The sequence below is a fragment of the Paenibacillus sp. sgz302148 genome (genome assembly GCF_056120465.1).
This window is the reverse complement of the sequence record NZ_JBVYOJ010000012.1, coordinates 57,672-173,014: the sequence shown is the minus strand read 5'-3', so window position 1 is coordinate 173,014 and position 115,343 is coordinate 57,672. Positions and strand designations below refer to the sequence as shown.

At 53.3% G+C, this 115,343-nt stretch carries 78 protein-coding genes (2 of these 78 cut by a window edge); 65 read left to right on the top strand and 13 right to left on the bottom strand.

Going from position 1 to position 115,343, the window contains the following annotated elements; all coding sequences use genetic code 11:
- The 13 genes from AC0LWM_RS19050 to AC0LWM_RS18990 all read left to right on the top strand — a co-directional run.
- Positions 1–218, top strand: partial view of a carbohydrate ABC transporter permease gene (locus tag AC0LWM_RS19050; protein ID WP_474676570.1) — the end only. It extends 682 nt beyond the left edge of the window; only the last 218 of its 900 coding nucleotides appear in the window; its start codon lies beyond the left edge, outside the window; its stop codon occupies positions 216–218.
- A 13-nt stretch (positions 219–231) separates the two neighbouring features.
- On the top strand, positions 232–1,182 hold the full coding sequence (locus AC0LWM_RS19045; RefSeq protein ID WP_474676569.1) for a carbohydrate ABC transporter permease: 951 nt from the start codon (positions 232–234) through the stop codon (positions 1,180–1,182).
- A gap of 863 nt (positions 1,183–2,045) precedes the next feature.
- A complete protein-coding gene (locus AC0LWM_RS19040) occupies positions 2,046–3,503 on the top strand; it encodes a leucyl aminopeptidase family protein (protein ID WP_474676568.1) in 1,458 nt (485 codons plus the stop codon).
- Between the two features lie 209 nt (positions 3,504–3,712).
- A complete protein-coding gene (gene pepV, locus AC0LWM_RS19035) occupies positions 3,713–5,164 on the top strand; it encodes a dipeptidase PepV (RefSeq protein WP_474676567.1) in 1,452 nt (483 codons plus the stop codon).
- A gap of 73 nt (positions 5,165–5,237) precedes the next feature.
- The gene (locus AC0LWM_RS19030) at positions 5,238–5,936 is read left to right on the top strand and encodes a copper homeostasis protein CutC (RefSeq protein ID WP_474676566.1); all 699 of its coding nucleotides are present in this window, start codon (positions 5,238–5,240) and stop codon (positions 5,934–5,936) included.
- 263 nt (positions 5,937–6,199) lie between these two features.
- Entirely contained in the window at positions 6,200–7,342 is a 1,143-nt protein-coding gene (locus AC0LWM_RS19025) for a GntR family transcriptional regulator (protein WP_474676565.1), read from the top strand.
- A 32-nt stretch (positions 7,343–7,374) separates the two neighbouring features.
- Positions 7,375–10,527: an alpha-mannosidase gene (locus tag AC0LWM_RS19020; protein WP_474676564.1), complete on the top strand. Its 3,153-nt coding sequence runs from the start codon at positions 7,375–7,377 to the stop codon at positions 10,525–10,527.
- Between the two features lie 318 nt (positions 10,528–10,845).
- Positions 10,846–12,126, top strand: a complete 1,281-nt coding sequence (locus AC0LWM_RS19015) for a glycoside hydrolase family 125 protein (protein ID WP_474676563.1) — start codon at positions 10,846–10,848, stop codon at positions 12,124–12,126.
- 24 nt (positions 12,127–12,150) lie between these two features.
- Entirely contained in the window at positions 12,151–14,892 is a 2,742-nt protein-coding gene (locus AC0LWM_RS19010) for an alpha-mannosidase (protein WP_474676562.1), read from the top strand.
- Between the two features lie 116 nt (positions 14,893–15,008).
- Positions 15,009–17,039: a methyl-accepting chemotaxis protein gene (locus AC0LWM_RS19005; protein ID WP_474676561.1), complete on the top strand. Its 2,031-nt coding sequence runs from the start codon at positions 15,009–15,011 to the stop codon at positions 17,037–17,039.
- 263 nt (positions 17,040–17,302) lie between these two features.
- The gene (locus tag AC0LWM_RS19000; protein ID WP_474676560.1) at positions 17,303–18,133 is read left to right on the top strand and encodes an SMP-30/gluconolactonase/LRE family protein; all 831 of its coding nucleotides are present in this window, start codon (positions 17,303–17,305) and stop codon (positions 18,131–18,133) included.
- Positions 18,134–18,288: 155 nt separating this feature from the next.
- A complete protein-coding gene (locus tag AC0LWM_RS18995; protein WP_474676559.1) occupies positions 18,289–18,879 on the top strand; it encodes a Uma2 family endonuclease in 591 nt (196 codons plus the stop codon).
- A gap of 167 nt (positions 18,880–19,046) precedes the next feature.
- Positions 19,047–19,961, top strand: coding sequence for an NHL repeat-containing protein (locus AC0LWM_RS18990; RefSeq protein WP_474676558.1), 915 nt, complete (start codon positions 19,047–19,049; stop codon positions 19,959–19,961).
- A gap of 923 nt (positions 19,962–20,884) precedes the next feature.
- On the opposite strand, the gene AC0LWM_RS18985 is transcribed toward AC0LWM_RS18990, so the two are convergent.
- The 3 genes from AC0LWM_RS18985 to AC0LWM_RS18975 form a co-directional block, all read right to left on the bottom strand.
- Complete coding sequence (locus AC0LWM_RS18985) at positions 20,885–22,396, bottom strand: sulfatase family protein (RefSeq protein ID WP_474676557.1); 1,512 nt, start codon at positions 22,394–22,396, stop codon at positions 20,885–20,887.
- 125 nt (positions 22,397–22,521) lie between these two features.
- Positions 22,522–23,340 carry an alkaline phosphatase family protein gene (locus tag AC0LWM_RS18980; RefSeq protein WP_474676556.1) on the bottom strand — a complete coding sequence of 273 codons (819 nt, stop codon included), beginning with the start codon at positions 23,338–23,340 and terminating at the stop codon, positions 22,522–22,524.
- 7 nt (positions 23,341–23,347) lie between these two features.
- Positions 23,348–24,187, bottom strand: a complete 840-nt coding sequence (locus AC0LWM_RS18975) for an alkaline phosphatase family protein (protein WP_474676555.1) — start codon at positions 24,185–24,187, stop codon at positions 23,348–23,350.
- Between the two features lie 200 nt (positions 24,188–24,387).
- On the opposite strand from AC0LWM_RS18975, the gene AC0LWM_RS18970 reads away from it, so the two are divergent.
- On the top strand, positions 24,388–25,242 hold the full coding sequence (locus AC0LWM_RS18970) for an EamA family transporter (RefSeq protein WP_474676554.1): 855 nt from the start codon (positions 24,388–24,390) through the stop codon (positions 25,240–25,242).
- Between the two features lie 143 nt (positions 25,243–25,385).
- On the opposite strand, the gene AC0LWM_RS18965 is transcribed toward AC0LWM_RS18970, so the two are convergent.
- Positions 25,386–26,999 (bottom strand): type 2 periplasmic-binding domain-containing protein, encoded by a 1,614-nt coding sequence (locus AC0LWM_RS18965; protein ID WP_474676553.1) that lies wholly within the window; start codon positions 26,997–26,999, stop codon positions 25,386–25,388.
- A gap of 179 nt (positions 27,000–27,178) precedes the next feature.
- Here AC0LWM_RS18965 and AC0LWM_RS18960 point away from each other — a divergent pair, with 179 nt between their 5' ends.
- From AC0LWM_RS18960 to AC0LWM_RS18910, 11 genes are all read left to right on the top strand, one after another.
- A complete protein-coding gene (locus tag AC0LWM_RS18960) occupies positions 27,179–28,978 on the top strand; it encodes a sensor histidine kinase (RefSeq protein ID WP_474676552.1) in 1,800 nt (599 codons plus the stop codon).
- Positions 28,971–30,398, top strand: coding sequence for a response regulator transcription factor (locus AC0LWM_RS18955; protein ID WP_474676551.1), 1,428 nt, complete (start codon positions 28,971–28,973; stop codon positions 30,396–30,398). Before AC0LWM_RS18960 ends, AC0LWM_RS18955 begins: the two co-directional genes overlap by 8 nt.
- Before the next feature lie 215 nt (positions 30,399–30,613).
- Complete coding sequence (locus AC0LWM_RS18950; protein WP_474676550.1) at positions 30,614–31,957, top strand: ABC transporter substrate-binding protein; 1,344 nt, start codon at positions 30,614–30,616, stop codon at positions 31,955–31,957.
- Positions 31,958–32,113: 156 nt separating this feature from the next.
- On the top strand, positions 32,114–33,472 hold the full coding sequence (locus tag AC0LWM_RS18945; RefSeq protein ID WP_474676549.1) for an ABC transporter substrate-binding protein: 1,359 nt from the start codon (positions 32,114–32,116) through the stop codon (positions 33,470–33,472).
- A gap of 106 nt (positions 33,473–33,578) precedes the next feature.
- The gene (locus tag AC0LWM_RS18940; protein ID WP_474676548.1) at positions 33,579–36,506 is read left to right on the top strand and encodes an extracellular solute-binding protein; all 2,928 of its coding nucleotides are present in this window, start codon (positions 33,579–33,581) and stop codon (positions 36,504–36,506) included.
- Between the two features lie 15 nt (positions 36,507–36,521).
- Positions 36,522–37,496 (top strand): carbohydrate ABC transporter permease, encoded by a 975-nt coding sequence (locus AC0LWM_RS18935; RefSeq protein ID WP_474676547.1) that lies wholly within the window; start codon positions 36,522–36,524, stop codon positions 37,494–37,496.
- Between the two features lie 5 nt (positions 37,497–37,501).
- On the top strand, positions 37,502–38,383 hold the full coding sequence (locus tag AC0LWM_RS18930; protein WP_474676546.1) for a carbohydrate ABC transporter permease: 882 nt from the start codon (positions 37,502–37,504) through the stop codon (positions 38,381–38,383).
- A 22-nt stretch (positions 38,384–38,405) separates the two neighbouring features.
- Positions 38,406–40,499 (top strand): YIP1 family protein, encoded by a 2,094-nt coding sequence (locus tag AC0LWM_RS18925; protein ID WP_474676545.1) that lies wholly within the window; start codon positions 38,406–38,408, stop codon positions 40,497–40,499.
- 12 nt (positions 40,500–40,511) lie between these two features.
- Positions 40,512–43,088, top strand: a complete 2,577-nt coding sequence (locus AC0LWM_RS18920; protein ID WP_474676544.1) for a DUF5696 domain-containing protein — start codon at positions 40,512–40,514, stop codon at positions 43,086–43,088.
- Positions 43,085–43,969, top strand: a complete 885-nt coding sequence (locus AC0LWM_RS18915; protein ID WP_474676543.1) for a carbohydrate ABC transporter permease — start codon at positions 43,085–43,087, stop codon at positions 43,967–43,969. Before AC0LWM_RS18920 ends, AC0LWM_RS18915 begins: the two co-directional genes overlap by 4 nt.
- A gap of 13 nt (positions 43,970–43,982) precedes the next feature.
- Complete coding sequence (locus AC0LWM_RS18910; protein WP_474676542.1) at positions 43,983–44,945, top strand: carbohydrate ABC transporter permease; 963 nt, start codon at positions 43,983–43,985, stop codon at positions 44,943–44,945.
- Between the two features lie 192 nt (positions 44,946–45,137).
- Here the strand turns inward: AC0LWM_RS18910 and AC0LWM_RS18905 are convergent, their stop codons facing one another.
- The gene (locus AC0LWM_RS18905) at positions 45,138–46,886 is read right to left on the bottom strand and encodes a leucine-rich repeat domain-containing protein (RefSeq protein ID WP_474676541.1); all 1,749 of its coding nucleotides are present in this window, start codon (positions 46,884–46,886) and stop codon (positions 45,138–45,140) included.
- A gap of 435 nt (positions 46,887–47,321) precedes the next feature.
- Here AC0LWM_RS18905 and AC0LWM_RS18900 point away from each other — a divergent pair, with 435 nt between their 5' ends.
- From AC0LWM_RS18900 to nagZ, 10 genes are all read left to right on the top strand, one after another.
- Positions 47,322–49,547, top strand: coding sequence for a helix-turn-helix domain-containing protein (locus tag AC0LWM_RS18900; RefSeq protein WP_474676540.1), 2,226 nt, complete (start codon positions 47,322–47,324; stop codon positions 49,545–49,547).
- A gap of 306 nt (positions 49,548–49,853) precedes the next feature.
- The gene (locus AC0LWM_RS18895) at positions 49,854–50,762 is read left to right on the top strand and encodes an ABC transporter permease (protein WP_474676539.1); all 909 of its coding nucleotides are present in this window, start codon (positions 49,854–49,856) and stop codon (positions 50,760–50,762) included.
- 24 nt (positions 50,763–50,786) lie between these two features.
- Positions 50,787–51,686 (top strand): carbohydrate ABC transporter permease, encoded by a 900-nt coding sequence (locus AC0LWM_RS18890; RefSeq protein WP_474676538.1) that lies wholly within the window; start codon positions 50,787–50,789, stop codon positions 51,684–51,686.
- A 101-nt stretch (positions 51,687–51,787) separates the two neighbouring features.
- Positions 51,788–53,470, top strand: coding sequence for an ABC transporter substrate-binding protein (locus AC0LWM_RS18885; RefSeq protein WP_474676537.1), 1,683 nt, complete (start codon positions 51,788–51,790; stop codon positions 53,468–53,470).
- Between the two features lie 625 nt (positions 53,471–54,095).
- On the top strand, positions 54,096–55,523 hold the full coding sequence (locus AC0LWM_RS18880; protein ID WP_474676536.1) for an ABC transporter substrate-binding protein: 1,428 nt from the start codon (positions 54,096–54,098) through the stop codon (positions 55,521–55,523).
- Between the two features lie 78 nt (positions 55,524–55,601).
- Complete coding sequence (locus tag AC0LWM_RS18875) at positions 55,602–56,483, top strand: carbohydrate ABC transporter permease (RefSeq protein ID WP_474676535.1); 882 nt, start codon at positions 55,602–55,604, stop codon at positions 56,481–56,483.
- Positions 56,483–57,313, top strand: coding sequence for a carbohydrate ABC transporter permease (locus AC0LWM_RS18870; RefSeq protein WP_474676632.1), 831 nt, complete (start codon positions 56,483–56,485; stop codon positions 57,311–57,313). Before AC0LWM_RS18875 ends, AC0LWM_RS18870 begins: the two co-directional genes overlap by 1 nt.
- Positions 57,314–57,330: 17 nt before the next feature.
- Entirely contained in the window at positions 57,331–59,136 is a 1,806-nt protein-coding gene (locus AC0LWM_RS18865; protein ID WP_474676534.1) for a cache domain-containing sensor histidine kinase, read from the top strand.
- A 7-nt stretch (positions 59,137–59,143) separates the two neighbouring features.
- Positions 59,144–60,748 (top strand): response regulator, encoded by a 1,605-nt coding sequence (locus AC0LWM_RS18860; RefSeq protein WP_474676533.1) that lies wholly within the window; start codon positions 59,144–59,146, stop codon positions 60,746–60,748.
- Between the two features lie 18 nt (positions 60,749–60,766).
- Positions 60,767–62,392 carry a beta-N-acetylhexosaminidase gene (gene nagZ / locus AC0LWM_RS18855; RefSeq protein ID WP_474676532.1) on the top strand — a complete coding sequence of 542 codons (1,626 nt, stop codon included), beginning with the start codon at positions 60,767–60,769 and terminating at the stop codon, positions 62,390–62,392.
- Between the two features lie 125 nt (positions 62,393–62,517).
- Here the strand turns inward: nagZ and AC0LWM_RS18850 are convergent, their stop codons facing one another.
- Positions 62,518–63,066, bottom strand: coding sequence for a hypothetical protein (locus AC0LWM_RS18850; RefSeq protein WP_474676531.1), 549 nt, complete (start codon positions 63,064–63,066; stop codon positions 62,518–62,520).
- A 135-nt stretch (positions 63,067–63,201) separates the two neighbouring features.
- Positions 63,202–63,732: a PCYCGC motif-containing (lipo)protein gene (locus tag AC0LWM_RS18845; protein ID WP_474676631.1), complete on the bottom strand. Its 531-nt coding sequence runs from the start codon at positions 63,730–63,732 to the stop codon at positions 63,202–63,204.
- A 265-nt stretch (positions 63,733–63,997) separates the two neighbouring features.
- On the opposite strand from AC0LWM_RS18845, the gene AC0LWM_RS18840 reads away from it, so the two are divergent.
- From AC0LWM_RS18840 to AC0LWM_RS18795, 10 genes are all read left to right on the top strand, one after another.
- Positions 63,998–65,134, top strand: coding sequence for a P-loop NTPase family protein (locus AC0LWM_RS18840; RefSeq protein WP_474676530.1), 1,137 nt, complete (start codon positions 63,998–64,000; stop codon positions 65,132–65,134).
- Entirely contained in the window at positions 65,121–66,350 is a 1,230-nt protein-coding gene (locus AC0LWM_RS18835; protein ID WP_474676529.1) for a TadA family conjugal transfer-associated ATPase, read from the top strand. Before AC0LWM_RS18840 ends, AC0LWM_RS18835 begins: the two co-directional genes overlap by 14 nt.
- 44 nt (positions 66,351–66,394) lie before the next feature.
- A complete protein-coding gene (locus AC0LWM_RS18830; protein WP_474676528.1) occupies positions 66,395–67,324 on the top strand; it encodes a type II secretion system F family protein in 930 nt (309 codons plus the stop codon).
- A 5-nt stretch (positions 67,325–67,329) separates the two neighbouring features.
- Entirely contained in the window at positions 67,330–68,202 is an 873-nt protein-coding gene (locus AC0LWM_RS18825) for a type II secretion system F family protein (protein WP_474676527.1), read from the top strand.
- Between the two features lie 37 nt (positions 68,203–68,239).
- On the top strand, positions 68,240–68,437 hold the full coding sequence (locus tag AC0LWM_RS18820; RefSeq protein ID WP_474676526.1) for a Flp1 family type IVb pilin: 198 nt from the start codon (positions 68,240–68,242) through the stop codon (positions 68,435–68,437).
- Positions 68,434–69,204 (top strand): TadE/TadG family type IV pilus assembly protein, encoded by a 771-nt coding sequence (locus tag AC0LWM_RS18815; RefSeq protein ID WP_474676525.1) that lies wholly within the window; start codon positions 68,434–68,436, stop codon positions 69,202–69,204. Before AC0LWM_RS18820 ends, AC0LWM_RS18815 begins: the two co-directional genes overlap by 4 nt.
- A gap of 44 nt (positions 69,205–69,248) precedes the next feature.
- Entirely contained in the window at positions 69,249–71,528 is a 2,280-nt protein-coding gene (locus AC0LWM_RS18810) for a hypothetical protein (protein WP_474676524.1), read from the top strand.
- A gap of 21 nt (positions 71,529–71,549) precedes the next feature.
- Positions 71,550–72,521: a TadE/TadG family type IV pilus assembly protein gene (locus tag AC0LWM_RS18805; RefSeq protein ID WP_474676523.1), complete on the top strand. Its 972-nt coding sequence runs from the start codon at positions 71,550–71,552 to the stop codon at positions 72,519–72,521.
- A 78-nt stretch (positions 72,522–72,599) separates the two neighbouring features.
- Positions 72,600–73,112: an A24 family peptidase gene (locus AC0LWM_RS18800; protein ID WP_474676522.1), complete on the top strand. Its 513-nt coding sequence runs from the start codon at positions 72,600–72,602 to the stop codon at positions 73,110–73,112.
- Positions 73,113–73,410: 298 nt separating this feature from the next.
- Positions 73,411–75,219 carry a DUF6382 domain-containing protein gene (locus AC0LWM_RS18795; protein WP_474676521.1) on the top strand — a complete coding sequence of 603 codons (1,809 nt, stop codon included), beginning with the start codon at positions 73,411–73,413 and terminating at the stop codon, positions 75,217–75,219.
- Positions 75,220–75,440: 221 nt separating this feature from the next.
- Here AC0LWM_RS18795 and AC0LWM_RS18790 read toward each other — a convergent pair whose 3' ends face one another.
- Complete coding sequence (locus tag AC0LWM_RS18790; RefSeq protein WP_474676520.1) at positions 75,441–76,334, bottom strand: TIGR01777 family oxidoreductase; 894 nt, start codon at positions 76,332–76,334, stop codon at positions 75,441–75,443.
- 752 nt (positions 76,335–77,086) lie between these two features.
- Here AC0LWM_RS18790 and AC0LWM_RS18785 point away from each other — a divergent pair.
- The 6 genes from AC0LWM_RS18785 (at position 77,087) to AC0LWM_RS18760 (ending at position 87,528) form a co-directional block, all read left to right on the top strand.
- Positions 77,087–81,037, top strand: coding sequence for a M60 family metallopeptidase (locus AC0LWM_RS18785; protein WP_474676519.1), 3,951 nt, complete (start codon positions 77,087–77,089; stop codon positions 81,035–81,037).
- 313 nt (positions 81,038–81,350) lie between these two features.
- Positions 81,351–82,409 (top strand): LacI family DNA-binding transcriptional regulator, encoded by a 1,059-nt coding sequence (locus tag AC0LWM_RS18780; protein ID WP_474676518.1) that lies wholly within the window; start codon positions 81,351–81,353, stop codon positions 82,407–82,409.
- A gap of 358 nt (positions 82,410–82,767) precedes the next feature.
- The gene (locus AC0LWM_RS18775) at positions 82,768–83,925 is read left to right on the top strand and encodes a Gfo/Idh/MocA family protein (RefSeq protein ID WP_474676517.1); all 1,158 of its coding nucleotides are present in this window, start codon (positions 82,768–82,770) and stop codon (positions 83,923–83,925) included.
- A 31-nt stretch (positions 83,926–83,956) separates the two neighbouring features.
- On the top strand, positions 83,957–84,889 hold the full coding sequence (locus tag AC0LWM_RS18770; RefSeq protein ID WP_474676630.1) for an ABC transporter permease: 933 nt from the start codon (positions 83,957–83,959) through the stop codon (positions 84,887–84,889).
- A gap of 18 nt (positions 84,890–84,907) precedes the next feature.
- On the top strand, positions 84,908–85,792 hold the full coding sequence (locus AC0LWM_RS18765; protein ID WP_474676516.1) for a carbohydrate ABC transporter permease: 885 nt from the start codon (positions 84,908–84,910) through the stop codon (positions 85,790–85,792).
- Positions 85,793–85,839: 47 nt separating this feature from the next.
- Positions 85,840–87,528, top strand: coding sequence for a type 2 periplasmic-binding domain-containing protein (locus tag AC0LWM_RS18760; protein ID WP_474676515.1), 1,689 nt, complete (start codon positions 85,840–85,842; stop codon positions 87,526–87,528).
- Positions 87,529–87,587: 59 nt separating this feature from the next.
- Here the strand turns inward: AC0LWM_RS18760 and AC0LWM_RS18755 are convergent, their stop codons facing one another.
- Positions 87,588–88,478: a helix-turn-helix domain-containing protein gene (locus AC0LWM_RS18755; RefSeq protein WP_474676514.1), complete on the bottom strand. Its 891-nt coding sequence runs from the start codon at positions 88,476–88,478 to the stop codon at positions 87,588–87,590.
- Between the two features lie 293 nt (positions 88,479–88,771).
- Between AC0LWM_RS18755 and AC0LWM_RS18750 the strand changes: the two genes are divergently transcribed.
- The 12 genes from AC0LWM_RS18750 to AC0LWM_RS18695 all read left to right on the top strand — a co-directional run bounded on the left by AC0LWM_RS18750 (position 88,772) and on the right by AC0LWM_RS18695 (position 107,781).
- A complete protein-coding gene (locus AC0LWM_RS18750) occupies positions 88,772–91,738 on the top strand; it encodes an extracellular solute-binding protein (RefSeq protein WP_474676513.1) in 2,967 nt (988 codons plus the stop codon).
- Positions 91,731–92,693 carry a carbohydrate ABC transporter permease gene (locus tag AC0LWM_RS18745; protein WP_474676512.1) on the top strand — a complete coding sequence of 321 codons (963 nt, stop codon included), beginning with the start codon at positions 91,731–91,733 and terminating at the stop codon, positions 92,691–92,693. The genes AC0LWM_RS18750 and AC0LWM_RS18745 overlap by 8 nt, the downstream gene beginning before the upstream one ends.
- A 6-nt stretch (positions 92,694–92,699) precedes the next feature.
- A complete protein-coding gene (locus AC0LWM_RS18740) occupies positions 92,700–93,575 on the top strand; it encodes a carbohydrate ABC transporter permease (protein WP_474676511.1) in 876 nt (291 codons plus the stop codon).
- A gap of 20 nt (positions 93,576–93,595) precedes the next feature.
- The gene (locus AC0LWM_RS18735; RefSeq protein ID WP_474676510.1) at positions 93,596–95,062 is read left to right on the top strand and encodes a hypothetical protein; all 1,467 of its coding nucleotides are present in this window, start codon (positions 93,596–93,598) and stop codon (positions 95,060–95,062) included.
- Positions 95,062–95,670 carry a YIP1 family protein gene (locus AC0LWM_RS18730; RefSeq protein WP_474676509.1) on the top strand — a complete coding sequence of 203 codons (609 nt, stop codon included), beginning with the start codon at positions 95,062–95,064 and terminating at the stop codon, positions 95,668–95,670. The genes AC0LWM_RS18735 and AC0LWM_RS18730 overlap by 1 nt, the downstream gene beginning before the upstream one ends.
- 17 nt (positions 95,671–95,687) lie before the next feature.
- Positions 95,688–98,114 (top strand): DUF5696 domain-containing protein, encoded by a 2,427-nt coding sequence (locus AC0LWM_RS18725; protein WP_474676508.1) that lies wholly within the window; start codon positions 95,688–95,690, stop codon positions 98,112–98,114.
- Between the two features lie 2 nt (positions 98,115–98,116).
- Entirely contained in the window at positions 98,117–98,989 is an 873-nt protein-coding gene (locus tag AC0LWM_RS18720) for a carbohydrate ABC transporter permease (protein ID WP_474676507.1), read from the top strand.
- A 4-nt stretch (positions 98,990–98,993) separates the two neighbouring features.
- Positions 98,994–99,995: a carbohydrate ABC transporter permease gene (locus tag AC0LWM_RS18715; protein ID WP_474676506.1), complete on the top strand. Its 1,002-nt coding sequence runs from the start codon at positions 98,994–98,996 to the stop codon at positions 99,993–99,995.
- 111 nt (positions 99,996–100,106) lie between these two features.
- Positions 100,107–101,546, top strand: coding sequence for an extracellular solute-binding protein (locus tag AC0LWM_RS18710; protein WP_474676505.1), 1,440 nt, complete (start codon positions 100,107–100,109; stop codon positions 101,544–101,546).
- Positions 101,547–101,652: 106 nt separating this feature from the next.
- Positions 101,653–104,055, top strand: coding sequence for a M60 family metallopeptidase (locus AC0LWM_RS18705; protein ID WP_474676504.1), 2,403 nt, complete (start codon positions 101,653–101,655; stop codon positions 104,053–104,055).
- A 36-nt stretch (positions 104,056–104,091) separates the two neighbouring features.
- Entirely contained in the window at positions 104,092–106,551 is a 2,460-nt protein-coding gene (locus AC0LWM_RS18700; RefSeq protein WP_474676503.1) for a glycoside hydrolase family 2 protein, read from the top strand.
- Positions 106,552–106,725: 174 nt separating this feature from the next.
- Positions 106,726–107,781, top strand: coding sequence for an S-layer homology domain-containing protein (locus AC0LWM_RS18695; protein WP_474676502.1), 1,056 nt, complete (start codon positions 106,726–106,728; stop codon positions 107,779–107,781).
- An 84-nt stretch (positions 107,782–107,865) separates the two neighbouring features.
- Here AC0LWM_RS18695 and AC0LWM_RS18690 read toward each other — a convergent pair whose 3' ends face one another.
- Positions 107,866–109,836 (bottom strand): electron transport protein, encoded by a 1,971-nt coding sequence (locus AC0LWM_RS18690; RefSeq protein WP_474676501.1) that lies wholly within the window; start codon positions 109,834–109,836, stop codon positions 107,866–107,868.
- Between the two features lie 174 nt (positions 109,837–110,010).
- Here AC0LWM_RS18690 and AC0LWM_RS18685 point away from each other — a divergent pair, with 174 nt between their 5' ends.
- Positions 110,011–110,904, top strand: coding sequence for an SDR family oxidoreductase (locus AC0LWM_RS18685; RefSeq protein ID WP_474676500.1), 894 nt, complete (start codon positions 110,011–110,013; stop codon positions 110,902–110,904).
- Positions 110,905–110,993: 89 nt separating this feature from the next.
- Here AC0LWM_RS18685 and AC0LWM_RS18680 read toward each other — a convergent pair whose 3' ends face one another.
- Positions 110,994–112,907: an ABC transporter ATP-binding protein gene (locus AC0LWM_RS18680; RefSeq protein ID WP_474676499.1), complete on the bottom strand. Its 1,914-nt coding sequence runs from the start codon at positions 112,905–112,907 to the stop codon at positions 110,994–110,996.
- Positions 112,904–114,634 carry an ABC transporter ATP-binding protein gene (locus AC0LWM_RS18675; protein ID WP_474676498.1) on the bottom strand — a complete coding sequence of 577 codons (1,731 nt, stop codon included), beginning with the start codon at positions 114,632–114,634 and terminating at the stop codon, positions 112,904–112,906. Before AC0LWM_RS18675 ends, AC0LWM_RS18680 begins: the two co-directional genes overlap by 4 nt.
- A 111-nt stretch (positions 114,635–114,745) precedes the next feature.
- Between AC0LWM_RS18675 and AC0LWM_RS18670 the strand changes: the two genes are divergently transcribed.
- Positions 114,746–115,213, top strand: a complete 468-nt coding sequence (locus tag AC0LWM_RS18670) for a MarR family winged helix-turn-helix transcriptional regulator (RefSeq protein WP_474676497.1) — start codon at positions 114,746–114,748, stop codon at positions 115,211–115,213.
- Positions 115,214–115,265: 52 nt separating this feature from the next.
- Here AC0LWM_RS18670 and AC0LWM_RS18665 read toward each other — a convergent pair whose 3' ends face one another.
- Positions 115,266–115,343: the end of a hypothetical protein gene (locus AC0LWM_RS18665; RefSeq protein WP_474676496.1), read on the bottom strand. 396 nt of this gene lie beyond the right edge of the window; the window shows 78 of its 474 coding nt (coding positions 397–474); its start codon lies beyond the right edge, outside the window; the stop codon is at positions 115,266–115,268.

Sequence of the window (115,343 nt, the reverse complement as noted above, 5' to 3'; positions counted from 1 at the left end):
TCCCGATGATGACGCCGCTGATCTTGACGAACACGGTATATTCGATCATCGATTCGTTCAGCAACAACAAAATCAACACGCTCATCTCCGAGACGGCGTTCAAAACGTTCGACTTCGGCCTGAGCGCTGCGATGTCATGGGTGTACTTCCTGGTGGTTACGATTATTCTAGCCATTTCCGCGGGACTCATCTCACGCAAAGTGTTCTACTACGATTAAGGGGGGAAAAGCGATGAAGTCTCCGGCAGCTTACGCGGATTTGTTTGTCCGCAAATATAACCCCGTGGAAAAAGGGAAGAGCTGGACGTGGAAAATTATCCGCTTCGTGCTCATCTTCGGATTTTGTTTCATTATTCTTTTTCCGCTGTTTTTGAAGCTATCCGTCACGTTCCGCAGCAAGGTCGACATCTACGATCCGACGGTGCTTTGGATTCCGCGGCACTTCACGCTGGATAATCTGAAGGTCGCGATTACGACGACGGATTACTTCGGCGCATTGCTTAATACGATTTTCGTTTCGGCAGGAACGACGGTCGTGCAGCTCATTTCCTGCGCGCTGGCGGCGTACGCGTTCGCGCGGCTGAAATTCAAAGGCAGCGGGCTTCTGTTCGGCCTCGTCATCTTTACGATCATCGTGCCGCCGCAAACGATCATGATTCCGGTTTATTTGACTTATCGTTACTTTGATTTGTTCGGTCTTGTGGGCTTGTTTACCGGCAAGGAGAGTCTAAACTTGATCGACAGCTTCTGGCCGTTCCTTATTTCGTCGGGTACGGCGATGGGGCTGAAAAACGGATTGTACATTTATATTTTCCGGCAATTTTTCCGCGGCATTCCGAAGGAAATCGAAGAAGCGGCGTTCGTTGACGGCGCGGGCATCTTCAAAACGTTCTACCGCATCATGGTTCCGAACGCGGTGCCGGCGGTCATTACCGTTCTGCTCTTCTCGTTCGTATGGCAGTGGAACGACAGCTATTACGTCAGCTTGTTCCTGAACCAAGTGAAGGTGTTGTCCACGAGTCTCATGGACATGGGCATGAACCTGAAGGAACCGGATCCGATTTATCAATCGATGCTGCTCAGCACAGGCGTGTTCCTGACGATGCTGCCGCTGCTCATCATGTATTTGTTCGTTCAGCGTTATTTTGTCGAGAGCGTCGAGCGTACAGGTCTGGTCGGATAATACGAGCCGCATTGACCTGACGATTTCGCCGATACTTTTTGCCGAAACCGTGCCGAGCGGGTGCCGTTATGATAAACTAATGGCATACCGCCCGGTGCGGTTTTTGCTTCTGCGCCATGTTTGGCGGCGTTAGGGCGCGTAGCCGGACGCTACGATCGCCGAGAGGAGCGGAGGCAAGTCTGCATGGTCTTCGGCTGGTCTGCAGGGTCTCGATTGGTCTGCAGGGTCTCTAGTTGGTTGCAGGGTCTGCGACTTTTCTGCAGGGTCTCGACTGGTCTGCGGGGTCTTCGACTGTTTTGCGGCTGGTCTCTCGGCATGTATGCATGCCTGCTAACTCGCATGACCCATACATACCTGCAAAAGTACAGTTATTTGGACCGGATTATTGAAATGAAGGAGAAAAGCCTGCAATTATGCAGTTATTATTGCTTATATCGCCTGAAAGTAAAGGAATGGCTTGAAATAACTGTACATATGCAGGTATTATGTTCATCTAAGTTAGGCGTGCAGCAACAGATGTACTTTTGCAGTTATTGGTGCAGGCGGATGCGGATTAGATTCGTAAGTAGAAGCAGATGTAGAAGTAGTAGATGTAGAAAGCAGATGTAGAAGTAGAAGTAGATGTAGAAGTAGATGTAAATACTGATGCAAGATGGCCAGCTATTGCATGGCGAATGCAGCAGTATGAGCAGTATGAGCAGTAATGAGTAAAAGTTAATTCATGATTACTAGGTATAGGCAATAGTGCGTGAAGTAGAAGTTGCCGGGCGAAAAAGCGGCAGTACTCGTACATGAAGACCGATTCGAGCAATGCAAGAACAATCCAATGGTTAAAAAATAATAGAAAAGCGGTGATGAGCGATATGACAATTCAATGGTTGAACGGAAAAGCGGCAGAAGAGCAAGTTGTCGTATATCCCGTGGTTAAAGGAACAATCGATAACGCCGTGCTAGGCGGCATTAAGCTGCGCCCTGCGATGGGCGAGCGCGGTTCGGCCGTGTGGCTATATGGTCGTGACGGCGAAGCGAACATTCTCGTCGTTGGACTTGGCGATGCGGCTACGGCAGAGCGATTGCGCGAAGCGGCGGGTACCGCGGGACGCGCGCTGAATGCGGAGAAGGCCGCGCAAGCGACGATCCGCTTCGAGCTGGCCGAAGAAGCGCTGCGCGGTGCCGGCGTCTCGGCGGAAGCAGCCGTAACGGCTTGGGTCGAAGGCCAACTGCTCGGCACGTACGCGTTCGACGCGTACAAAGCGAAAAAAGCGGAGCGGACCGTAGCCGCGGTAGGCTTCGCCGATGCCGGCCTAGGCGAAGAAGCGCTGCAAGCTGCGGTACATACGGGCAGCGTTCGCGCCAAGGGTACGATCACGGCGCGCGATTTCGGCAACGAGCCGCCGCAATCGCTTCGTCCGATCGTGTTCGCGGAGCGGGTAGCGGCTCATTTCGCGGGAACGGAAGTTAAAGTGGATATCTTCAGAGGGGCCGACCTGCAAACGATGCAAATGAACGGCATTATCGCCGTCGGCAAAGGCAGCGCGAACGGACCGGCTTATATCGAGCTGAAATATTGCACCGATCCGTCGCTTCCGCTCATTGCGCTCGTCGGCAAAGGCATTACGTTCGATACCGGCGGCATCAGCTTGAAGAGCGGCCGCGACATTAGCGACATGCGAATCGACATGGGCGGCGCTGCCGCCGTTGTCGGCGCATTCGACATTATCGCGACGGCAGGCATTCGCGCCAATGTCGTAGGCTTAATCGCCGCGGCGGAGAACATGCCTAGCGGCACGTCGCTCTTGCCGGGCGAAGTGATCAGCTACCGGAACGGCGTGTCCGTTCAAGTCGGCAACACCGACGCCGAAGGGCGCCTCGTGCTCGCCGACGCGCTCATTCGCGCGCATGAGCTGGGCGCGGCGGAAGCGGTCGACATCGCGACGCTGACGGGCGCTTGCGGCGTTGCGCTTGGCGTGCGGATCGCCGGCCTCTGGGGCGAGGACGAGCTCGTGTCGGCGTTGTCGCGCGCAGGCGCGAAGAGCGGCGACAAAGTATGGCCGATGCCGCTCGAGGACGATTATGAGCCGACGCTCGCAAGCCATTACGCGGACACGAACAACATCAGCACGAGTCCGTATGGCGGCGCGATTACTGCCGCGCTGTTCCTGCGCAAATTCGTCGACCGTTCGATGAAATGGGCGCACGTCGACATGGCGGGTCCGAAGGATATCGGCTCGACGAAAGGGTATTTGATCGAAGGCGCAACCGGCTTCGGCTCGCGTTTGCTCGCCGATTTCGTAGCGGAACGGGTTGGCGCATCCGTATAGTTGAAAAGACTGCCGGACCATAATAACATAATAAGTAAAGCTCCAAAATTATAAATTCTATATTGCTAAGGAATAGGCATAAGGCTGCGGCTTGTCCGGGAAGCGTTCTTCTTCGCTTTCCGGGCGGACCGCAGCTATTGTTGCAATTTCCGCGGATTGGATGGCGGACTGCGGGACTGCGGGTACATAACAAGAGAAGAGGGATCAAATTGTCGATCGACTGGAAGCAACAAATCGAACAATACCGCGAATCGTTTATCGAAACATTGGTGCAATTTTTGTCCATTCCGAGTGTGGAAGATCCGGCTAGCGCTTCTGAAGACAAACCTTTCGGCGAAGGGATATCGGAAGCGCTTCTTTTTATGCTGCGCAAAGGGGAAGCCGACGGCTTCAAAGTGAAGAACGTGGAAGGCTATGCCGGATATATTCAATTAGGCGAAGGCGAAGAGGAAGTCGGCGTACTCGCGCACGTTGACGTTGTGCCGACGGGAGACGGCTGGACGCATCCTCCGTTTACGCCGCATATCCAAGACGGCAAAATATATGCCCGCGGCGCGATCGACGACAAGGGGCCTGCGGTGAGCGCCTATTTCGCGATGAAGCTGCTGCAGGATTCCGGGCTCCCGCTCACGAAGCGCGTACGCTTCATCCTTGGCACCGACGAAGAAAGCGGCTGGCTCTGCATGAAGCGGTACGGCGAGCTGGAGAAGCTGCCGGAGATCGGCTTCTCGCCGGATGCGGAATTCCCGATTATCCATGCGGAGAAAGGCCAGCTGAATCCGGTCATCGCGCTGCGCGGCGAAGCGGAGAAAGAAGGCTTCGGTCCGGCGGCTGCCGTGCGGCTGCTCAGTTTCACTGCCGGTGAACGAATTAACGTCGTTCCGGAGGAAGCCGTTGCCGTTGTTCGCCTGGAGGAAAGCAACGACACGAGCGTGGAAGATCTGGAGCGCGGATATGCCGGCTATTTGCAGTCGCACGGCTTGCAGGGACGGGTCAAGGTCGCGGCGGATCGGACCGCTACCTTCGTGCTGCGCGGCAGATCGGCGCATGGCATGGAGCCGGAAAAAGGGATCAATGCCGGCACGTACCTGGCCGTCTATTTGCAGAAGCTGGAATTCCAAGGTTTGGACGAGCAGTTCCTGAATATGCTGGCCGATGTGCTGCATAAGGACGACGAAGGCTTTGCGTTCGGCATTGCCTGCGAGGATGACGTGACGGGCAAGCTGTCCCTGAATACGGGCGTCATTCGTTATGACGGACGCGGAGAAGGCGCGGATCGGGCTGCGGAACTCAAGCTGAATATCCGCTTTCCGGCAACGGTAGACGGAGCGGCCCATCGGGATTTGCTCGTGCGCCGGATCGAGCAGTTCGGCTGGCAAACCGTCGAGGTTGAGCTTTCGAACGCGCATCACGTGCCGAAGAATCATCCGTTTATTCAGACGCTGCAGCGGGTATACAGCGAGATGACCGGAACCGAAGCGGAGCTTTTGACGTCGGGCGGCGCGACATACGCGCGGACGATGTCGAGCGGCGTTGCTTTCGGACCGTTGTTCCCCGGACGCCAAGCGACGTATCACGAAGTGGACGAGCATGCGTGGATCGACGATCTGCTGCTTGCATCGGCCATCTATGCCAAAACATTGTACGAGCTGGCGAAATAATTACCGCAAAGCGGGGATTCGCTTCGGAGCTTTTTCCGAACCAATGATATAAGTCTAAAGGAGAACGACGAAGATGATACTTGAAGTTATTGCTACGACGGTGACCGAAGCCAAAGCCGCCCAAGCGGGCGGCGCGAATCGGATCGAGCTGATTACGGCCATCAAGGAAGGCGGGCTGACGCCTAGTCTGGGCTTGGTGGAAGAGGTCGTCAAAGCCGTCACGATTCCTGTGAACGTGATGATTCGGCCGCACAGCCACTCCTTCGTCTACGATGCCGACGACGTGCGCACGATGCAGCGGGATATTCGCCTCATCCGCGAGACGGGGGCGCATGGCATCGTCGTTGGCGCGTTGACGAAGGAAGGCGCGATCGACGTGCCGAGCCTGGAGCTGTTTTTGGAGCAGGCGGGAGACATGTGGGTGACGTTCCACCGTGCGATCGACGAGGCGGCGAGCTTGACGGAAGCGCTGAACATTCTGCTGCGATATCCGCAGATTAAGGCAGTCTTGACGTCCGGCGGCAAACCAAGCGTGCTGGATGCGGTCTCCGAGGTGAAGCAGCTCGTCGAGCAAAGCCGCGGGTCGCAGCTCTCCATCCTGGCGGGAAGCGGCCTGAGCCTGGATGCGGTCGAAGCGTTCGTCCGCGCAACCGGCGTGCCGCAGGTGCACTTCGGCACGGGCGTCCGCGTCCGCGGCGGAGCGCTGGAACCGATCGATCCGGAAAAAATCAAGGCGGTTCAGGCTGCGCTGGCGCGTGCTTCCGCTGGGTAAACCTGCATTTTGATATATCATATCCAATAAAATATAGCTGGAATCGAATATGATATCAAAAAATGATCTGATTTTTCGTAAAAGATATATCTATTGTTTACATGCATTCAAATCAATCATATAATAGAACTGAGTATTCGGACGCTGGATACGTGTGTCTGGACGGAGAAAACCGTTTTTTAACTTTCATATCTCCGACACTCCGATATACTCAGTTGTTGACAAAAGACATATCAAATTTCCTTTGTGGGAAGTGATAAGCTTTGGATAACAACAAACCGCTTTATAGCGTTATTTATGATCATTTGAAGGAACAAATCGAAAGCGGCCATTATGCCGCCGATCAGCAGCTGCCTACGGAAACGGAATTGGCCGACATGTTTCAAGTCAGCCGGATCACATCGAAACGTGCGCTGAGCGAGCTTGAACGGGATGGATACATCGTGCGCAGAAGGGGCAGCGGCAGTTATGTGAAGCCGAAATCGGAACGCAAGCCTTTGCAGTTTTCCGAACCGGGAGCGCTTTCCGTTGTTCATCCATCGCCGGGGCAAAGGCCGAAAATCGTTGCGATGGTGCTGCCTTTTACCGATTCCACCGGGTTAACGGGTTACATCCGCGGCGCCTCGGATTATTTGGATGAAACGGGTTATTATTTGAGCATCCATACGACCTCCGAAAATCCGTATAAAGAACGCGAGCATCTGGAAACGTTGCCGAGTAAAGGCATCAGCGGCATTATTTTTTACCCGATCGAAGACATTAAAAATTTGGCTGCCGTCCACAAGCTGTATATGGACCGGTTCCCGATCGTCACGATCGACAAGTATTACGAATGCCTGCCGGTCGCAAGCGTCGTATCGGACAATTTCGGCGGGGGATATGCCGTCACGAAGCGGCTGATCGAGCTCGGACACCGAAAGATCGCCTTTATATCCAGCGTGAGCATCGAGTCGACGACGTCGGTGCGCAATCGTTACTACGGCTATTGCCGGGCGCTGCGGGACGGCGGTCTGACGATCGAATCCGATTTGGTCGTATTGGATTTCGTCCAGCAAACCGTAGGCGATACGGAACGGAAATTTCTTCGGAAGCAGCTTGAACGGCTGCTGCAGTTAAAAATTACGGCGGTGCAGGCGGAAAACGATCTGCTGGCCATCGATCTGTTAAAGACGGCGCTTGAGCTTGGCCTCAAGGTGCCGGAGGATTTATCGATCGCCGGATTCGACAATAACGAGATCAGCAGACATCTCGATATTCCGATGACGACGGTCGAGCAAAATTTTTATGCGATTGGACGAAAAGCGGCAGAAATGATCGTGCGTTCAATCGAATCGAATGAAATCATAGAAGAAAAAATCGTCATGCCGGTCAAGCTGATCGAGCGTCCGTCCATCGGACCGGTTTAAGTGGCGGCATTGCAGGATGAGGGGGCACATTCGTGTTTTTAACCGGATCAAAAATCGAAGCTAGAATTCGGGAAATCGCAGGATACCGTTATAGGGATTCCATTAAGATTCCCGGATTTCGGATGATTGTGGATGAAGCTGGGGAAATCGGCGCAAAGCCGCCCGGAGCGGGAGAAGGATCGACAATTACGACGGGAGAGCGCTGGAAAGGCCGCGATTTGTATGTTTGGCTGACGGCTTCGGTAGACATCCCCGCAGCTTGGGCCGGCCGCAAAGCGCTCGGGCGTTTCGATTTCGGCAATACCGGGGGCGGCAACAACTCCGGTTTTGAATCGTTATTATATTTGAACGGTCAGCCTTACCAAGGCGTAGACTCCAATCATAAAGAGGTTTTCCTTCCGGAAGCTGCAGCAGGCAGCGCCTATGCCTTCGATTTCCGCTTGTGGTCGGGGCTTGAAGGGGGCGGACATCCGGCGGATCAAGAGCACGAAATCAAGCTGGCCGAGGTTTGCTGGCTGGACGAGACGATCGACGACTTGTATTACACGGCTTGGGCCGCATACGACACGACGCGCGTGTTGGATGCGAACGATCCGAACCGGGTGCAGCTGACGGCGGCGCTCGATAAGATGCTTCGTCTGATCGATTGGTCGCGTCCGGGTTCGGATGCGTTTTACGAATCACTGTACGCGGCGCATGCCGACCTGAACGAACGCCTCGCGGCGATGGAGAAGCATCACAACGTAACGGTGCAGTGCATCGGGCATACGCATATCGACGTAGCGTGGCTGTGGAGATTGAAGCATACGCGGGAAAAATGCGCCCGGTCGTTCTCGACCGTACTTCGTCTGATGGAGCGGTTCCCGGAATACGTCTTCCTGCAAACGCAGCCGCAGCTGTACGAATACGTAAAGAACGATTATCCGGAGCTGTACGAGAAAATTCGCGAGCGCGTGGCCGAAGGACGCTGGGAAGCCGGCGGGGGCATGTGGCTTGAAGCGGATTGCAACTTGACGAGCGGCGAGTCGCTCGTTCGCCAATTGCTCGTCGGCACGCGATTCCTGCGTAACGAATTCGGCGTAGAATGCCGCTACTTGTGGCTGCCGGACGTGTTCGGCTACAGCTGGGCGCTGCCGCAAATTTTGCAAAAGTCGGGCATCAACACGTTCATGACGACGAAGATCAGCTGGAACCAGTACAACCGGATGCCGCACGATACGTTCCGCTGGCGCGGCATCGACGGCACCGAGGTGATGACCCATTTCATCACGACGCCGGAGCCGTGGTCGCAGCCGGGATCGTGGTTCTACACGTACAACGGGCAAATTACGGCGAAGACGGTCAAAGGCATTTGGGACGGCTACCGCGACAAGGAAATCAACCAGGAGCTGCTGCTGTCGTACGGCTACGGCGACGGGGGCGGCGGGGTTAACCGCGAAATGCTCGAAATGCGCCGCCGGTTCGACCGCATGCCGGGCATGCCGCACGTGACGACCGGTACAGCCGACTCGTTCTTCCAAGGGCTTCAAGAACGCGTGGCGGAAACCGACAGTTATGTGCACACATGGGACGGCGAGTTGTATCTGGAATATCACCGCGGCACATATACAAGCCAAGCCTATAACAAGTTGATGAACCGCAAGCTGGAGCTGCTGTACCGCGAGACGGAATGGCTCGGCTCGCTGCAAGCGGCGCTGAACGGAAGCTGGGCGGGCTACCGCCAATCGGAGCTGACCGAAGGCTGGAAAATCATCCTGCGCAATCAGTTCCACGACATCATTCCGGGATCGTCGATCCGCGAGGTATACGAGGACAGCACGATCGAATACGCCGAAGCGGAAGCGATCGGCAAGGATGCGTGGACAGCGGCAGCGAGCGGCGTAGTAGCCGGTACGGTTGCGGCTGAAGGGCAATCGTTCACCGTATTGAACTCCGCTTCGTGGGAGCGCGGCGACCTTGTTCGGATCGACGCATCGGCGGGCATGGAGTCCGGTACTTGGCTCGCCGCCGACGGCAGTGCGCTTCGCGCGCAGCGTTCCGGCGACAGCTGGCTCGTTGCCGATACGGGCGTACCGTCGCTTGGCCTGACGACGATCACGTTCCAAGCCGGCGCTGCCGGATCGGCTGAGGAGCCTGCGTTTGCACCGCTTGCGAGCGGCATCAATACGCCGCATTACGAAATCGAGTGGAACGCGAACGGCCAGCTGACGCGCGTGTACGACATCGAGAACGGCCGCGAAGTGCTCGCTTCCGGCGAGCGCGGCAACGTGCTGCAAGTGTTCGAGGATAAGCCGCTGGCGCACGACGCGTGGGATATCGATTTGTTCTACCAGGAGAAGATGGAAGAGGTTGCGGCGCTGCAATCGGCGGAAGTGATCGAGAACGGCGCGCTGCGTGCCGTCGTCCGGTTCAAGTGGACGTACAAGGATTCGACGATTACGCAGGAGATGACGGTGTACGCGGACAGCCGCCGGATCGACTTCCGCACGGAAGCCGACTGGCATGAACGCCGCCGACTGCTGAAAGCCGCGTTCCCGGTTGCGATCCGCGCAACGGAAGCGACGTACGACATTCAATTCGGCAACGTGAAGCGTCCGACGCATTGGAACACAAGCTGGGATTACGCGCGGTTCGAAACGGTCGGGCACCAATGGGCCGACCTATCCGAGCGCGGATACGGCGTCAGCTTGCTGAACGATTGCAAATACGGCTATGACATCAAGGACAACGTCATGCGTTTGTCGCTGATCAAATCGGCCGTATACCCGGATATCGAGGCCGATCAAGGCCATCACCAGTTCACGTATTCGCTGCTGCCGCACCGCGGCGATTGGCATGTAGGCGGCACGGTGCGCGAGGCTTGGGAGCTGAACAACCCGCTGACGCACGTGCGCGGAGCGCTTGACGGCGATTCGAAGAAGTTGTCGCTGTTCGCGATTTCGTCCGCCAACGTTGTCGTCGACGCGGTCAAAAAAGCCGAGGACGAGAACACGCTTGTACTGCGCGTGCATGAATTTGCAGGCGGACGCGAGAAAGTCGTCGTTACGAGCGATCTGGCGATCGAGTCCTGGACGGCGTGCAATCTGCTCGAGCAGCCGATCGGCGACAAGACGGCGAGCGATCGTCTGGAATTTACGATCAACCCGTACGAAATTTTGACTTTCCTGATCGACCTGAAGAAGTAAAACGTTAATGATAACGATAGGCGGGTAAACGGTAGCGAAATCTGTGATTCCTCGAGATGACTCTTTAGCGCACATGGAGAAATAACGGGAAAAGGTACAGTTAAAATTTGAGGAAAACACGTTCTGAGGAAAATAACTGGATAATGTGTAGTTAAATTGTCCTCTTTTCTCAAAAGAATTGATCTTCCTTCAAAATAGATGCAGTTTTTCCTGTTATTCTCCAAAAGCTAAGATCAATGAAATTAAGGACATGTTTTACAGTTGTTTACCGTTTACCCCCTAGCATCCGGTTTTGACATACGAAAGGAGCACATTCCCTTGTCCAAATTACCTCTCGCGGTTCAGCAGGCGCTTTCCGAAATGGAGACGAAGCTGGCCCATAACCCGAAGCTCGCACAAATGTTCAAAAATTGCTTCCCGAACACGCTGGAGACGACGACCCGCAAGCTGGAAGACGGAACCTCGTTCGTATTCACCGGCGACATCCCGGCGATGTGGCTGCGCGATTCGAGCGCGCAAGTGCGTCATTATTTGCCGCTTGCGGCACAGGACGAAGAGCTGCAGCAAATCATCGAAGGCTTGGTCAAACGCCAAATCATGTGCATTCATATCGATCCTTACGCCAATGCGTTCAACGATGAGCCGAACAACAAGCGTTGGGAGACCGATTTTACCGATATTAACCCTTGGGTTTGGGAGCGCAAATACGAAATCGACTCGCTTTGCTATCCGATCCAATTAAGCTACTTGTACTGGAAAGAAACCGGCAAAACCGGCATGTTCGACAAGCAGTTCCAACGCGCGGCCCATCTGATCGTGGAGCTGTGGAAGACGGAGCAGCGCCATTTCGAGCTGTCGCAATACCGTTTCGCCCGCGTCAACTGCCCGCCGACGGACACGCTTCGCAACAACCGTATGGGCATGCCGGTCAACTATACGGGCATGACTTGGTCGGGCTTCCGTCCGAGCGACGACGCTTGCACGTTCGGCTACCTGATTCCGGCGAACATGTTCGCGGTTGTCGTCTTGCGTTACTTGGAAGAAATCGCACGCGATATTTTCGACGATCAGGATCTTGAGCTGAAAGCGAAGCTGCTGCGCGACGATATCGACTACGGCATTCAAAATTACGGCATTTACCGCCACCCGAAATACGGCAAAATTTACGCTTACGAAACGGACGGCTTCGGCAACTACAACCTGATGGACGACGCGAACGTGCCTAGCTTGCTGTCGATTCCGTACCTAGGCTACGTGTCGGCGGACGATCCGATTTACCAAAATACGCGCAAATTCATTTTGAGCGAAGAAAATCCGTACTTCTACGAAGGGACGGCGGCCAAAGGGATCGGCAGCCCGCATACGCCGAAAAACTACATCTGGCATATCGCCTTGTCGATGCAGGCGCTGACGTCGACCGATCCGCAGGAAATCGCCATGCTCGTGAAGCTGCTGACTGAAACGGACGGCGGTACGGGCTACATGCACGAAGGCTTCAACGTGGACGATCCGGCTCAATTTACGCGGGAATGGTTCGCATGGTCGAACAGCTTGTTCGCAGAGCTGATTTACAAGCTTGCGAAGTCGGGACAGATTTAATTCGCTTCTGGAGGAACAGCATATATGCAAAATAAAAAGACGGCGCATATCATTTCGCACACCCACTGGGACCGCGAATGGTATTTGCCTTACGAAAAGCATCACATGATGCTCGTCGATTTGATGGACGTCTTGCTGGAGACGCTTGAGAACGATCAAGAATACCGCAGCTTCCATCTCGACGGGCAAACGATTATTTTGGACGATTATTTGCAGGTCCGCCCCGACAAACGGGAAGCGCTGGAGCGGTATATTCGCGAAGGGCGCATTCATATCGGACCTTGGTATATCCTGCAGGACGAATTCCTGACGAGCAGCGAGGCGAACCTGCGTAACCTGCTTGTCGGCCATCAGGACGCACGGACGTTCGGCAGCGCGATTTCGAAGCTGGGCTACTTCCCGGATTCGTTCGGCAACATGGGCCAGGCGCCGCAAATTTTGCAGCAGGCGGGCATCGATGCGGCCGTGTTCGGACGCGGCGTGAAGCCGACCGGCTTCAACAACGTCGTCAGCGAAGCGGACAGCTTCGAATCGCCGTATTCGGAGATGATGTGGCGCTCCCCCGACGGCTCCGAGGTGCTCGGCATCCTGTTCGCCAACTGGTACAGCAACGGCAACGAAGTGCCGGCAAATCGCGAGGAAGCGCTTGACTATTGGCGCAAAAAGCTGGATAGCGCCGGGAAGTTCGCTTCGACGCGGCACCTGCTGTTCATGAACGGCTGCGATCACCAGCCGATTCAGCGCGACCTGTCCGAGGCGATTCGCCTGGCGAACGAGCTGCATGACGACGTCGAGTTCGTGCATTCGAATTTCGACGACTACGTGAAGCAAGTGAAAGAAGAGCTGCCGAGCGACCTCGCGGTCATCGACGGCGAGTTGCGCAGCCAGCGGACCGACGGCTGGGGAACGCTCGTCAATACGGCGTCGTCCCGCATCTATCTAAAGCAGATGAACCAGACGAGCCAATCGCTGCTGGAAAAAGCGGCCGAGCCGCTCGCCGCGTATGCGTATATGCTGGGAGAGGCGTACCCGCACCATAAGCTGAAATACGCGTGGAAAACGCTGATGCAGAACCATCCGCACGACAGCATTTGCGGCTGCAGCGTGGACGAAGTTCACCGCGAGATGGAAACGCGCTTCGCGAAGAGCAAGCATGTCGCGGAAGCGATCATCGACGGCAGCGCGACGGCGATCGCGGACAAGGTCGATACGAGCCGTTTCGCCGCATGGGGCGACGATGCAGCGCCGGTTGTCGTGTTCAATACGTCCGGATGGTCGCGCAGCGGCGTCGTGACGGTGGAGGTCGACGTGAAGCGGGTTTATTTCCGCGAAGGCATCGGCTTCGACGAGATGCGCAGACGCGTCAAAGCCGAGCCGCTTGAAGGCAAAACGCTCATCGATGCGGCAGGCCGCCCGGTTGCCTATACGATGGAGGATCTGGGCTTGCAGTTCGGCTACGATTTGCCGGATGACAAGTTCCGCCAGCCGTATTTCACCCGCCGCGTGAAGCTGACGTTCGAAGCGGAGCAAGTGCCTGCGCTCGGCCTCAAAACGTACGCATTCGTCACCGCGAAAGAAGCAGCAGCTCCTGCCGCCGCATCGCTTCTGGCGGACGGCCGGACGCTGGACAATGCGCATCTGACGGTTCGCATCGCGGACGACGGCTCGCTGAGCCTGACGGACAAAGCAAGCGGACAAACGTTTAACGGTTTGCTCGTTTATGAAAATTCCGGCGATGTCGGCAACGAATATATGTATAAACAAGCTTATGAAGGTGTGCCGTTGACTACCGCGGGGCTTCCTGCGACAATCTCGGTCGTTGAAAATACGCCGTACCGCGCCTCGTTCGAAATCGTTCACGAGTGGTCGATTCCGGCAAGCGCCGACGAGAAGCTTGCGGAGGAAATGCAAGAGCTTGTCTGGTTCACGAACCGGAAATCGAAACGTTCGGAGCGCATGGTGCCGTTTACGATCCGCACTGTCGTCAGCCTGGAACGGAACGGCAAGGCCGTATCGGTGCAAACGAGCTTTAACAATGCGGCCAAGGATCACCGCTTACGGGCGTTGTTCCCGACCGACCTGACGGCAGATGTGCATGCCGTGGACTCGATCTTCGAGATTGCGAAGCGCGCCAACACGCCTGCACAGGAATGGCTCAATCCGGATTATTCGCATCATCAGCAAGCGTTCGTCAGCGTCAGCGACGGCAAAGCGGGGCTGACGGTCGCGAACTTCGGCTTGCCAGAATACGAGGTGCTGCGCGACGGCCGCAATACGATTGCGCTGACACTGCTGCGCGCGGTCGGCGAGCTGGGCGACTGGGGCTTGTTCCCGACGCCGGAGGCGCAATGCCTTGGCGAGAACACGGTGCAGTTCCAGATCATTCCGCATCGCGGTGATGTCGTGGAATCCGGCGCTTACGCACAGGCGTATCAGTTCCAGACGCCTTGGACGGTGAAGCAAACGGCGGTTCGCGCAGGCTCGCTACCTGCGGAGCACGCCGCGCTCGAGTGGAACGGCGAAGCCGTGGCATTCTCGACGCTCAAAGCATCGGAGGAAACCGGCGACGTTGTCGCGCGTTGGTTCAGCGTATCCCGCGAGCCGAAGCAGCTGTCGTTTGGCCTAAAGGCGGCATCGGCCGCGAAGGTGTACGCGAGCAACGTGCTGGAGGAGCAGCTGTCCGCTGCGGTACAGGACGGTGCAGGACGCGTACAATCCGTCGTCGATCCGGCGAAAATCGTATCCTACACCTTGAGCTTGAAATAGCACTCATCGATTCATCGATTTTTACTTCGCGGGGCGGTTAATACCGGAGGGGGCAACCCCTCCTTGCCTTCGTGGAGTAAATTTATACATAATTTAGAAATGAAAGCGGTGACAAAATGAAGCTGCAATCGATTTTTCCGTTTCGGCGTTCGGTCGGAGCCAAGCTGTTCATTCTTTTCTTCGTCACGATCGTGACGCTGGTCGTTGGCCTAGGCGCCGTCTCTTACAGCATCTCGAAAAGCATCGTGAAGGACAAGCTGGCCGAGTCGACGCTGCAAACCGTGACGCAGACGGGAGATAAGCTGGAATCGTACATGCAGGATTTTCAGGACTTGTCGATGCGGGTATCGCTTGATACCGACGTGCAGGAAGGGATTCAGAAGCTAGCCTCCTCAAGCGACGTCGAAGTCAGCAGCAAAGCGCGGGAGCAAGTTTCCACGGCGATGGGGAATTATTTTTCGCTGAACCGGTCCTTGCAGGCGATGGCCTTGTACGATCCGAAAGGGGCTCTTCTGACGGGTACGGGCGCCAGTTCTTTTATTTTGCAGGTTGGTGATCAGTCGTGGTTCACCAAAACCGTGGAAGCGAACGGCAAAGCGGTTTGGCTTGATTCCAAAGTCGGCGGGCTTGTCAACGCGAAGGTGCCTAGCTTCGGCTTAGCCCGCGTGCTGCGGGATTCCAAAACGACGGAAATTTCCGCGGTGCTGCTGTTTGAGATCAAGCTGGACTCACTTTCTTCACAGCTTGCTTTGCTGAAGCTAGGGGAATCGGCTGAGCTGTACGTCGTCGGAGGCCAGAAAAAAGCGATCTATGCAAGCGACAAAAAACAAATTGAGCAAGCTTCGCCTGCCTATCTTGAGGCCGCTGCGGAACCTTCGTTTTTCGCGCAAGATGCAGGAGGCGAATCGCGTCTTGTCGTACAGTACCCTCTGAAATCGAACGGCTGGCGTTTATTCGGAACGGTTGCCGAAAAAGAACTTACCGACGAAACGACGAAAATTTTTACGGCGACGTGGGTGACGGCAATTGTCGCCTTGCTGATTGCGGCGGTGATCGGCGTACTTGCGATGCGGATCATTTCGCGGCCGCTGCAGCAGGTGCGCCATCTGATGCAAGAAGGAGCGGAAGGCAAGCTTTCCGTGCGGGCGAGTATGCGGCGCCGGGATGAAATGGGGCAGCTGGCCGACAGCTTCAACAACATGATGGAGCAAATTACCGGACTCGTCCGGCAGTCCAGACAGTCCGCGCACGCGGTCTTGACGACATCCGGGGAGCTGCACGGGGCTTCGGGAAAAACATCGCAATCGGCGCAGCACATCGTCAAGGCGACCGAGGAAATTGCGGCCGGCGCGTCGAGCCTTGCCCTCGAATCGGAGAAAGGCTATTCGCTCACGCACGATATGGGCGAGCATATGAAGCAAATGGTCGAAGCGAACGATACGATGGACCGGTATGCGCATGAGGTGCTGGAAGCGGGCGAACAAGGCGTTTCGCAAATGCAGGGCTTGATTGCCGATACGTCGGTCATGGAAAACATGATCCGTTCCGCCGTAGACAAGGTCGAGCAGCTGAAGGGAAGCGCCGTTTCGATTCGGCGCATCGTGCTTGTGCTGGACAATATGATGAAGCAAACGAACATATTGTCGTTGAACGCGGCCATCGAGGCGTCCCGCGCAGGCGCGGCCGGCAAAGGCTTTATGGTTGTCGCGGACGAAATCCGCAACCTGGCCGACCAATCGAAGCAAGCGATTCAAGAGGTCGGCGCGGTCGCCGAGCAAATCCAAAGCGAAATCGGCGATAGCGTCGAAGCGCTGTCGAAGGCGTATCCTTTCTTCCAGCGTCAAGCAACGTCCGTGCAGGATGCCGGCGCTACGTTCCGTCAGGTGCAGCAGCATATGGAGCGATTTATCGGCCAGCTGAACGAGGTCAACCGTTATGTGCAAAGCTTGAACGAGTCACAGCATATTTTGGCGGCGTCGATGAGCAATGTGAGCGCGTTTGCCGAGCAGTCGTCGGCGACGACCGAGGAGGTCGTGGCGCTGTCGGCGGAACAGTCGCACGTCAGCGACCGGCTTGTGCAGCTATCCAAGGAACTGCAGGACGTGTCGCAGTCGCTTGAGCAGTCTTTTGCCAAATTCGAGCTTTAACATCAACGTACATACATATTTCGAAAAAGGCGGGTCTGAACATGAGTATCATGTTTGGATTTGCCTTTTTTTTGTTGGGGCTGCCCAACAATACCTGAACACGCGCAAAATGTTCGGAATCCTCGTTTTTCTGTTTGGATTTGCCTAGAAATATTCCATGCGACCTAAAGCTTTGTTAGAATGAAAGAGTCAATTCATAGGAACTTATTGGTAACGACTGGGGACGTAATTTTTATAACGAAACGATGAGAGGAAGAATATCGATGGAGCTGTATAAAAGTCGCGTTTTTACGGAGCCGCACGGATTTACCGCGGGTATCGAAGGTCCGGGCTGCGACCGTGAAGACAACCTGTATGCCGTCAATTACGAAAGGCAGCATACGATCGGCAAAGTAACGCCGCAAGGCGAGGCCAGCGTGTTCCTTGAACTTCCGAACGGCAGCATCGGCAACGGCATCCGCTTTAACCGCGAAGGCGACATGTTCATCGCCGATTATACGAACCACAATATTTTGCGCGTCGACATGCGTACCCGCGAAATTCGCGTTCATGCGCACGAGCCGGCGATGAACCAGCCGAACGATATTTGCATCGCGCAGGACGGCACCTTGTTCGCGAGCGACCCGAACTGGGGAGACAGCACCGGGCAGCTGTGGCGAATCGATACGGACGGGCGAGTGACGCTGCTCGAAAGCGGCATGGGGACGACGAACGGCATCGAAGTAAGCCCGGACGGTACGCGGCTGTACGTGAACGAGTCGGTGCAGTGCAACGTCTGGTGCTACGATTTGAGCCCCGGCGGCGACGTGAGCAACAAGCGGCTGCTGCATCATTTTCCCGATTACGGGATGGACGGGATGCGTTGCGACACTGCCGGCAATTTGTACATCACCCGGTATGGCAAAGGCACGGTCGCCATGCTTTCGCCCGAAGGCGAGCTGCTGCGGGAGATCGAGCTGTTCGGCAAAAACTGCACGAATCTGACGTTTGCGGGCGAGGACGGCTGTACCTGCTACGTGACCGTAGCCGACCAAGGCAACGTCGAGATGTTCCGCGTGGAGACGCCGGGCCGCTGCTGGGCGATGTGGCGGTAACTCGAAGTGTATTGGAGCGCGGGGACATGTTCTTTCCGTTTCGGATGGAGCCATTGTCACCGGGTTATTTTCGAAATCTATAAAAGTACGTACGTTCCCCTTTAACGAACTATGATATAATATCGGCATTAGAGTGTTTGAAAGGAGAGAATAGGATGACGTCCGATAAAAAACGGGACCGCATACGAGAAAACCCGGTCACTTATGAAATTTATGCCTCCTTGCCGGATGATGGCAACCGTTATGAAATTGCGGACGGCGTATTGGAATTGATGAGCCCGGGGCCGAGCGTGCCGCATCAATTCATCAGCGGTGAGATCCTTCAGCTATTGAAGCAAAGCTGCAGAGAGCATTTTTTGATCATAAGCGCGCCGGTCGACGTCATTCTTTCCGATACCGAAGTACGGCAACCGGATTTAGTCATGATACACCGCTCACGAATATCCATCGTTCAGCACCATGGAATCGTAGGCTCACCCGACCTCATTGTCGAGATCCTGTCTCCTTATTCCCGTAAGCGCGACAAAGTGCATAAAATGAAGGCGTATGCCCGATACGGCGTCCCCGAATATTGGGTGATCGACCCTGCGAGCCAAACGTTGGAGCAATTCGTGCTGCACGACAAAACATATGAGTTGGCCGACGTATACGCCGAAGACGAGCCGATCCGTTCATCGAAGGCGACATGCGCCAATTTTACGATGAACGATATTTTTTCGCGAATTCCCGAACTGCCGGAACATTGAAGCTAAGCCCCTGGCATCGCCGCTATCGTTGAACGATGCGATTCGGCCGAAAAGTATAAAAAGACGGCGGAATCCTTAAAAGACAGGGCTGTGGGCGAACGCTATAATGTAGGTTGCTGAGCGGTCAATCCGTGCTGGCAATCCAAGGTGGCAAAGGAGTTTTGATCATGAAAATGGGCAACGGCACACACGTTTACGATATTGCGGAGGGTTGGGCAAAGCTCCCTTCAGGCGTTGAGTTCGGTTACACGCATGGCGTCGTGACGGACTCGCAGGATCGGGTTTACGTTTTTAATATGAGCAAGCATGCGGTCGTTGTGTTCGATCGCGAGGGCAATTATTTGAATTCGTGGGGAGAGGCGTTTGCGGAGGGCGCGCACGGCATGCTGCTGAACCGCGAAGGCGAACAGGAATTTTTGTATTTGGTTGACGTCCATCGCAGCATCGTCGTCAAAACAACGCTGGACGGCCGGGAGCTGTTGACGATCGGAACGCCCGATCTGCCGAACGTCTACGATGCGGAGCGGAAGTATGTGCCGACGGACGTTGCGGTTGCACCGAACGGGGATATTTATGTGTGCGACGGATACGGACAAAGCTGGATCCACCACTACCGCGCCGACGGTTCGTACATCCGCTCGTGGGGCGGCAAAGGATCGGAGCCCGGACAACTCGACTGCCCGCATGGCATTTCGGTCGATACACGTGGTGAGGAGCCGGTGTTGTACGTGGCTGACCGCTCGAACAAGCGGATCCAAATTTTCACGATGGACGGCGAGCATATTCGATTCGTTACGGATGAGATGAACGGTCCGTGCTCGTTCTTTCAATATAACGACGAGCTGTATTTGCCGGATTTGTTCAGCCGGGTTACGATCCTGGACAAAAACGACCGATTGATCGTGCACCTGGGCACCGGCGACGGGTATAAGAAAGAGGGTTGGCCGAACCATCCGGCATCGGAACTCGAAGTTGACAAGTTCAATTCGCCGCATGGCATTTGCGTCGATTCCCGCGGCGACGTTTACGTCGTCGAATGGATCAGCTACGGCCGCGTCACCAAATTGATTCGCAATCGCTAAAACGCCGATTGCGAAGTAGAAGTCAACTGCAAACAAGCCTCCGAGTTCGCTCGGAGGCTTGTTCTTGGTTGTTGCGCGGATTTCCTAATTCGCTCGCATGTAAGCACTCATTCCGCTGCAATTGTAGATTCGTCGCCAAACTAACCAATGACCGGAAAACATACATTTTATTCGTCGAAAATGAATGTGCGAAATAATAACTGGAAAACATGCATGTGATTCGTCGGAAATGAATGTGCGAAAAAATAACTGGAAAACATGCATGTAATTTGTTGGAAATGTATGAGCGAAAACAATTAACTGGATTTTATGTATTTATTTTTCGAAGAAATCCGGAATTTTAAGTTTTTCGAGCAAATTAGATGCAGGAAATCCAGTTATTTTTGCGATTTGAGGCTGGATTGCTGGAAATAACTGCACCTTTTGTAGTTATTACAAGAAGACAATGGTTACCTTTCCTCGAGCCCAAGCCCAGGTTCNTTGCGATTTGAGGCTGGATTGCTGGAAATAACTGCACCTTTTGTAGTTATTACAAGAAGACAATGGTTACCTTTCCTCGAGCCCAAGCCCAGGTTCTGCAAAAATCCACTATTCTCCGTCCGAGCCCATGCCTATCTCCACGTGCCGCGCGGCGCAACGCGCCCGCATGCCGCCAAGCGGCGCCCCCGCGCCGCGCAACGCGCCCGCGAACCGCCAAGCGGCACCCCCGCGCTGCGCAACGCGCCCGCGAGCCGCCAAGCGGTGCCCTCGCGCTGCGCATCGCGCCCGCGAGCCGCCAAGCGGTGCCCTCGCGCTGCGCAACGCGCCCGCGAGCCGCCAAGCGGTGCCCCCGCGCTGCGCATCGCGCCCACGTGCCACCAAGCGGCACCCCCGCGCTGCTCATCGCGCCCGCGAGCCACCAAGTGGCGCCCCCCTTTGCTGCGCTATGCGCCCGCGTACCGCGGCATTCGCAGCGGCTCCTTGCCGAGCTCAGCCCAGATGTACTTCAGCATCAGCTCGGCCTTCAAGGCCGCGGACCCGGGATCGTCCCACAGGTTGTTCAGCTCGCCAGGATCCTCCTGCAAATCGAACAGCTCGCCGTACGTCTGGTTGTAGTAGACGGTCAGCTTGTAGCGTTCGTTCACGTACGATCGCTGGTGGATCACCGTCGGCTGATGCCGGTATTCGCAGATGATATGATCCCGCGCTTGCGCTTGCTGGCCGAGCCAGACTTGGCTTTGGTCCACGCCCGCCATCGTGATCGGTACCGGCAGCCCGGCGAATTGAAGGAACGTTGGCGCGAGATCGACGAGCGATTGCATGCTGCCGCTCACGGCTCCGCTTGCAACCTGCCCGGGATAACGCACGATAAACGGCAGCTTCAGCAAATCCTCGTAGTGGAACCCGCCTTTGTCCTGCAGCCCATGCTGGCCGAAGAAGTGGCCGTGGTCGGTCGTGAAGACGACGATCGTGTTGTCGGCAAGTCCGAGCTCGTCGAGTTTGTCCAAGATTTTGCCGATATATTTGTCCATTAGGCTGACCATCGCATAATAAACGGCGACCAGCTTCTTGCGGTCTTCATCCGATACATTGGCATGGGAAAAGTGGCCCAGGTTGCCGATGTGCGTTTCTCTCCATGGCGAGAAGTCCGGATTTGCTTCTTGCGTCAAGCGGAAGTGCGGAGGATTGCGATCATGCTCCCCCTGCACGACGGACGGAATCGTCAGCTTCTCCGGATCATACATCGTATCCCACGGCTCCGGAACCAAATAATCCGGATGCGGGTCGAAGAAGCTCGACCAGAGGAAGAAGCTTTCGCCGCTTTCTTTGTACTGTTCGAGCAAGGCATTGGTCCGTTCCGCAATCCACGTATCGTAATGGTATTCCTCTGGGATCGGCCACTTATATTTGATGCTTCGGTCCATCGTACCTGTCGGCGGCAGGAAGTAGTCGCGCCAATTGGCGCAACCTTTTTCCTCCATCCATAACGCATAGTGCTGTCCGACGTGCGCTTCATTCGTATGGTTGCGGGCCAGCTCGACGTGGTCGAAGCCGTAGAACGGACCATGAAACGTCCGCCAAAAATCGAGGTCCTGCAAAACCGGATAAGCTTCAATGGACGGATAGTCCTCGGTCGTCACCAGCGGCTGAAAATGCGCTTTGCCGACAAGCGCCGTCCGGTAGCCGGCATTTCCGAGGAGCTCGCCGACGGTCGTTTCGCTTTCCGGCAGCTTCGTTCCGATCGTCCATGCGCCGTGCTGGCTCGGATATTTGCCGGTAATGATCGAAGCCCGCGTCGGCGTGCAGGTCGGATTCGGGCAATAAGCCCGCGAGAAGGTCGTGCCTTCCCGGACGAGCCGATCAAGGTTCGGCGTCAATATTTCCGGATTGAATGCGCCAAGCGTGTTCCAATGCTGCTGATCGCTCGTTATGAGCAGAATATTAGGCCTGTTCATCGCTTAAATCCTCCCATTCGTAAAAAATCCCCCAAGCGCCGGCATGACAAGCGATTGGGGAATAGCTGCTACTATTGTACGCCGAGTTCGCCGCGGCTGTAAATCATCATCTGCTGTTCAAACAATTATTCAAACAACAAAGCCGGGACGCGCCCGTCGTAGACATCAGGGATCGAAAGTCCCAACGCACGCAGGACAACGGCCGCGGTGTCGTATATGCGAGCTTCGCCGAGCTGCGTGCCGGGCGCGATGCCGGGACCGCGGCAGCCCCAATAGATGAGCATATCGTTCGGATGGTCGCTACCGTGCGAATAATAGCCATAATCACCTGCGCCGCCATGATCCGTAGTCAGAATAATGAGGCTATCGCCCAGCAGTCCGGCGTCGCGAATCGCCTCCAGCAACGTGCCGATATGGCCGTCCGTAACGGTAATGACGTCCAAATATTCCTTGGAGCCGTAGCCGTATTTATGCCCGGCGGCATCGGGATCGCTGAATTCGACGAACATGATTTTGATATCCGTGTTGTTCCGAATATAGTCTGCGGCAACGGAGGCAAGCTCCGCATCGGGCAGCGAAACCTTATGAACGCCGATGCCTTCCTCGATAATGCCTCCGTTAATCGGCTGCCATTCGCTGAACGCCGCCAGCTTGCAATCCGGCCACGCTTGACGCGCCAGCTTCATAAACGACGGATAAGGCGAATCGTCCGGGTAAGGATGATTCGCAACGACATCGTTGTCGAGGCCGTGTTTGTCCGGCGTCACGCCGTGATGCAGCGCGCCCCAGCATTGCGCGCTGATGGACGGAAAAGCCGTTTGCGCCGAATACGTCGAAGCGCCTTCGCGGAACAAGCCGTCGATGTTCGGCGTTTCGGTCTGCCGCACGAAGGCTCCGGCGCCATCGGCTCCAATAATGAAAACGTGCTTAATAGGGGTCCCCATCGCTCGCTTACCCCTTCGTCACTTCCGCGCCGGAGAATAAGCCGGCCGGTACTTTGCCCTCATAATGCGCCGGTACTTCCAGTCCTAACGCATGAAGGGCAACCGCCGCAGTGTCTGCGATATGAACGCCTTCCAGCACTGCGCCTTTCGCGACGCCCGGCCCGTAGCATCCCCAGAAAATCGTCATGTCGAGCGGATGCGCCGATCCGTGCGAATAATAACCGTCGTCGCCACCGCCGCCATGGTCGGTCGTAATGATGATCAGCGTGTCGTCAAGAAGATTCTGTTCTTTGACGACATCGATGATTTTGCCGATATGGCCGTCGGTTTCCGCAACGACATCGAGAAACTCTTTGGAGCCGTATCCATACTTATGTCCGGCTCCGTCTGAATGATCGAACTGGAAGAACATCGCTTTAAAGTCCGGATTGGCGCGAATATATTGTACGGCTGCGTCAGCCAGCTCGGGATCGGGGAGCGAGACCTTCGTCGCTTCCGTCGAATCTTCGATGATGCCGAAGTTAATCGGCGACCAGCAGCTGAATGCGGCGATTTTGCCGTTCGGGAACGATTGCTTAATCGTTTTCAAAAATGAAGGATAGGGCGAGTCCTCCGGAAATTTGTGCTGTCCTGCAATATCGTTGTCGCGCCCGTGCTTTTCGGGGCTGACGCTGTGCAGCAGCGTTCCCCAGCATTGCGCGCTGATGGAAGGAAACGCGGTTTGCGCGGAATACGTCAAAACGCCGTCTTGCAGCAAAGCATGAATATTCGGTGTTTTGGCATCCTTCAAAAACGCGCCTACCCCGTCTAATCCGATTACGATAACCCGTTCGATATTTTTCCTCATATATCCCATCTCCCATGAAAACGAGTATGATTCCAATTTAATATAACCATAAAATTTAATAAAAAACAACACAAAACAATGAAAACCAAGTATAATGGGAATGAACAAGGATAAACGCCTGCGCCGCCCCAAACGGTGCATCGTTTACCGATAAATGAAGTCATGTATAGAGTGAAACGAAGGAAGGGAAAGACGGCAACATGGAAATTATCGCTACAATACTCGTAATATGCTCAGGATTAACGCATGCGGTATGGAATTTGTTTACGAAGAACAGCTTGAACAAGACCGCGTTTTTATGGTCGATCACGATCGTTTCTTGCGTGCTGCTGTTTCCGTATTTTGTCGTGGAAGCTTCGGACGTACCTCTAAGAGGCTGGCTGTTCATCCTGTTATCGATGGGTTTCCAAGCGGCGTACGGGTTGCTGCTGGTCAAAGCGTACACATTCGGCGACATGTCGCGGGTATACCCGATCATGCGCGGTACCGGCGCGATGCTCGTGCCGATCGTCAGCGTGCTTATCTTCAGCGAGTCGATGACGGCCATTGGCTGGCTGGGGCTGGCCTGTATCGTGTGCGGATTGTTCTCCATCAGCATCTTTGATTTGATTCGCAGCAGGCAATTCGACAAAATGACGCTGCATGCGATCGCCTTGGCTTTTATGGTTGGGTTATGCATAACCGGCTACACACTAACCGATAAAAAAATTCTCGAGTACATCTCGCCGATTGCCTTGATCGAGGTTTCCAACATCGGATATATTCTCGCTTTGTCGTATTTTACGTTTAAATCGAAAGCGCTGAAGCGGGAATGGCAGGCGAACTGGAAAACGATTTTGGTCGGCGCGATATTCTCGCCCGGATCCTACGTTCTGTTCTTGTTCGCGATGAATTTGTCTCCGTTGTCGCACATTGCTCCGATCCGTGAAATCGGCACCGTATTCGGCACGATTCTCGGTATTACGGTGCTCAAAGAGCAGCAAGGGATGCGCAGGATCGTCTTGTCCGCCGTCATCGCGTGCGGCATTATGACCATAGGCTTGTGGGGCAAATAAAGGAGCTAGTCGGCAACACGGATGGCGCGAATGACTTCGAGCGAATGAACATTTTGCATGCCGGATCAAAAAAGCTGTCGGGAACAAAGTGGTCCCTGACAGCTTTTCTTTCGTTTACGCCTCGCCCCGTAAAGCGCCGCCTTCTACGAATCCGGATGAGACAGCTTGTAATTCACCTCTTGGATCGCCTGCTGCAGTCCGAAAGCGTTGTAACGCTTCACGACGTCCTGCCACATCTTCACGGGATCGTCGCTGCTGATCGCCACCTTGGTCAAATCCTCCATCGGGTTGATCGCCAAGCCGAGCTTGTCTTTGTTCGGCGTCGACATCGAGATAATGGAGTACATGAACGGCGTGGCGCGCGCGTGGTTGAGCAGCCAGCGCATTTCTTCGAGGCAAGCCTGGATGTTCTTCTCGCCCAGATTGATTTTGTTGATATCGTCGAGCCGGTATGTCCGTTCGAGTCCCCAGGAGGCAAGGGAACGGAAGATTTCCGTCGACGGATACAGCTTCTGTATGCTGACCGGCTTGCCGGTCTTATCGTCTACCGGGCGCGTGATGATCAAATCTTCCTCGTCGCGCACGTAATCTTTGCCTTCGATGCCGTACCGGACGAGCATCTTGCCTTCCGGCGACAGCAAGTAATCGTACAGCTTCAGAATCCGGTCCATCTTTTTGTCGTCGATCTTCGCGCTGAAGTAGCTTTCCGTCCAATACGTCGGAGCGACGTAATAATAGCGGTAGCCGTCGCTCGCTTTCCATAGGTGCAATATTTTGACCGAGTCGTAAAAGTTTTTGTCCGGATTGTACTTGTTCCATAATTCCACGAGCCGGCTCATGCTGTCGGGCGTCGCCTTATAGGCGAGCGCAGCCGCTTTGCTCTGGGCGAATTTTTCCGTCGCGTCATCCTCTTTCATGACGAAGAAATCGTTGTCGAGCGCGCCGTCCGTGAACAACTTGCGGTATTGCTTGACGACGGAATACATTTTTTTGGAGGCGTAATACGGAATCCAGCGATCGCCTTCCTGTACCCATTGATTCGCGGCGAACTGAGGAAAGGTCGGGCTGAAAATCCACGACAGATGGTTGATGCTTGCGGCTGTAAGGCCGACGGTGTCGCGAGTGCCGTTGCCGTCCGGATCGGATTCGGCGAATGTTTTCATCATCGCGGAAAAATCATCGAAACTTTTCGGATCGAGAAATCCGTAATTGTCCATCCAATCCTTACGCACAAAAATAACGCGTTCCAGCATCCACAGGTCGTTCGTCGGATATGCATTGCGAGGCAGCATGTACAGCTTCTTGTCCCGCCTGAGCGCGCGAGTGTCGGGAATTTGGGCCATTTCGTATACGTTAGGGTACGGGATCAGATCGTCAGGGAGCGGGCGGATCAGCTTTTGCTTGATCCAATCGGCATAAACGCCCGGCGAGTCGCTTGCCACGGAATGGGCGAACAAATCGGGAAATTTGTCGGAAGCTGCCCAGATCTTAAATTTTTCTTCATAATCCGTCCAATTGACTTGTACCGGTTGTATCGTAATATTAAAATCATGCTCGATCTTTTTGAGCACTTCGTCTTTTTTCTCGAACGCTTTGCCGATGCCCCAGAAGGAAACGGAAATATTAAGATGATCGCCTGCAGGTTGCGGGGCGGAATCGACCGCTGAGTTTGCCTTTGAATCATCCTCGCAGCCGGAGGTTGCGGCTACTGTTGCGGCGAAGAGCAGGGCGGTCAACATGCGGCTTAAACGGTTCATCGGTTTCTCATTTCCTCCCTTCCGAACGGAACGATTCGTTCTTTCTTTCTGAAATAGTATAGGAAAAAAGCGTGCAAGTAAATAGTAAGCGCTTCACCTTTACGAAACTTATGATAAAATCAGATATATCTGACAGCTTATCTGACAACCTATATGACCAACCGTGGAGGAACGTACTCGTGGCCTTTTACCGCCGCCTTTCCATTCGTTCGCAGCTGTCGTTCATCGCGATTGCGATCGCTTGCGTCATGCTGTTTATCATTATGATTACGTATATTCAAATGTCCTCCATTATTACGAGCAACAACGAACAAAACACGAAGGACATGATATCGCAAATCAAGCAGACAGTGCAGTCGAACAAGGACACGATCGACCGGCTCATGATGAACGTCGCTTACAATCACGACGTGCAGAACTATTTGACCGAACCGAATATCGTTGAAATGTATGCGTATTCGAAGCGGATCAACAGCTTGCTCATCAATATGCGGTCGCTGAAGGAAGGCATTCTCGATATCGTCATCTACGGCGAAAACGGCCGTTGGTACGACCTGTTCGGCGGCAAGAGATGGGCGACGACATTCGCCAAATCGCTAACGCCGGGGGACGACATTCATTATTTCGGGCTGCAAAACTTCGGCGACGTGTACCAGATGGAGAACTGCCTGCTCGTCGGCATGAAGATCAAGGCGTTTCAATCCGGCGACCAATTCAATTCCGTGCTCGGCACGCTGTTTTTCATTATCGACCCGAAAGCGCTGATCGGCGAATCCGGCTCCATTACGAAGCAGTTTGCGACGCAATCGTTCCTCGTCGACCGCGAGAACAAAATTATCGCCAGCAGCGACCCCGGCGAGGTGGGCGGCGAGCTTAACGTGCTGGCCGTGTCCGGGATGGAGCCGGGCAAACAGCAGAAGGTCGATGTCGACGGATTTACGTATGTGATGCAAGCCGAGGATATTCCGGAAATCAACAGTACGATCGTCAGCATGATCCCGGAGGAGAAGCTGCTACAGGACATCTCCAAAATCCGCAGGCTGGAGCTCGCCATTTTTATATTTGGCGCTTGCATCATGTTCGTGTTGTTCATGTTGATTTTGCGCAATGTGCTGCTTCCGCTGAAGAAGCTGATGTCGTTTATCAGCAACGTCAAACGAGGCAGTTTGGATAAGCTCAAAAGCCGGATTCATCTGCAGGGGTATGCCGAAATTACCGTGTTGTCCAACGAGCTGAACAGCATGATGGACCAGGTCGACAGCTTGACGCATCAGCTGCTGGAGACGAATGCGCTGCTGTACGAATCGGAGCTCGAGAAGAAGAAATCGGAGCTTGCGTTTCTGCGAAGCCAGATCAATCCGCATTTTTTGTACAATACGCTGGAAATGGTCAAAGGCATGGCCGCCGTGAAAGGGGCGCACGATATACGCGAAATCGCCAAGTCGCTTGGCCAAATTTTTCGCTACAGCATTAAAGGGGGCAGCATGGTGCTGCTTCGAACGGAGATGGGCATCGTCGAATCGTATGTGCAGATTCAGCAAATCCGATTCAGCAACCGCTTCCGGGTCATGTACGAGTTGTCGGCGGAGTCGCTGGAGTGCCATATTCCGAAGATGATCCTGCAGCCTGTCGTGGAGAATGCCGTATTTCACGGCCTGGAGCCGAAGGAGGAGCAAGGAACGCTTATTGTTTCGAGCTGTGTGGAGGAGAACGAGACGCTTGTTATTACGGTGAAAGACGATGGACTCGGCATGGAACCGGAGCAGCTGGCCCATATTCGGGAAGTGCTGGCGCAAGACCAGCAGCTGGGGCCTGAACGCGAAGATGTTCCGTCTTCGTCCGGCATCGGCATCGTCAACGTGAACAACAGGATCAAGCTGACGTACGGAAGCGGATACGGATTGCATATCGACAGTACACTGGGGCAAGGGACGACCATCATATTGACTATGCCGGCAAGGAGGAACCCTCATGTATAAAGTATTGATCGTGGATGACGAAAGTTGGGTCGTGGAGAGCTTGAAGGTCAGCGTCAACTGGAACGAGCTTGGGTTTGCGGTGTGCGGGGAAGCGTACGGGGGACTCGAGGCGCTAAGGTACATTCAGCAGGAGAAGCCGGATGTCGTCTTCACCGATATCCGAATGCCCGGCATGACCGGCATCGAGCTGATCAAAAAAGGCGGCGAGCTGCCCGAACCGCCCAAATTCGTCGTTGTGAGCGGGTATGCGGAGTTCGCGTACGCGCAGCGGGCGCTCAATTACGGAGCCGCGGCTTATTGCCTGAAGCCGTATGACGAGCAAGAAATTATGGACGTACTGAAAAAATTGAAGAAAAGCCTCGACTCCGCGCGCCAGCTATCGGACTCTACCATGCTTCAACTACTCGCGGAGCATAATGAAGAAAGCTTGTTCGTGCTCAAGCAGGAATTCGAAAAACGCGGCATTCATATCGACGGAGAGCATGGTGCGGTTGCGGTTGTATGTGCTGCCAAGGAAGGGCCGTTCCCGGAAATCGAATACACGTTAGGGCTGAAAATCGGACGCGCAAAAATGCTGTATTTGATGGACGAGAGCCGGGTGAATGAAGCGGTGGCCCGTCTGGAGCGGGAATTTGCCGAACGGATCAAAGGAATCGGCGTCAGTTTTAAGATGACCGATTATCGGATGCTCAAAAATGGGATGGACAGTGCCGGTCTGCTGGCCAATCAATTTTTTATTACCGGTTCGCCCGGCGTGTTTAAGTTCGATGCGATGGAACAAGCTACGATGAACGATCTCATCAAAAAAATCGGGGCGGCGATCGGCGGCAAAGATGTGGCGGCGCTTGGCAAACTTCTCGACGAGGCGGCGCATTTATTCGCAAAAGATAATTTTACCGCAAGGCATGCGCTTCATCTGTATAATGTCGCGGTATCGTTTCTCTATAGCGAGGGCGGGGATGAACGAGACGGCATGCTGTTCAGCTACGAGCAGCTGATGGAGATGTTCCCGAATGTGTCGGAGATGATCCATTACTTGCGGACGCTATCGATGCGGGTCATCCGCAAAAATCCGGAGCAGGCGCCGATCGAATCGAGCAACGAAACGTTCAAATCGATTTTGCAATATGTGCACGAGCATTACCGCCACGACATATCGATCCAAAGCTTGACGCAAAAATATTACATCAGCCCGAATTATGTCAGCCAGCTGTTCAAGAAAGAAGTCGGCGAGACGTTCACGTCGTATATGACCAAGCTGCGAATATCGTTTGCTTGCGAGCAACTGGAGCAGACGAACCTGATGGTCAACGAAATCGCGGAGAAGGCCGGATACAACGACTATTTTTATTTCACCCGGATGTTCAAAAAGGTGACGGGAAAAACGCCTACCCAGTACCGCGAGCATAAATCCAAGTAAAACCACGTCCTGTCTATGGACAAAACAACGATTGCGTATGGACGGATATATTATGTTTGTTGATTTAATTGTAATTTAGTTGTTTTTATGTGGATGCCTATGTACAAAAACATGCAAAATTCGTCAATACAAAGACAAAGCCAAATCCACTATGATTAATCGTAACGGCAAGACGCGATTGGTTTCTGTGGTGATGGCATACAGAGGTTATCGCGATGAAGAAGATTATCGTTTTAATTGGAGTATTATTAGTTTTTGTTGCTGTTGGCGTGAAGTTTGTTTTCTTCGCGGGTAGCCGGACCGAACCGGAAAAAGTGGTAAACGACGATCGCTATAGGACGGAGCTTCAGCTGCGCGTGAGTCTTGACGAAGCTTCATTGCCGGCAAGCGGCCGAGAGTCGGAAGGATCCCTCGACTTGAAGGGCGAGCCTTTGCGCATCGGACAATGGTGGAACATGGAAACCGAGCTGACGCCAGAGGAGAAGGAACGTCAGAAGCGCGTCGAACAGAAATACAACACGAAAGTGGAGTACGTGCAAGTTCCGCATGATCAATATCAGTCGCGTTTCATTACGTCATCCATCGCCGGCGAACCTTTTGCCGATATCGTCATGCTGGAGGTCAACTGGACGTTTCCGAAGCTTGTTGAAGAAGGTTATGTGCAAAGCCTTGACTCTTTGATCGACCTTCGCGATCCGAAGTTCAGCGCCAATCCGGTGACGATGGAGCACGGCAAATTCAAAGGCAAGCAATACGGAATCACGCTCCCTTATACGGAGTCGAACGGCTTGTATTACAACAAGACGATGCTGAAGGAAGCGGGTGCTCCCGACCCTTATGCTCTGCAAGAACAAGGGGAATGGACCTGGAGCAAATTCCTCTCGATTTGCAAACTTTTAAAGCAGCACGGTCAGGCTTGCTTGGCGGACTATCCCGTTGAGAACACGACGTTTTTCATTTACGCCAATAACGGTTCGGTCGTGGAGAGCAACAAGGTGATGCTCGATAGTCCGAATACGCTGGAAGCGATTCGTCTGATGGCCGATTTGTACAACGTATACGGGTACATCGGGCCGGATGATATCGTTCATCGCAAAGTAGGTTTTTCATATGGGTACCGCTGGGACGCGATGTCCTATGCCTCCAATAAGGACATGAAGGATGAGCTCGGCTACGTGTTTTATCCGAAAGGCCCGAAGGCGCAAGACTACATCGTACCTTACCAGAAGATGAACCTGTGGTTCGTGCCGAAAGGCGTCAAGCGCGCCAAAGCGAAGCTGGCAGCCTGGAGCGAGCTGTACGAAATGAACGTGGAGAAAGGATTCCAGGTCAAGCTGCAGAAGGAAAAGCCTTATTTTAAAACTGCGGAAAATCTGGATACGCTGCGCAAGATGTTCGACAAGATTCGATTGGTCAATTATACGTCGTACATCGGTTTCCAAGAGTTGTATGACGAAGCGATACAAAGTGTGATGAGAGGTAAGCAATCCGCTGTTGAGGCGATGCTTCGCATCAAATCTCCCGCTCAAGCGGCGATCGATGTGACATTGAAAAAATAGCTTTACCTCTTTTGCCTTAAATGAAAGCGTTTTCAAAATTATTTATCATAATTTAGCTTGAAAGGAGTGATGCCGACAGGCAGCCGAATGGGAAAGAGTCGCCCGCAAGGCAAGACGACTTTGCGCTTTTCATCATAACGTATTGGGGGAAAAAGTGTGAAACAGGTTAAAGTATGGACGCTGTTATTGATTTTCGCTCTAGTTATTAGTGTTATCGGGTGCTCCTCGAACAAAGGGACGGACGATAAAGCTTCCGGCGATCAAGCGACGGAAACGCCTAAAGCGGACGACACGACAAAAAAGGAAGAGCCCAAAACGGAAGAACCTAAGACGGAAGAGCCTAAGCAAGAAGAAAGCATGGATTTCGGCGGCAAAACGCTTCGTATCGGTCAATGGTGGGGCATGGGCTCTTACCTGAATGACGAAGAAAAAGAACGTCAGAAGAAAGTCGAAGAGAAGTACAACGTCAAAATCGAGTACGTGACGGTTCCCGATACGACCGCTCGTCTGATCACTTCCTCCGTTGCCGGCGAGCCGTTCGCCGACATCGTGATGATCCCGATTAGCTCAGCTTTCCCAAAACTGGTTGTTGAAGGTTATGTTCAACCGATCGACGACGTTATCGACTTGAACATGCCGGCTTTCGGCTCAAACCCGGTAACGATGAAAAACGGTAAATTCCAAGACAAACAATATGGCGTCACGCTGCCTTACACGGAAAGCCATGGTTTGTTCTACGATAAAACGCTGCTTACCCAACTCGGCCAGCCCGACCCTTATGAGCTGCAAGAAAAAGGCGAATGGACTTGGGACAAATTCCTTGAAATTTTGAAAGCGGTCAAAGCAAAAGGCAAAGTGCCTCTCCATGTGGATAGCGAATCGCTGTGGGCATCCGTCTTGATCGCAACAAACGAAGGCATGATCGAAGATTCCGCAACGAGCAAAATCGCGCTGGACAGCCCGAATTCGATGGAAGCGCTGCAAATGTTCAGCGACATGTACAACGTGCACAAAGTCATGCACAAAGACGAGCAAGCAAGCTTCGGCGACGGCGGCATCGCATTCGTCAACGGCTACCGTTGGGATAATCTCGGGTACGTCAAAGACAAGCCGGACGATATCGGCTACGTATTCTTCCCGAAAGGTCCTAAAGCTACGAACTATGTAACGCCGTACGACAAAATGAACCTCTGGTTCATTCCGAAAGGCATCAAAAACGCCAAAGCCGTTCTTTCCGCTTGGAGCGAGCTGTATGAGTTCGACGTTGAAAAGGGCAAGCAAATTCAGCTGCAAAAAGAAGAACCGAACATGAAAAACAAAGAATCGCTCGACACGATGAAGAAAATGTTCGACAGCGAATATAAGCTGATCAACTACAAAGCTTACGTTGGTCTGTCCGACATTCTGGAAGAAGCGTTCAAAAACATCGCAAACGGCTCCGAAGCGCCTGCAACGGCAGTACAACGGATCAAACCGATGGCGCAAGCCGCAATCGACGTAACAACGAAGAAATAATTCGGGGTTTTCGGATGCGCAAAATGTAAAATCAGGTGTATCCCCAATCCGCTGTTGCGGATTGGGGGTACTGCCATTAGTACACGACCCGAGGGGGGGGAACGCTGTGACGTCCAAATCAAAGTTCAAAGTTTCGCTTATTGCCCTGCTGGCGGCCGCCGTCGCAATCCTTCAGCCGTTTGGGACCGCGCATCACTCGGCCAAAGCGGAATCCGAACCGGCGAAGGGAGCCGATTCCGAGCTGCTGCTTGGTTCGACGGTCAAGGACGGTTACGACCAGTATATAGCGCCCTATAAGAAGATAGGACGGCCGGAGCGGGAAATCGTCGTGGAGGGCGAAGCTTATACGAAAGCGGAAGCGATGAGTCCAAGCGTCGTGGATGGCGTCGAAGGCGCGAAAGGCCAAGCCGTGCAAACCGGAGACAGCGGTACGATATCGTGGGAAATCGATGTGCAAGAGGAAGGCTTATATAACGTTGCCGTGAAATATCAAGCGATGAAGGGAAAAGGCTCGGATATCGACCGCGAGTTTATGATCGACGGCAAGCTGCCGTTCTCCGAAGCGAGACATTTGGTATTCCACCGTCTGTGGAACAACGAAGGACCGACGGTTCGCGATGATGATGACAACGACATGTACACCCCGCAAATGGAAGTGGTCGCTTGGCAAGAGACATTCGTCCAGAGCTCCGACGGTCGCCATGTCGATCCGTATTTATTTTATTTCTCAAAGGGAAAACACGTCATTTCTCTCGTTTCCGCCAAGGAACCGATGATGATTGATTATATAAAGCTGACGCAAACGGAGAAAGTTCCGACTTACAAGGAAGTATCGGATCAATATAATGCAAACGGTTATACACCTGCGAAGGACGCTTTTGTCAAAGTCCAGGGCGAGGCTTCGGGACTGAAATCGAGCCGGATCATCTACCCGATGATGGACCGCAGCAGCCCGGCCACGGAGCCTTACGACGTGTCGAAAATCCGGTTGAACGTGATCGGCGACGTCAACTGGTCCGAAGCGGGCCAATGGGTGACCTGGACGATCGACGCGCCGGAGGATGGATTGTACAAAATCGGCGTGAAGTTCAGCCAGAGCATTCAACGCGGCATGACCTCCTACCGGAAACTGACCATCGACGGCAAGGAGCCGTTCGCGGAAATGAATACGATCGCCTTCCCGTTCGGAACCGACTGGCAAATGAACGTGCTGGGCGACGGCAAAGATCCGTTTTTGTTCTACCTGACCAAAGGGAAACACGAGCTGCGCATGGAAGTGACGCTCGGCGACATGGCGCTGTTCTTGCGGACGATCGAGTCCAGCGTGCTTGATCTGAATACGATCTACCGAAAAATCGTTATGGTGACGGGGACCGTTCCAGATGATTTTCGCGACTATCAGTTGGAGTTGAAAATCCCTGAGCTGCTTGACGTGCTCAGGAAAGAGTCGGACGTGCTGGACTCGGTCGTTCAGAAGATCGAAAAAATGTCCGGCGGCGCGAGCGACCGCACGGCTACATTGACGCGACTTATTTATCAAATGCGCGAAATGGCGGACAATCCGGAGACGATCGCGCAACGTCTGAATACGTTCAAATCGAATATCGGCTCGCTCGGCGATTGGATTTATTCGATCAACTTCATGCCGCTGTCGATCGATTACATCGTTGTCGCTTCGCCCGATGCCGAAATGCCGAGCCCTACCGCTACGTTCTGGGAGAAGCTCAAGATGCAGGTCGGGTCGTTCATCCTGTCGTTCTTTAACGACTATAACGCGCTCGGCTCCTCCAAGGGCAGCGACAAAAAAATCGATGTGTGGATTACGATGGGCTTGGAGCAGGCGAAAATCATCAAGCGGATGGTCGAGGAATCGTACAGCTCGAAGACGGGAGTCGGCGTCAACATCAAGGTCGTGACCGAGTCCGTCCTGCTGCAAGCGATGTTGGCCGGACGCGGACCGGACGTCGCCTTCTCGGTGCCGAACGACAAGCCGCTCAACTATGCGCTTCGCAACGCGATCGAGGATCTGTCGAAATTCCCGGGCTTCGACGAAGCGAAAAAACAGTTCCACGAAAGTGCGTTTGTGCCGTACGAATTCAACGGCGGCGTATACGCGATGCCGCAGGATCAATATTTCCCGGTGCTGTTCTACCGGAAAGATATTTTGGACGAGTTGAATTTGAAGGTACCGCAAACTTGGGATGAAGTGTATGCGATGATTCCGGAACTGCAGAAGCAAAACCTAAAATTCGGCTTCCCGGAGCAAGTGCTCGTGAAGCTCGGCTCGAACGTGCAGGAAAGCTCGAGCTTGCCGATCAACTTCCTCTATGGAACGCTGCTTTACCAGGATAACGGCCAAATCTACCGCGACGGCGGCAAAGCGAGCGCGCTGGATACCGAAGCCTCGATCAAAGCGTTTATGCAGTGGACGGATTTGTACACGACCTACAAGCTGCCGCTTTCGACCGACTTCGTCAACCGCTTCCGCAGCGGCGAGGTGCCGATCGGCATCGCCGATTATACGAAATTTAACGTCATCAGCGTTGTCGCTCCCGAGCTGAAGGGGTTATGGAACTTCACGCTGACGCCGGGCACCGAAACGCCGGACGGCGGCATCCGCCGGGACGTGCCTGCTTACGGCAACGGCGTGGTTATGCTGAAGAGCTCCAAGCATAAGCAAGATGCGTGGGAGTTTATTAAGTGGTGGACCAGTGCCGATGCCCAGGCCAAATACGGGGTCGAGAACGAAGCGATCTTCGGGCCGGGCGGACGTTATGCGACGGCGAACCTTGACGCGGTCGCGCAAATCCCGTGGCAGAGCAAGGATTACAAAGTATTGATGGACCAATGGAAATGGGCCAAAGGCATTCCGGAAGTGCCGGGCGGTTACTTCACCGGACGCCACCTCGATAACGCATTCCGCAGCGTCGTCATCTCGAACGAGGACCCGCGCGAATCGATCGATAAATATACCCGTTTCGTCAATGACGAGATCAAGAAAAAACGCAAAGAGTTTGGGTTACCAACCGAGTAAGGAGGGGCGTGTACAATGACTGAACCTGTTCCAGTAAGCTTGCCGGGGCACAATCGGGCGGAGGAGCCGCCCGTCCGTGCCAAACAGCCAGGCAAATATGCTTACCTGACTGCGGAAATGAAAAAATATAAGCAAGGTTACGTTTTATTGGCACCATATTTTGTCCTTTTTTTCCTTTTTACAGCATTGCCGGTCATTATGGCGTTTGGTTTAAGCTTTACGAACTTCAACGTGCTGGAGCCGCCCAAATGGGTAGGCTTCGACAACTACGCCACCTTGTTCATTAAAGACGAAGTATTCCTGAAGGCGCTGAAAAATACGCTGCTGTTCGCCTTGATCACAGGACCGCTCAGCTATATCGCTTGCTTCTTCTTGGCCTGGCTCATCAACGAGCTGTCGCCGCGAATTCGTTCGGTTGTGACGCTGCTATTCTACGCGCCGTCGATTTCCGGCAACGTATACCTGATTTGGCAGGTCGCCTTCTCGGGCGACTCCTTCGGTTACGTCAACGCGTTCCTGATGAAATGGGGCTTCATCATGGAGCCGATTCAATGGATGCAAGACCCGAAATATATGCTGCCGATCATCATGGTGGTCCAGCTGTGGCTGTCGCTTGGCACGGCGTTCCTTGCTTTTATCGCGGGTTTGCAGAGCATGGACAAAACGCTGATCGAAGCGGGTGCGATCGACGGGATTCGCAACCGCTGGCAGGAGCTGTGGTTCATTACGCTGCCGACGATGCGCCCTCAGCTTATGTTCGGCGCGGTCATGCAGATCGCCAGCTCGTTCGCCGTAGCGGAGGTCGCGACCAGCATGGCCGGCTTCCCGAGCCCGCAATACGCCGCGCATACGATCGTGACTCACTTGAACGACTACGGCACGATCCGGTTCGAAATGGGGTATGCGAGCGCCATCGCGACCGTGCTATTCGCGATTATGCTGGGCTCCAACATGCTCATTCAGAAGCTGCTGCGGAAGGTTGGTGAATAAACGAAGTGAAGCTTAGTATCCGTTTACGCAGAGAGAAGAAGATCAACCGTTCGGCGCCTGTCGACTTCGCTTTGTTTATTTTCCTGGCCGCCGCCGGCGCGTTTATGGCCGTCCCGTTCGTGTTCATGATCAGCACGGCGCTTAAGCCGCTTGACGAGATGTTCCTGTTTCCGCCGACGTTTATCGTGCGGAACCCGACGCTGGATAACTTTTACGACTTGTTTCTGATTTTCTCCAATCAATGGGTGCCGTTGTCGCGCTACATCTTCAATACGTTTTTCGTCGCGCTGCTCGGTACGGCCGGCCACGTCATCCTTGCTTCGATGGCGGCGTACCCGCTCGCGAAGCTGGAAATTCCGGGCCGCAAAATTTTGTTTTCGCTCGTTATTTTTTCGCTTATGTTCGCATCGCAAGTAACGTCGATCCCGAACTACCTGACGATTACGTGGCTCGGCATGCTGGACACGTATTGGGCGCTTATTTTCCCGGCGGTGGCGACGTCGCTCGGATTGTTCCTCATGAAACAGTTCATGGAGCAAATCCCGGACGCCATGATCGAAGCGGCCAAAATCGACGGCGCCAGCGAATACCGGATTTTCTGGAAAATTGTAATGCCGATCGTCAGACCCGCATGGCTGACGCTTATCATTTTTTCGTTCAAGGGATTGTGGGGAACCGGCTCCGGCAGCCAAGGCGCCGCGTTTATTTACAGCGAGCAGCTGAAGACGATGGACTACGCCTTCAGCCAAATTTTGTCCGGCGGTTTCGTTCGCTCCGGTCCGATGGCCGCGGCGGCGCTCATCATGATGACCGTCCCCGTTGCCGTATTCATCTTTACGCAAAGCAACGTCATTCAAACAATGTCGACATCGGGCATGAAAGACTAATCGATAGAGGGGGGAGCGCATTTTGGCTTTCTACAGAAGATTTATCGCCATCTTGCTTGCGGCGCTTTTTACCGTCGGTGCGGCTGCTCCGGTGTCGGCGGCATTGCCGGATTACGGATACAATTATTCCTACTGGGGAGAGGCCGAGCCTGCGCCGTATCCTTATCTCGTAGAGCAGGAAGTATTCGGCAAAGGACTTGGCATCGGCGACTTCAACGATCCGCAGGACGTTTTTGTCTCTGCCGGCAATCAAATCGTCATTGCCGATACCGGCAACAACCGGATCGTCGTCCTGGACGCCAAGGGCCAACTGGTCCGGGTTATCGATTCGTTCGACAACGCCGGCAAGCAGGATACGTTCAATAAGCCGTACGGTGTGTTCGTAGACAAGGATGATTTCATCTATATCGCGGATAAGCAAAACAGCCGGGTCGTCAAACTGACGAGCGACGGCAGGCTGGAGAAAATTTTCGGGCCTCCGGTATCGAGCATCATTCCGAAGGACTTTCAATATTTCCCGCAGAAGGTGACCGTAGACAAGACGAACCGGGTGTACGTCGTCGCCCAAGGCGCTTACGAAGGGATTATGGAGTTCGACGCGCTCGGCAATTTCAAAGGTTACGTCGGCACGAACAAAGTGCGCTTCAACGCAGCGGATCTGCTCTGGAAGCGGCTGTCGACGAAGGAACAGAACAAGCAGATGCAATTGTTCCTGCCGGTTGAATTCGGCAACCTCGATTTGGACGAACGCGGATTTATTTACGCCGTTTCGTCCGAGGTCGGGTCCATGACGCCGATCAAGAAGATCAATCCAGGCGGCGAGGACGTGCTTCGCCGCGAAGGCTACTTCTATCCGATCGGCGATATTGCGGTCGTCAGCTTGGACGCCGCAACGGCGAACGCTCAGGTCGAAAACGCCGGCGCATCAACGTTCATCGACGTCATCTACGAACGCGACGGCCTGTATTCGGGTCTCGATTCACGCCGGAACCGGATTTTTACCTATGACCGGGACGGCAACCTGCTCTATCAATTCGGCGGTGTCGGCATGACGTCGAACAATTTCCAGAAGCCAACGGCCATGGATATGCTCGGCGACAAATTCGTCGTCATGGACGGCGGCATGAACCGGCTCATGATCTTCGCGCCGACGCGCTACGGGTCGCTCATCCGCGATGCGGTCACCTCCCAGTTCAACGGGAAGGTCGACGCGGCGTCCGAGGCCTGGAACGAAATCCTAAAGCTGAACGCCAACTACGACATCGCCTACATCGGGATGGGCAAGGCGCTCATGAAGAAGGACGAAAGCGGCCTGGCGATGGATTATTTCAAAAACGGCAACAACCGCAAATATTATTCGGAGGCGTTCAAGCGGTACCGCTCGGAATACTTGTGGAACCATTTCGCGACGATCGTGTTCGTCATCGTTGGTCTTGTCGCGGTGTATATCGGCGTTCGAATCTATTGGAGACGCCGCCGCCCGGCCCTGCACTTCGTCGAGACCGGCGTGCTGCAGACGCCGTTTCGCACGATGATTCGCCCGTTCAGCGGCTTCTGGGAAATGAAATACGAGGGCAAAGGACGCATCTGGATCGCGCTGTCGATCATTCTGCTGCTCGTCGTCACGATGATTCTGAAGCGCCAATATTCCGGATTCGTCGTCAACTTCAACAAGCTGGACGAACTGAACAGCGTCGACGAGCTGAAATTTATCGTACTGCCGTTTTTCCTGTTCTGTATCGCGAACTGGTCGCTCACGACGCTGATGGACGGCGAAGGCAAGTTCAAGGATATCGTCATGGCGATGGGTTACGCGCTGCTGCCGCTTGTCGTCGTGTTTATTCCGCAAATTTTGTTCAGCAATCTGATTACTTCGGATGAAGCGGCATTTTATTATTTGCTCGAATCGATTGCGTACTTGTGGTTCGCATGGCTGATGTTTATCGGAACGATGACCGTTCACCAATACACGATCGGCAAAACGGTTGTGACGTTAGCGCTGACGGCCGTCGTTATGGCGTTCATCGTGTTCCTGGGGCTGCTCTGCTTCAGCTTGGTGCAGCAGATGGCCACCTTTATTGAGTCGATGTATCGCGAAATCATAGTTCGGATGTAGGGAGGGATACGCTTGAATCGCAAAACGAAATGGATGTTGTCCGTTATCGTTTGCGCGGGTTTGCTCGCCGGCGTCAGCTTGCAGCAGTGGACTGCGGCGACGGGAGACAACAACGCGGACGGTACGGCAAACGCGGCGAATGCAGCGGGCGGCACGGCGGACGGCGGTACGAGCCAAACTGCCGAAACGTCCGTTCCGTTAGACGGTACAGCCGGCACGGAGCTCGTAGCGGAGACCGGTTCGCTGCAGCTGTTCATCGATAAGAAAACGACGGAAATTTCCGTAAAGGATAAGCGTTCCGGCCATACGTGGTATTCCAACCCGGTGGACCGGGACCAGGATACAAAAGCGGAAGGCATCAACCGCGACAACCTGTCCTCTCAAATCGGCATCGTATACAACGATCAGAAAGGCCAGACGTCGTATACGAACAATTTCGTGGAATCGATTAAACGGAATCAATTCCAGATTTTCAAGACGGACAAAGGCGTTAAGGTCGTATACCAGCTCGGCAACTTCCAGAAAGGCATCGCGCTCATTCCGATGCTGATCAGCAAGCAGCGGATGGAAGAGAAAATATTAAGCAAGCTTCCGGACGACGCGACGCGCTTCGAAATCGAAAAACGGTTTTTCTTCGACGAGGCGAAGCAAATTTACAAGCGCAAGGAAATGCCGGAATACGTCATCAAGGATGTCGTCGCTCTGCTGGAGCAGACGGGGTATACGGCGGAGGACGCCGCGCAGGACAATGCGGCCAACAGCGCGGGCGAGGAAAAATCGGCGGCTGCGCCGAAATTTACGATCCCGCTGGAGTATACGCTGGAGGACGATGCGCTGGTTGTTCGAATCCCGACCAGCGAAGTGCAGGATTCGCCGGAATTTCCGCTGGAATCGATCCGTCCGCTTGAGCTGTTCGGCGCGGCTGGCACCGGCGAGGACGACGGCTATATGTTCGTGCCGGACGGCTCCGGCGCGCTCATCCGCCTGAACAACGGCAAGATCAGCGCCGTTTCGTACGACGTGCCGCTTTATGGCAAGGACAAAACGCTGCGCGACAGAGAAAAAACGAAGCAATTCATGCAGCAGTCGCGCTTGCCCGTATTCGGCATGAAGCAAGGCGACCAGGCGTTCATCGGCATTATCGAACGCGGGGATGCGGCGGCTTCGATCAAAGCGGACATCAGCGGCAGCGTCAGCTCGTACAATTTCATTCGGACTAGTTTCCTGATGAAGCCGATGGAGGAGTTCAGATACCGGGCGGGCAGCGTGACCAAAACAAGTCCGATGTTCGCGCCGATGCTCAAAAGCGACATTCAGCTGCGCTACGCCTTCTTGTCCGGCAAGGACGCGAGTTATGTCGGCATGGCGCAATATTACCAGAAATATCTCGAGGCAAAAGGAACGCTGAAGAAGCTTGCGCCGTCGGATAATACGCCGTTCGTGCTGAACTTGATCGGCTCCATTCCGGTGCGCGAAACGTTCCTTGGCGTGCCTTACCGCTCGACGGAATCGCTCACTTCGTTCGGGCAGGCGGAGCAGCTGCTCAAGATGCTGAAGAAGAAGGGCATCGACAATATTCAACTGCGTTATTCCGGCTGGTTTAACGGAGGAATGAACCACGAGTACCCGGACGATATTAGCGTGGACGGCGTGCTGGGCGGAAACGGCGGCTTCGAGCGGCTGATCCAATACGCCAAGGACAACCGCATCGGCTTGTTCCCGGACGTCGCGTTCAATCGTGTCTATGTGAGCGGCCACGGGTTCCGACCTTCGCGAGACGGCACGGACTTCCTGTACCGCGAGGAAATCAAGGAATACGCGACCGATCTGGTGTCCACGAACCGCAGCGATTTTGAGTATTACGTCATGTCCCCGATCAAGATGCCTGATCTAGTTGACGACTTTATCGACGAATACAAGCCCTGGAACGTCGGCGGCGTGTCGCTGCGCGACATGGGCGAGGACGTGAACTCAGTCGTGAAATCCAGCGGCAGCATGGACCGTGAGCAAAGCAAAACGCAATTGGCCGAGCTGACCAAAAGGCTGGCCGAAAACGCCGGCCAAACGATGATCAGCGGCGGCAACGCGTATACGCTGCCGTACACGCAAATGATCGTCGACGCGCCGCTCGAGAGCAGCAAGGCGAACTTGACGGACGAAGCCGTTCCGTTCTACGAAATCGTGCTGCACGGCTACGCCGACGTCGCGGGGACGCCGATCAACCTGAGCCGCGACCAGGATTTCAAAACCCGGCTTCTGAAAAATCTGGAAACCGGCACGAACACGTATTACGAATGGTTCTACGGAGCGCCGGAATCGGTTAGAAATACCGATTTCGATTATATGTATTCGGCGCATTACGCAAACTGGTTCGACGAATCGGTGAAATTCTACCAGGAGGCCGATCGCGTATTGAAGGATGTGCGGGAGGCGACCATTGCCGGGCATGAGAAGCTGGCGGCAGGCGTTTACCGGACGACATTCAGCAACGGCAAAACGATCACCGTCAACTATAACCGCGAGGCGGTTGACGTCCTAGGCACACGTCTGGAAGCGCAAAGCTACGCGGTGGGTGGTGCGACACAATGAGAAAAGGTTTAACGCTTGAGCAAAGAAAATCGGTGTTTGGCATGTTGTTCGTCAGCCCGTGGTTGTTCGGATTTATTATCCTGTTCGCCATTCCTTTGTACGATTCGCTCGTATATAGCCTGAACGAGCTGAAGGTGGCGCTCGGCGGTTTCGATACGCAATTTGCGGGCTTCAAGTTTTTCGAGGAAGTATTCTACAAGCATCCGACGTTCAACCGTCTGCTCGTGGAATCCGTCACGGATGTCGTCATCAATGTGCCTTCGATCATTATTTTCAGCTTGTTCGCGGCAACGCTGCTGAATCAGAAGTTCCGCGGCCGGATGCTCGCCCGGTCGATTTTCTTCCTGCCGGTATTGCTTGCGACGAACCTGCTGTCGATCGAGCAAAGCGCCGATTTGGCGACGGTGGCTCAGACGGTGACCGGAAGCGACACCGAAGGCCTGAAGAGCGCGGAGCTCCAGCAATTGCTGCTGGAGTCCGGCTTCGGCAGCGGGCTGACCTCGTATATTACGGGGTCCGTCGATCGAATTTACGAGATTATTAGCCACTCCGGCGTGCAAATTTTGATTTTCCTTGCGGGATTGCAATCGGTATCCCCGTCGCTTTACGAGGCAGCCAAAATCGAAGGCGCCACGGCTTACGAATCGTTCTGGAAAATCACGTTTCCGATGGTGAGCCCGCTTATTCTGACCAACGTCGTTTACACGGTCATCGATTCGTACAACTACAATAAGCTGAGCGTGCTGATTAACGAAACGGCGTTCAAAGCGCTCAATTTCAGCTTAAGCGCTGCAATGTCGTGGGTTTATTTTGCGGTGACGGCGATCATTCTTATTGCTCTCGTATGGGGCGTATCTCGTAAAGTATTCTATTACGATTAAAGGGGGGATCCGCATGAAACAGGCCGTGTTGAAAACAAATGGGACATTGCTGCGGATCGTTCGAAACGGTCAGCCGCTCAATATAGCGAAACATTGGCTTTGGGTGATCGTCAGAGCGGTATTGGTTTCCGGATTATGCTTTGTCATCCTGTACCCGATTTTCTTCAAGCTGTCGATGGCGTTCAAGCTGCGATCGGATATGATGGATCCGTCGGTGTTATGGATTCCAAAGCATTTTACGCTTGACAATATTAAGTTCGCTGCGGAGACGCTGAACTATGCCGAAACGTTCTTCAACTCGCTGTTCATCTCCGTCGTGACGACATTGCTGCAGGTCGCCTCCTGCGCTCTTGCCGCTTTCGGGTTCGCGAGGCTCAAGTTCAAGGGAAGCGGTTTTTTGTTCGGGCTGGTCGTCTTCACGATTATCGTGCCGTCGCAAACGCTCATGATCCCGACGTATTTGAACTACCGCTTCTTCGACTTGTTTGGGCTGATCGGCTTGTTTAACGGCGGGGAAGGGCTTAATTTGCTCGACAGCTATTGGCCGTTCATTCTGCAGGCAGCGACCGGCATGGGCATCAAAAGCGGTTTGTTCATCTTTATCTTCCGCCAGTTTTTCCGCGGCATCCCGAAGGAACTGGAGGAATCGGCCTACATGGACGGCTGCGGCGTATTCATGACGTTCTGGCGCATCATGCTGCCGAACGCCGTGCCGGCGATCATTACGGTACTACTGTTCTCGTTCGTCTGGATGTGGAACGACAGCTATTTCGTCTCCTTGCTGCTGACCCGCATCAAAGTGCTGTCGACGATGCTGCCGACGATGTGGACGGCAACGCAGTTCGAGGACCCGCTTTTCGCGTATATGATCAAAAACACGGGCGAGCTGTTGTTTATCGCGCCGGTGCTGATCCTGTACATGTTCGTGCAGCGTTATTTCGTCGAAAGCGTCGAGCGTACGGGGATCGTCGGGTAATTCATACGGGAATGCTCGGGTCGCAGGGCCCGTCCCATGCCATGCCAACAACAAAGAGCGTCTTGCCGGAAGCGGCAGGACGCTCTTTTGCTGATATGCCAAGCTGGCCGTTCATCTCATACACCGCCATGGGTGAGATGGACTAGGGGCGAAGCGGAAGTTGGGTTGTGGGCCGAGGAACGCAACGCAACCCTATTTGTCCGGCCGCGGCTGCGGGGTTTGATGCTCGGCGACGCTTAGCACGTTGCGGATAAAGCGCACTGCCTCGGCCCTTGTCAAGTTGTCGCCGCCGTGGTAACCGGCTACGGTCGCCGCCGTTTTGCCTTTCGACAGCTTATGATCGAGCAGGTACTGAATCGCCTTGTCGCCGCTCGCATTGACGCCTTGCGTGGCCGCGATCAGCTCGGCGACGGCCTGCCGCGTAATCGGCTTGTCGCTGTTTTTCTCCTCGAGCGGATAGTTGTTGGCCGCCGCGTACGCGTAATATTTTTGCGTCCAAGGTTTGCTGACGGGTTGTTCCGTGACGCCGTTCATCGCCACGAGCAGCATTTTCAGAAACTGGCCTTCGGTTGTTTTCGCCTCGGGGCTGAAGATGCCGGGAGACGTGCCGCTCACCATATTGAGCTCGTAAGCCCATTCGATGTCCTTCTGCGCCCAATGGCCGTCGATGTCGACAAAAGGCATTTTTTTCGGCGTGCCGGTTGTCCCGGCACCGGGGGTTCCCGGATTAGGCGTCCCTGTACTCGGCGTGCCTGGGTTCGGCGTACCCGGGTTACCCGTAACCGGATTGTCACCAGTCCCAGCCGGTTTGACCGGGTGTTGGTTGAGGAAGCTGATATCCTTGCCCGTTTTTTCAAGACTCATCTGAACCAGCTTGTTGTGATCCAGAGTCAGGTCGATGGCGTTGTCGTTCAGATGGACAACCTGCAGCGGCATTCCATTTAGCGCTTCAATCGATTCGATATGATTCGAGCCCGCAATCAGGGTGGAAAGCTTGTTTAACGCTGTAAGCGGCTTCAATTCCGATATATTGTTTTGCGACGCTTTCAGCTCTTCGAGGTCGTATAATGCAGCCAATGGAGCCAGGTCGGAGACGCGATTGTTCGAGAACGACAAACGCTTCAGCTTGGACATGCCCCCTAATGCGGTTAAATCGCCGATTTGATTGTTGTCCAAATCGAGCGTTTGCATATTCCGCAGTTTATCCAAGGGAGAGATGTCCGAAATGTTATTTTTGGACAACCAAAGACTGTTCAACTGCGTCATTTTATGCAGCGGCGACAAATCGGAAATCTGATTTTTCCCTAGGTCCAACCATTCTAATAGGGTTAGTGAAGCGATCGGCGAAATGTCCGTAATCCGGTTGTCGGCCGCTCCCAATTCGATGAGGCCGGCAAACTTGCTGATCGGCGTCAGGTCTGTGACTTCATTATCAACGATTCTTAACGTTTTCAGTTGAGTCAGGCCGGACAGCGGGTTTAGGTCGGAAATGCTGTTATGATCGAGAAATAGTTTTTTTAAAGTGGTGAGCTTGCCGATCGGTGTAATGTCGGTGATTTGGTGGTTGATCAGGTAAAGGTTATCGTAGTTGCAGCCGGAGAACAGCTCGATGCCGTCGACGCTTTGGATGACGGGGTCTCCCTCTTGCTTGTCGAACGACATATAACGCAATGTCGGCTTCGCGGCTTCCGCCTTGCAGTAGCTGTCGAAGTCGGATTTGTACAACAACTGATCCGGGGCTTTGCCGAGAAGCTTGTGAACGTATGCGGAAAAGCCGGGATCTTTGATCGTAACGGATAAATTCAGCAAATCCGGATCGATTTTGATGATTGGCAGCTTCGGATCGATTTGAATGGGCAATGCGTTAGCCGCGGCTGGCGAAACCGCTCCGAACATCAAGAATATGGCCGCAATCCATGCAAAGCAGCGTATTCTTTTCATGAAAATCTCCCCTGTGTAAATGTTTACCGACCTGCAATCCTTACATTCAAAGATTCCATTGGAAACAAAGCGCCCCCCAAAATTATATGTAAGCGGATGGACGAAGAGAACGGCGGGATTCTTGTTCATTGTGACAAAGCGCGCTGCTAGACTGTCCATGCTCCGGTCTTTTTCTCTTTAGGCATCCCTTAGCGACGATGCGAAATTTGGTAATGCCGCGAAAAAAGGAGGTTGACGTTAGGAAATCGCGGCCGTTCGAGCTTGCTGCGAATCCGGAGAGAGTGGGCTTGAAATCGCATCGAATGCGTACAAATTTGGCAATCGCAAATGGATTGACACGACCTTCGAACCGTTTGTACACTACAATTACGGGGATAGGCGCGAGCCTGTCCCCGTTTTCAACCTTAATAAATTGTAGCGGGAGCGGGGCGCGCGATGAACAAAAGATGGTTTCACCGGATGCTGCTTTCTTATGTGCCGGTATTTTTTATCGTCATCACATTTCTGTTCGTGATCTTCTTCCAAACGATCAACCAGCTGACGCAAAGCGAGGCGATCAAAGCGAACGAGTCGCTCGCCCGGCAAGCGATTCAATCGATCGATTCGAACTTGAAATCGATCGATCATAAAATCATGCGCGAAACGATGGTCAACAAGAACATTACGCAGTTTTTCGCCCAGCAGGATTCCAGCAACGTCATCGTCAACATGCAGGCGGTGAAATCGATGCAGGATTTGATCATTACGTTCCCTTTGATCGATACGATCTATTTGGTGCGCTATTCGGACAATTTCGTGCTCAGCAACAACACTTCGTCACAGTTGGAAGCGTATTCAGAAGCGCCGTTTATCAAGCAGTTTATGAAAAAAGTACCTTCCAAGCAATGGACCGACCTGCGTACGTTCCAAGAGTTCAATCTGGAGTTCAAGCCGAGCAAGCAGGTCGTGACGCTTGTGCGCGGCATTCCTTTTTATTCAAGCGGCCAAGGCCTGATCGTCGTTAACGTCAACTTAAGCTCGCTACAGCGGCTTGTCGGCGACATGTACAGCCCCGAAATTACGTTCGTCCGGCTGCTTGACCACCAGAATCGAAATTTGCTCGCGCCGGGAGCCGTCGATAACGCCAAGCTGAACGTGCTGTCGGAATATACGTCGGGCTACACCGGCTGGAAAATCGAGAGCGGACTCGTTCACGGCGGGTACCTGCGTTTCGTGACTTCTTTATATAATGTATGGATCATTATCGGTTTCGTCGTTGCGCTGATGGGCATCGGCTGGATGATCTTCGTCACGCGCAAAAATTACCGGCCGATCGAGTCCATCGTATCGCGCATCCAGAGCTATTCGCAGCAGCGGGCCAGCGCGCTGGTCGGCGGCGGGCATCCGGACGAGTTCAAGTTTATCGAATCCGCGCTCGAGAACATGATCGAGCAGACGAACCGGTTCCAGCAGCAGCATGAGGAAGATTTGGTGCTGCGCAAAAAGTATTTGTTCGAGGAGCTGCTGGAAGGAACGCGGCAAATCGATGCGAGCGAATGGAAGGCGGAAATGCGCGCGCTCCAAATGCCGGAAACGTTCGAGCGGGCTGTCGTATTCGTGCTCGAAATCGACAAGTACGCCGACTTCTGCGTGAAATACAACTACCGCGACCAATATTTGCTGAAGTTCGTCCTGACGAGCGTTATTCAGGAAATGGCGGGCAAACCTCAGCTGGCCGTGTGGACGGAATGGACCGCGAATCAGCGGCTTGCCGGCATTGTGCAAATGAGCGGCGACAGCTCGGAAGATCGCAAGAAGCTCGTTCAGCTGTTCGAGGCGTGCCGCGAATGGATTAGCGCCAACCTGCAGTTCACGGCGACGATCGGCGTCGGCTTGCCGGCGGAGCGGGTCGCGCGCCTGCACGAATCTTATAACGAGGCGCTGGAGGCGCTGAAATATAAAGCGGCCGTCGGGCTTAACCGCGTCATCTGGCACGAGGAAACGATCCGCTCGCAAACGGAAGTTTACCCGCACTTGAAGCTGATTCACGCGTTGGTCGAGGCGTATCGGCTGGCAGAGGAGGAATGGCAGCATCATTACGACGCGTTGTTCCGCCAAATTCGGACGAATGTCCTGCCGAAGGAGGATATTCTCAGCCTGCTCAGCTTCCTCGGTTATCATCTCGACCGGGAAATGATGGCGCTGCCGAAGGAATTCCAGGATATATGGCGGCAAGAAGCAAAGCAGCAGTTGAGCGACGCCTTTGAATCGTTCGATACGCTGGAGGAGATCGAGTCCAAGCTGCTGAGGCTCTTAACCGAACTGCAGATCCGCATGCAATCGCAGCGCGAATCCAAAAACCATCATTCGCTGATGAAGGAAATGCGCAAATATATCGAGCATCATTACACGAATCCGAATATGTCTCTTGAGCATCTTAGCGATATTTTCGAGGTCAACGGCAAATATTTAAGCAAGCTGTTCAAGGAAGAATTCGGCGAGAAGTTCGTTGACTTCCTTATCGCGCTGCGCATCGGCCATGCGAAGCGGCTCCTGATCGAATCGAAGAAGTCCGTGCAGGAAATCGGCGAAGCCGTCGGTTATACGAGCTCCAACTCATTCAACCGGGTGTTCAAAAGCGTTGTTGGCATGTCTCCCGGCGAATACCGCAAAGATTATTGAATTTCGCATTTTCGGCGAAAATCGGTTGCCGTTCGGCCGCCGCCTTCCCGCACATCCCGTTTGTTTGTGCTTTTCAAACGGCTTCCGGCGAGCAGGCGGTGTTTTTTATTCGCCCGATCTTGATGTTTCGAAATTCGCCACTCCGGCGAAAGATGGTAGTCATAAGCGAAAGGGAAACGAAGGAGCTTGCAGCGGCGCGGTTCTGGAAATAATCCAATTCCGCGAATCTTGATCGTTGTAACCGCTTACGATTACGGGATAGAATCAAGCCACAAACGATAAATCGCAGCTTGAGGGGGGAAACGAATGTCCGCCACAATGTGGAGACGGATGAGGAAGCATTGGCAGCTTTATCTTGTTGTCTTGCTTCCGATGGCTTACATCATCATATTCAAATATTTGCCGATGGCCGGCGTGCAAATCGCGTTCAAAGATTTTAACGTCATCAAGGGCATCTGGGGCAGCGATTGGGCAGGCTTCAAACATTTCAACAAGTTTTTCGCCTCGCCGAACTTCTGGATGTACATTAAGAACACGTTGGGCATCAGCTTGTACGGCTTGCTCGTCGGGTTCCCGGCACCGATCATTCTGGCGCTTGCCTTAAACGAAATCCGCAACGGGCTGTTCAAAAAGTCGGTCCAGATGATTACGTACGCCCCTTATTTTATTTCGACCGTCATCATGGTTTCGATCCTGATCGTGACGCTGTCGCCGAACGTTGGCTTGCTGAGCAAGGTGTTTACGTTTTTCGGCGCCGAGCCCGTTAATTTCATGGGCATACCGGGACTGTTCAAATCGATTTATGTATGGTCGGACGTATGGCAATATACCGGCTACGGGGCCATCATCTATATCGCGGCGTTATCCGGCGTCAATCCGGACTTGTACGAGGCGGCTAAAGTCGACGGAGCGTCGCGTCTGCAAAAAATCAGGCACATCGATATCCCGAGCTTGATTCCGGTTTCCGTGATCCTGCTTATCCTCAATCTGGGCAACATCATGCGCCTCGGCTTCGAGAAGATTTACCTGATGCAAAACCCGCTCAATCTGAGCACGTCCGAAGTCATCTCCACTTATGTATACAAAGTCGGACTGATCGGCTCGAACTTCAGCTTCTCGTCGGCCGTCGGCTTGTTCAACTCGGTCATCAACTTGATCCTGCTTGTCGCCGTCAACTTCATCGCGCGGAGGCTATCGAACACGAGCTTATGGTAACGGAAAGGAGGCATTCCACTCGCGATGGCTACTTCAATCAAAATTAAAGAATCGGTCGGGGACAAGCTATTCTTATATACGGTATACGCGTTCCTGACCCTCGTACTTATCATTATCGTTTGTCCGCTGTTATATATCGTCAGTTCGTCCTTCAGCTCGCCGCAAGCGGTAACGTCCGGCAGAGTGTGGCTGTTTCCGGTCGATTTTTCGCTCGCCGGGTATAAGGCTGTGTTTAATAACCCGAATGTGTTTATCGGTTATCGCAATTCCCTGTTCTACGCCGTTGTCGGTACGCTGGTGAACGTGCTCATGACCGTCATGCTGGCCTATCCGCTTGCCCGCAAAACGTTTGTCGGGCGCAATCTCATTATGATGATGCTCGTGTTCACGATGCTTTTTGACGGAGGCATTATCCCTTTTTATCTGGTCGTCAAAAACTTGAACCTGCTTAATACGCCATGGGCGATGATTCTGCCTGGCGCATTGGCCGTATTCCAAGTTATCGTGGCGAGAACGTTCTTTCAGACGACGATTCCCGACGAATTGGTCGAAGCGGCGGAGCTCGACGGGTGCAGCGACATCAAGTTTATGTGGAACATCGTGCTGCCGTTATCCAAGCCGATTCTTGCGGTCATGACGCTGATGTACGCGGTAGGCCACTGGAACTCGTACTTCGACGCGCTGATCTTCCTGAAATCGTCGAACTTGTTCCCGCTGCAGATCGTGCTGCGCAACATCCTGATCTTGAACACGATCGATCCGACGATGATGGCGAACGCCGACAAGGCAGCCGCATTAATGGGACTCAAGGATCTGCTCAAATATTCGCTGATCGTCGTGGCGAGCTTGCCGGTGCTCATTATTTACCCGTTCGTGCAGAAGCACTTCGTGAAAGGCGTCATGATCGGTTCGTTGAAAGGCTGATTCATTCGACTTTTTGAGGGAGGTGATGGGTCCGCGCCGTCTTGCGGAGCGAAGCCGTTAAGCTGTCAGATTTGCTTTTCTAAATACAAGGAGGAGTCACTTTGAAAAAGACGTTGTTCGTTTTGGCAAGCTTGTTGATTTGCTTGTCGCTTGTATTGGGCGCTTGCGGGAAGTCCGACGAGAAGACAGCCGAGTCCGGTACGAAGGAAGAGACGCCAAAAACAGATACGGATGCCCCTAAAACAGAAGAGACACCGGCACCGGCCAGCAAAGTTACGATCAAAATGTTCGCTCCCCAGCTTGCAAGCATCGAAAATATGGAAACGAATTTATTCACGAAACATTTAGAGGAAAAAACGAACGTTCACATTCAATGGGACCTCGTACCGAACGACGCTCTGAATGAAAGAAAACAGCTGATGCTGGCGAGCGGCGATTATCCGGAAGTGATCCTGCACGGCGATCTGACGAAGGAAGAGCAAATGAAATACGGTCAACAAGGCGTATTCATTCCACTCAATGACCTGATCGAGAAATATGCTCCGAACGTGAAAAAAGCGATGGCGGAAATTCCGTACCTGAAAGGTGCCATGACGGCACCGGACGGCAATATTTATGCGATTCCGCAAGTGAACGAGTGCTTCCATTGCACGTATGCGCAAAAATATTGGATCAACAAAAAATGGCTCGACGATCTGGGCTTGCAAATGCCGACGACGACCGACGAGCTGTATACGGTGCTTAAAGCATTTAAAGAAAAGGACCCGAACCATAACGGCAAAGCCGACGAAATTCCGCTGACCGGCGCAACGTACGAGAATATGTGGATGGGCAACATCGACGGTTATTTGATGAATGCGTTCATCTATAACGATTCGGATTCCTTCCTGATCGTGCGCGACGGCAAAGTAGACCTCGCGGCGAACAAACCGGAGTGGAAGCAAGGCTTGGAATACATCCGTAAATTATACAAAGATGGCTTGATCGACCCGGCTTCATTCACGCAAAATGCCGACGCAATCGCCCAGCTGGCTAACAAAGAGCCGGACAACGTGATGGGATCGATCACGACGGCGCTGATCAGCTATGCATACCCTGTCGACGACAAGCATCCGCGCCATAAAGACTTCGTCACCGTTCCGCCGGTGAAAGGCCCGAACGGCTACCAAGCGGCAGGATATTTCGCAGGCGTATCGAAATCGCAGTTTGCGATCACGAACAAAGCAAGCGAAGAGCAGCAAATCGCAGCGATGAAAATGGTTGACTACCTGTACACGGAAGAAGCAATTTTGCTTGAGGAGAAAGGTCCTGAAGGCGGCGGCTGGAGAAAAGCGAAGGACGGCGAAAAAGACTTCCACGGCAACCAGGCCAAATATGCGGTCATCGTGAACCCGAACGCGGAAAGCAAACCAACGCACAACGACGGCTGGGAACAAATCGGCCCGTCCGTACGGACGGCGGCATACCGCGAATCTTGGGCAACGCCGCAAGATCCGCTCGCCGAAGGCGCCTACGAAACTCGCCTGTGGCAAGAGTCGAAGAAATATGAGCCGTTCGCAACGAAGGAAGCTTATCCAAGCAGCGTATTCATGAATGCCGAGGATGCCGACGACGCGGCTCAGCTGAAAACAACGATCAAAGATTACATCAAGCAGAACATGGCGCAATTCATCACGGGCAACAAAGACATCGAGAAAGATTGGGACGCTTACGTCCAAGGCTTTGAAGGATTGCAGCTGCAGCGCTACATCGAGATTTACCAGAAGGCGTTAGGCGCCCAATAATCCTAAATCGAGATTTAACAAGGCGTTAGGCGCCAAATAATAAGCGCAACATCGAGATTTATCAGAAGGCGCTAGGCGCACTATAAGCGCATCGAGATTTACCAAAAGGCGTTAGGCGCCCTAAAATCGAATCCGGCCATCGCCGTCACGCGGTCGCGCCGAATCTCTCCTCCGGGAGCGGATTCGGCGCGGCTTTTTTTGGGGTGTGGTACGAGTAAGAGTGTGAATGCGTGTAAAAGTCCGAGAAAGAGAAAGAGAAAGAGAAAGAGAAAGAGTAAGTGTGCGAGTTGAGAATCGAGCATAACTGCAAAAGTGCAGTTATTTTTTGCGTATGAACCAAAAAGGCAACAATTAACTGAAAATCTGCATCTATTTGTATAAAATCCGCTTGTTTCGCGCAAATGCATAAAAATAACTGTACAATCTCAGTTATTCAATCCTGGAGATGAGGACTTGGGCGGAAATAACTGCACTTTTGCATTAATGGCCAATTGGAGGGCAGCGAACAGGGGCACACTAGAGGATTTTATCCCTGTTTTGTTGAAATGTGAACCTACACGGCATGGGTCGACCGTCCTATAATGGGAGACGTAAACCAATTCTAAATTTTTTAGGAGGGTCAGGAATGAAAAAGAATTTGATGCTTGCGATTCTTTTCATCTTCGTTTTCGCAACGGTGCTTGCAGGCTGCGGCGGCAAGACGGAAGAGAAGAAGGACGAAACGAAGACAGAACAAGGCTCCGGGGGAACGGACACGACGAAAGATGAGCCTAAGAAGGAAGACGAGCCGAAGGCTGAAGAGAAGGTTGAGCCGTTTACCGTTTCGCTTCGTCACATTCAAGTCGGTGAACCGCAAAAAAACCGTCTGAAAATTCTTCAAGACGTTGTGGCAAAGACGGAATCGGAAATTCCCGGTTTGAAATTCGAGCTTGATCCTGTAGAAGATAATACGAACCGATTCACGAAGCTTCCTGCGGAAATGGCTGCCGGCAACCCGCCCAAAATTTTCGACATCTTCGGTGGGGTGAACGATGCCATTAAATATGCGAAAGCGGGCAGACTTCTCGACCTGACTCCAATTATTGAGGAACTAGGAATTAAAGATAAATTCATTACGCTTGGTGCCTTCTCGTATGAAGGCAAAGTATACGGACTCCCTATCGGAGGTAACACGGAAGGTTTTTGGTATAACAAGAAAATATTCGCTGACAACAATCTGACGCCTCCAACGACATTTGAGGAACTGGAAAAGATCGCGGAAACACTGAAAGCGAAAAACATCACTCCGTTTGTAGCGGGCAGCAAGGACGCATGGGTAGCAGCTATGTTGCCGAATACGCTATTCGGACTTTATGGGGGACCGGACGTAATTAACGGATTTAGGGATGGTTCCGCTAAATGGACGGATCCTGAAATCGTTGCCGCATTTACTACACTTGATGATTGGATTAAAAAAGGTTATTTCTCCAAAGGTCAACTTGCAGTCGATTACACATCTACGTTAAATAACTTTATTACAAGTAAAGGCGCTATGATGTTCGACGGAAGCTGGAGAGGATCCGTATTCCACGACAAAACGCAAGTTGGCGCCGACAAGATCGGTACGGATATGGTTGACCAATTCGGATTTTTCGCAATGCCGCCGGTTCCAAACGGTAAGGTCAATCAAATTTATATGAACCTGAACTATAACAATGGCTACGCGTTCTCCGCGGATGTCAACGATAACGAACTGAAGGCAATCAAAGGCTTTATCAAAAACTTGTATAACGAGGAAATGCAACTGCGCGGCTTAGTTGAAGACGGAGTATTGCCTTCGCTGAAGCTTTCCGACGAGGCGATTTCCAAAGTTGAGAACCCTGCAACGAAAGAAGTTCTGGATGTCTTGAAAAAATCCGCAGGGGGCTTCATGCACGTCGACCAAATTGTCGGCGATTCCTATGCGGAAACCGAAAGACAACTGCAAAAACTGATCGGCGGACAAACGACTCCGCAAGATGCCGCCGCTGCGATTCAGAAAGTACAGGATGAAGTAAACAGCAAAACGAAGTAAGTCAGGCGAATGGAATCAAGGGGTATCGCCCGCCCGTGTGTGGGTGATACCTCTTATCTATTGGCAGAAGGAGGCGCAATGAACAAGACGTTAAGAAACCCCACGGTGTATATTTTATTTTTGTTACCGACGCTCATCCTCTACTTTTTGTTTTCGATTTATCCGATGTTATCTTCGTTTTATTATGGGTTTACGGATTGGAACGGGCTCGACGATCCGAGTTTTATTGGGTTCGACAACTTTACGAAGGCATTGTCTGACGACGCGTTTTGGAAAGGCTTCTTGAATAACGTTTATTTTTTGGTGTTCTCCGTTTTTATTCAAGTGCCGATCATTATTTTTTTTGCGCTGCTCATAAGTGGAGTCAAACGGTTCCAGCGTTTTTATAAAACGACAGTGTTTATGCCTTCCATTATCTCGACTTCGGTAGTAGGTATTTTGTGGGGATTTTTTTACGAACCGGAAATGGGACTGGTGAATCGATTTCTCGGCTTGTTTGGCATCGATACGATTTATTGGCTTGGAGAAGAAAAATGGGCCATGGTTGCGATTTTAATCACAAATGCATGGCAATGGATGGGGTTTTATATTGTACTCGTTTTAGCCGCTATTCTTGGCATTCCTAAAGAGCTAAATGAAGCGGCGGCCATTGATGGAGCGAGCGGAATACAAAGGTCATTGCGGATTACAGTGCCGTTGATCAGACCGATCATATCGGTAATTGTACTATTATCCATAGCGGGAGCGTTGCGCGTCGTTGATATCGTCCTCGTCATGACGAAAGGCGGACCTGCCGGGGCGACGGAAGTTATGGGAACATACATGATCGATCGTGCGATTAAAACCGGTGCATATGGATTCGGTACGTCAATCGCGATTTTGATTTTCGTATTTGCTTTAATCATTACGGTATTATACCAGCTTGCTTTTGTCAGAAATCAGGAAAGGGTTGAATATTGATGCCGGCTGCGCTTAAAAAAGGAATACCGCATGTTATATTGCTTGCGTATGTTGTCGTCGTATTGTATCCGTTCGTGTTCGTCTTGTTCTCGTCGTTAAAAGTTAGCAATGTAGCGATCTCACAGGATCCGTGGGGTCTGCCTAAAGTTTGGCAGTTTGAGAACTATGTTACGACATGGGTGAAAGCGAAAATCGGAGTCTATTTCTTTAACAGCTTGTATTTGTCTCTTACATCGGCAGTTGCCGGCGTTTTGCTCGCCGCCGCCGCCGCTTTTGCGATAACTCGAATGAAATTTATAAAAGCAAGCAAATGGGTTTATCAATTCATTGCCATCGGGCTTTTAATTCCGGGTAATGCCTTGTTCATCGCACAATATATTTTAGTGAAAGAACTAGGAATTTTAAATACGCATTGGGCTTTGTTTCTACCCTATGCTGCGGGAGCTCTCCCGGTCAGCGTCCTATTGATCAGCGCTTTTATGCGATCGGTTCCTAATGAGCTGGAAGAAGCCGCGATTATGGACGGGTTGAGTTCAGTAGGACTGTTTGCTAGAATTATTTTACCGATTACATTACCCGTGCTTGTAACCGTTTTTATTGTAAACTTTTTAGGGAATTGGAACGAATTTTTATTGGCTAACTTTTTCCTTAGCAAAGATGCGTTAAAGACATTGCCAACGGGGATGGTTGGCTTCCGTGACGCCTTTCAAACCAATTACGCGCAAATATGCGCAGGCATTATATATAGCGTAGTTCCTGTACTGATGCTGTATGCCTTTTTGCAGGAGAAAATCATTGAAGGAATTACCGCGGGCAGTGTAAAAGGCTAGACGAAAGGAAGTGAATAATGATGACCATGCGCGTCAAAATATTCTCGGCTTTTTTTGCACTCATCATTATTCCTTTATCTTTGCTCGGCGTCACCGCTTTTTTTGTCGTAAGCGATATGATTGAAAAAAAATATTCCGAACAAACGGAATTTACGTTAAATGCATTAAAGCAAAGCGTCAACTTTTTATTCCGCGAGATGGATCAGGTGACCGACAGTACGATCGCTAGCCGTGCGCTCCAAGAAGTGTTGGATAAGTCAAGCTACGAGCAGAGCAAATACATGGATATCAACTATTTGGAGATGAACGAGATTCAGCGTAGCTTCAAGGAAATGCTCGTGTTTCATCCCTCGGTGAGTTATGCGTTTATGTATGTTTTGAAGAACAGTTCCATGATTTGGATCTATTCGAAGGAAGATGTTAGATCGTTATCGTTCGAGCGATTTAAGGAACACGAGGTTTACCGGGAAACATTGGAGCGGAAGGGCTTACCGAAATGGGTGGGCCCGTTTGAATATCCGGAAGTGACCGGATCGGGACACGTATTTACTCAAATTCGCGTTGTTAAGGATTTGAACTCCCTGCAAGACAAAGGAATTATGTTCGTCCAAATTAAAAGCTCCGGAATGGAAGCAATATTTAGGGAGTTTAGTTCAACGCAACGGAATCATCAAACTCGTTTTTTTATCGTGAATCAAAAAGGAACGATATTTTTTGATAGCAGCCATGAATTAGCCGGTCAAAATATGAATGCGTATATTTCGAACGGGCTGCATGTATCGAAAGGCTACGAGAGTGTTCGGCATACTTTCGATGGTCAGGATAGCGTCGTATCCAGCATCGGACTCGGACGTGAAAATTGGCAGCTTGTATCGGTAACTTCTTGGAACTCGTTAACGAGCGAAATTTATATTTATGCTAAAGGCCTCGCCACGTTCACGATCTTGATGCTGCTGCTCGCTTTTATGTACAACATGTTCTTCGTGAACCGGATCGCGAAATCGATTACGCGGACCGTACGGTTCATGCGCCGGGTGGAGAACGGAGAGCTGCAGGTTCGCGTCGAGGAGAAAGGCGGCGATGAGCTGTTCCTGTTGTCGAGGGGCTTCAATAGCTTGGTGGGCAAGGTCAGCGAACTGCTCGATCAGGTCAAGCGGGAGCAGTCTCATAAGAATAAAGCGGAAATGCGCGTGCTGCAGGCTCAGATCAAACCGCACTTCCTGTTTAATACGCTGGAGTCGATCAACGCGCTCGCCGTACAGAACAAAGGCAAGCAAGTGAGCCAGATGGTGCAGCGGCTCGGCCGAATTTTGCGCATCAGTATCCAGGATAAGGAAGAAATAAGCATCCGTCAAGAAATCGATCATTTGCGGAGCTACTTGGAAATTCAGAAATTCCGTTTCGAAGAGCTGTTTGAATTTGAAATCGATATTCCGGAAGAAGTGATGAATTGCTCCATCTTGAAGCTGACGTTGCAGCCTCTCGTCGAAAACAGCATTCAGCATGGCTTTGAAGGAATTGAATATATCGGACGTATTCGGATTTCCGCGGTCGTCGAGCGCGAGCACATTATTTTTACGGTCGAAGACAACGGGATCGGCATCCCGACCAGCGTATTGGCCAAATTCCAATACCATGCCGACGAAGGTTATTTGGCCATGCAGGAGAAGCATGCTCATGGGGAACGGCGGGGGCTGGGCGTACACAGCGTAGCCGACCGGATTCGCATCCAATACGGGAGCGATTACGGATTGTACGTGTGCTCTTTGGAGCAGAACGGAACGATCATCCGGTGCACGATTCCTAAATATATGGCGGGGTGATGCGCAGGTGAAGCTGAAGGCGCTGCTGGTTGACGACGAAGTGAATATTTTGCGGAATTTGCAAGCCATCATTCCATGGGAAAGTTTGGATATTGAAATTTACGACGCCAAAAACGGCGTTCAGGCGTTAGAGATCGCAGCGGATGTGAAGCCGGATTTGATTCTAAGCGACATTCGCATGCCCGTTATGGACGGCATTACGTTGCTGCAGAAGGTGCGCGAGCAACAATTAGCCTGCGAGGTGATCCTGTTGACCGGGTATCAGGATTTCGAATATGCCCGGTCCGGGATTCGTCTCGCCGCGCGGGACTATATTCTGAAGCCGATCGACTACGAGGAGCTGGAGCGAACGATCGTTCAAACCGCCGCGGACATTCGCGTGAAGAAGCTGGAGCATAAAAACGAGCAGAAAAAATGGGGCACCGCGTTTCGTCTTGCCTATGAAAAAATGCTGTACGACGTGCTGCTGGGTTGTTCCACGGTTCAATGCACAACGCTGCTCGCGCTCGAGGACGAACTGGAGGTTGAGCAGCTTTCATATGTCGTGCTGTTCGTCGATTTGGATGCCTATACGCAGGAATACCGGCAATGGAGCGAAAGCGAGCGGAAGCTGTGGAATTTCGCCGTTCGCAACGTGCTCGAGGAGGTGCTGGCGGAATGCCGCATCAGCCACGCGATCGTGCAGCTTCGCGAAGGCGAGTGGAGCGTGCTCGTTCAGTGGTACGGAAAGCCGGACAGCGAATTGTTGCTGGAACATGCCGAAAGCTGGGTTCGTTCGATGCAGGAGGCGGTGCGGCATTTCGTTAAAAAAACGATCAGCGTTGCCGTTTATCCTCGTGCAGCTTCGCTTGAGGAGCTACCGGGCGTTTATCGGCATACCCAGTATATGCTGCACCAGACGCCGAATCGGACCGAAGCTATCGTTATCGCCGAGCGCTCCAAAGCGGCATGCGACGATCCGCATGTTCCGCTATGGAACGATGTCGAGGGAATGATTTCCGGACTCAAGCAAATGGACCGCCAGAAGGTGGAGTCTTCGTGGCAGTCGTTCAGCGCCAACCTGCGCGCCGTAGCCGAGAAATCTCATGTTCGGGTCGAGCATATCCTGCATTATTTGATCCTGCATTTGATGCGCGAACTGAAGGAATTAGGCGTTTTATCCGCCGCGAAAGAAGCGGACATTTGGACGAAGCTTGAAACGGACTGTACGGTGAAGGCGCTTTGGAATACAATAGAACAGATGATTGAAGAAAGCCTTGAAGCTACCGCCCATCGCAAATCGAGCGACGTGCTGATGACGCTGTCCAAGGATTATATCGACAAGCATTTGGCCAAAGATATCGGCGTGGATGAAATGGCGGATTATCTTGGAATCAGCTGCAGCTATTTCAGCTTATTGTTCAAGCAGCATTTCGGCGAAACGTTCGTCGAATACGTCACCCGCCAGCGGATGGAGCTGGCGAAGTCGCTGCTTGCGCGCAGCGACAAAAGCGTGACGCAAATCGGCAAGATGGTCGGTTATGCGGAACGGCGTTATTTTACGAAAGTATTCCAAAAATACGTCCGGCTGACTCCGTCGGAATACCGCGAAGCGCGGCAGTTGGAATCATAATTTTTCGGAGGTGTTTTTGTGGAGCAATCCCTGGAGCAAAAATTAAACGGCATGAGCCTAAAGGAGAAAGTCGGACAGTTGTTCATGTGCGGCTTTCACGGTACTGAGCCGTCGGAAGATATTCGGCGCTTGATCGAACAATACCAAGTCGGCGGAATCATTTATTTTCGCCGCAACGTAAACGATGTGGAGCAGGTTTGCAAATTATCGTCGGACTTGCAACACATTGCCGGGCAGAGCGGTTCGTCGCATCGGTTGCCGCTGCTTATCTCGATCGATCAGGAAGGCGGCATGGTTGCCCGAATCGACACGGATGACGTGACGCTCACGCCCGGCAACATGGCCCTCGGCGCAACCCGCGACAGCCGCGCGGCTTATGAAACCGCGCTGATCTCGGGACGCGAGCTGCGTGAAATGGGCATTAACATGAATTTTGCCCCATGCCTCGACGTCAACAACAATCCGAACAATCCCGTGATCGGCATTCGCTCCTATGGCGAGGACCCGGTGCTGGTCGGGGAGCTGGGAGCCGCGGCCGTCCGCGGATTCCAAGAAGCGGGCGTTGCGGCCACCGTCAAGCATTTCCCCGGACACGGCGACACGGACAGCGATTCGCACCTCGGCTTGCCGACCATTCCGCATGCAATGGAGCGGCTTGAGCAAGTAGAGCTTGCCCCGTTCCGTCATGCGATCGGGCAAGACGTTGATGCGGTCATGACCGCACATGTCGTATTTACGGCGATGGACGGCGATTCGCAGACGCCTTCCACGCTATCGCAGCCGATCGTCACGGGGCTTCTTCGCGGCAAGCTCGGTTATGACGGCGTCGTTGTATCCGACTGCTTGGAAATGAACGCCATTTCCGAAGGAGTCGGCGTGGCCGAAGGTTCGATTCAAGCGATCCTTGCCGGCATCGACCTTGTGCTTGTCAGCCATCGCATCGACCGGCAAATCGCTGCTGTCGAAGCGGTTGTTCAAGCGGTGGAGAGCGGCCGCATTCCGATGTCGCGCATCGATGAGTCGGCGTTGCGCGTTTTGCGGTTAAAAACGAAACGGATAGAAGCGGCAGGGTCCGAGACGTCGGATTACGCGAGCATCAAATCGCGTATCGGGCTGCCTGCGGATCGGGAAATCGTTCGCGGCTGGTACGAAAAAAGCGTAACCTTGGTGAAGGATGAAGGGCAGCAATTGCCTTTGCAAGCAAACGCGAAGACGCTCGTTGTATGGCCGGAGGTGCGCCAAGGGACAGAAGTCGACGAAATTATTGCCCAGGAAATGACACTGGGTGCCGCGCTATCGGCATATATCGACAGTGTGCACGAGGTGCGGATCGGCATCGCCCCGACCGCAGCCGAGTTGGAGAATGTGCTTGCCCAAAGCAGCGCCTATCAGCAAATTGTCGTTGCGACGTACAACGCTTCCTTCTCGCCGGGACAGGTCGAGCTCGTCCACAAGCTGGCGGAGCGGAAGGATGTTAAGCTCGTCGTTGCCGCCGTGCGCAACCCGTTTGACCTCCGCGAGTTTCCGGAAGTCGGCACGTATTTCGCCACTTATGAGAATCGCCCGGTTGCGATGCAATCGCTCGCCAAAGCTTTGACGGGGCGGATGACGGCAGCAGGCGTTCTGCCGGTAACGATTCCGTAAACGTTGAAAGTTTCGAATAGTTGATGTAATTGAACAAAAAAACGAACGTCCATCCCTGGCAGGGAAGAACGTTCGTTTTTTTTGCGTTATATAGAGTAGTTGCCCAAAGGGCCTTGAATGATGAATCAACGATTTTTAAGCTTTTCGATATCGGCTTCCATATGAAGCTGACGCCGGTTCAAAATTTCAATCGTGTAGCTGTGCGTATTCACTTCCGCTTTAGTTGCGGCCAACTGCTCGCTGATTTCCTTCGTTAGCTCAAGCGTCTCCATCAATGCGCGTTTCATGTAAGGCAAGTCGGCAACGTCTTGCTTGGTCGCCATATTCTTCTCGATATAGGCAACCCGATCCGAAAGATGCTCTTGCCCGGCCTGGAGCTGAAGTATCCCGCCTCGCAGCTCCTGATGTCCGTCCCGCAGTTCCTGGTATCCGGCCTGAAGCTGCTGCATTCCGCCACGCAGTTCCTGATAGCCGTCCTGAAGCTGCTGCATTCCGCCCCGCAGCTCTTGATAGCCGTCCTGAAGCTGCTGCATTCCGCCACGCAGTTCCTGATAGCCGTCCTGAAGCTGCTGCATTCCGCCCCGCAGCTCCTGATGTCCGTTCTGCAGTTCTTGTTGTCCGAGTTTTAATGCTTTGAGTTCGTCCAAAATTTGCAGCAATATGGACTCATTCATGCAATATCCCCCGTCCCTTCGCTCGATAATCTTTGCATAACCAGTGTATCATTTGGGCTTAGGGTTGTACACGGTAGAATGTTTCCTGCCAGGAAATTAAGTCTAAAGGCGTAGGAATTTGTCGATCGGCTAAGTTTAGCTTGGCATCGGCGTTTTTGTCGGCGCGGCATACCCGGTCTTATATTTATCGTCGATCCATTCGCGAATTTGCTTGTCCGTTTTGCCTTCCTTTTTCATAGCGGCCGATTCGACCGCAATTTGCAGGCATGTATTGCAACGCGTGCCATGATCGTCCCAGATCACCGAGCCGTCTTCTTCGATTTTGTCGACAAAGCAGTTTTTGTTGCTCTCGTGTCCCGCGCTTTCCCCACAGCCGCAGTAGCAAGGAATCCATTGCAGCAGATCGGCGTATTCGGCGGCAATTTGGTACACTTGGCGTATTTGCAAAGGCTGCTTGTCCAGAAATTTCGGCAGGGTGTCCTTGGATGCGGTTTTCTCCTGCGTGTCGCCGTTCGGAAGCTGATGTTGCTCATGCATATTCATTTCGGACGCCGCTTCACCGCCCGGGTCTGCCTGTTTATTGCCGCATGCGGAAAATACGAGCATCGCCGTTAACAACAACGCGATTCCTGCACTACGTTTGACCAATGTCCTCACTCCACACATTTTTGCATCAGAATACCATAACAAGCTGAAATTCTCATTAAGAAAATGTGAAAGAACTGAGAAATCGCGAGTAATGGAAAGGGTATAGAAATAGCTAAATTTTGGGTTGAAAAGGAAATGGTCATATGGTAAAGTATTGGTAAATATCCATATTCGAATCGTTGCGACGGAAGCACCGTCCATGAGCGCAGAATTTTTCTGCTCTTCTGGAGGTGCTTTTTTTGCGTTCGGTTTGTTGCCAAACAAATAGAAAGGAGGTCTGGTCTTGGGCAAAATAAACCTTTTGATCGCTTTGGAGGATGTTGAATACTTGGAGCTGCTGACCCAGTATATTCGATGCTCATCTTATGGCGAGAAGCTGCTTGTCCGCTCCGTAACCCGAAAATCGAACATGGATCTCGTCTGCCAACAACAAGCGAGCGCGGATGTGCTGCTCGTACAATCCGAATGGATGGACGGATCAATAGAAGCTCCGCCTTCGATCAAAACGGTCGTGTTGCTGGTCGAACAGGTGTCGCAGGAACCTGAAGGCCCATACTGGCAGATTATGAAATATCAGCCGCTTGACCGGCTGCTAGACGAATTATCGACGATTCATTCGGAGAGCGGCGGCAACGTACGATTGCCTGCGGAGGCTGCGGGAAAAGCAATGACGATTGCCGTTTATTCGACAGTGGGCGGATGCGGCAAAACGACGGTTGCCGTCAATATGGCCAAGCAGCTGGCGCTGCTCGGCAGCCATGTTTTTTATTTGAATCTGGAGTGGTTGAACGGAGGTTCGGTGTTTACTCCGGGGCGGACAAGCGACCGGTTCGCCCAAATGCTGTATTACGCCAAGGCAGGCCGCAAACAAGCCGCCGCGAAGCTGGATACGCTAAAATCGACAGACCCGCTGCTGAAATTCGATTATTTCGAACCTCCACCGTACTACAGGGAGATGGAACAGATGGGCCGGACCGAAACGGAAGAACTCATCGCCGCATTAAGCGAATCGGGACATTACGATATCGTGATCGTTGATTTGGAGTCGTCGATGCATGAGCGAGTGTTGGCTGCGCTTGGGGCGTGCAGCCGCGTCGTATGGCTGTTGTCGGACGATCTGCCCTGCATTCGCAAAACCGACCTGTTGCTGGATGAATATAATCGTCGGTTCGGCGCGAGCTATTCCGGGTGGCTTCGGAAAGTCGTTTTTGCGATCAACGGCTACACGGGAAATTTAGTGAACAAGTGGCAGCGAGACGACGCACGCATTCGCGGTTTTTTGCCGTATATTCCCGGGTGGAAAACCGTCAGTCAGGCTGACCAGCTGCTGTCTTCTCCCGTCTTCGCGGCAGAGCTGATGAAGCTGTGCGGCGATTTGGGAGTTCAAGGCCGGGCGGGGGAGCATCATGTCGGCAATTAACGAAGAAATGATCGCGGAGCTGCGCGGTCTCATTCGCAGAAGCTTCGATTTTAGCGGCGCTTCGATTTCGGACGAGGAACTGCTGGGAGCGGTGGAGGCGGAGGTTTTCCGGTATTCCGGAACCGTATATTTGACTGCCGCGGAGAAACAAACCGCCGTCCGGCGCATTTACGATTCGTTTCGCGGGTTGGATGTGCTTCAACCCTTGATCGAGGACAAATCGATTTCGGAAATTATGATCAACAGCCATGATGAAATTTTTATCGAGCAGTTCGGCGAGGTGCGCCCCGTATCTTTACAATTTGAAAGTCGGGAGAGACTGGAGGATATCATCCAAGCCATCGTAGCCAAAGTGAACCGCATCGTGAATGCATCTTCGCCGATCGTTGACGCCCGGCTGACGGACGGATCGCGGGTTAACGTCGTTCTGCCGCCCATCGCGCTTAAGGGCCCGACGATGACGATCCGCAAATTTCCCGAAAAACCGCTGACGATGGAGGATTTGATCGGGAAAGGCGCGCTTAACGGCGAAGCGGCTGAATTTCTGCAAAAACTGGTGAAAGGAAAGTTCAATCTGTTTATTAGCGGCGGCACGGGGTCGGGTAAAACGACGTTCCTGAATGCGCTTGCGAACTATATTCCCGCCGATGAGCGGGTTATCACGATCGAAGATTCGGCTGAGCTGCAAATCCGCACGATTCCGAATCTCGTTTCGCTCGAGACGCGCAATGCCAACACGGAAGGCAAGGGCGGGATCGCGATTCGCGATTTGATCCGCGCTTCCCTGCGGATGAGGCCGAATCGGATTATTGTCGGCGAGGTCAGGGGAGGCGAAGCTTTGGACATGCTGCAAGCGATGAATACCGGTCATGAGGGTTCGTTATCGACGGGGCACGCCAACAGTACGGCCGATATGCTGAGCCGCTTGGAAACGATGGTGCTCAGCGGCGCCGATTTGCCGGTGGAGGTCGTCCGCAAGCAAATCGGATCGGCGATCGACGTCATGATCCACTTATCCCGTCTGCGGGACAGGTCGCGCAAGGTGATGGAAATTTGCGAAGTGCTGGGCGTACAGGATGGGGAGGTGAAGCTGAATCCGTTGTACGTATTTCATGAAGAATACGAGCAAGATGGCAAAGTGATCGGCAGTTTGAAGCCGACGGGGCAACAACTGCACAATATGTCCAAGCTGCATATGGCGGGGTTGAGGCTATAACAGGCCACAGGCGAAATCGACAGGGGGGATGGTTCATTTATATTGTGCTCGCAGCCATTGTGATCGGAATGGCGACATTGCTCTTCTACCTGCGATCAAGAGGGAGTAAGAAAGCGAAGGCGGTACGGCGAACCGATGGATCCGGTGGAGGCGGACGGAGTGCCGTAGAGGATACGCCGGAAACGAGTTCCGACATGTTGCTAGCGGCAGCCTCGCAGCAAACGGCAAATGGGGAAATCGATTATTCCGTATATTCGTTGTCGAAACAGGAGTATGCGGCGTGCGTGTTGGCGGCAGCGGCACTTTGCTTTGCGGTCGCGTACTTATTTTATAACCACCCGATCGTAGCACTTATATTTTCGACGATAGCTTTCCTATATCCGCGAATACGGAGGGAGGAACTCCGGATGAAACGTCAGCAAGAGCTGAGTCTGCAGTTCAAGCAAGCTTTATATTCGCTGGCTTCTTCACTCGCGGCCGGACGTTCGCTGGAAACCTCGTTTCGCGAAGCGGTTCACGATTTGCAGTTGCTTTATCCCGATCCGAACACGTACATGCTGCGCGAACTCGACATCATCAATGCCCGCATGGAAAACGGGGAGCCCGTCGAACGGGCCGTCGCCGAATTCAGCCGCCGCGCCGGCGTTGACGATATCGCCAGTTTTTCCGATGTGCTTATCGCATGCAAACGGACCGGGGGTGACTTGATCGAGGTGATGCGCAGGACGTCGACGATGATCGGCGAGAAGCTGGAAATCCAGCAGGAAATTGCCGTTCTGATCGCGCAAAAAAAGTTCGAGGCGAATATTTTGCTGCTTATGCCGTTTGCCTTCGTCGCTTTGCTTCGTTTCAGTTCGCCGGATTATATGGCGCCGCTGTATGAAGGCGTAGGCTACTTGATTACGACGTCGGCGCTGCTTTCGTTGGCTTTATGTTATTTGCTGGCCAAAAGACTGATGAATTTTAAGGTGTGATACCGATGTTGATTTTTGGCGGATTGTTGGTCGTGGAAATCGCGGCGCTTCTAGCTTTGTTCGCGCTGGCGGGCAAACGGTACGAGAGCTTGACAAAGTCCTATAACGATCGTTTCAAGCTGCCGGCTCTTGCTCCGCCGATGCTGTACATCAGCGAAAAATGGCGTCTCATGGAGCGGTTTCCGAAAATAAGCCTGCACGTCCATACGAAGCTTGTTTCATTATATGGCAGCAAGGATGGCCTCAATTGCACCAAGCTGTACATTGCCGACTTGCTTGCTTTTTGTTATTTGTCCCTGCTGCTGGCGGCGCTGCTGCCGCTGCTTACCGACGGAGAAGCGTCGGGAGCGATCGTTGGATTGCTGCTGGCCGGCTTGGTGCCAACGGCGATGGTGAAGGACCTGGAGAAGAAGGTCGTGCGACGCAGGCAAGATTTGGTACTCGAACTGCCCGAGCTGCTGAATAAGATGACTTTGCTCGTAGGGGCGGGCGAGACGGTGCAGCAAGCGCTGACCCAATGCGCCCTGCATGCGAAAAGCCGCGAATCGCATCCGCTGTACGCTGAGCTTCGCAAGCTCGTCAATGAAATGGCGAACGGCTTCTCCTTCTCGCAGTCGCTCGAACGCTTGAACGCACGGTGCGGCGTGCAAGAGGTGTCGGTGTTTACGACAACGCTGCTGCTGAATTATAGGAGGGGCGGGGAGCAGCTGGTGTTATCTTTGCGGGAACTATCCCGCATGTTATGGGAGAAGCGGAAGGCGATCTGCCGGATGCGCGGCGAGGAAGCATCGTCGAAGCTTGTTTTTCCGATGGCGGTCATCTTTATGATCGTATTGGCGCTTGTCGGAGCGCCGGCATTTTTGAGCATGAACTTTTAACGTTGAACTTTATAAAACGATACCGGGGGGAACGAACATGAAAGAGGCACAATCCGCATTGCGCAAATTTTGGGACGACGAGGACGGGCTCGGGACGCTGGAGATTATATTGATTATTGCGGTTATCGTCATTATCGCCATTATTTTTAAAGATTGGATCGTAGCATTCATTAAAGACATTTTCGGCAAAGTGGATAGTCAAAAGGATAAAATTCTCGAAACACCCGGTAAATGATGAAAGCCGGCCGGGTTCGAAATTCGGGGTCTAGCAAGCGTACAAATGGATGGAAGGCGCTCTGGAACAGCTTCAAAAGAGGAGAGCAGGGAAGCTTCACGCTGGAAGCGACCCTCGTTTTCCCGCTTGTGCTGCTTTCTACGATGCTCATCCTCATGTTTACGATTTGGGTGTACGAAAAGGCCGTATTGCAATACGTCGCTCAAACGACGGCACAGCGGGCGACGTTCGTTTGGCTGAACAGCGCCGCCGATCCGCGTACCGGACAAGTCGCTGCCACAACGCATGACGGTTTGTATTGGAGGCTTTCCGACGATCGCGTATTGGACGTATTGTTCGGTTTGGCGGGCAATTTGTCTCCGGTTACCGTGAAGTTGGGCGATGGTCCGACAGGCGGCTCAAATTCGGGTGAGGCTTCCGCAGACGGTGAGCTCGCACTGCCCGAGCTGAAAATGAACCGCGCTGCAGCTTGGATACCGGAGAGGCTGCATGGAAGCATCACGTACACGAACCTGCTCGTGAAACGCGAAGTCGTCGTTCAGCTGGAGAACCGAATCCGCTTGCCCTTTATCGCGAATCGAAGCATAACGGCAACGGCCAAATCGGTGGTCGCCGACCCGGTGGAGTTCACGAGATCCGTCGATTTGATTCGTTCTTACGCCAGCAAGCTGAAAACCTCGGGGAGCGGAAGCGGTTCGTCCGGCGAAGGAACGATTGATCGCGGGGAAGCGGGGCGCGTGCTGCTTTCGCAGAAGAACAAAAAATAGTCGGTTTGATGAGGCTGACCATTCTAAGGAAAAGGGGGGAGATGATGCGTTTCGTACGTTCGGAGGGCGGTTCGGTTTCCGTGTATCTTATTATTGTCACGGCCGCCGTGTTCGCTTTTATCGCCGTATTTATCGATTATGCGCGGATGGCGGCTGCAAGCAGGCAAACCGAGTCCATACTGCAAGCCGCCTCGCGCTCGGTGCTCTCCGCTTATGAGCGGGAGCTGCAGGCACGCTACGGATTATTCGGGGTCGGCCGGAGCAGCGGAGAGGCGATTTATGCCAATGTGCTGGAGAACAGCCTCGTTCATGACGCAGACGGAACGATACGGCTGCTGGATACGCGGTTCGATCGCCAGTCCTTGCAGCTCGAACGGGAGCTCGGACGGTATGACGTATTTAAACGCCAGATGCTGGAGGAGATGAAATATAAGGCGCCGATCGATTTTACGATTGAGCTTGTGCAGCGCTTGAAGCCGATGTCCAAAGTGATGAAGCAGGCCTCGACGGCTGCCAAAACGCTGGAAAGCATGCGGAAGCTGTACGAGCAGCGGGAGAAGTCGTTGTCCCGGGCTTTGACGCTCCAGAAGAAAGCACGGGATGCCGTGCTTGACGCGCGTTTCGATACGATGATCTCCGCTTCGGGAAGTCCTCAGCTTGACGATCGTCCGCTGGGAGGGATATCGGCGGCTGACGATGCGGCCGCGCAAAATAGCGCATATGTGCAGGCCTTGCAGCAATTGGAGCAAATGCAGAGTGCAAATCCGAATTCCGCCGCAAATCCGTCGGGTTCGGTCAATGACAAAGAGAATAAGGAAGAGGATCGCCGAAGCCAACTCCAAAAGTCCGTTGAAGCTTATCGCAGCGGCGTTCAGGCGAATGCAGCCGAAATGGGCGAAGCCGCGGGCAGCATTCTGGACAAGCATAACCGATGGATAAAGGAAGCGGAGGAGGAAATCGCCGAAGCCCAAGCAACGAATGAGCGAATGAAGCAGGTTGTCGCGGAATCGAAACGGCAAACGGCAAACAGCGGGTATGATCGAGTCGCCGGCAGTGAGACATCATCTTCGCCCGCCGAAGACGCGGAAACGAAAGCGGCCCTCGAAGCGATCGGCGATGCCAACGCCAGTGCAGAGAAGCTGCTGATGGCCGATTCTTATTTTAGCGAATATAAGCGGGAAATTGGGGAGCAAGCCGCGGCATTCGCACGGTACGCGCAGGCCGCGGCTCAATACGGATCCGCTGCAAATGCCGGATTATCGGGTACCGGCGGTAGCGGTGCGATGAAATCCGCGGTAACGGAAATGTACTCGCAATGGAAAACATATCGCTCGCAATATGGGAACGAAGGGGGCGTCATCGTAGTCCGAGAAGCCGGAGCGTCGGAACGTACGCGCGGAGATGCCGAACGCAAAGCCAAGGAAGCGCAAGCGAATGCGAAGCTAGGCGAAGCCAAAAGCTTGCTCGACCGGCTGAAGTCGCTCGCAGGCGGCGAGAATGCGGAAGCGTTCAACACCGTTACCCGATATTTCGAGGACAACGTGCGGTTTAACGAACAATCGGTTCAAGCCGATTCATCCGCAGGCAGTACGGATTGGAGCAATGCCCATGAATCCGAAGCCTCCTCGATGAGCATGATGGATATGCTTTTTTCCGGCATGGCCGAAATATTGGAGCAGCTTCGGGATGAGCTGTATATGAACGAATATGCCGCAGGGCACTTCACGTCCTTTGACCCTACAAAGCTGAAGTCGTTGCTGAAGGGAGGGTCGGATGCGTCGCTTCAAGAGGCGCTCCAGTTGAGCAATCAAGAACTCGAATACATTATTTACGGCTTGAACAGCGTTACGGGCAATATTGCGTCGGCCTACGGCGAAATATTTCTGATCCGGCTCGCCATCCGGACGATGGAAGGCTTCAGCGAAGCGAAATCTCTCGGTCATCCGCTGCTTATTTTGGCCGGGGCACTGCTGTACGGCATCGAAAAATCGCTAGAGGACATGAACGATTTGGTGCAGAATGGCGAGTTGACCTTATCCAAATACGTAAAGGTAAAGCTGACCTATAAAGATCATTTGCGGCTTTTTATGCTCATCCACGGCAATGGCGAGCGGATGATGTCCCGCATGCTGGCGCTGATTCGCCACAGTACGGGCAAAGATCCGGCGACATTGTATACGTATGCCGTCGGTACGGGGGAAGCTTCGGTCAGGGTTTGGTTTTTGCCTGGTATCGTGGGTTTGCTGAACGGATTGAATCCGGCGGCCGGGGGCGTCTCGGGCAATCGTTACCGCACGGAGCGCACGGCTGCGTTTGCGTATTAATGTTGATGTGAGGGTCGGGCCATGAAGCGTTGGAAAGTTATTGCACGGCGATCGGAGGGTAGTATTACGGTGGAAGCGGCACTCGTGCTGCCCGTGTTTTTGTTTTTTGTGCTTTTTTTGATGAACTTCATTTATTCGTCGATCGTTTCGATGGCACTCGGGACCGCAGTTTCGGAAACGGTCAAGATGGTGTCCGCGAATATGTACCCGGTAGCGTTGTCTTACGAAAAGTTCAGCCAAACCGAGATGCACGGGAAAATCGAAGGCGCGTACGGACGAATCGTAAAGGCGCGGGAAAAGTATCTCGATATCGAGCAGACGGTCGTCAACTATGCCGAGCTGCTCCCTTCGCCGATCGGCGATTTTGTGAAGCTGATGAAAGAGAAGCGGGAAGGATTCGAGGACGATTTGGCTGGGGAGTTAAGCGAGAGGATCGGTACGCCGATCTTTCGTCCTTTGATTGCGCAGTTCGTGGATGAACGGCTGATCGACCCCGACCGTATGACCGTGAGCAGAGTAACGTTGCCCAACCTGAAAAATAGGCAAAACGCTTATTTTGGCTTGGAGGTGAGCTATCGGCTGCCGCTCCGGATTCCTTTTCTCAATCGGGATTGGATTGTATCGGAGAAAGCGTATGAACGAACGTGGGTAGGGGACTCCATGCTGGAGGCGAGCAAGCCCGAAGCTTCCAGCGGAAGCATTCAGCTGTTGGCAATTACGCCGAATCCAGCAAGCCGCGGCCGCAATGCGCGGGTTGACGCGAAGGTGACGCCGGGTACGAAGGTGAAGCTGACGGTGGTTTATAAAAGCGGCGAAAGCAAAGCCAAGCATCTTGGCGAAGCGACCGCCGACGCAGACGGTAATGTGGCATGGGAGTGGCTTGTCTCCGGCAATACAACGCCGGGGACTTGGCAAATTGTCATCGAGGCGGAGAACGGCGAGAAGCTGACGGCTGATTTTAACGTCATAGCCAAGCAGGCCGGCAATCGATAAGAAAAAAGCGGACGTTCGCATACGGAAAGGAAAGGAAAGGAAAGGGAAGGAAAGGAAAGGGAAGGGAGGGCAGCGAGGATGGAGATTCAGTTTGTTCTATTGATGTTCGTGATGGCGGTTGCGTTTTATACGGATGTGACGAAAAAAAAGATTCCGAACGCGATTACCGTCCCCGCAGCCTTGATCGGAATCGGTTATCACGCCGCGGCCAGCGGCTGGACGGGGTTAGTTTTTGCCTGTATTGGTACGCTCGCCAGCTTCTTGCCGCTGCTGTTGTTGTATGCGTTTGGCGGCGTCGGCGCGGGGGATGTGAAGCTATTTGCCGCAGTGGGCGCTATTGCGGGTACGGAGTATGGCTTGTACTGCCTTATGTATTCCATCGTCTATGGAGGAGTCATCGGGCTGGTGATGTTGACGGTGCGCAAAGAACTGCATCGCCGGGTATGGAGAGTGCTGCGATCTTTCTATGGCGCGATAGTTTACCGGACGGCTTGGCGCGCTTGTGAAGCGGGCGGGACAACGGAACGGCTGCGCTTTCCGTTTATGTACGCCGTATTGCCCGGCGCATTGACAGCTTATTTGTATATGTGAGTTTGGTAAGCCGATGCTTACGTATAACGAAAATGCGTTATGCTAGCGCGAGACGTAGCTGATATTGCGAGGTACGTTTTGCTGTGCAAGAGAGGTATAAGCTCGTAGTACGTTTTGCTGTGCAAGCGAGGAATATGCTCGAAGTACGTTTGCTATGCAAAGCAGAGCTAATGCTTACGAAATACGTTTTGCTAACGCGAAACGTAGCTAATGCTTACGAAATACGTTTTGCTAACGCGAAACGTAGCTAATGCTTACGAAGCGCGCTTTGTTGCGCAAAGCGTTTAGGGGGTTAACAATGAAAGAAGGTTTTGGCGGTTTTGGAACCGATTTTACGCTGGACCGGGGCACTTGGATGGTGCTGGATCGGGAAGGAGGGGTGCCAAGCGGCGAAGTGGCGGGCATCGAAGCGAGAATGGTGCAGCTTCACCGGATCCCGAGGCTTGTGCCGATTGAGATTGCCGAACGCGATTTTATGGTAACTTTTCGCTACCGGATCAGTGGCAAACGGATGCTTTCGCAAGCGGCGAAAAGCTCCCGTCTGACGATCCACGACTACTACGCGCTTCTGCTTCAGGCGGCTGCTGTTTTAGACGACAGCAAAACTTACATGCTGAACGAACGAAATTATATTTTGCATGAGAATTACATTTTTATCGGGGTCAGCTATGGCGACGCTTATTTCACTTATGTGCCGGTACGCGAATGGAAAGAAAAGTCGTCACTGCAAGACGACTTTCGTTCGCTTGCGACCAACATGCTCGGTTATGTCGACGAGATGAGCGGCACAGGGGTGCAGGAGCTGCTGCACGAGCTGCGCAAGGACGACTTCTCGGCGCAGCGACTCAAGCTGCTGCTCGCCGGGCTCGCAGCCGGCGGCGCGGCGGGCGGCGCCACGCCTGGCGGCCTGCGTGCGCCTACCGGCGTCGCGCCTGGGCCTGGCGGCGCTGCCGCAGCGCAGGGCTCGCCTCGCGGGCGCGAAGCCGCCTCGCCGCACGAGCCGCAGGCGGCTACCGCGTCGCCGTCGCGCCCCGCCGGCTTGCTGCGCCAGGCCCGCGAGCCGCTGGCTGCCGCGTCACCGCAGCGCCCCGCCGCCGGTCTCGCGGCAGTGCCGCTCCCGGCTGCGGAGCCGGACCGCGCCGAAGCGGCCCCGTGGCTGCGGGCCGCTTCCGCCTGGCCGACCGCTTTGGCCGCGGCCCAGCAAGCTGCGGCGGCCGAGCCGCCGGAGCCGCCCGAACCGGCAGCGCAGCTTCCGCCACTGACGCAGCGGGCGCTCATCTACCTGCTCGGCGGCGCCGCGCTGACGCTCGCGTTCATATGGCGCCTCTACATGACAAAGCCAGGCACCAATATGCTGTATATATGCCTTGGCCTATCTATCTTGCTGGCCAACGGCATATTTGTCTACATCAAGCTATGGCGTCCGGGCGCTCCGTTGCCGCAATGGCTTCGACGGGGGCAGGTCAGTTCTCGATCTTTTGCAGCGCATGAGGAAAGGGAAGGCTGGATGGATGAAGATGTCGAAGGGAGATGGGATACTCCGCTCGTACCGGCTCGGGCATCCGCAGCAGCGGCAACGGAGCAGCGCTCCAATGTGGATTCTGAATCCGAAATCGTCGAGGCCGGCCAGCCGGAGCCTATTAAGCTCTCGAGTTCGGAGGAGATTCTCTTAGAACGCCAAAACGACTCGGCAGCCGATTATTATCGTGACCTGGGTCGCCATACGGTGCTAATGTCGTCGCCGAATACCGATGCGACGGTATTTTTGAATGCCGAAGGCTCGCCTGAGCTTCATCCTTTGGAAAAAGTGCCGTATCTCGAAGTCGGGAAAAACGGGATCGTGGAGCGCATTGATTTGCGCGAACTGCCGTTTACGATCGGACGAATTCCCGGTTCGACGCAATACGTCGCCGAAGGAGCGGGCGTCTCCCGAACGCATCTGGAGATCGTTCGCACGGATGAGGGCTTTGCAGCCAAAGATTTGGGCTCGAAAAACGGCAGCACGCTAAATGGAGATACGATGGCCGCGTACAAGCAATATCCGTTGAAACACGGCGATGTCCTCCAAGTCACGAAAACTGAATTTATTTTTCGCATTCCTACATAGGAATGACCATGATCAGATTATGTCCTAAATACGGTCTGACGCGGCACACTTCGTATCAACCCCAAAGAGAGCCGTGGTTGTCCACCACTATGCGACTTCACACCACGCTGGGTACACGCTTGGTATGAAATGGGGGATGACGTACTTGTGCCGCGAATGACCAGGCCGTTCGATATTACAACGGAATGCATGGCCGGTGCCCATTATCAAATTTGACGAAGTCAGCTTTCCAACTGATTCAATGCATCCTCTACCTCACCGTAACGGAATTCGAAGCCGTGCTGCAGCGCTTTGGTGGGCAGCACGCGTTGTCCTTTGAGCAGTAGCTCGGACATTTCTCCGAACATCAGCTTCATCACAAACGAAGGCACGGGAAACAAGTGCAGGCGCTTCAGCACGGCACCAAGCGCGCGTCCGAAGCCGTCGTTCGTCACCGGCTGCGGTGCCGTAACATTTACCGGCCCTGAAATTCGCTGATCATGGATGCAATAATCAACAAGCCGAACCATGTCCTCGATATGAATCCACGAAAACCATTGCTTGCCGCTGCCCACCCGCCCGCCCGCGCCCACTTGATAGGGGAAGCGGATCTTGGGGTAAGCTCCGCCGTTTTTGCTCAAAACAGGTCCGATCCGTAACTTCACAATCCGCGGAGCGTTGATTCGATCTGCTGCTTGCTCCCATTGCGCTACGACATCGGACAAGAAGTCGCCTTCCGCGCGAATAGGACTTTCTTCGTCAAACGTAGCCGTGTCCGAAGTGCCGTATATTCCGATGGCGGACGCCTGAATGACAACAAGCGGCTTGCTAGCCAGCCGATCGACAAGCGAAGCGACTTGTCCAGCCGTATGCAATCGCGATTGCAGAATACGGGCTTTAGCGGCTGTCGTCCACCGCTGGTTGATCGTTTCTCCTGCCAAGTTGACGATAACCTCCGGAGCCTGAAGCAGCTCAGGTTGTGCCAGTAGTTGCTTCCAGGTCAAATAGTTCGCGCCGGCCTTTCGCTGGTCCGGAATCGCGCGTGAGATCACCGTTACTTTGTCGCCTTGTGCCAACCAATGATCGACCAATGCGCTTCCGATCAGGCCGGTACCGCCGCAAATCGCAATATTCACCCTGACCACCCCACTTGCTTTTTATCATAAACGACTTTTTATGAAATTTTCACCTTTTTTTCCTTGCTTCTATTGTATACGAAAGTACGATTGGATTGAACCTGATTTTCAAAAGCCCTTGATTCCAATCTAACAAGCATGTGACAAACACAGAAGGGTACGAGAGGCTTCCAGATTTCCATGTTAAGTTATGGGCGATCCATTCCAGTAAGGCTATCCTTCTCCTGATATTTTTCCTTTACGAAAGAGGAATTATCAGCCATCCACGAATATATCCATCGTTTACCTGCGAAACGGCAGCTTTGCCACGGCGATCGGCTGTTTTTTCGACAAATTGTCCTATTGACAAAAAAGAGAAAGGGACACTACAATATTTTACAGTTAAACGTTTGGGTAATTTGTGACAATAGTTTGGCTTAATTTACCACCCTGCACACCTCAACTCATAACTTTCTCCATTCAATCAACCTTCAAAATTATGCGATTTCTCAGTATTCCATTCAGATTTTACTAAATTAATCGAAAAACCGGCACTCAAAATGACTAAATTGGGCCCAACAATTTAATCCATTGACTTTTTTGACCATCATGAGCATGATTTCCCCAAAACCTATGGTGAAACTAGGAGAGACCACCCATCTCGCCTGTTCACATACAGCTCCATGTTTGTATGCGTTGTCTTCGAAGGGAGGGAATGATTTCAAGCTCGCTGGAACGGCAATACAAAAAAAGTGACGGAGTGTGAATCGTTGATGAAAAAACGTCAAGTACTATCGGCAGTTTGCGTCATGACATTGACAGCGGCATTATGGCAGCCCGTGGCTTTTGCAGTGGACACAGTAGAAGGGGAGGGTTCGCAGAACATGGTTATTCAAAGCTCGTTGGTCGTTAGCAACATCGTTTCTGACCATGATTTTGACGTGCTGTACCGTGATTTGACCGGTATCCCGACGTCGGAAGGGTCATGGGTCGGCGGCGTCGCAGCGATTGGCGATTCCGCCTTTGCGGTGGCGGCTCACCCGGACACGACACCGTACATCGCAGCGTCCCGTTACGGAACGGGCCGAGTTCTGGTCGCAGGCGATGAAGGTTACTTCAAGCTGACGACGGATCAGGCCGACAAAAAAGGAACGCTCGCGCGCAACATCATGTACTGGATGACCGAAGGTCTAAACAAAACTTACGCGGATGCGCTTAATGGCGACGGAAACATTTCCGTCATCACGAAAACCGAAGATTTTGCCGTAGATGCAGGCATACCGGTTAATGTCGTGAAGGTTGCTTCTTGGGCGGATCAAGCTGCCGACGGAAGCCCGCTCCTCGATCCCGCGAAAAACCCGGTGGCCTACATCGATTATACCTTTGTCAGCGAAGAGGAGCGCCCTTTACTTGAGGCGTACGTTCGAAACGGCGGAAGGCTGATCGTGACGATCAAAGGCTGGGTACTGGAGCAATTCGCCTATGTCTCTTTGCCTGACGGTAGGGAAACGGCCTCCTTAAATACCGATTATCCGATCCAAAGGCTGCTGAATACGTTCGGCCTGAGTTTGATGAACAGCATTGTGTCGTCCACGGGTGGAACGACGCCGGTGATGACGGCCGAGCTCGCGAATCATTACCACACCGTCAAGGTCATGACGGAAGCGAAGGCTGTCGAAGCAGGTACCCGCTCGATCGACGATGTGCAAATCGGCTTCCCTGGCGCGGACGCCGCCAAGAAGCTGCAAGTGCTGAGCGCGACGTTAAGCGGTACGTTTGCGGCTCTTACGCCAGTAAGTCCGATCTATGAGACGGTGCAAAACGATTCCGCCGGCCTCCAGCAAGTCTCGCTCCCGATCAACCCAGCCGTGAAGCCGTACAGCGGGGCACTTCTGCCCGTCGTTATGGACCATATTTACCGGGACCCAAGCGGAACAAAATCGCCGTTCGCGGATGCGTTCCCCGGCAAAGTGCCGGACGATGCTCCGGTCGTCAACGGCAAAACGTTTGAGGTGGACTTCAATTATTCCACGTTCGATTATTTGCGCATGGGCTCACCTCCGCAAAACTGGATAAGCACCGGCTTATACGCCCCGGCAGGCAAAGAAATCACGATCGAGGTGCCGGCCGGAACGGAGAACCTCGAGGTACGAATCGGCGCCCATACGGACAATTTATCAAGTCTTCCTTTAAAAGATTGGGTTCGTGCACCTCTTATCACTCGAAACATGAAGCTGGAGCCGGGCATCAACAAAATCGCGAACCCGTACGGCGGCCTTGTATATCTCATTCCGACAAAACCGAATCCGGGAGTGAAAATTCAAGTCGCCATAAGCGGCGCGGTCAATGCTCCCTACTACGTCATGGGGCAAACGGACCTGGACGATTGGAAAAGCACCATTCGCAATTACAAGGCGCCTTGGGCCGAGCTTCAATCGCGAAGGGCGATCATTATCGTTCCTGCGGAATACGCGCGCAGCTTGGATAACCCAGATGAAGTGCTCCGGAAATGGGATGAAATGATCGACGGTTACGATCGTTTGACTGGGCTTTCCCCGGATCAAGCGGAGCCGCATCGCAGCCCGAATCTTCCGTTCCGCTATGTCGGAGACGCTAAGATCAGCGCTGGCTTCATGCATGCGGGTTATCCTATCATGTTCCACGTCGACGCATCGGCGATCGACGCGGTCACCGTATACGGGATAGAGGGCCTGCAGGGGTGGGGCTGGTGGCACGAAACCGGACATGAATACCAGCAGCTCGCATGGAGATGGGGGCCGGTCGTTGAAGCGACCGTCAACATCTACTCGCTGTACGCGCAGGATATGTTCGGCAGCAGCTCAAAATTGAACATGATCTCGAACGGCAAATCGACTTACGATCACGCATTCGACTACTTGAACAGCACTGATCCGAACAGAGATTTTAACAAGGACATTTACGAAGGAAACAAAACGAACGATGTCTGGAACCGGCTTGTCATGTTCAAGCAGCTTCAGCTCGCCTACGGCTGGGAGTTTTACACGAAGCTGCACAAGCTCTACCGTGAAATTCCGGAAGGCGAAACGCTGATGGACGCAAGCGATCAGGAAAAAGTCGATTTGTTCGTCGTCAAAGCAAGTGAAACCAGCGGCAACAATTTGCTCGAGTTTTTCGATAAATGGGCGCTCAAATATACGAATGAGGCCAAGCAAAAGGTGCTCGCGCTGCATTTGCCGAAGCCGTCGGTTCAAGTTTGGACTTTGCGTGAGGCGCCGAACAAGCTGACCGGCATTACGCTTGACAAGACCACGCTCGAGCTTAATCTTGATGCGAACAAATCGGCAGTGTTGACCGCCAAAGTAACGACTAGACCTGACGCAGGCGAGGTACGGAAGGACGTCGTTTGGTTCACGAGCGATCCGGATGTGGCGACCGTGGACCGGAACGGCGTCGTGTTCGCCGTCGGCGAAGGAGTAGCGATGATTACGGCTTCTACCTGGGATGCAGCGTATAAAACGACTGCCCAAGTTATTGTCGATGACACCGGGCTCAAGATTCCTCAATCCCAAATGAGCGCTACTGCTACGAGCGAGGAAACTTATTCCGCAAATAATTCGGCTGGGCGCGCAATCGACGGCAATCTGTCGACAATCTGGCATACGAAATGGAATTTGTCCGAACCGCTTCCGCAATCGATCACATTGGATCTTGGCGGATCCTATACCATCGACAAGGTTTCGTATTTGCCGAGGCAGGACGGCGGTACAAACGGAACTATCACGGGATATCATATTTATGCGAGCCCAGACGGAACGAATTTCACTCAAGTGGCAAGCGGTACGTGGGCTAAAGATTCGAAGGCAAAAAAGGTTTCTTTCAATCCGCTGAGTGCCAGGTACGTCAAACTCGAAGCGACAGAAGGCGGAGGAGGATGGGCTTCTGCAGCCGAAATCAACGTCTACAAAGCAGCAACCCCGGTGGATACTCTTCCGCCGGTGACCACCGACGACGCTAAGCACGATTGGCAGCGCACTGCCCAGGCGATCACGCTGACTGCCCACGACGAAGGGACTGGAGTGGCGAAAACGTTGTTCAGTGTAGATGACGGACCGTTTACAGAGGGTAATATGGTTGAAGTCAACGACGAGGGCATCCATACGATCAAGTATTACAGCATCGATGCCGCAGGCAATCAGGAAGCTGTCAAAACGGCAACCGTTAAAATCGATTGGACCGGGCCTGTCATCACACCAACCGTTCCGATGGAGATTTATCAGACGGATGCGGCATCGATCCTGTTCGAAATTAACGATGCGCTTAGCGGTCCGGCGAGCTTGACGATCGGACTGGACGGAAAAATCGTCGGTTCGTTCTTGAATATTGCTCCACTTTCGCTGGCGGTCGGAGAGCACAGCGTCCAGGTAACTGCCGTAGACGTAGCTGGCAATGAGAGCAAAAAACAGTTCTTGCTCATCGTCAAGATCGATGCGAATCATTTGTATGACGTATTGAATCTCGGTTACGAAAAAGGCTGGATCACCCTCCATGGAACGCTGCAAAGTCTGCTTTCCAAAGTCGATCAAATGCTCAAAAAGCCAAATGACAAAGAACACGTACAAAACGGGTTAAAAGCTTTGGAGAACGAGGTGAAAGCGCAGACCGACAAACATATCGACGCGTCGTTTGCGGCCTTGCTTCTGGAGAATTTCGCACAAGTTAAACGCCAATACGACAGCCAATAAAAAACCTATAAAAATCGATTCCAATGTGACCGAGGGGCTGAAGTCTCGACTTCAGCCTGCTATTATTTTTATCGAGAGATTTTATTGACAATGTAAGCGAATTCAATATACAATATCCATGTAAACGTTTGGGTGAAAATAATAGGACAAAAAACGAGGTTTTCGCCTTCGTTTTGGGTAAATGTTTTTGCGAATTCGTGAAGGCAGGTGTTTAGGTCAGCACATTTGGGTAATGATTTGTATGTACGATTCCGGTACAATGGAAAGGTACAGTTTAGAATCGTATATGATAGGCAAAAAGGAGCCATAGCAAGTGCCAACGTTAAAAGATATAGCAGAGGCTGTCGGCGTGTCGATATCCACCGTCTCCCGTGTCATCAACAACGACGTGAGCAAGCATGTCAGCGAGGAGACTAAAAGCAAAATATGGCGGGCCGTTCAGGAGCTCGGCTATGAGCCGAACGAATCGGCGCGCAAGCTGGTCATGAAGAAGAACACAGCGTCCAAGCATCCAACGATGCAAATTGGCTTTATCTCTTCCTGGACACTTTATTCCGTGGAGCAGGATCCGTTCTTCACGCCGATCTTTGCCGGCATGCGGCAAATGCTTGAAGACAACGGTTACACGTTCGCATATGTCCACACTTTTAAGGAGCTTCGCAACGAGGCGCTGCTCCACAAGCTGTTGCATGAGCAACGGGTCGACGGCGTGATCGTGTTCGGGAATTTGAACGAAGAGACCGACATTCTCGAAACGATCCAGAAGCATATTCCGGCGATGGTCGGCGTCATGTCCGACAGTCCCGGCATTCAGAACATCAATTTCGATCATGTTTCCGCCGCGAAAACAGCGGTGAATCATTTAATCCAGCAAGGGCACAAGCGGATCGGTTACATCGGAGGCGTCTACGACGGCGATCATGACAGCGATGACCGGTACGTCGGTTACAAACTGGCGATGCAAAAGGCCGGACTGGAGATACGAAACGATTGGGTCGCCGACACGCAATGGGTCATCGACCGGAGCTACAGCTGGATGATGGAGCTACTGGAGCGAAACGGGAAAGATCAGTTGCCTACAGCGATATTCGCGGCAAGCGACCGGATGGGGCTTCCCGCGATGAGAGCGACTATCGAGCGTGGGCTTAAGGTTCCGCAGGACATCGCGTTTATCGGAATCGATAACATCGAGCTGTCTCAATACACCTCGCCGCCGTTGTCAACGATTCATGTGCCGAAGTTCGAGCTGGGCATGACCGCGATCAAAACGTTGATCGATTACATGCAAAGCGATTTCCGGCCGCCGTTCCAGCTGTTCATGCCACATGAGCTTATCGTACGCCAGTCTTCGGACTACAAGAGGAATGACTAGGGCATCCCAGCCAGGAACTATGAAACCAAGATGCCCGTTTTCCCCATAGCCAAGGAAGATTATGTCTTTAACACGTTCGAACCAGCTTTATTGAAAGCGCTTCGATCAGCCGTACGCTGCGGAAAGATTAACGAACCATCGAAGCGGAAGTGTACTAAGCCGTGCCCCCAAAAGCTTCATCTTGGCAGGGGCAGTCATTAATGTAAACAGGTGCGAAAACGCTTCAATCGAAGCTTTTGTTAAGCGTAGAGAGAGCCTCGATCTCAGCTTTCTTATGCCTTTTGGACAAACGTTAACGTAAATTGTGCCCAAACTCTTGCCCATAATTTTGTGTCCAGAACAGGGGAGGAACACCAGGATGGATCAAATCAGAATCGGTATGATCGGCGCAACGGGCCGAGGCGGCATCGCGAAATATTGGCACAAGCCGGGAGGAAAATCGATCGTTGTCGGAGGCATGGACGTATACCCGGAACGTCTCGCGCAATTTCAAAAAAACATCAATCCAGAAGCGTTCATCACGACGGATTACCGTGAACTGCTGGAGCGCAAGGACATTGACGCGATCGCCGTCACTTCGCCGGACTTCTGCCACGAAGAGCACGCGATTGCCGCACTGGAAGCGGGCAAGCACGTCTTTTGCGAGAAGCCGCTCGCCATCACGGTGGAAGGCTGCGACCGCATCCTTGCCGCCTGGAAGAAGTCGGGCAAGCATCTCATGTCGGGCTTCAACATGCGCTACATGAACATGTTCCGTACGATGAAGGAAATCGTCGACTCCGGCACCATCGGCGAAATCAAGGCGGTTTGGGTGCGGCATTTTGTCGGCTACGGCGGCTATTTCTATTACCACGACTGGCACGGAAATTCAAAAAACTCGACCTCGCTTCTGCTGCAAAAAGGTTCTCACGATCTCGATATGATTCATTGGATCACCGGCAAATATACGAAGAAGGTATCCGCCTTCGGCAGCCTCGACTTCTATGGCGGCGACAAGCCGAACGATCTCGTATGCAACGACTGTGGAGAGAAAGATACGTGCACGGAAGCCAGCTTCGACAAGCTGAACCAATGCGCATTCCGTGAAGAGATCGACGTCGAGGACAACAACATGATCATCATGGAAATGGAAGGCGGCATCAAGGCGTCATACCTTCAATGCCACTTCACGCCGGATTATCATCGCAATTATACGTTTATCGGAACGGAAGGACGCATGGAAAACGACGAGCTGACGAACAAAATCATCGTCAAAACGCGCCGTTCCAACACGATGCGCCAATATGCCGACCGTATTTATGAAGTGAAAGCGGCTGAAGGGACACATGGTGGTGCCGATCCGAACATTTGCAAAGACTTTGTCGACATGATTCTGTACGGCAAAGAGCCGATCGCCACTCCGCTGGCCGGCCGGATGAGCGTTGCCGTTGGCTGCGCCGCCACCGAATCGATCCGCTCCGGCGGCCGTGTCGTGAACGTTGCTCCGATTCCCGATTTTATGAAAGAGGGTCGATGAGAAGTTGGAACAAGCCACGCCTAAACTGACGATCAAAAAGGAACGTCGACGCACGGCGCCTTCACCGCTGCTGAAATCGGTCAAACGCAACTGGGATTTGTACTTGATGATCCTTCCTGTAATCGCTTTCTTCATCATCTTTTATTATTTGCCCATGTACGGGGTACAAATCGCCTTCAAAGATTTTTCAGCCTTCAAAGGCATATGGAACAGTCCGTGGGTCGGCTTCAAGCATTTCGAGCGGTTTTTTGACAGCTATTATTTTTGGCGACTCATCCGGAACTCGTTCCTGCTCGGCGTTTATTCGTTGGCGGTCGGCTTCCCGATCCCGATCATTCTCGCTTTGATGCTGAACGAGGTCAAATCGAACCGGTTCAAAAAATTCGTGCAAACGATCACCTACGCGCCGTATTTCCTATCCACCGTCGTCATCGTCGGCATGCTGTTCATCTTCCTGTCGCCGAGAACCGGTCTGGTCAACCATATCATTCAAGCGTTCGGCGGAGACCCTGTCGCGTTCATGACAAGCGCCGGATGGTTCAAGACGTTATACGTGTTTTCCGACGTATGGCAAACGGCGGGCTGGAGCTCGATCATTTATTTGGCGGCGCTGTCCGGCATCGATACGCAGCTTCACGAAGCGGCCAAAGTCGACGGAGCCACGAAGCTGCAGCGCATCTGGCACATCAATATCCCGGGCATCATGCCCACGATCGTTATTTTGCTCATTCTGAATTTGGGCTCGGTGCTGAGCATCGGCTTCGAAAAAGTGCTCCTGATGCAAAACAACCTGAACATGTCGGGTTCCGACATTATATCGACGTACGTGTACCGCAGCGGGATTTTGGATGCGCAATACAGCTTCTCGACCGCAGTCGATTTGTTCAATTCCGTCATTAACTTCGTCTTGCTCGTCACGGTCAATTATGTGGCCCGCAAAGTGAACGATACCAGCTTGTGGTAAGGAGAGTAGAATAACGCTATGGGATTGCAAAGCCGTGGAGACCGTTTTGTCGAAATCGTCAACTATATCCTGCTCGCGCTGATCGCCGTTGTTGTCATTTACCCGTTGGTGTTCGTGCTTAGCGCATCTTTTTCGAAATCGGAATTTGTGCTGCGTGGCGAAATGTGGCTGTGGCCTCAAGGGCTTAACATCGACGCGTACACGAAAATTTTTCAAAACAAAGATTTGTGGATCGGCTACAAAAATACGATTTTGTACACTGTTGTCGGTACTTCCATCAACCTGCTCATGACGATCATCGCAGCTTATCCGATGTCGCGCAAAGATTTTAAAGGCCGGAATATCGTGATGGGGATGATGGTGGTCACGCTATTTTTCAGCGGAGGCTTGATTCCGACGTACCTGCTTATCAAAAAATTGCATTTGCTCAATACATTCTGGGTCATGGTCATACCGAACGCCGTATCCGTCTGGAACATCATCATCATGCGCACGTTTTTCCAATCCAGCATTCCGCACGAAATTCAGGAGTCGGCGATGATGGACGGCTGCGCCAACTGGCAAATCCTCGTTCGGATCGTGCTTCCGTTATCGATGCCGGTCATTGCGGTTATGATCCTGTTTTACGCAGTCGGCCATTGGAACGCGTTTTTCAACGCTTTGATTTATTTGAACGATAAAGACAAGTTCCCGCTGCAGCTGATCTTGAGGGAAATGCTCATCCAGAACACGATGAAGGACATGGCGAAGCTGATGAAGGAAGCTGTAGCGAAGCAAGCGATGAGCGTGGAGGGCATCAAATACGCGATTATCGTCGTGGCCAACCTGCCGGTATTGCTGCTATATCCGTTCTTGCAGAAATATTTCGTGAAAGGCGTAATGATCGGGGCTCTGAAGGGCTAATCCAGCACCTTTTGACCATATGAAAACATTGATGGAGGGGTATCGACATGAAAGGAAGAAAGTTCAGTCTACTGATGCTCGTATTTGCTCTGATGCTTTCGCTTCTTGCGGGTTGCGGCAGCGATTCCGACAAGTCGGCGGAAAACAAAGACTCGGGCAACAAAGACGCCACGACCGACACACCCAACAAGGACACGGCGGCAACGGATACGCCGGCGGCAGGTGGGGACAATGCCGGCGGCTTCCCGATCGTCAAGGACAAAATCACGATTAAAGGCTTCGGCTCCAAGCTGTATGATTTTGCCGACTGGAACACGCTGAAGCTGTGGCAGGAATACGAGAAGATGACGAATATCCATATCGATTGGGATGTCGTATCGCAATCGAACCTGAAGGAAAAACGGAACATCGTACTCGGTGGCGGCGATTTGCCGGACATGTTCTTCGCAGCGGGCATCCCGCGCGCGGACCTGATCAAATACGGGCAAGAGGGCGCGTTCCTGAAGCTGAACGATTACATCGACAAATATGCGCCGAACTTCAAAGCGATCATGGAGAAATATCCGCTCGTCAAAAAAGCGATTACGATGCCGGACGGCAGCATTTACGGCATGCCGACGATTTACGATCCGGAGTTCAAGTCGCTGTTCTACGGTACGCCGTGGATGAAGAAGGAATGGCTGGATAACCTCGGATTAAAAGAACCGACGACGCTTGACGAATTCTATAACGTATTGAAAGCGATCAAAGAGAAGGATCCGAACAAAAACGGCAAGCAGGACGAAATCGGCTGGGGCAGCGGCTACGGCGCAGACGGTCTGATCAGCTTCCTGAAAGGGTCGTTTGGCCTTGGCCTGCACGGCTCCACGCATCCTTACGTAGACACGGATCCAAGCAGCGGCAACCTGCGCTTTATCCCAACCGATCCGCGTTACAAAGAAATGCTCGAATACGCGCACAAGCTGTATAAGGACGGACTGCTCGACAGCGAGCTGTTCACGCTGAACGGCAAAGATACGGAATTTACGTCCAAAGCTTCGACAGGCGTTTATGCATTCCTGGATAGCGTCGATCCGACGGCCGTATTCAACCAGAACGGCTACATCGGCACACCGGTGCTGCAAGGACCGCATGGCGATCGACTTAATACGATGCTTGGTTCCCCTGTAGGCGGGCTTGGCATGTTCGTGCTTACGGCCAATAATAAATATCCGGCCGAAATGGTCAAATGGATGGACTACTTTTACAGCGACGAAGGCGCCAAAATGTTCTTCCTCGGCTGGAAGGACGAGACGTACAAAGAATTGCCGAACGGCGAGTTCGAATATACGGACGAAATCACGAAAAATCCGAAAGGCTTGACGCTCGACCAAGCGATCAGCCAATATCTGATGTGGCCGGGCGGTTACTACCCAGGGATCGTTAAACAGAAGTTTTTCAAAGGCGCGGAGGGCCGTCCGACTTCGGTCGACAACGCAACGAAAGCGGAGCCGTTCACGATCAAGATCGACGATGTATGGCCATCGTTCAACTATACGGCCGAAGAAACCGAAGAGCTCACGACGATCGCCAACGACATCACGACGTATGTCGGCGAAATGAGAGACAAATTCATCATCGGCGACGAGTCGTTCGACAAGTGGGACGAATATGTGGAGACGATCAAGAACATGAATCTTGACCGTTACATGGAGATTTACAAGCAAGCATACGATCGTTATATGAGCGACAAATAAGCGAGTAAACATAAATAGAGAAAAAGGACGGAAGCACTAAGGCTTCCGTCCTTTTATTTTCATAAGGACAAACAATACTTCGGCCTGAACTGCTGGGGCGAAGTGCCCGTCCAGCGCTTGAACTGCCTGCTGAAATGGCTGAGCGACGAGAACCCGAGCTTTTCCGCAATCACCTCGATCGTCAGATCCGAATCGATGAGCAGCTCCTTCGCTTTGGTCAGCTTCAGCGACGTGAGGTATTGTCTGGGAGCGACGCCGTATATTTTGGTAAACACTTTCGTACATTGCCCTCTGCTTAAGCCGACGTTGTCGGCAATATCTTGAACGGATACGACATCATAGATGGACTCGTTCAACAATTCCGCGATTTTGTGGGCCAGCTCTACCTCTAACGGGCTTGCATCCTGCCGCTTCTGCTGTTCCAAGTTTTCCTGTTCGAAAATGCTTATGATTTCCTTCAAGATGAGAAAGACGATCGCTTGAAGACCGAGTTTATCGCTGCTGGATGTATGCAGGAACGAAGGCTTTTTTGTTGTTGGCGCTTGAATAAGGCTGTTTTGAATGACCGCTTCAAGTTGATCAAGAAATTGGGGGAGCCGGGTTCTCTCGGCCGTTTCCTTCGATACCATGTCTGATACGGAGGAAGTTAATGCTTTCCGGACATCCAGGTCGTCGATATCGAAGTGGATGACAAGAAGCGTGGAAGGCGAATCGGATTCGTTCTTTGTACGGTGATTGAGGCCGGATTTGATCATCAGCCAATCGCCTGCTTTCAACCGGCAGGGCTTTTCCTGAATCCAAACCGTTGTTTCCCCCGCCCAGCAATAATTCAGCTCGAAGATGGGATGATGCTGGTTCGGGTAAACATATCCTGGCTCCAGGACAATTACATGAGAGCTTCGTATGTACAGTGTACTCGTCAGGTTGGGAAACTTGATATAAATCTCCATCGCTTCAACTCCTGTGCATCTCATTTCAAAAAAGTTCCAGAAACTGATTCCTATTATACCATGGGACCGGACATTCCTGAATACAATTGGTCAAAAAGAGGAGCGATTTTGACATGGATTTAGTATTGAGATTTTGAGAAGATAATTATATGTTTTGTATCCGCTTACAGATCGGGATGACTTATGGGCCTGATGCTCATCCCGACCGTTTGAATGCACTGTTCGTACAATATAACGAACGAATGTGCGCTAAGTAAAACAAATCGATATTTGGCACGAAGAGGGGGAAACCGGTGGTTCGAAAATTTCGCAAACAAATACCGAAGCTGTTGCTCATGGCAATCGCCGTTTCGTTGTTCGCCTGGTGGTTTTATTCAAGAAAAGCGGACTATACGGCGCTGGCGGATATTCCCGAATATAGCAATGTCGATGCGCAGTCGATTTTGGCCGGGGAAGACATGAAGTCGAAGCTGGAGCCTTCATATTTGAAATACGTCAAACAGTTGCAAAATGAAGGAAAACAGGATACCGAGAACGTGAACATCGTCATTCCGGGAGCAGACTATATGGCGGTCAGCGATTTTGGCGCGGGCAAGCAGGATTCACTTGGCGGTCGTACCGGAACTGCGCTTGCCCAAACAGACGAAAACAGCTGGGTTGAATACGCCGTAGACATTCCGCAGGACGGGTTTTACCAGATCGGAATGACTTATTATGCGATGCCGGGCAAGCGAGCTTCTATCCTGCGAAGCCTGCAAATCGACGGCAAGTATCCGTTCTTTCAGGCCAAAATGATCGACTTCAAACGGATGTGGAAGGAAGCGGGTGAACCTTGGAAAGACAATCAAGGCAACGAATTCAATCCGCGCCAGGAAGAAGTCCTGGGCTGGCAATTCCGTGAATTTCGCGATGGAGAGAGCAAGGTGGCTGAACCTTTGCGGTTTTATTTGACCCAAGGAAAGCATACGATTCGGCTGACGGCGATCCGGGAGCCGGCGGCGATCGGAGAAATTCGCGTTTTTTCTCCGGAGAAGCTGCCTGAATATGCAGAAGTACATAAACAAGATACGCAGCAAGGACATCAAGCCTCAAAAGAAAAACTGCTGAAATTCCAAGCGGAGCAAGCAGTATTGAAGTCCGATCCGACCTTGCGCAGGCAGGAGGACCGCAATCCGGCATCCGAGCCGTATGACGGCAATAAGAGCATACTGAACGTATTCGGCGGTTCAGGCTGGCGCAAAGGCGGACAATGGGCCGAATGGGAAATCGACGTTCCCGAATCGGGGTTGTACAACATCGGAGCCCGGTATTCCAACCCTTACTTGAACGGCATTCCGGTACAAAGGAAGGTTTCGATCGACGGCAAAATCCCGTTCGCCGAAATGAACGCGGTCGGGTTTGAATACGGCAGCGGCTGGCAAATCGCCGGATTCGGCGGCAAGGAGCAGCCGTATGAGATTTATCTGGAGCAGGGAAAGCACCGCATTCGGATGGAAATGCAAATCGGCTCGCTCGGTGAAGTGTTCGAAATCATCCAGCAAGTGACGCAGCACATGTCGCTGCTGCAGCGAGAAATTTATCTCGTGACGGGAACGAATCCCGATCCGAACCGCGATTACGAGCTCAAGAAAAGCATCCCGAATTTAATTCCAAGACTGAACTTGATGGCGAAGGATCTTCAAGACGGCATGAAGCTGCTTTATTCGCTTGGGGTCGATCAGGACAGCTCCCAGGTCAGCACGCTTGGCATGGCGCGCGACCAACTGCTTGATATGGCGAAGAAACCGGAGTCGATTACGGCCAGGCTCGATCAGTTTTCCGACAAGCAGGCGGAGCTTGGGACGTGGATGACTTCGCTTACCGGGCAAGGGCTGCTGCTCGATTATTTGATCGTGAAGTCGCCGGAACAGCCATGGCCGGATGCGAACAAAGGCTGGGCTGCTCAAAGCTTGAACTCTGTGGATGATTTCCTATTGTCGTTCCGCAAGGACTACGGCGGCATCGGGAACCGGTATGGGGAACAAGACAAAGTGCTTGACGTTTGGGTTGCCCGTGGACGCGAATGGGCGAACATCATCAAGCGGATGACGGACGAGGATTTTACGCCGAAAACCGGAATCAAGGTGAACATCAACGTCATTCCGGCCGGAGCGATGCATCTGCTTATGCTGTCCAGCACCGCCGGACTCGCGCCCGACGTCGCGCTTGGAGTACAAGCGGACATTCCGATCGATTACGCGGTCCGGAATGCCGTAGTCAACCTGGGCGAGTTCAAGGATTATGACGAAATCGCTGCACGGTTCCGGCCGGGGGCGCTTATTCCGTATCAATACAATAACGGGCATTATGCGCTGCCGGAAAATCAAAACTTCAGCATGCTGTTTTACCGCAAAGACATTTTGCAGCAGCTTGGCGTTGAGAAAGCGCCGGAAACGTGGCAGGACATTATGGATTTGATTCCGCTCCTGCAGCAGAACGGCATGGACTTTTATTACGGGCATACGCCGGACGATTTCACCCCGTTCCTGTTCCAGAACGGCGGCGAATATTACCGCGAGAACGGCAAATATTCCGCGCTTGACACGCCGGAAGCCCTCAAAGCGATGAAGATGTGGACGGACCTGTTCACGAATTACAAAATCAACAAAAAAGCGGACTTCTATAACCGGTTCCGGACTGGAGAAATGCCGATCGGCATCGCCGACTACTCGACGTATATTTTGTTGTCCACGGCGGCCCCGGAACTGACCGGATGGTGGGAAATGAAGCCGATGCCGGGCATCCCGGGCAAGGACGGGCGAATCAACCGCTCGACGGGCGGGGCAGCACAAACCGCGGTTATATTCAAGGATACGGAACTGAAAAACGAGGCTTGGGAGTACTTGAAATGGTGGACCAGCGCCGACGTGCAAGAGCAGTTCGGCTCCGAGCTGGAATCGATTCTCGGCGTCGAAGCGCGTTGGAATACGGCGAACGTCGAGGCGCTGAAACGGCTGCCATGGTCTTCTCAGGATATCGATTCCGTACTGAAGCAGTGGGATTGGTTCAAGGAACGCGAGATCGTCCTTGGCGCTTATTTCACGACACGTCATATTACGAATATGTGGAACGAAATCGTGCTGAACGGAAAAACGGTTCGCGAAGCTGTCGAAGACGGTATCAAGGAAATCAACAAAGAGCTGCGGAAGAAACGCGAGGAATTCGGACTCGACAAAACGGAGCAGCAAGTAAACGCGAAGGGGGCGGCAGCCGGTGAGTGAAATTACGGCAGAGACGAAAGCAAGCGGGCGGGTGCGCCCCGTCCGGACGGCTTTCAAGCTGCAGGGGATATGGGCGGACATCGTACGGAACCGGGTATCGTTTTATTTTCTCGCTCCGTTCATGATCCTGTTCCTGGTATTCACGGTCATTCCCGTGTTGACGGCGTTTGGGCTAAGCTTCACTTATTTTAATATTCTGGAGCCTCCCAAATGGATCGGCCTGTCGAACTACCGGCTGCTGTTCATTGATGACGACATCTTCTTGACTGCGCTTGGAAACACGTTGAAATTCGCAATCGTCACCGGACCGGTCGGTTACGCCATGGCGTTTCTGCTCGCCTGGCTGATCAGCCAAATTCCGCAGAAATACAGGTTTTTCTATACGCTCTGTTATTATACGCCGTCGATCGCAAGCGGAGTCGCAATGACCGTCGTCTGGCAGTACTTGTTTTCCGGCGACCGCTACGGCCTGCTCAACTATTGGCTGCTGAAGCTTGGATTTATCAATGAACCGTGGCAGTGGCTGGAAGACGTCAATACGATTCTGCCGATCATTATGATCGTGTCGCTTTGGATGAGCATGGGAATCGGATTTCTCGCCTTCCTGGCAGGTTTGCAGAACGTCCCGCGCGATATGTACGAAGCCGGCGCAATTGACGGCGTCAAATACCGCTGGCAGGAACTGTGGTACATAACAGTTCCGGCGGTGAAGCCGCAGCTGCTGTTCGGCGCGGTCATGCAGGTGGTCGGGGCACTCAACGTGTTTAGCGTCAGCGTCGAGCTGGCGGGCATGCCGAGCCCGTTATACGCCGGGCATACGATTTTGACTCACCTGCACGATTATGCGTTTATTCGTTTTGAAATGGGCTACGCTTCGGCGATCGCCGTTGTTTTGTTCTGCATGATGGTCGGCTTGAACCGATTCATTTTCAAATGGCTTGGAAACAAGGAGTGATCGTTGTTGGCAACATTATCGGGTTCCATGGTGAAAGGCAGAAGAGTGGACTGGGGGGGGATCATCCTCTATTTGGGATTGACCTGCTTTGCGGTGCTGATGGTGGCGCCCCTTGTTTATCTCGTTTCAACTGCGTTCAAACCGCTCGAAGAACTGTTTTTGTTTCCACCGAGGTTTTTCGTCATCAACCCGACGTTGAAAAATTTCAACGATCTGCTGATGATCACAGGGGCATCCACGGTGCCGTTTTCGCGGTACATTTTCAACAGCCTGTTTATTACGATTGCCTCCGTCAGCCTAGGGGTCGTCATTTCGGCGATGGCCGCTTATCCGCTGAGCAAACATCCGATGCCGTTTCGCAAACAGATCTTTTCTATGATCATCCTTGCGCTGATGTTCGCTCCGGCGGTGACGCAAATCCCGCAATATCTTGTCATCACCAAACTTGGTTTGATGAATACGTATTGGGCAATGATCGTTCCCGGCTTGGCGGCCCCAGTATTTTTGTTCCTGACTAAGCAGTTTTTGGATCAAATTCCCGATCCGCTGCTGGAAGCGGCCAAAATCGACGGCGCGCGGGAAGCGGTTATTTTCTGGAAAATTGTCATGCCGATGCTGAAGCCCGCTTTATCCACGGTTGTGTTGCTCAGCTTCATCAGCACCTGGAACGATCCGGGCCCGGCCATGCTGTTCACGACGTCGGAAAGCATGAAAACGTTGCCGTACGCGTTATCCACGATCAGCGGAGGGACGGGAGTCATCGCCCAAGCCGGAGCCGGTGCGGCGGCGGCATTGCTCACGGTTATCCCAAGCATCGTCATGTTCGTCATTTCGCAGCGGATGGTACTCGAGACGATGGCCCATTCGGGCATTAAAGATTAACGCGTAAGGAGCCGAATTTCATGAAACGATCGACTTCGAAATGGGCAATGGCCTTGCTGATGATGCTGGTGCTGCTCGGGCTGCCGAACGAAGCTGCGGCCAAAAGCCCGTACAAAGGTTATACCTATAGTCAGTCCGAGGATACCCCGCTTTCGATCAACGGATATTTGTATCGCGATTCGATCGAAGGTTACGAATGGGAGGCCGGTCCGCTCAAGGGACCGGAAGATCTGTTCATCGCCGGAGACGAAACGATTTATGTGGTCGACGGGGGCAATAACCGGGTCGTTCATTTCGACAAGAGCAAGCGCTTGCTCGGTATTTACGGCGATCCGGAGGGCAAAGGGCTACTGAACGGCCCGAAAGGCGTTTACGTCACAGGGGAAGGCGAAGTATACGTCGCCGATACGCTGAATCATCGGATTGTCGTGTTCAGCCGGGACGGCAAGTTCGTCAAGGAATTTGCCGCTCCGCAAAGTCCGCTGCTTGGCGCGGACTTCGTTTATTCGCCGTCCAAGCTCATTATCGATAAACGGAACTATATGTTTGTCGTAAGCGAAGGCGCATACCAAGGCTTGCTGCAGATCGACCCGAACGGGGTTTTTAAAGGTTTTTTCGGCGCCAACCTGCTAGGCTTCAGCTGGGAAAAAACGTTCGTGAAGTTCGTTGCCACGCAAGAGCAGAAGGAGCAGATTTCGAATGAAAAGCCTCCGGAATTTTCGAACTTGATTCAAGATCAGGAGGGCTTCGTCTACACGACGACGCTAGGCATTCCGACAAACCAGGTGAAGCGGCTGAGTGCCGTCGGCGTCAATACGCTGGCGGACATCGAATACGGCGACCATCATATGGCCCGCCGCAACTGGGAGAAGCTGTTTCCGACGTTCGTCGACGTCACGGTTAATGACAAAGGCGTATTCACCGCTCTGGATCAAACGACAGGCAGAGCGTTCCAATACGACAAGCTCGGCAATCTATTGTTCATTTTCGGCGGCATCGGCGAGCAGGACGGGTTGTTCAAGACGCCTTCCAGTATTGCGGAGACGAAGGACGGAACGATTTATATTGCCGACAGGACGCGAGGACGGATCGACCGTTTCCGGACGACGCCGTTCGCGGATAAGGTGCACGAGGCGACGGATTTGTACGTGGACGGAGATTACGAGAAGTCGGCTAAACCGTGGCGCGAAGTGCTGGACATGAACAGCAACTACGATTTGGCTTATAAGGCGATCGGCAAGGCGCTGTACAAATCCGGGCAATACCGCGAGGCAATGGATTATTTCGAATTGGCCAAGGCGCGCGACGATTATTCGGCTGCGTTCCTGGAATATCGCAAGCAGTATATGCGGCAGAACTTTGCCTGGATCGCGGTCGGGGCGGTTGCGCTATACGTGCTGCTCAAAATCGGCTTCCGTTTGTACCGGAAATGGAGAAGCAAGCGCGTCCAAACGAAAATCGCGGTATCGGAAGGGGGAGGCGCTTGATGAATACGGTGCGGCTGGCAAAACTGGCGCTGCTTCACCCGATCCAATTTTTCGAGGATATCCAGGAGCGGGCCAAATGGCACCAAGCTTTTGTCATGATCGGTCTCGCGATTTTGGCTCATTATCTTTCCTTGACGTTTTCCGGCTTTTTGTTCCAAACGCGGGAGCCTTACCAAGTATCGATCTTGATCGAAGCGTTATGGATTGTCGTTCCTTGGCTGACCTGGTCGGTCACGAATTGGGGCGTCAGCACCATCATGGACGGAGAGGGCAAGTTCAAGCAAATTTTCGTAGGCAGCTCGTTTACGCTGATGCCGTACATTGCCTTGTCGGTGCCGGTGGCGCTGTTGAGCAATCTTCTCTCTAAATCGGAAGCGAGTATATATAGCGGGCTGGAATCGTTCATGTTCGTTTGGATCGTCTTCTTAATTCTGATGCAGGTCAAAATCGTTCACGATTTTACGTTCGGCAAAATGTTATGGATCACGTTCCTGACGATCGTCGGCATGTTCATCATTTGGTTTATCGGACTGCTCTTGTACGGGCTGATCAACCAGTCGATCCAGTTCGTGATCGGGATCTATAAAGAAATCAACTACCGCTTGTAGGGAGGGGAGTACAAACGATGACGAATAAAGTGAAAAAAATCGTGGTTTCCGCCGCAATGGCCATCCTGTTTTTCGCGACGGCCTCCCCGTATTTCTCGCAAGCGGAAGACGGCGGGGCCGGGCAGCAGGCGTCCTCCGATACGGCAGGGCAAAGCTCGGACCAGGTGGCGGTGGCGGCAGTGGATCAGACGGCTGGAGGAGAGGTGGCAGCAGGCACGGCCGGTGAGCAAAGCACGGATCCGGCTCCGGCGGCGGCAGGGGAACCTGCAGCGGACGCCGGGAATCCCGGAACGACCGGGAAGCAGGATGCTCCCCCTGCAGTTAACCCCGCCGCGTATAAGCCAACAACGGCGAAGAAGAAGGTCGCCGAAAATGCGAATTATGATCTATTTATGGACGAAAAAACAGGACAAATTCGTCTGGTCGGCAAACGCAGCGGCAACGAATGGGGAGCGCCACCGGTGGAGAAAAAGATGCCCCCGGCCAATCAGAAGTATATCGAGTCTCCGGTCCATATCCGCTATACCGAAGGCGGTGACGTGCGCCAGACGTATCCTTCCAAAGAGAAGGAAACCAAAACGACCGTGAAGACGACCGATCAAGGGGTCTTGGTGCAATACGAGCTCAAGGAGCTTCAAATCGATTTTGCCCTGGAATATAAGCTGCTTGACGAAGGGATCGAAGTCCGTATTCCGTTCCAATCGATCCATGAGAAAGGCAAGGCCAGGCTGATCAGCCTGGAGCCGTCGCCGTTCTTCGGCGCAGCGCCGGAACAGTCTAAGGGAGCGATGTTCATTCCCGACGGTTCGGGAGCGCTCGTCAAGTTCAAAACGAATCATCCGACCTATTTCGAACCGTACAGCGAGCGAATTTACGGCGGAGATCAGGCCTTTATGACGACTGTATATAAGCAGGTCACCTACAATAAAGGCGAGCTGGAGAGCTACGGCCCTCGCGAAGCGGCTGCGCTGCCGGTGTTCGGAATATACAGGGATGCAACCGCGTTCCTCGGAATCGTCACCGAAGGCGATGCGGACGCCAAAATCAACGGAACGCCGTCGGGCATACGCAATATTCCGCTGTACCGCACTTCGGCGGAATTGATTTACCGCAACAGCGACATCGTATTTATCGGCGGCTCCGGGGAAATTCCGCTTGCGCAGCGAGAAATGATTCCCGGCGACCGGGCCGTTCGGTTCGTGCTGCTGGAGGGCGCTCAGGCGGACTATGTCGGCATGGCCCATGCTTACCGCGACTACTTGATCCGCGACAAAGGCATCAAGCCGGTTGAGGACCAACGGTCTGTCCTTCAACTGAGGCTGTTTGGCGGAGTATTGCGCAAAGATATGATCGGCAATACGTTTGTTTCGATGACGACGTTCGAGCAAGCGAAGGAAATTTTAGATGCTTATATCGCGGGCGGAGTGAATTCAATCGAGGTTACGTATGAGGGATGGTCGAATGACGGCATTTTCGGCAACGCTCCGAATCATTTCCCGGCAGAAAGCAATCTCGGCGGCAACCGCGGTCTGGAGGCGCTGGCCGCTTACGCCAAGGAAAAAGGCGTCCGGCTGTACCTGAAAACGAATTACGTGAAGCCCTATGAGAGCAGCGATTCGCTCAAGACGTCCCGGGACGCGATTCGGGGGCTCAACAAAGAAGTGATGGAAGTCAGAGACCCGTGGGTGACGACGAATCAGCCTTCGTGGAAGCTGTTTTATTATTTGAAGCCGAGTCGGGTGTACGACGAATACATCGCCGAAGAAGCCGGCAAACTCGCCGAGCTCGGCGTCGGCGGCATTCATATGCAATACTTGGGCGACACGCTATATTCGGATCAAAGCTCGGATACGCCGTACAGCCGCAAGCAAACGATGGAAACGTGGACGAAAGCGTTGGATCTGATGCGTTCGCAAACCGGACGTGTCGCGGTCGACTACGGCTTCGCTTATGCGCTTGGTCACGTTGACCGGATCGACGGCGTTCCGCTGGATTCCAGCCATTATACGTACGAGGACGGCTCCGTGCCGTTTTACCAAATTGCTTTGCGAGGCCTCGTTCCTTACACCGGCGATCCGTCCAATTTGCAGGACGATCCCCGCATATGGAATCTTCGGCTTCTCGAATACGGAGCGATGCCGAGCTACTCGCTGACTTATGAGGACAGCTCGCTGCTCAAGCGGACGATGGTCGACTGGCTGTTCAGCTCGGACTACCGCAAGTGGGTGAAGCCGTCGATCGATCAATACCGGAAAATATCCGAGGTGCTGGATTTGGTGCAAGGGCAGGAAATTGCCAATCACGAACAATTGGATACTTATGTGTACCGTACGACGTATGCAAACGGCGTGCAAGTTACCGTAAACTATGACGGCGAGCCGGCAAACGTCGGGGGCGATGTCATCAAGCCTTATGACTACATGGTCCGGAAAGAGGGAAGCTAGCGATGAAAAAAAGACCCGGTCTTACGATGAGGGCTCGCCATATCGCCCAAGGATATTCGTTTATATCGATCTGGATCGTCGGTTTCTTCCTGTTTATGGCCATTCCGCTATTCAAATCGCTCATGTATTCGTTTCAGGATTTGAAAATCATGACAGGCGGTCTGGAAGCGACCCAGGTCGGGCTGAAACATTACGATAATGCGTTTACGGTTGATACGTCTTTTGTTCCGAGACTCATTACGGCGTTCACGAACATCGTTATACAAGTCCCGCTAACACTCGTTTTTGCGATGTTCAGCGCGCTGCTGCTAAACCGCAAGCTGTTCGGCCGCATCGCATTTCGCGGAATTTTTTTCCTGCCTGTCATCATTGCGTCCGGGGCCGTGCTGAAGAAGCTGATGGGGCAAGGGGCGACGCGGCTTCCGATCTTCGACCAGGTGGATCTTGTCGGCAAGCTGATCGATTACGTGCCGGGGCAAATTTTGTTCCCGCTGCTGAAAATGATGGATGCGATCACGCTCATCATGTGGGATTCCGGCGTTCAAGTCCTGATTTTTCTCGCTGGCCTGCAAAGCATCTCTACCACATTGTACGAAGCGGCCAAATGCGACGGGGCGACTCCATGGGAAAGCTTCTGGAAGGTGACATTTCCGATGATCACGCCGATGATTCTCGTCAATACGCTGTACAGCCTCGTGAGCTCCTTCACGAAGGTGGATAACGGCGTGATGGATTATATCCAATTCATCGTGTTCAACAAAAACGATTACGGCTACGCTTCCGCGCTCGGCTGGATTTATTTCATCTTTATATTTCTCGTGATCGGCATCGTGTTTTTGATGTTCCGCGGCGCTTCGGCCGACGAAAGGAGGTAACGACATGACGATCAATCGAGATGCAGTTGCGACGCAGGTTTCCGCGTTCAAGCGGATTGCAGCGGATAAAAGAGCGGCTGCGGATCCGCTTCGGCGTGCGGCAGCGCGGCGAGCAAAAACGCTTGTATCCCAGCTGTTCGTTTATTCGGTATTGCTTAGTCTCGCATTCGTCTTCATTTATCCGGTGCTGTTTATTTTCAGCAAATCGCTCATGCAGGCCGGCGACGTTACCGACGCGACCGTTAAGTGGATCCCGAAGCAATTGTCATTTGACAATTACGTCTATGCGTTCAAGCAGCTTGATTTTTGGAGAAGCTTCACCAACAGTACGATCATCTCGCTTGGCGGCGCCGTTGTGCAGATCTTAAGCTGCGCTGTCGTCGGTTACGGCTTTGCCCGTTTCCGATTCCCGGGGCGAGGCTTGTGGCTTGCGCTTGTCTTGTTTACGTTCCTAGTACCGCCGCAAACGATTATCGTTCCGCTGTTTTTGCAATTCAGCAATCTGGGTTGGCTGAATACGTATTTCCCGTTTATCGTGCCGGGGCTGTTCGGCCACGGACTGAAAGGCGCGTTGTTCGTCCTGATCTTCATTCAGTTTTTTCGTAAGCTGCCGAGCCAGCTCGAAGAAGCGGCGCTCATCGACGGGGCGGGGGCGTTTCGGACGTTTCGCTCCATCATGTTTCCGCTCGCGCGTCCGGCGATGCTTGTCGTGTTTTTGTTTTCGCTCGTATGGCATTGGACCGATACGTATGAGCCAACGATGTATTTGATGGACCCGGCGAAGTTCAACATTTCGCAGCAATTATCGATTCTGAACGGAGAAGGCCAAGAAGAAGGGGCCAAACAGCTCGCCGCAACCAAATCCGTCATCGGCGAACCGCCAACGAAAGTGAACCGCGTGATGGCCGGGACGTTGTTGTCGATATTGCCGATCCTGGCACTCTACTTGTTTACGCAACGTTATTTTGTGGAAAGCGTGGAGCGAACGGGAATTGCGGGCGATTAACCAACCTGAACCGTATTAAAGGGGGTGGTGCCGCTTCATTCAGCGGGTATTTTAGGGACAGCAGTCGAGTCATGAAAAGGGGTTAGGATATTGAACTTAGGGAGGATGAATATGAAAAAGTTATTGCTTTTATCGTTAGTTTCCATCATGTCGCTTGCTATAATTCTTTCCGGATGCGGCGGCAAAGGTTCCGATTCCGGGAACACGAACACGGATACGGCCGCTCAAAAAGACACTACAGATAATGCAAAGACTGACGATAAGACCGCAAAGGAAGATACCGAAAAAACAGCTGACACGGAATCCCAAGACGATGCGGCCAAAACGGATACGGTAAATACGGAACTGTCAGGCGAGATTACGCTTTGGAATGGCCTTGGAAAAGACGACAAATCGTTTGATGACGTGATCGTAGGCTTTAATAAAAAATACCCGAACATTAAAGTAAACAATCTTAAAAACGGCACTCATTACGAAATCGCCAACAAAATGAAAACAGCGATTGCCGCCGGATCGGGCGCACCGGATGTTTCGACGATGGAACAAAGCTATTTCAGCAAGTTCAATGCGACCGACGCTTTCGTCGATTTGCTGCAGCCTCCGTACGACGCCAAACGGTATGCAGGCGATTTTTCGGATAACATATGGGAGAAGTTCCATTCGCTTGACGGTAAAAAGCTGATTGCGATTCCAATTGATGCTCCTCCAGGCCTCATGTACTACCGGGCAGACATTATGGAGGAGAACGGATTCCCTTCCGATCCGGATGAGCTGGCGACCTATATGGAAGATCCGGACAATTTGATGAATATGGCCCAAACGTTAAAAGCACAGGGCAAATACATTCTTGAGTATGACTCTGAAATTTTGGACATGATGAGCGACTCCAGATTTTTCGACAAACAACTGAACTACAATCACACGGGCGATAATTATATTAAAGGTTTGGATTTGTCCAAGAAAGTCAAGCAGCTTGGCCTTGCTGCCAATTTCCAGGGCGACGCATGGAACCAGGCGCTGAACAACGGCAAGCTTGCAATGATCTGGAGCGCTTCCTGGTATTTGAACGGCCTTAAGATAGACTCCAAAGACAATGCGGGCAGATGGCGCGCGACCCGTCAGCCGCTGAACACGTATTCGGTTGGCGGAGGCTCCGCGCTCGTCATTCCTTCGCAAAGCAAAAATAAAGAGTTGGCATGGGCATTTGTCGAATATGCTTTGCTCACGCTTGAAGGCCAAAAAGCGCAACTTAAATACAATTCGCTCCCTGCTTTTAGACCTGCGCTGCAGCTGCCGGAAATTACCGAAAGCGAAGACGCGTTCTTGGGCGGACAAAAAGTGTTTGCGCTATTCGCCTCGTTAGTAGATAAAATGCCACCGGATTATCCGTCTTCCCTGGAAGGAGCTGCATGGAAGGTATGGAGTGCAGGGATCGAAAAAGCGATGAAAACGAATCAGGATTCAAGAGCGGCGCTGCAGCAAATTGCGGATGACGTTGAGAAGGCGGTTGCGAAGGACAAAGCAGAGTTGCTGAAATCGATCGGTCAGTAATATTCGGAGTCCTTTATCGTTAACAAGCACGGAATCATTGTCAAGGAGGAAGTGAAAGGATTCAATTCACTTCCTCTATTTCATTTAAACGAGGAGGCCATTCAAAATGACCATAACCAACGCAAAAATAGCGGATCTGCAAAAGGATTACGAACGTTTCCACCGCGATGTCGCCGCGCTTCCCGCATTTGCGAGAAGCGGCGGGGTTACCGCGATCGGAGAATCGGCGTTTTCGGTATGGATTCACCCGGAGTCGAACCCGATTATCGCAGCGACACGATACGGCAAGGGGCGCGTCGTTGTAGTCGGCAATGAGCTGTATTTTAATCTGCTCGAATCGGCGGATTCGGCGTGCGGCTTGCTTTCGCGGAACATCTTGCTTTGGCTGACGGAGGAAGAGACGGGTGCGGATGATGCCGGTGCATTGAGCGGCGCGGAAGCGAATGCAAGCGAAAATCCGGGTACTGGCACGCCCGGTTCCCGCTATCAGGACGCATTGGACGGGCGCGGCGCGCTGAAGCTCGCGACGACATCCGGCACGCTTGCGGCTTCCGCTTCGTTTCCGGTGGAGCCGGTCAAAGCCGCCAGCTGGTCGTCCATTGCGCTGGACCCATCCGTATACCCGGTTGCGTATGTAGACGCTTCGATCGACGACGCGGATGTATCGGTCCTTGAAGCGTATATCCGGCAAGGCGGCAGCATTGTGGTCGCGCAAAGAGGGTGGCTGCTCTGCTCCGCGCCGACGGAAGCCGTGCAGAGCCGGGTTCCGGACCGTGCGGTGCAAATGAGCGACTATCCGCTGCAGAAACTGTTGAACCGGGTTGGCTTATGCTTGCTCGACAGTGTCGCACAGTGGTATGTGCGGCCGGGCGATACGCTGCCGGATCAGACGTTCCTGCAGGTGAACGATACGCATACGCAGCGGTTGTTCGACCAGGCCTTGGCGATTGAACGCGGAGAATTATCGTTCGATGATCTGAACGTCGGCAAACCCGGGGCAAACGTGGAGGACAAAGTCAGAGTGATTACGGCTGTAGTGGAAGGCACGATTCGTTCGCTTGCGGAGGAAGCGCCGCTGCTGAAAGTGATCCGGGACGAAGCGAAAAAAGTTAAGCCGGTGCCGTTGCCGTTCGACAAATCGAAGCAGCCTTATACCGCGGCGGTGTTGTCGTACATGTTCCAGCAGGTAACGCTCGATCCGGACAATGTTAAGTCGCCGTATGCGGATGTTTTTCCGCGAAGCGTCGGAGAAGAGGCGGAGACGGTGTACGATCAAGTTGTCGAGGTCAACTTTGACTACTTGGATTTAAGCTATATGCGCATGCTGAGCGCCCCGTTGAATTGGCACAGCACCGGGCTGTACGCTCCGGCAGGCAAAGTTGTGACGGTGGACGTGCCGGAAGGGACCGAATATTTGGACGTGCAAATCGGCGTGCATACGGACAATTTGTGTGACAATCCGAAATGGGATCGAGCCCCGATCGTAGCGCTGAAGCAGCGGCTGAAGCCGGGGACCAATCGAATAAACAGCCCTTACGGCGGTTTGATTTACCTCATTCCGGCCAAGCCGAAGGCAGGCGTAAAAGTCAGCGTGACGATCCACGGGGCAGTACGGGCGCCGTATTTCGTATTAGGCGAAACGACGGAGCAGGAGTGGAACGAAATGATCAGGCATTATCCGGTGCCGTGGGCAGAACTGCAGGGCAAACGCATCATCGTTACCGTGCCGGCGGACAATATCCGCGATTTGGAGCGGCCGGAGCAGCTTATGCGCAAATGGGACGAAATCGCCGATCACTACGACAAACTTGTCGGCGTTGCGCCGGATCGGCCGATCCCGCACCGCAGCCCGGACAATCCGCAGCGGTTTGTCGCCGATAAACAGATTAGCGCGGGATGGATGCATTCCGGTTACCCGATTATGTTCTTCGAAGGGGTTACCGCTGAGGAAGCTGTCGATGTCGACGCGATACAGAATAAGGCCTGGGGGTTCTGGCACGAGCTCGGGCACAACTACCAGCAAATCCCTTGGTTCTGGGACCCGATCGTCGAAGTAACCGTCAACCTGCATTCGATTCATATTCAGTCGCTGTACGGAAACCGCTCCCGTTTGTTCGAAACCGGCAAGGACGGCAAAACGAATTACGACCGGGCGCTTGAATTTACGAACAGCGATGATCCGAACAAAAATTTTGAAGATGTCGGCTTTTTCGAACGGCTTGTCATGATCAAGCAGCTGCAAATGGCTTTCGGCTGGGAGTTTTACACGAATTTGCACATCGCTTACCGCGAGCTGCCGCTGGACCAAGTTTCCATGGACGAAGAAGATGACGAACCGCAGAAGGTCGATCTTTTCGTGATCATGGCTTCCAAAGTGAGCGGCCGCAGCCTGCTGGAGTTTTTCGATCGGTGGGGGCTGCGCTATTCGGAGCAAGCAAGAGCGGCGGTGGTAGCGCTTGGGCTGCCAAAGCCGGAAACGGAAATTTGGAATACAAGAGAAGCAGGCTGAAGCCATTGCAGAATAGCAAGGATGGAGGAAGGAACCATGAATCTACCGACTCAAGGCAGAACAACAATAAATTTCAACGGCGATTGGAAGTTTATTCGCGATGACTTGGCCGGAGCCGAGCAGAAGCTACTTTCGGATGAAAACTGGGAAACCGTCTGTTTGCCCCATACGCCGCAAATCGAAACGGTTCACGTCGACTTGCATTTTCAAGGGATATGCTGGTATCGCAAGCATTTTACCGTATCCAAGGAAGACGCGGGGAAAAAGCTGTTTATCGAATTCGAAGCGGCGATGCACGAGGCCGATGTATGGATCGACGGCAAATATAAACTGAACCATAAGGGCGGTTATTTGCCGTTTACGGTCGATATTACGGACGACATTGAAGTCGGGGCCAGCCATGTCATAGCAGTCCGGCTGGACAACCGGGACAACGGAAACATTCCTCCCGGAAAACCGCTCGCCAGCTTGGATTTTTCCTACTTCGGCGGGCTTTACCGCAACGTGCATCTGCATGTGACGGACAAACTGCACGTCACCGATGCGGTTTATGCCGGGATCACGGCGGGAGGCGGCATCTTCGTTCAGTATGACGATGTGTCGAAAGAGACGGCCACGGTTCGTATCCAAACTCACGTCGCGAACGAACATGACATAGTCAAACGGGTAAAAGTGGTCACGTCGCTTCTTGATAAGGAAGGTCGGGAGGCAGCTTCGGCCGTAAGCGAGTCTGTATCGGTTGCCGCGGGGGACGATCAAAACTTCATCCAATCGCTTAAGGTAACGAATCCGCGGCTATGGCATCCGTACAGTCCTTATTTATACAGCTTGCGGACGCAAATCTGGGATGTCGATGGGATTGCGGACGAAAAGATTACCCGGATCGGCATCCGCACGATCTCGTTCAGCAAATCGGGAGGATTTACGATCAATGGCGAGCGGCTCGTCATTCGCGGGACGAATCGGCACCAGCAGTTCCCTTACATCGGCAACGCGGCATCGAACAACGCCCATTATCGCGATGCGATCAAGCTGAAAGAAGGCGGGTACAACTTCGTCAGACTCGGTCATTACCCGCAAGCGCCCGCTTTTCTTGATGCGTGCGACGAACTGGGGCTTATGGCTGTCGAACCGGTTCCCGGCTGGCAGTATTGCGAAGAAGGGGAGTTTCAAGACATCGTTCGGCAAAATATTCGCGACATGATTCGGCGCGATCGGAACCGTCCCTGCGTGGTCATGTGGGAGGTTAGCCTGAACGAGACGTACCCCGGCCGCAGAGGGGCGACGGACGAGTTTTTCCACGAATGTCATCAGATCGCCCACGAAGAATATCCGGGGGACCAGATGTTTACATCCGGCGATACGATCGGACGGAAAAATCCGGCTTATGTCAATTTCGACGTACCGCACACGTTGTGGGACGACGACAATTTAAGCCGGCCGCTCGAAGACGTGCTGCCTGACAAAGGCGGATTTGACCGGGAATACGGGGACTACGAGTTCGGCGGCCACGATAGCACGAGCAGGGTATCACGCGGCGCGGGCGAGGAAAAGCTGCTGCTGCAAGCGTGGAACTACCAGTGGTCGCTGAACCGTAACCGGGGAAACCGCTGGTCGCTTGGCGACGCTTCGTGGGTCGGCATCGACCATAACCGCGGTTGTTACCCATGGGTAGCCGAATGCGGCGCACTCGATACGTTCCGATTGCCCAAATACGTTTATTACTTTTACCAAAGTCAAAGAAGACCGGATATTGCCTACGAACATGTGGACTGCGGCCCGATGGTATATATCGCAAATCGTTGGACGGAACGGACCTCCCCGGCCAAGGTCGTCGTTTTCTCCAATTGCGACGAAGTGGAGCTGTTTGTAAACGGGCTATCGATTGGCACACAAACACCCGATCAAGGACCAGATACGGATTATGGCGAGCGCATTACGGGGTATGAAGTGGACTATTGGTTGACCGACGAGGAGCAGCACAAGTGGAAGGATACGGGGGTTCAAGGCAAAACAGATGCCGGCGACATGAGGGTATTCCCGCATGACGGCGGGAATTGCCGCAATTTAGAGCGCGCTCCGTTTACGTTTACCGGAGTGAAGTATGAACCGGGCGAGCTGAAAGCGATTGGGCGGATTGGCGGCAAGGAAGCTGCGGCTTGCGTCGTGCGAACGCCCCTGGAGCCGAAGAAGCTTCATCTTCGTTTCGATTTAAGTGGCAAAGCGCTTGCCGCCGATGGTTCCGACTTCGTATTTGCCTATGCGGAGATTCAGGATGAGCACGGCACCGTAGCACTATCCGCCGACAATGAAATCATGTTAGAGGTCGAAGGACCGGCGGTTATCGTCGGCGACAATCCAGTACGGGCGGAAGCGGGCATCGCAACCGTGTTGCTGCAATCCCGTCAGGAGCCAGGACAAATTACATTAAAGGCTTATTCCAACGGACTGGAACCGGCCTTGGGCGCGATCAACAGCACCCCAAAAGATATGTAGTCCTTCGGTCATGCCTGCGTGATTTGTTCGAACTAGAACGGCGGCGTCTTACATAGGCGCCGCCGCTCATTTTACGCCGATACAACGTTCCTATTCTTGACGCTTCAAATCGATGGACGATAGAATGAAGCAGGCATCGAGAGCGACATAAGAACAGGAGAGTTGAAGCTGAATATGAAAACACCGAAGTCGGTTCGCAACGCGTTTCTGCTGCTAGGTTTGCTCACTGCGGGCACGATGGCGTTCGCGAATCAAGCAAGCGCTGTCACAACCTTCAAAGACATTAACGGCCACTGGGCCAAAACGACGATTGAATGGGGCGTCACCCAGGGGATTGCCAAAGGCTATCAGGACAACACGTTCCAGCCGAACCGCAACGTGACGGAAGCCGAGTTTTTGAAAATGCTCGTCATCGGCGTCGGCGGCAAAGATTTGGAGGATAACGAAAGCGATTCCTGGTCGGAAAAATATTATAGATTCAGCCGGCTGAGCAACTATCCGGTGAACGGCTTTAATTCGAATGACATCCGCAACAAGCCGGTTACGCGCCAGAAGGTGGCCGAGCTGATCGCGGCGGCCGACGGGGTCAACTACTCGGGCGATGCGGCCATCCAATACGTGCTTGGGCAAAAATACGCCAAAGGGCGCATCCCGAACGATCTGAGCGTCAAATCGTTCGTGGGCAAGGATTCGATTACGCGGGCGGAAGTGCTGCAGCTTGTGCGCAACCTGATCGATCACGGAATGAACAAGCTGTACGAGCGCCCGGAGCAGCCGACTTCGCTTGAGAAGCTGCCCCGTCTGCCGGAGCCGTGGGATTTGTTCCGCGACGACATGCACATGCTGCTGCGCAAGAAAGTGCTGGCGAACTACGAGGGATACCGGATTTACGACGACGGCGAAGCGAGCATCGTCTTTACGGCTCCGAAGAACGGAACTACTGGAGCGGAGGCGACCATTTCCGTTCGTTTCGAGCCGGAGACGAAGTTTTTCAGCAAGCTGTACATGACGGACTGGAGCAACGCGACAAGCCAGAAGCTTGCGGTTGACATATTGAAGCTGTACGGTTTCGAGGTCGACGGCAAATTCATCGACAAGATGAAGGACGCCGAGAAGACGGGCAAGGAAGTCAGCGTCAAAATCGGCGACCGCGTGCTGAGCATCGATCCGCATGACAATCAGGAAGCGGGCAAATTGACCGTTTATTACCCGTATTGGCAAACGAAATAATTAGGAAAAAATGCAGCCTCTCTCATTCCGCTGAGGGGCTGCATTTTTTGTTGCGTTGTTATTTTGCCGAGGCCTAACCGGAGCCTATTGTGGATCGGATGTTTTGGGCTTCGTCAATGAGAGCAAATATTGGATCAAAGCATCTTGCTCTTTTTTCGTAAAACCGGTCGAGGAATCCACCCAATAATTATGGCCGGCACCCGTAACGTGTGCATCGCGGAGATCGGCGGACGCCTGGTTTGCCGCTACGACCTTCCCCCGCAGCTGTCGGTCCACCAAGGCTCTCAGGCTGTTGGCCGGTTCGGGGAGAACGCCTTTCTTGACCGTCCCGGGCGTACCGAGCTGATTTTTGGCGTCAGGCCCTACAGCAACGCCTCCGTCATGCAGATAAGGAGCCGTCCAATAGAGGCCGATCAGGCTCGGAACTTTGTAGCCTCCCGGTGAACCGCCTTGGGCGAAGGCGAGCTTGATTTGCTCCGGATCGAGCCGTTCCGTCGGCACTTTCAAGACGCGGGCGCCGGGCGGAACCGGTACGGGCGTATCGGGCGAATAGATGACGGGTTCAACCATATATTTTTCGATCGCGCTTAACGCTTTGGCCCGCGTCGGTTCGGTGCCGATCACCTCCGCCGAAACGACCCGGTTATTCGTCAAGAACGGACCGGCGTGGCAGGAAATGCATTGAGCCTTGCGAAAAACCCGTTCCCCCAGCATCATCGTTTGCGCATTCGGGCTGTTCGGCGGCTTTGGCGGAACAAGCGTATTCTGGTAGGCGGACAAACCATTGATCTGCTCCCATACGTTATATCCAGGCGACCCTGCGAGCAAGCCGTTCAGCGTAATCAGCGAAGGCCGCGGGAAGGTTGGCAGGGCAACTAGCTGATTGACGCCGGCCACGCCGGGTGTCGGATCGACGGAAGCAAAAAACTCGGAAGGCTTCCGCCCGGACTTCGGATCGAACCGGAATTTCGGGTCGGCCGCATTTTGCAAAATCGCTCCCAAAAATACTTCTTTGTCGATGCCAAACAGAGCTTGGCTCGAATCCGCGAGCGTCGTCAAATCCGAGCCAACGGCGTTGACGTTGTTGTTCAACACGCTTTGCCCTTTGAAAGGCCCGGCCATTCCCGTTCCGCTCCAGCTGTAAGGGTGATCGCCCAGCGTAAACGAATCCAGCGTTTGCGTCGGGTTGTTCACTTTGTCGCTTGTCGCGTCGAAATTTCCTCGCGGCCACTTCAGCAGGCTTGCATCGACCGCTCCCTCCAAAGCTTCCGGATCGGGCAAAGGCGCCTTCTTTCCATCCGTAGCAACGACCGTCCGATTGACGTCTTTGACGTATTGACTGAGCTGATAGACGTCGGATCTGCCGAAGTAAGCGGCCGTGTTGGTCGCAAGGCCGAACAGAAGGCCAAAATCGACGTCCGGATTCGGCGGTCCTTCGACTACCGTTTTGCTCCGGGTATCGTAAATCGCATGGCAAGCGAGACAAGTAATGCCGACTTTCGTTTTCCCTCCGGACTCCTTAAAAGGAAGGCCCAATACTTCTTTCGCTCCTCGGGCAACGTCCAGGCCGGTATCGATTTTTGCCCCTTTGTTGAACGTTTTCCCTCCGATCGTTACGGTTTGGGCTAGTTCTACGCGCAAATTGTCGGTTCCATCCCCATGCAGCTCGGCGATCGCCTTCTTGATGCCGGGCACGGTAAAAGCGCCGTTCACGAGGCCAAGTATGTCGGTGATGAATACTTCATTGCCGAACGTTTCCTCGCGGAACGTTTTTTGACCAAGCTTTAGCAATAGCTCATTGATAACGACGGCGCCGTTATGCGGCGAAAGAAAAGCGCGCCCCTGTTCGGTTTTCAACAGCTGCTTCGCTTCCTTCGCGGAGACCGTTTGACCCCACACGTCATAAGCCGGTTCGCTTTGTTCAGTCTGGCTGCTCGGCGAATGATTCGCATTGCGGGCGGAAACCCGATTGTGCTTCCATGACGTGAGCAATACATTAACCGTCGCTACGAGAATAACTGCAAGGAGAATCAACCACCATTTTCGCTGATTCATATATTTTGTTCCTCGGTTCCTTCCTTATGGTGTTCTGGACCTGGCGGCCTCATCGTTATTACTATTGATTTGTTATTCATGAATTATGCAGGGAAGGAAGTTGCAGGGAGGCATTCACCCAACGGCATCTCGAAAAATATGTTAAACCATCAAACGCATGAGGTGGCTTGGCCTATGTATCCTGGTCAATATGGTTACGTTCAGAAATGCCGGTTGATCCCGATCGCTTTTCCGCCGCAGTACCAACCGCAGCAGCCGGGGATCGAATCGATTATGGTGCCGCGACCGGTATCGGAAAATCCATTCTATACCGGCACCGGCAAGCTGCTGGACAAAGTTGCGATCATCACGGGCGGAGACAGCGGGATCGGACGCGCTGTCAGTTATGCTTTTGCCAAGGAAGGCGCGAATGTCGCGATCGCTTATTTGAACGAGCACGGCGACGCGGAGGAAACGAAGCGCAGAGTGGAGTCGCTGGGGCGGCGCTGCCTTCTCGTCCCGGGCGATCTCGGGTACGAGGCGCATTGCCGCGAAGTCGTGCGTCGCACGGTGGAAGCTTTCGGCAAAATCGACATCGTGGTGAACAACGCCGGAGAGGCGCACCCGCAGCCGAATTTTGAGCATATATCGGCAGAGCAGCTTGAACGCACGTTTCGGACGAATATTTTCGCGATGTTTTATTTGACGAGGGCGGCGCTACCCTACATGCGGCCGGGGGGCGCCATCGTTAATACGGCCTCAAGCACCGCTTACACGGGACACGAAAGCATCGTCGATTATGCGTCGTCGAAAGGAGCGGTCGTTTCGTTTACTCGCTCGCTATCGCTTTCCCTGGAGAGCCGGGGCATTCGCGTGAACGGCGTTGCTCCGGGCCCGACGTGGACGCCGCTCGTCCCTTCCAGCGCACCGCCGGAATATTATGCGACCTACGGCAGCGACACGCCGATGAAGCGGGCGGCGCAGCCTGCCGAGCTCGCGCCCGCCTATGTATATTTGGCCTCGGACGAAGCTTCTTACGTAAACGGGCAAATGTTTCATGTCAACGGGGGGACGATTGTAAACGGGTAGAGGCCGGATAATCGGTCTGCAGTCCGCAAAAAAGCCCACCTCTTCTTTATGGCGAAGAGAATGGGCTTATTATGTTGTGCTTCGGTTAATTAAGAAACCGCATCCGGCTGCATCTTGCCGCCCGTAAACTGGCTATTATACAGGTCGGCGTAGAACCCGTTCTTTGCAAGCAGCTCGTGATGCGTGCCTTGCTCGATCACGGTGCCGTGATTCATGACGAGAATGAGATCGGCATCGCGGATCGTCGACAGCCGGTGCGCGATCACGAAGCTGGTTCGGCCTTTCATAAGGTCGGTCATCGCCTTCTGGATGAACGCTTCCGTTCTTGTATCGACGCTGCTCGTCGCTTCGTCGAGAATCAGGATCGCCGGATCGGCGAGCACGGCGCGCGCGATCGTAAGCAGCTGCTTCTGGCCGTGCGATATGTTCGAGGCTTCTTCGTTCAGCACGGTTTCATAGCCTTCCGGAAGCGTGCGGATGAAGTGGTCGGCGTTAGCGGCTTTGGCCGCCTGCACGACTTCCTCGTCCGTCGCGTCCTCCCGGCCGTAGGCGATATTTTGCCTGATCGTGCCGTTGAACAGCCACGTATCCTGCAGCACCATGCCGAACATGCTGCGCAAATCGCCGCGCTTCATGTCGCGGATGTCGACGCCGTCGATCGTAATTTTGCCGTCGCTAATTTCGTAGAAACGGAGCAGCAGATTGACAAGCGTTGTTTTGCCTGCGCCGGTTGGGCCGACGATGGCGACGGTTTGGCCTTGCTTCACGTCGATGTTCATGTTCTCGATCAGCGGCGTTTCCTCGTTGTAACCGAAACGAACGCCCTGGAAAGCGACATGTCCTTTCGGCGACTCGATCTTAGGCGCACGTTCCTTGTCCGGCAACTGCTCCGGCTCGTCGAGCAGCTCGAACACCCGCTCGGCCGCGGCGACGGTCGACTGAATGATGTTTGCGATGCTGGCGACTTGCGTAATCGGCATCGTGAACTGCTGCGAATATTGGATGAACGCCTGAATATCGCCGATCGCGATCGAACCGCGCGTGACGAGAATGCCGCCGATGACGCAGACGAGCACGTAACCGATATTGCCGATAAACTGCATGACCGGGAAAATGCTGCCCGAGATGAACTGCGCCTTCCAGCCGTTTGCATACAGCCGTTCGTTGATTTCGTCGAATCGCTCGACCGACTTGGTCTCGTAGCCGAACGCTTTGACGATCGTATGGCCGGTGTACATTTCCTCGACGTGCCCGTTTAATTCGCCGATCGTTTTTTGCTGGCCGATAAAATATTTTTGCGAGCGCGAGGCGATTTGCTTCGTCGCCCATATGCTGAGCGGAAGCGTCACGATCGCGGCGAGCGTGAGCAGCGGGCTGATCGTCAGCATCATGATAATGACGCCGACCAGCGTAATGACCGAAGTGATCAGCTGCGTCACGCTTTGCTGCAGCGTGTTGCTGATCGTATCGACGTCGTTCGTGACCCGGCTCAGAATTTCCCCGTGCGTCCGGGCGTCGAAATATTTGAGCGGCAGCCGGGCCAGCTTGTCATTGGCGTCCTTGCGCAGCTGGAACACGATTTTTTGCGTGACGATGACCATCAGCCATTGCTGAATGTAGCTGAACACCGAGCTCAGCAAATAAAGCGCGCCGAGAACCATTAAAATTTGCAGGATGCCCGGGAAGTCGATTGCCGCGCCGGGCACGCCTTTAAGCTTGCCTACCGCGCCTTCGAACAGCAGCGTCGTCACATTGCCCATCAGCTTCGGGCTGACGATACCGAACACGGTGCTCAGCACGGCTGTCAGCAAGACGGCCGACAGTTGGATTTTATATGGCCGCAAATACCCGGCCAATCTTTTCAGCGTTCCTTTAAAATCTTTGGCCTTCTGCGCCGGCATGCCCATCATCGGGCCGCGGAAGCCGAAGTTCGCGGGATTCGGTCCTCCAGGTCCTTTGGAAGCGCCCGGTCCGGGGCGCCCCGGTCTGTTATGTTCGCTCATGCGATCTCCTCCTCCGATAGCTGCGAGGATACGATTTCCCGGTAAACTTCGCAGTCCGCCATCAGCTCCTTGTGAGTGCCGATTCCGGCGACCCGTCCTTCATCGAGCACGACGATGCGGTCGGCGTCCATAATCGTGCTGACCCGTTGTGCGACGATCAGCATCGTCGCGTTGCCTGTTTCCGCTTTAAGCGCGGCGCGAAGCTTGGCGTCGGTCTTGAAGTCAAGCGCCGAGAAGCTGTCGTCGAATAAGAAAACGGCTGGCCTGCGGGCGAGCGCGCGGGCGATCGACAGCCGCTGCTTTTGCCCGCCGGACAAGTTGGTGCCGCCTTGGGCGATCGCGGAATCGTAGCCGTCCTTCATGCCCTCGACAAAATCGCGCGCTTGCGCCGTGCTAGCCGCGCTCTCGACGATTTCGCCGTCCGTGTTCTCTTGGCCGAAACGGATGTTGTCGGCGACGGTGCCCGAGAACAACACGGCTTTTTGCGGAACGTAGCCGATACTGCTGCGCAGGCTGGCGAGCGGCATCCGGCGGATATCCTGCCCGTCGACCATGATCGACCCGCTGCCCGCATCATAGAAGCGCAGCAGCAAGTTCAGCAGCGTTGACTTGCCGGAGCCGGTGCCGCCGATAATCGCCGTCACCTCGCCGGGGTTCGCGCTGAACGTGATCTCGCTAACCGCCGGCTGCTCTGCTCCGGGATAACTGAACGTGACGTCGCGGAACTCGACGCGGCCTTCGGCCGGTCTGGTCGATTGTCCGCGTGTGTTGCCTGTATCCGTGATGCCCGGCTTCGTTTCCAGCACCTGGTTGATCCTGGCTGCGGACACGGAAGCGCGCGGAATCATGACGAACATCATCGACACCATAAACAGCGAGAACATAATTTGCATCGCATATTGGATAAAAGCCATCAAATCGCCGATCTGCATATGGGCGTTGTCGATGCGGATGCCGCCGAACCAGAGGATGGCGATCATGGCGAAGTTGAAGATGAGCATCATGGCCGGCATCATCGACGACATGATCAGGTTGACCTTAACCGACGTTCCGGTCAAATCGCGATTCGCTTCCTGAAACCGTTCCTGCTCGTGCTCGGTCCGGTTGAAGGCACGCGTCACCCGAATTCCGGTCAGATGCTCGCGCAGCACCAGGTTCAGACGATCGAGCTTGGCTTGCACCGCCTTGAACAGCGGAACGCCTTTGCGCGCGATCAGGATGATCACGGCAGCGATGGCCGGAACGGCGATCATGAGCACGAACGATAGCGTCACGTCTTGATACACCGCCATAATGATGCCTCCGATCATCATCGTCGGCGCGCCGATGAACATCCGCATCATGACGAGCAGCTGTTGAACTTGCGTAATATCGTTTGTCGTCCGGGTAATGAGGGAGGCGGGGCCGAATTTATCGAATTCGTACAGCGAGAAGCTTTCCACATGCGAGAAAACGCCGCTGCGCAGAATCGTGCCGAACCTGGCCGCGGTTTTGGACAAAATATAGCTCGCGCAAATGTTGCAGCCCGTAGCCGCCGCAGCGACGAGCAGCATAAGACCTCCGATTTCGAGAATGTAGGCCGTGTTGCCATCTACGACGCCATGATTTACAATGTCGGCCATGAGGGTAGGAAGGTAAAGCTGGCCGAGCGATTGCAGCAGCATAAGCACTACAACGGCGATCATGTGCGGGGTGTACGGCTTCAAGTACCTGAACAGCTTGAACATATCCGTCATCTCCAATTCTTGACGCAAAATACGTCGTATACGACGTGTCGTATGCGAAATTAATTTTAATGTGCTATAATGCTCTTGTCAACGTAAAAATGGGGGATCCAGATGAGTGATTTAGCAGAAGAAGCAAGACATATTCGAAGCGTAATTACCCGCCTCTATAAAGGTATGAAATATTGCGAGCGACAGGAACAAGGCGAAGCGGACCGCGGCGGGGTTACTTTCGCCCAAGGCAGCGTGCTCAACGTTGTTTTCCATCATCCCGGCATGTCGCTCAAGGAAATGAGCCAGCGGATGGGCTTTGCCCACAGCACGCTCTCCGGCATCGTCGACCGGCTGGAAAGCAAGTCGATGATCGAGCGGCGCGTCGATCCGTCGGACAAACGGTATACGCGCTTATATGTGACGCCGGCCGTGGAGTATTATATCCAGCATGAGCGGACGACGAGGCTCGATGCCTATTTGATGAAGCATATTGCAAAAGCGACGCCGGAAGAATTGGAACATATCCGGTCCGGGCTAGCGATTCTGGACCGCCTCGTGAGCGGCGAAACGGATGGCGCTCCGTCATAGCAAAGATAAAAAAGAAGCGGTGACGATGCCGCTTCTTTCTCGTTGTGCCTGCTTATTCGCTTTTTTCGATTTTTTTCAAAATGAGCTGCGTGACCGCATCGGCGCCTTCGCCGCTTTTTTGTTCGACGTA

Excerpts from the sequence above, each read along its gene's own strand:
- AC0LWM_RS18710 (WP_474676505.1), top strand. The coding sequence starts at position 100,107 with ATGAAAAAGTTATTGCTTTTATCGTTAGTTTCCATCATGTCGCTTGCT.
- AC0LWM_RS19040 (WP_474676568.1), top strand. The coding sequence starts at position 2,046 with ATGACAATTCAATGGTTGAACGGAAAAGCGGCAGAAGAGCAAGTTGTC.
- AC0LWM_RS18690 (WP_474676501.1), bottom strand. The coding sequence starts at position 109,836 with ATGAATCAGCGAAAATGGTGGTTGATTCTCCTTGCAGTTATTCTCGTA.
- AC0LWM_RS18795 (WP_474676521.1), top strand. The coding sequence starts at position 73,411 with ATGAAAGAAGGTTTTGGCGGTTTTGGAACCGATTTTACGCTGGACCGG.
- AC0LWM_RS19005 (WP_474676561.1), top strand. The coding sequence starts at position 15,009 with ATGAAGCTGCAATCGATTTTTCCGTTTCGGCGTTCGGTCGGAGCCAAG.
- AC0LWM_RS18765 (WP_474676516.1), top strand. The coding sequence starts at position 84,908 with ATGGGATTGCAAAGCCGTGGAGACCGTTTTGTCGAAATCGTCAACTAT.
- AC0LWM_RS18905 (WP_474676541.1), bottom strand. The coding sequence starts at position 46,886 with ATGAAAAGAATACGCTGCTTTGCATGGATTGCGGCCATATTCTTGATG.
- AC0LWM_RS18730 (WP_474676509.1), top strand. The coding sequence starts at position 95,062 with ATGAATACGGTGCGGCTGGCAAAACTGGCGCTGCTTCACCCGATCCAA.
- AC0LWM_RS18970 (WP_474676554.1), top strand. The coding sequence starts at position 24,388 with ATGGAAATTATCGCTACAATACTCGTAATATGCTCAGGATTAACGCAT.
- AC0LWM_RS19000 (WP_474676560.1), top strand. The coding sequence starts at position 17,303 with ATGGAGCTGTATAAAAGTCGCGTTTTTACGGAGCCGCACGGATTTACC.
- AC0LWM_RS18845 (WP_474676631.1), bottom strand. The coding sequence starts at position 63,732 with ATGTGTGGAGTGAGGACATTGGTCAAACGTAGTGCAGGAATCGCGTTG.
- AC0LWM_RS18815 (WP_474676525.1), top strand. The coding sequence starts at position 68,434 with ATGATGAAAGCCGGCCGGGTTCGAAATTCGGGGTCTAGCAAGCGTACA.
- AC0LWM_RS18870 (WP_474676632.1), top strand. The coding sequence starts at position 56,483 with ATGCCGGCTGCGCTTAAAAAAGGAATACCGCATGTTATATTGCTTGCG.
- AC0LWM_RS18715 (WP_474676506.1), top strand. The coding sequence starts at position 98,994 with ATGACGATCAATCGAGATGCAGTTGCGACGCAGGTTTCCGCGTTCAAG.
- AC0LWM_RS18680 (WP_474676499.1), bottom strand. The coding sequence starts at position 112,907 with ATGAGCGAACATAACAGACCGGGGCGCCCCGGACCGGGCGCTTCCAAA.
- AC0LWM_RS18980 (WP_474676556.1), bottom strand. The coding sequence starts at position 23,340 with ATGGGGACCCCTATTAAGCACGTTTTCATTATTGGAGCCGATGGCGCC.
- AC0LWM_RS18865 (WP_474676534.1), top strand. The coding sequence starts at position 57,331 with ATGATGACCATGCGCGTCAAAATATTCTCGGCTTTTTTTGCACTCATC.
- AC0LWM_RS18965 (WP_474676553.1), bottom strand. The coding sequence starts at position 26,999 with ATGAACCGTTTAAGCCGCATGTTGACCGCCCTGCTCTTCGCCGCAACA.
- AC0LWM_RS18850 (WP_474676531.1), bottom strand. The coding sequence starts at position 63,066 with ATGAATGAGTCCATATTGCTGCAAATTTTGGACGAACTCAAAGCATTA.
- AC0LWM_RS18825 (WP_474676527.1), top strand. The coding sequence starts at position 67,330 with ATGTTGATTTTTGGCGGATTGTTGGTCGTGGAAATCGCGGCGCTTCTA.
- AC0LWM_RS18950 (WP_474676550.1), top strand. The coding sequence starts at position 30,614 with ATGAAGAAGATTATCGTTTTAATTGGAGTATTATTAGTTTTTGTTGCT.
- AC0LWM_RS18705 (WP_474676504.1), top strand. The coding sequence starts at position 101,653 with ATGACCATAACCAACGCAAAAATAGCGGATCTGCAAAAGGATTACGAA.
- AC0LWM_RS18875 (WP_474676535.1), top strand. The coding sequence starts at position 55,602 with ATGAACAAGACGTTAAGAAACCCCACGGTGTATATTTTATTTTTGTTA.
- AC0LWM_RS18880 (WP_474676536.1), top strand. The coding sequence starts at position 54,096 with ATGAAAAAGAATTTGATGCTTGCGATTCTTTTCATCTTCGTTTTCGCA.
- AC0LWM_RS18915 (WP_474676543.1), top strand. The coding sequence starts at position 43,085 with ATGAGAAAAGGTTTAACGCTTGAGCAAAGAAAATCGGTGTTTGGCATG.
- AC0LWM_RS18975 (WP_474676555.1), bottom strand. The coding sequence starts at position 24,187 with ATGAGGAAAAATATCGAACGGGTTATCGTAATCGGATTAGACGGGGTA.
- AC0LWM_RS19030 (WP_474676566.1), top strand. The coding sequence starts at position 5,238 with ATGATACTTGAAGTTATTGCTACGACGGTGACCGAAGCCAAAGCCGCC.
- AC0LWM_RS18935 (WP_474676547.1), top strand. The coding sequence starts at position 36,522 with ATGACTGAACCTGTTCCAGTAAGCTTGCCGGGGCACAATCGGGCGGAG.
- AC0LWM_RS18895 (WP_474676539.1), top strand. The coding sequence starts at position 49,854 with ATGTCCGCCACAATGTGGAGACGGATGAGGAAGCATTGGCAGCTTTAT.
- AC0LWM_RS18990 (WP_474676558.1), top strand. The coding sequence starts at position 19,047 with ATGAAAATGGGCAACGGCACACACGTTTACGATATTGCGGAGGGTTGG.
- AC0LWM_RS18685 (WP_474676500.1), top strand. The coding sequence starts at position 110,011 with ATGTATCCTGGTCAATATGGTTACGTTCAGAAATGCCGGTTGATCCCG.
- AC0LWM_RS18775 (WP_474676517.1), top strand. The coding sequence starts at position 82,768 with ATGGATCAAATCAGAATCGGTATGATCGGCGCAACGGGCCGAGGCGGC.
- AC0LWM_RS18910 (WP_474676542.1), top strand. The coding sequence starts at position 43,983 with ATGAAACAGGCCGTGTTGAAAACAAATGGGACATTGCTGCGGATCGTT.
- AC0LWM_RS18995 (WP_474676559.1), top strand. The coding sequence starts at position 18,289 with ATGACGTCCGATAAAAAACGGGACCGCATACGAGAAAACCCGGTCACT.
- AC0LWM_RS18695 (WP_474676502.1), top strand. The coding sequence starts at position 106,726 with ATGAAAACACCGAAGTCGGTTCGCAACGCGTTTCTGCTGCTAGGTTTG.
- AC0LWM_RS18800 (WP_474676522.1), top strand. The coding sequence starts at position 72,600 with ATGGAGATTCAGTTTGTTCTATTGATGTTCGTGATGGCGGTTGCGTTT.
- AC0LWM_RS18755 (WP_474676514.1), bottom strand. The coding sequence starts at position 88,478 with ATGGAGATTTATATCAAGTTTCCCAACCTGACGAGTACACTGTACATA.
- AC0LWM_RS18805 (WP_474676523.1), top strand. The coding sequence starts at position 71,550 with ATGAAGCGTTGGAAAGTTATTGCACGGCGATCGGAGGGTAGTATTACG.
- AC0LWM_RS19045 (WP_474676569.1), top strand. The coding sequence starts at position 232 with ATGAAGTCTCCGGCAGCTTACGCGGATTTGTTTGTCCGCAAATATAAC.
- AC0LWM_RS18720 (WP_474676507.1), top strand. The coding sequence starts at position 98,117 with ATGAAAAAAAGACCCGGTCTTACGATGAGGGCTCGCCATATCGCCCAA.
- AC0LWM_RS18900 (WP_474676540.1), top strand. The coding sequence starts at position 47,322 with ATGAACAAAAGATGGTTTCACCGGATGCTGCTTTCTTATGTGCCGGTA.
- AC0LWM_RS18675 (WP_474676498.1), bottom strand. The coding sequence starts at position 114,634 with ATGTTCAAGCTGTTCAGGTACTTGAAGCCGTACACCCCGCACATGATC.
- AC0LWM_RS18735 (WP_474676510.1), top strand. The coding sequence starts at position 93,596 with ATGAAACGATCGACTTCGAAATGGGCAATGGCCTTGCTGATGATGCTG.
- AC0LWM_RS18700 (WP_474676503.1), top strand. The coding sequence starts at position 104,092 with ATGAATCTACCGACTCAAGGCAGAACAACAATAAATTTCAACGGCGAT.
- AC0LWM_RS18725 (WP_474676508.1), top strand. The coding sequence starts at position 95,688 with ATGACGAATAAAGTGAAAAAAATCGTGGTTTCCGCCGCAATGGCCATC.
- AC0LWM_RS18835 (WP_474676529.1), top strand. The coding sequence starts at position 65,121 with ATGTCGGCAATTAACGAAGAAATGATCGCGGAGCTGCGCGGTCTCATT.
- AC0LWM_RS18760 (WP_474676515.1), top strand. The coding sequence starts at position 85,840 with ATGAAAGGAAGAAAGTTCAGTCTACTGATGCTCGTATTTGCTCTGATG.
- AC0LWM_RS19010 (WP_474676562.1), top strand. The coding sequence starts at position 12,151 with ATGCAAAATAAAAAGACGGCGCATATCATTTCGCACACCCACTGGGAC.
- AC0LWM_RS18890 (WP_474676538.1), top strand. The coding sequence starts at position 50,787 with ATGGCTACTTCAATCAAAATTAAAGAATCGGTCGGGGACAAGCTATTC.
- AC0LWM_RS18985 (WP_474676557.1), bottom strand. The coding sequence starts at position 22,396 with ATGAACAGGCCTAATATTCTGCTCATAACGAGCGATCAGCAGCATTGG.
- AC0LWM_RS18810 (WP_474676524.1), top strand. The coding sequence starts at position 69,249 with ATGCGTTTCGTACGTTCGGAGGGCGGTTCGGTTTCCGTGTATCTTATT.
- AC0LWM_RS18820 (WP_474676526.1), top strand. The coding sequence starts at position 68,240 with ATGAAAGAGGCACAATCCGCATTGCGCAAATTTTGGGACGACGAGGAC.
- AC0LWM_RS18785 (WP_474676519.1), top strand. The coding sequence starts at position 77,087 with ATGAAAAAACGTCAAGTACTATCGGCAGTTTGCGTCATGACATTGACA.
- AC0LWM_RS18955 (WP_474676551.1), top strand. The coding sequence starts at position 28,971 with ATGTATAAAGTATTGATCGTGGATGACGAAAGTTGGGTCGTGGAGAGC.
- AC0LWM_RS18670 (WP_474676497.1), top strand. The coding sequence starts at position 114,746 with ATGAGTGATTTAGCAGAAGAAGCAAGACATATTCGAAGCGTAATTACC.